The organism is Hyalangium ruber (assembly GCF_034259325.1).
Classification (GTDB): domain Bacteria; phylum Myxococcota; class Myxococcia; order Myxococcales; family Myxococcaceae; genus Hyalangium_A; species Hyalangium_A rubrum.
On the sequence record NZ_JAXIVS010000010.1, the window covers coordinates 169,412 to 282,872 of the forward strand.

A 113,461-nucleotide genomic window follows, 5' to 3' on the forward strand; every position below is an offset into this window, starting at 1 on the left:
CTCGCCCAGCTTGATGCCCTCGTAGTTGCCGCCATCGGGCCCCAGGTCGAACGGTACGAACGTCCAGCCAAAGAGCTCGCCGTAGAAAGCCTTGGCTCGCTGGCTGTCCAACGTCATCAGCTCGCGCCAGGTCACGCGCCCCGGTGTGAAACGCTTCTCGCTCATCGGCACCCCTCCGTGGGTAATAGGTAGGGTGCGTGGTAGCAGACCTTGTGCGTCGGGGACAACCCTCTCTCGCGCTCAGGCGGTGCCCTCGGCCTCGCTCTCCTGGAGCGCGGCGTCCACCTCGGCGCCCAGCGGGTAGATGATGAGGTGACGCACCGGCTCGCTGCCATGGCTCACCGTCTCCAGGTGGTAGCGGCTCACCAGCCGGTGCTGCAGCTTGCGCAGCCGGGGAGACCGAGGGGCCAGCGGCACCACCACGCCCTCGCTCAGCACCCGCTGGATGGCGTGCTCGGCCTCGGCCACTGCCTCGCGCACCTGCTCCTCGTCCACCCCCTCCACCATCATGAAGGCCGCGCGCAGCACCCGCCGCAGCTCCGCCGTGCTGTTGCGCTTGATGGCCTCCACGCGCGCCCCCGTGCGCTCCACGATGCGCCGCATCCGAGGGTCATTCGCCCGCGAGCGCAGCGTGAGGATGAGGTCCGCCGACTCCACCCGCCCCACCACCTTCGCGTCCGCCTTCAGCTCGCGCAGGACGCGGTCGAGCAGGTCTCGGCTCACCGCGTGCGCATAGACGCGCATGGGCCCGGTGTTGGGCGCCGGGGCCGCCGGGGCCGCCTTGGAGCGGGGCGGAGGCAGGGGCGCCGTCGACTGAGGCACCTCCTCCACCTTCACCTCGCCTCCGTCCAGGCTCCGGCGCTCGCCTCCCACGTCGCGGCCCGCCAGCAGCCGGTCCACCGCCTCCGCTGTGTCCGGGTGTACCAGCACCTCGTCCCGGCCCACCATCTCCACCACGATGTCGAAGGTGGGCGGCGCCTTGCGCTCGCTGATCGTCTTCTGTGTGTTGCGCCGGCGTGCCTCCTCGTCGCTCAGCGTCACCGTGTGGACCCCGCCCACGAGATCCGACAGCGTGGGGTTGAGCACCAGGTTCTCCAGCGTGTTGCCGTGCGCGGTGGCCACCAGCTGCACCCCGCGCTCGGCGATGGTGCGCGCCGCCGACGCCTCCGCCGAGGTGCCAATTTCATCGACGATGATGGCCTCGGGCATGTGGTTCTCCACCGCCTCGATCATCACGTCGTGCTGACGGTCCGGCCTGGACACCTGCATGCGCCGCGCGCCGCCGATGCCGGGGTGGGGGATGTCGCCGTCGCCGCCAATCTCGTTGGAGGTGTCCACCACCATCACGCGCTTGCGCAGGTCGTCGGAGAGCACGCGTGCCACCTCGCGCAGCTTCGTCGTCTTGCCCACGCCGGGCCGCCCCAGCAGGAGCACGTTGCGCCCGGTGGCGATGAGATCCTTGAGCATGTCGATGGTGCCGAACACCGCGCGCCCCACGCGCAGCGTGAGCCCCACCACGCGCCCCTTTCGGTTGCGGATGGCCGAGACGCGGTGGAGCGTGCGCTCGATGCCCGCCCGGTTGTCCTCTCCGGGCGGCCCTACTTGCGACAGCACGTGCTCCAGTTCCGTGGCCGCTACGGGCTGCTCGCGCAGACGCTGAGAGCCGTTGACCAGCCGCGCCTCGGGAGGCCGCCCCAGGTCCATCACCACCTCGAGCACCTCGCCCGGGGGCAGGGCCCTCACCGTGGCCTTCAGCGGCTCGGGCAGTACGTCCACCAGGAGCTGGAAGTCGTCATCGGGCTCGACGGGCGTCTGTTGCATAGAGTGACCTCTCGGAAGATGGGGCTGGGGCCAGGCTCCTGCACGGGAAAGTGCTCCCAGGCAGGCGGGCGAGCCCTCCCCCTCCTGGCTCCGCTCGGGGGATAATCCGCCCATGCGCCATCTCCTCGCACGCTGTTTCCCGATGCTCCTGTGCTCCTGGCTCGCCGGGTGTGATTTCGGCGAGGCGTCGCCAGAGCCGGATGGTGGAACCCTGACGGATGGAGGTGTGCAGGACCCGTCCGAGCAGAGCCCGCTCGCTCGCGACATGCTCGCCGCGCACAACCAGGTTCGCGCCACCGCCTCGCCCGCGCCCGTGCCTGCCCTGGCCCCGCTGGCGTGGTCCGTCAATGCCGCCACGACGGCCCAGGCGTGGGCGGACCAGTGCAAGTTCGAGCACAACTCCAAGCGGGGGAACCTCGGCGAGAACATCGCCGCTGCCACCCAGGGAGGCTTGAGCAACACGGGGGTGGTGACGAACTGGGCCGCCGAGGCCGCCTCGTACGACTACGGGCTGAATGCCTGTGCTCCGGGAAAGCAGTGCGGCCACTACACGCAGATCGTCTGGAGGAACACCACGCACGTGGGCTGCGCCATGAAGCTCTGCGACAAGAACTCTCCTTTCCAGGGCTTCACCCGGTGGGAGTTCTGGGTGTGCAACTACTCGCCCCCGGGCAACTTCGTCGGACAGCGACCCTACTGAGCGCGCAACTCGCACGCCGCATACCCCGATAAGTGCCATGAGCCCAAGACGGACCTGCCCTTGGGACAGGGGGGAAGCTCATGCACCGGATGCGCTCCGTTCGATGCTTTGCCGTGCGCCTTGCTCTCCTGCTCGCCACGGCCCTGCTGAACCTGGTGGGATGCAGCTTGAACGGGCTGGGGTGCCAACCGGGTGACGACACGGAAACCTGTTGCCTCAAGGAACATCCTGGCGCCTGGGAGCGCTGCACGGGGATGGCAGGCCCCAAGGCTCCGCCCAAGTCCAAGAACCGCCCCAAGCCCCATCCCGAGAAGGACCCAGAGCCGCTCATTCCGCCCCTCCCCACCCCCGAAGAGCAAGAGCAGTGGAACGAGCGATGCCGCGATCACTACGTTGAGTGCAAGCACTCGGCACAGGGCGAGAGATGGGGTCGCAAGTTCAGCGAGAGCCAGTGCCAGGCCTGTTGGGAGCTGTGCCGTCGCATTGGGGCGTGGCCAGAAGAAGCCAACGACAAGCCGTGTCCAGGTGGATGACCATGAGAGTCACACGCAAGGAGTGGTGGCACAGCATCGCGCAACGACGTGAGCAGCTCTTCTTGAAGCTGATCGAAGCGAAAGCTCCCTATCAGGACTACAAGCTCGCCGTCTTGGAGCAGGAGAAGGCGCTGCTGCGCGAGACGAGGACACCCGCCGAACGCCTGCACCTTCAACAAATCACCGCCAAGGAAGTGCTCACCGAGGCGTATATGGCACGCGCATCCTGGGAAGAGTTTGGTCCCTTGCTACGACGCTGCCAGCGCCTCGGCTTCGCGGACCTGGGGGATTTCGTCCATGTCGCGTGTCTCTTTGCCCAGGCGTTGCCGCGCTTCCCCAGGCAGGCCCGACAGGCGTTCGCCATGCTGACCCATGCGGAGCAGAAGCTCCTTCGCCTGCGCAAGAGTCACTTTTTGCGTAGAGATGGGCTCAAAGCCATCACACATGCGCGGCGCATCGTAGAGGCGGCTGGCATCGCTCAACCGAAGACGCGCACGACAACGTGAGCTCACTTCGTCAGCTTGCCCTGCTCCTTCAGCGCTCGCAGCTCCGTGAAGCCGCCGATCAACGTCCCGTCGATGAAGACCATCGGGAACGTCGGGAAGCCCGCCCAGAGCTTGAGCGCCAGCCGCGCCTGCCACATCGAGAAGTAGCTGCCGTACTCGAGGTACGTGAACGCGATGCCCTGCTCGTCCAGCAGCTTGCGCGCCCGCTTCACGAACGTGTTCTGCGCCATCCCCACCACGACGACCCTGTCACTCGCCACCGTGGCGGCCACCTTCTCCACGACGGCGCGGTGGAGGTTGCCCACCGCCTCCTGCACCGCCGGAGAGACCTTGTCCTGCGAAAGCGTCAGACGTGCCATGGGGCCCGACATTAGCAACTCAGGCCTGGGCCCGCGGTTCCTCCATCAGGGCGCGCGTGGCGGAGACCTCCCGGGGCTCCACCCCCCGGGCGCGGCGGATGCGAGAGATGATCCCCATCGCCTCCTCCTCCGTGTCGGCGAACTCCACGTCCACCCGCCAGTTGCCGGCCAGGTACAGCGCCAGCACGATGGCCTTGGTGATGGCGCGCTGCAGCGCGTCGGCGCCCACGTAGATGATGCCGTGGAACCACTCGGCGCGGATGGTGTGGGAGAAGCGCTCCCGGGCCGCCTTGTCGATGGTCGACCGGGAGATGTCAGCGATGACGAAGATGGGACGCTCGGTCACCAGCGCCCGGTAGATGGCAAAGAGGTTGTCGACATCCTCGACCCGCGTGGGGCCTCGGAAGGTGACTCGCAGCAGATCCGGGTTCTCCCAACGTGCGTGGTGGGTCCCGAACGTCCATTCCTTGGTCGCGCTCATGGCTTCCCCCATGACTCCCGGGAATCTAGGAATGCCCCGCGAGTCTCCAAGTGGGGGGCCCGCAGAAAGCGCTCTGGGGCACCACCGTGTGGGGTGGTGGCGGATCAATCTGCCCAGCAAAGGACAGAGTGGGAGGAGCTTCACGCCACTCCTCCCACCCGCTCGGCTACCAGCGGCCCTGGACGCGCTGCATGAAGTCGTAGGGGTAGCCCAGCTCCAGGGCGCTCGCCTCGTCCAGCCGCTTGAACTGAGCGTCGTCCAGCTTCAGCTCCGCGGCCTTCAGGTTGTCCTCGAGCTGCTCCACGGTGCGCGCGCCGAAGATGACGGAGGTGACGGCGCGCTTGCGCAGCAGCCACGCCAGGGCCACCTGCGAGGGCGAGGCCTTCAGCTCGGCGGCCACCGCGTCCACGGCCTCCAGGATCCGCCAGTTCCGAGGGGTGTCGAAGCCCGAGAGCCGATCCTTCCACTTGGCCAGGCGCGAGGCGTCCGGCGGCGGCTGGCCCTTGCGGTACTTGCCCGACAGGAAGCCGCCGGCCAGGGGCGACCACGGGAGGATGCCCAGGCCGAACTGCTCACAGACGGACACGTGCTCGCGCTCCAGCTCGCGCACCACCAGGCTGTACTGGGCCTGCAGGGCGATGAAGCGCGAGAGGTGCTGGCTCTTGCTCGTCCACAGGCTGTCCACCAGCCGGTAGGCGGCGTAGTTGCTGGCGCCGAGGTAGAGCACCTTGCCCTGGCGCACCAGGTCCTCCAGCGCGCGGAGCGTCTCCTCCTCGGGCGTGTCGATGTCCTGCATGTGGACCTGGTACAAATCAATGCGGTCGGTCCGCAGCCGGCGCAGGCTGCCCTCCACCGCGGCGCGAATCTGATAGCGCGAGGCGCCCGTGTCGTTGGGCCCCTTGCCCATGCGGAAGCGGAACTTGGTGGCCAGCACCACCTCGTCGCGCCGCTTGGACTGGGCGAACCAGTTGCCCAGCACCTTCTCGGTCAGCCCGTCGTTGCCGTAGACGTTGGCCGTGTCCCAGAAGTTGATGCCCGCCTCCAGCGCGCGGTCCATGATGGCGAAGGACGTCTTCTCGTCGGTCGCCACCCCGTGCATCATCGAGCCTTCGGTCGGCTCGCCGAACGTCATCGTCCCCAGGCACAGGCTCGACACCTTCAGGCCGCTGTGTCCCAGCTTGCGGTACTCCATGGCTCTCCCTCCGTGGTGGCGGCATGCGCCGCGAGGCCGTGGGCCTAACGTGCCCAAGCGCCCCTCGCCACAAGGAAAGACCCCCGCGCCGGGCTCCGTGTTGGGAGTCCGACCGGGGGTCTTGGGGAGCGCCAGAGCGCGCCGATGAACTACTTCGTGGGCGGCGGAGCCTTCTGCCCGCCCGGCGGGGGCGAGCCCGGCTTGACGCCCTGGGGCACGCCCGGGGTGTTCATGGGAATCATCGGCGGGGTGGGCGACGGGTTCTTCGTCGCCTCGAGCAGCTCCACCTCGAAGATGAGCGTGGCACCCCCCGGGATGTCCGGCGGGGCGCCGCGATCGCCGTAGGCGATCTCGGAGGGGCACACCAGGCGGGCCTTACCGCCGACCTTCATCTTCTGCAGACCCTCGGTCCAGCAGCGGATGACGCCGTTGAGCGGGAAGGTGGCCGGCTCGTTGCGCTTGAAGGAGCTGTCGAACTCCTTGCCGTCGATGAGCGTGCCCTTGTAGTGCACGCGCACGATGTCGGTGGGCGTGGGCGCGGCGCCCGTGCCCGCCTGCGTCTCCTTGTAGATGAGGCCCGACTCGGTCTTCACCGCGCCCGGCTCCTTGGCCGCCTGCTCCAGGAAGGCCTTGCCCTTCTCCTTCTCGGCGGAGGCCTTGGCCGACTGGCGGTTGACGGCCAGCGTCTGAATCTTGGGCCCGTAGGTGGCGATCTCCACCGCGGCCTTCTGGCCCGTGACTTCGGCGGTGATGCCGGCCTTCACGAAGTCCAGCTCCTGAGGCGACAGGCCGAACACCGCGACGCTGCGGCCGATCGACAGGCCCAGCGCGTACAGCGTCTTCTGATCCTCGGTCTGCGGGTCACCCGCGGCACCGGTGGCCGCGCCCGTGCTGGTGCCCGTCGTGGTGGCACCCGTATTCGCGCCGCCCTCGGCGCTCTTGTTTTCCGTTGGCTTCTGGCAGCCGGCAACGGCCAGCGCCACCGCCAATACCCAGAGTTTCCGCATGTCTTCGCCTTTCCTTGCAGCAGGGGCCGTAAGACGCCCCCTCGCAAGGGGCCACTTACTACAGAACGGGCCCCTTCTCGCGCTTTCCGTCAGTCTTTGGGGCGCTTCCCCACCCCGTTGGAGGCGGATGAACCCTCCCGGCGGAGCCTTGGGCCCCCAACCATCACGGCTCCGAGCGCTCGGAACCGACGCCGCGCACGGTATGCACGGCGGCGTCCACCTCGGCGAGGATGCGGCGCGCGTGCTGGAGGAACGCCTCGCCGGCGGGCAGCAGGCGCATGCCCCGAGGGGTGCGCTCGAAGAGCTGGGCGCCGAGCTCGTCTTCCAGGGCGAGGATGTGGCGGCTGAGCGGGGGCTGGGTGAGGTGGAGCCGGCGGGCGGCGCGCCCCACGTGGCCCTCTTCGGCCACCGCGACGAAGGACTGGATGTGCGTGAGACTCACGGTACGGAAGGGTAGCGCGGATCCCCGGGCGCGTGAACTGGCGGCCTGGGTGGACCGGGGCGGTGTTCACCGAGGGACGGACCCGATACCCAGACAGCATTGGACGCCGCACGAGGGCCGGTGCCACCTTGCCTCGCATGGGAATTCCACTGCTGAAGGGGACCGAGATTGATCGCCTGCGACTGGCCGGGCAGGCGGCGGCGGGGACGCTGGCCTGGGTGGCGGGGCGGCTGACGCCGGGCATCACGACGGCGGACATCGACGCGTGGGTGCGGGAGGACACGGCGCGGCGCGGGGGGACACCGAGCCAGCTGGGCTACCACGGCTTCCCGGCGTCGGTGTGTACGAGCCGCAATCAGGTGGTGTGCCACGGGATTCCGCGGAAGGACGAGCGGCTGGAGCCGGGGGACATCATCAACGTGGATGTGACGACGTGCCTGAACGGGTTCCACGGGGACACCTCGGCCACGTTCCTGATTGGCGAGGTGTCGGCGGAGGCGCGGCACGTGGTGGACGTGGCGCGCCGGTGCCGGGATGCGGGGGTGGCGGTGGTGCGCCATGGCGCGAAGCTGGGGGATATCGGCGCGGCGATTGAAGAGCTGGCGCGGGCGGAGGGCTGCAGCGTGGTGCGCGAGTACGGGGGGCACGGCATCGGCCGGTCGATGCACGGGCCTCCGCACGTGTCTCACGTGGGGGAGCGGGGGACGGGCATCACGCTGAAGTCGGGGATGGTGCTCACCATCGAGCCGATGGTGAACCTGGGGCGTCCGGGCATCCGGCTGCTGCCGGACAAGTGGACAGTGGTGACAGAGGACGGGAGCCTGTCGGCCCAGTTCGAGCACACGGTGCTGGTGACGCGGGAGGGGTGCGAGGTCCTCACGCGACTGGACCCCGGGGCCGCCAGCGCGTGAGCGGCACGGCCGCGCTCAGCGGCGGCGGGAGAAGAGCGTCTCGGAGATCATCAGCAGCACGACGGCGCCGATGATGGCGCCGATGAAGCCTGCGGGGGAGGGGCTGCGCCAGTTGCCGCCCCAGAGGAGCGCGGCGAGGAAGCCGCCCATGAAGGAGCCTCCGACGCCCAGCAGGGTGGTGCGGATGATGCCCAGCTTCTGCTGGCCCGGCATGATGAAGCGGGCGATCAGGCCCACGACGAAGCCGAAGACGATCCAGCTGCACAGCCCCATCTTGGAGTCTCCTCACGTGCGCGGAGCAGACCGCGCGGGTCTTTCACTTCAACAAGGCCCGGAGTCTGCCCCACTGCGTCCCAGCGCGGAACTACGTATCCTGGTTGTGTGCGCCGGACACCCGGGAAGATGGCCTGGGCGAATGGGCGGCCGCCAGCGTGGCGTCCAGGGCGTTGCCCACGGTGAGGGTGCCGCCAGCGAGGATGTTGTTGTCCTCGATGAGCTCCACCTCTTCGCCGCTCAGGTCAGCGATCGCGCCCAGATACCAGGTGCCCTCGGGAACCTGCACACCCCCGGGAACGGACACCGCGACGCACTGCCCGACTCCCACCGTGGGCAGCACCACCTCGCCGAGGAGCATGTCCGAGGCGATGATCGCCGCATCCCGCGACAGATACAGACCGACCCGGGCGCCCGCGCGTCCAGGCTGAGTGCCCTGGTTGCACACGGTGGCCTGTCCCGTGACCGGCTGCCCGCCCTGGAGCTTGTCCGGCCCCGTGACGCGAGAGACGACCAGATCCGCGCCATCCCCCACACCGAGCACATTGCCCGCCCGGAGGTTGTTGTTCTCGGACAGCTCCACCACACCCTGCGCGCTGTCGACGTAGGCGCCCACGTACCACGAGCCGCTCGGCACGTTGACGAGGCCGGAGACCTCCAGCGGCGCGCACTCGCCCGCTCCCAGTGCGGGGACCTGGGCGCTCCCCAGGTACGGATCCGCCGTGGAGATGGACGCATCCAACGACAAGAAGAGGGCCACGCTGGCCTCGGGGCTCGACGCCGTGCCCTGGTTGCACACCGTGGTGGTGGCCTTCATCGGCTGCGCGGAGACGGCGCTCGCGGGGCCGCGCACCTCGGCGACGACGAGATCCACCCCGCGGCCCAGGGACTGCCGCTGGCCCACCCGGGTGTTGTTGTCCTCGAGCAGCTCCCGCACACCCTCGGCGCGGTCCACCCAGGCCGCCACGTACCACAGCCCGCTGCTCACGCCGGGCGCGCCGCTGACAGTCACCGAAGCGCACTGCCCCGGCTCCAGGGTCTCGACCGAGGCGCTGCCCACCCGCGTATCCGTGGCGCTCAGGGCGGAGTCCGCCGACAGATAGACCTCCACCTGCGGCGCGGCGCTCTCGGTGCCCTGGTTGCACACCGTGGCGTTGAAGCTCAGCGTCTCCGAGGGGTCCTCCGGGAGCCGCGAAGGCCCACTCACCGCGCTCACGGTGAAGTCCGGCCCATGGCCCACGACCGCGCGGTTGCCCACCCGGACGTCATTGCCCTCCACGAGATCCACCACCCCAGGCGCCCCCGCCACCCGCGCCGCCACGTACCAGGACCCCTCCGCCACGTTCGCCGTGGAGGGAATCGCCAGCGCGGCGCACTGCCCGCCCTCCAGCATGCGCGTCGCCGCGCGACCCACCCGCGTGTCCTCGGGCGAGAAGGCGGCGTCGTCTGAGAGGTAGACCTCGACCGTGGCCGAGGCGCTGGCGGTGCCCGTGTTGCACACCGTGGCGGTCGTCTGGAACGCCCCCGAAGGCAGGAGGCTCACGGGCGCGCTCACCTCGGCGACCGTGAGGTCCGCGCCCGAGCCAATGGCCATCCGCGTGCCCGCGCGGCTGTTGTTCGTCTCGGTGGACTCCTCCACCGTGTTGCCGGGGTCGATCAGCGCGCCCACGTACAGCAGACCGCTGGCCCCACTCACCGCGCCCTCGGTCCGCACATGCAGGGTGGCGCACTGCTGGGGGTGCAGCATCCCCGTCGGCGCGCTACCCACCAGGCTGTCCGTGGCGGCGATGCGCGTGTCCTCCGACAGGTAGAGACTCACCGTGCTGCTGACACCGACCGTGCCCTGGTTGCACGCCGTCACGGTGACGAAGTAGCCGGTGGGCGCCGGTGTACTCAGCGGCCCTCCCACCGAGGACACCCACAGGTCCGGCGCCTGGGAGGAGGTGACCGCGCTCAGCATCGAGTCCAGGAAGAGCTCCGCCGGCCCCACATTCCCCCGCCCACACCCCGCCAGCATCCCTCCCGCCACCAGCAGGGGCTTCAGCCAGCGCTGACGATGCTGTGCCTTCAAGAGCCCCTCCCAGCGAAAAGATCCGCTGGGACGGAATACTGGATCTCCTTTCCCAGGAAATCCAGCTTAAACAAAAGTCCCGTATCTACCGGTGAACACCCTTAGGGCGCTGGTGTAGGCGGAACGGGGGCAACGGGAGCCTCGGGCTTGGGAGGCACCACCGGCAGCAGCGCGCCGCAGCTCTCGGCGGACAACCACTGATACTCACAGGCGAATCGGGCCAGGGGCCCTCGCACCTGCCACAGCACCGCCAGCAGGATCGCCAGCACCACCAGGACCTTCACGGCGCCCGGCATGCCCTCCTCGCTGTCTTCGTCCTCCTCATCCTGGAGGTCCACGAGGGTCGAGCGGAGCTTGTCGGTGCGATCGATTCGCGAGCCCTTGGGCAGGCGCGGCTTGCGGGTGACGAGCGCGGCCAGGTCGCGCGAGAGGATCAACCGGTCATTGAGCGCCCACCCCGAGCCCTCCAGCAGCAGCGCGAGGTTGCGCCGCCGCAGCTTCAGCCACCCGAACAACCCGGCCGGCAGCATGACGATGGCGGCGATGACGACGGCCGCGGAGAAGATGTCCACCAGGGTGAGCGACTTCGTCTGCGCGACGATGAAGGCCAGCGCCGAGCCAACCGCCGCGAAGGCGATGCCACCGGCGGCCAAGAGCCCGGCGAGGCCACCCGGCTGGGCCGGAGGCGCAGCAGCAGCAGCCGCCGCCGGAGCCGGAGGAGCCCCCGCGGTGGTGACCACGGCGGTGGAGTGCGCGTACCCCTTCTCCAGCTGCGCCTCGAATGCCTTGTCCCCCGAGCTCGCCATCGCCTCGACCTTCGAGGAGATGAAGCGGCCGATGCGCTGGAAGGGCTGCGTCATCGCCTCCCACAGGGAGACGGGCTGGCGGATGACATGGGTGACGATGGCGTCGTGCTCCTTGCCGTCCACGTCGTGGAAGATGCCGCGCTTGCCGACCTCCAGGTGGTCGCTGCGCCCACGGGTGACGGGCACGGCCACCTCGTAGCCATCTCCGCCCTCCTTGGGAGTCACCTTGACGTAGAGGACGCAGGTGGTGCCCTGGCTCGTCAGCGCGATGTGCGCGTCTCGCGGTGCGGCGAGCACCGCCAGCGTGTACTTGCGTCCGCCGAGGATGAGCGTGCCCTTCTCGAAGAGCGCCTTGCGCCGGGGGGTATAGAGGTCCGGCATGCTGATGAAGTTGTTGGCGAACGGTAGCAACCACCGCTGGTAGAGCAACAAGCGCTCCAGCTCGGTGATGGCGTCCAGCTCCTCCTTGAGCGCCAGGTCCGCCTTGCACGCGGCCTCGAGGGTGCCCAGGTCCGCGTCGGAGAGGGAGGCCAGCTCCGCCAGCATGCCGCGCACGGGGTTGGCCTCGAAGCCGGCCTGCCAGGCCAGAAGCGCCTCGGCTCGGGACGACAGCTCCTTCCAGGCGGCGTCACTCAAGTGCTGCGCGTCGCCGGTGAGGGGCGCCGCTACGTCCTTGCGGAACGCCTCCAGGGCCTCGAAGGCCGGCCCGCGATACAGCCGGGCCCAGGTGAGCACCCCGGCCGGATCCACCGGAGCCACGGGCAGCACGGCCACGCCCTTCAGGAGGGCGGCGCTGTCTCCGAGCATGCCCTCCACCCGACCGGCGGGCAGCTTGAGGCTCGCGGCGGCCTCGGGCTGGGCGGCCACCAACCGACACTGGAGGAAGTACTCATCCAGCAACGGCTTCACCTCGCGGATGCGCCGGGCGCGCTCCATGCTCGGCTCGCCCCAGAGGTGCAAGGCGTCCTTCTGCCCCATGTGCGTGAGCAGCGCGGTGCGCGCCTCACGGAAGCGCTGGAGCATGGGCGCGTCGATGCCGGCCTGGCTCGCGCGGTTCTTCACCTCGGGGAAGGCGGCCATGATGCGCGAGGCCAGGGCGCGCACATTCTCCGGGAGGAAGGGCGGCGCGACGATGCCGTCTCCATTGACGCCCGCATCGCGCAGCACCTGCTCGCTGGCGCGCACCTGCGCCAGGGAGACGCGGCCCGTCTCCGAGATTTTCAGCACCGCGAGGATGCGCAGGGCGGCGGCGCGCACCTTGGCGCCCTCCGGCGAGAGCGCCTCCAGCTCGAGCACATCACTCCGGGCATCCACGCCCTTGCGGGACTGGAGGAGCTTCGCGGTGTGCTCCACGGCGGCGCGCACCTCGGCGACGCGGATGCGGCCGTTGGCGTCGCCGTCCAGGAAGGCCAGGAAGCGCGCGTCACAGTTGAACCCCGAGAGCGGGCACGCGGTGGCCATCCACTGCGTCTCGGGAATGCGGATGGCCTCGACGAGGGCATCAAAGGTGGGGATGTCGACTTGGAGCGAGCCGCCATAGCGGCGATACACGAGGGGCGCGGACATGGGCGCGGCACCCCACCACAACTCTTTTCGGAATTCACGCCTCGTGCGGGCCTGCAACCCGGCCTCGGAAGCGAGTACCAATAAAGTAACAAATCCCTCAGGAATTCCAAGGGGTTGACCAATCCATTCGCAGGCGGCACCTTGCGCCCTTCTCCTGCCCGCGAGGTTTTCATGAACGAGCCCCAGGAAGCCCTCTCCGAGCAGGCGCGGGCCGTCATCGCGGAGGAGGAGGCCCTGCTGGCGAGGGTGCTCGGCGCCATCCAGTCGGTGCGCCAGCGCTCGGGCCGGGGCCAGGACCGTGGCGACCTGCTGGAGCGACTCACCACCCTGCGAGACGAGGCGAGCACCGCCGTCGAGAGCGACCTGCCGGCCCTGTTCCAGCAGCTCGACAACACGCGCGCCCTGCTGGAGCGCGACGAGACGGTCCACCTGCCCGATCCGCATACGCCCTACTTCGCGCACCTGCGCCTGAAGCGGTACGAAAGTACCCCGCAGGAGTACCTGCTAGGGCGCACCACCTTCACGGATGCCGCCAGTGGCGTGCGCGTCATCGACTGGCGCTATGCCCCCATCGCCCGCGTCTTCTACGGCTACGAGGAGGGCGATGACTATGAGGAGTACTTCGGAGACCGGCTCTCCGAGGGCATCGTCGAGGCCCGGCGGTTGGTGGTCATCGAGCGCGGCGTGCTCACGCGCATCCGCGCGGGCTCGCTGCACCTGGAGCGGACCGCTGCGGGTGAGTGGCGGGAGGTGGGCGCCACCTCCACGCTCTCGGGAGGCGCGGGCACGGCGGTGCGCGCGGGCAGCCTCGGCGTGGGCACCGGCGAGGAGGGACGGGCCGGCCGCTTCGACGTCACCGCGCAGCTCGACTCCGAGCAGTTCGAGGCCCTGCAGGTAGGCGCGGATCAACCGCTGCTGGTGCTGGGGAGCGCCGGCAGCGGGAAGACGACGGTGGCCCTGCACCGGCTGGCGAAGCTCACCTTCGATCTGCGCGCCCGCTCCCTGCCCTCGAAGATGAAGGTGGTGGTGCCCGAGGAGGGCCTGGCACGGCTGTCCAAGCGCCTGCTCGCGCCGCTGGAGCTGCGCAACGTGTCCGTGGAGACGCTCGATGCGTGGGCCTACGCCACCGCCTGCACGGCGTTCGGGGTGAAGTCCATCGCACTGTCTCCGGACAAGCCGGCCCTCACCGCTCGGCTCAAGCGCCACCCGGCGCTGCGGCCCGTGCTGGAGAAGCGGCTCCACCTCTCGAAGAAGACGGAGCCAAACTTCAAGCGCCTCCGCAAGCGGCTGGCCGAGCTGCTCACGGACCGCACCGTGCTGGCCGAGGTGGTGGCCGCCTCGAAGGGAGACCTGCCCCTGCCCGCCATCGACGATACGGTGCGGCACACGATGCTCCAGCTGGCCACGCCGCTGGCCCAGGAGTTCGAGGGCTACCACCCCGAGTCCCTCCAGACGGTGGACGGGCTCGCGCTGGAGGAGTCCACGCCGGACGCGCTGGCGAACACCGTGGACGTGGAGGACCTGCCGCTGCTGCTCTTCCTCAAGGCGCGCTACGGGCACCTGGGCACCGAGCCGCTGGCGCACGCGGTGCTCGACGAGGCGGAGGACTTCTCGCTCTTCGAGCTGTCGGTGATGGGCCAGCAGCTCGGCAAGACCCGGAGCTGCACGCTGGCGGGAGACGAGATGCAGCAGACCACCACGAGCTTCGCGGGCTGGCCCGCTGCCCTGGCGGAGCTGGGCATCAAGGACGCGGCCACGGTGCGACTCTCGGTGTCCTATCGCTGCCCACGGCCGGTCATCGAGCTGGCGCGCCACGTGCTCGGGCCCATGGCTCCCGAGGCTCCACCGAAGAACGCGCGCGAGGGCGTGCCGGTGGGCTTCCACCACTTCCCCGAGGAGGCACAGGCGTGGCTCTTCGTCCGGGACGCGCTCAAGGACCTGCTCGAGCGGGAGCCGCGCGCCTCGGTGGCCGTCATCGCCAGCAGCCCGGAGGCCGCGCGCGCCTTCCACAAGGTGGTGGATGACATGCCCGCCGTGCGGCTGGTGCTGGAGGGCGACTTCTCGTTCGAGCCGGGCGTGGACGTCACGGACGTGGAGAGCATCAAGGGCTTGGAGTTCGACTACGTCATCCTCCCGGATGCCACGGCGCGCGCCTGGCCGCAGTCGGACGAGACGCGCCGCAAGCTCCACGTGGCCATCACCCGCGCCTCGCACCAGCTCTGGGTCATCTCCTCGGGCGTGCGCTCGCGCCTGTTGCCCGCGCCCCAAGCCTGAGGCCCGAGAATCCGTCCGCTGGAGATCACTGCGCCTCGGGGGTGTTGGGGTGCATCGGGAGTGCGGTTAGGCTGGGGCCTTCCTCAAGGAGGAATCCATATGGTGACCGAGGCCCGTCCGCCTTCCGACGTGAACGCGCAGCCCCCTGAGAGTCCCCCCGCCGCCGCCGCTGCCCCCGAGCCGCAAGCGCCCCTGACCGCCAACACCGAGGGTGCGGTCAGCGCGAAGAAGCAGGGCAAGGCGGGGGCACGCGCCAAGAAGGGCCGCACCGCGGCCAAGCGCAAGCCCGAGAAGAAGGCGCCCGCCAAGAAGGCGGCGAAGAAGGCAGCGGCCAAGAAGGGCGGCCAGTTCAAGTCCGCCGCCAAGAAGTCTTCCGCCAAGCGCACCGCGGGCAGCAAGCCCAAGGCCGCGCAGAAGAAGAACCCCAAGAAGAAGGCCCCAGCGAAGAAGGCGGCTCCGGCCAAGAAGAAGACCACGGCGAAGCGCACCGCCCGGCGCTAGCCCCACGGCCCCGGTATGGCGAGGGGCGGCGCCTGCCCCCTCGCGCATCGTCCACGCCCCGTCATGAGCTGTCCCCCTGGCGAGTTTCGCTAGGATTCGCCTCCTTCACCCTGGGAGGAGCAGAATGGCGGGGCTGGACGTGCAGGGCCGAATGGAACTTCTCCGGGCTTCTCCCGCGCTGGCGGGGTTCCTGCGAGAGCCCGAGAGCGAGTCCATCCTCCGCGCACTCGCCAAGCGGCTGCGGCCCTCTCCTCTCGAGGCGAACACCTCCCTCACGGCGCTGCCTCCGGCGCTGCGCTTCATCGTCTCGGGCCGGGTGCGCGTGGCGCGGTATGGACGATTGCTTCCGGGCAACTCCCAGCACCTGGGGGAGGGAAGCGTCCACGGCCTCCAGCATGTGGCGACATGGCTCGAGCCAGGCGCCTCACACCGGAGCCTCGCGGCGACCACCGTCACGCCCACGGACTTCCTCGAGCTGCGCCAGGAGGACTTCGAGCATGTCCCCCGCCCGCTCTTCGAGTGGCTGCTGCGGGTAGCCCAGGCGCAAGAGGTGGCCGAGGAGCTCGTCCGCGCGCTCGGCCAGGAGCCCCGGTTCGCCAACGTCTCCGAGCAGGCGCTCTTCCGGCTGGCCGAGAGCGCCTCGCTCGTGAGCGAGGACACGCGGACATTGCTGAGCCGGGGAAGCATCCCAGGCGACTTCCATGTCCTGCTCGCGGGCACCTGCCGCATCCTCCGCTCGGGCGAGTGCATCGCGTTGCTGAAAGCGCCAGCCTGCATCGGGCACAAACAGTTCCTGCTCAAGCAGCCCATGGCGGGAGACGCGGTGCTGGAGGGCTCCCAGGCGGACCGCCCGCGCGTGCTGCGCATCGACGGCGCCTCGTTCTCTCGGCTGCGCGGACAGGACCCGGGCTTCCAGCGCGCACTGCTGCGCGGAAACCCCGAGCTGTCCCCGAAGCCCACGCCCCCCGCGACCCATCAGGTGCTCGTGCTCGACAGCCACGAGCCCTTCCCCCTGCGGCGCCTGGGAGACCTCCTCGCGGAGCGACTGGCCGTACACCTCCAGGAGCACGTACACGTGCTGCGCGCCGTGAAGGGGAACTCGCCCCAGGAGCCGCCCCACTTCCGCCAGCCTCCCGGCGCGGTGAATGGCTGGGTGGCCGAGTCCGCCCGCCGCGTGCCAGCACCGGACGACTCCGTCCCCTTCCTGCCGCGCCCCGACGACTTCACGTGGGTGCCGCTGGAGCACGGGCCCGCCGGGCGCATCAACGTCACGCTGGTGGACCTGAGCGACCTGGAGCCCCCAGCGCGCTCCCGGATGCTTCAGCGGCTCGCGCGGGAGCTGGAGCCGTACCCCGACGAGCCGCTCCGGCTCATCTACGTGTCGAGCAGGCCCAACGGCTATCCCCGCGCCGACTCCCTCCCGGAGCGCGCGCGGCTCGTGCCCACCGGCGTGCTCTCCCCCACCCTGCCCGTGGGCATCCAACCCACGCTGCGCCAGGCGTTCACCGAGAAGCCCCTGGCCGAGCGGCTGAGCACGCTGCGCAAGGCCCTCACGGGCGCGAGGGACCTGGCCTCGGCCATGGGCAGCCACCTGCGGGACATGCTCAAGCCCGCCGAGCCCGAGGCCACCTGGCCCCTGGGCACCGTGCGCGTGCGCTTCCCCTCCCCGTGGCGCCTGGGCGATGTGCCCCCGAGCGTGTCCTTCTCCGAGGAGCCCGCCCTGCGAGAGACGTTCGACCGCTGGGCGCGGGCCGTCACGGACCGCCGCGTCGGGCTGGCGCTCGGCGGCGGCGGCGCCTTCGGCTACGTCCACCTGGCCCTGCTCGAACGATTGATGGAGCCTCCTCGAACGGGAGCCACGCCAGGCACGCCCGAGGAGGCCGAGTCGCTCCGGGTGCCGGTGGACATGATCTCCGGCTCCAGCTTCGGCACGGTGGTGGGCGCCTTCTACTGCGTGGCCGGCAAGCAGGGCCTGGAGCTGATGAAGAACGAGTGGCCCATGCTCGCCGCCGCCGTGCCCTTCGGCGTGGTGACGAGCGTGGGCATCCAATGGATCCTCGACGCCATCCTCGGCCCGGTGAAGCTGGAGCAGCTCGAGGTGCCCCTGTTCCCCGTGGTGGTGGACGCCGACGCGGGCGTGGAGTGGGACGTGCGCCAGGGCACCGTGGGCTATGGCATCCGTGCCAGCGGCTCCTTCCCGCCGGCCATGGGCCCGCTCATCTCCCTCAACCGGCGCCTGCTCGACGGCGGCTTCGTGGCCAACGTGCCGGTGAATGTCCTGCGCACCGAGGGCGCGGGCCTGCTCATCGCCTCCAACCCCATCCCCCGCGTGGCTCCGCGCAACCGCACCTTCCCGCGCCTGCGGCTGCTGGGCGCCCTGTGGCGCCAGGTGAACCCGCTGCTGCGCGTGGAGGACTCCTACCGGATGCTCACGCTGATCGGCCGGGTGGCGGGTGAGTCCCAGAGCCGCGCCGAGGGCATGGTGGTGTACCGACCCAAGTACAACTCCGGCTCCCTGGTGGGGATGAACAAGGGAGCCCGCGTCAGCGAGGAGGCCGAGCAGAGCCTCGAGCTGGGCCAGGCCATCCTCGAGGCCCGCGCCCTGTGGCGCTCGCGCCTCAACAACCCCGTCTCCCGCATCCGGTGGGACGCGCCATCGAGCCCGGTGGTGCTGAACGAGCCCGTGCTCTTCGACGGGGCGCACCTCGACCCGGTGAGCCAGCGCACCCTGCTGGCCGAGCTGGTGGACTTCCTCCAGCACCGAAAGAGCATCTCCGCATTCACGATCGTGGCCACCGGGCTGACGCGGCACGAGGCGGACGCACGCGCGCGGGCGCTCCGGGACTACCTCATCGAGTCCTGCGTGCCCCAGCCGCCGGAGCAGGTGAAGTCCCGGGGCGAAGTCCTGGCGCAGCAGCCGGGACCGGGCAGCCGGGTGACGCTCGAGGTGGAGAGCGGCCAGGTGGCCTCCGGGTACGCCATGCGGATGGAGGAGTCCTGGCGTGAGCAGAAGGAGCTGGCGCGCCGGGCCCTCGCGGATGCCCAGGCCCGGCGGCTGCACCTGGCCTCGGAGCGACAGGGTCGGACCGGAGACCCCGATCTGGCGCGACTGCTCGCGCTGGAGGCCGTGCGGCTGGATCGCTCCGCCGAAACGGACCGGGCGTTGCGAGCGGTGCTCGATCGCCGGGGCACCCTGCTGCGTCACTTCCAGGCCGAGGTCTCCGCCCTCTGCCTCTCCTGGAGCCCCGATGGCCAGCAGCTGGTGGTGGGCTACAAGGACGGCGCGCTCCGGCTCTGGGACGTGGCGCGGGAGGAGCCGCTCTGGGACGGCATGGGCCACGAGGGCGGCACGGACGTGGCGACCAACACCGTGGCCTGGGCTCCCTCGGGACAGGTGCTGGCCAGCACCGGCAACGACTCCCAGCTCGTGCTGTGGTCGCCCACCCCCGAGGGACTCGTGCCTCGGCAGTCCGAGTACGTGAACACGTGGAATCATTGGGGGCTCGCCTTCTCCCCGTCGGGGGGACACCTGCTCGCTCCCTTCGCCGCGAGCGAGTTCGGCAAACGGTACGCGGCGGTCCTCCAGCTGAGTCGCCGGGGCACGCTCTCCGCGCTGCCGGGCGAGAACCTGCCCGAGTTCTCCATCGAATCCGCCGCGTGGGCCCCCGACACACGCAGCCCCAGGTTCGCCACCGTGGACAAGGACTCGGGCAAGGTCGCCGTTTGGAGCGTGTCGAAGGCGGGCGTGGAGCGGCACCAGGAGTTCTCGTTCCCAGGAGCGCGCAGGCTCGCCTGGAAGCCCGATGGAGAGGCGCTGGTGGTGGGAGGGGCTGGCGGGGCCTGCATCCTCCGCCCGGGCACGCGGACCGAGCCACTGCGGCTCGACACGCACGGCCTCGAGGTCGAGCGGGTGGAGTGGAGCTCGGACGGCAAGCGCGTGCTGGCCACCATCTCCGAGGGCGGCACGCTGTACGTCTGGGATGCATCGGGCGCGCTGCTGACGGTGATCCGCGTGGAGACCGAAGGGCTCCTCCAGGAGGTCCGCTGCCACCCCACCCGGCCCGAAGTGGCCCTCACGTGGGGCGGTGAGGCGGCCTGTGTCTGGGATGTCTCGACGGGCCGGCAGCTCGCATGGCTCGGCGGGCACACGGGGAAGATCAACGAGGCGCGCTGGAGCACGGAGGGAGCGCGCGTGGCCACCGCCAGCCACGACGGCTCGGTGCGCATCTGGGAGCCCTTCGGCGGAGGCCCGGAGCGCTACCCCTGGAGCGCGGTGGAGGAGCAGCGCACGCCCGTCGGCTCGAGGAAGCGCTTCCACTGGCCCTCGGAGGGCTTGGCGCTGCCCCTCGACGCGGGAGAGAGTGGCCGGGTCTGGGTCTCCTCGCCGACCCCGGGTGGCGAGCGCATCGTTCCCGTACGCTCCCCGCGAGACGGGCGCCTGGTCTTGAAACCCTGGAGGCGCGGCAAGCCGTTGCCGGCGGGCGCCCTGCCCGAGTGGACCGATGCCATCTCCCTCCACTGGAGTCCGGATGGGAGTCAGGTGGCGCTGCGTGAGCCAGAGTGCATCTCGCTCTGGGATGCGACGACCTGGAAGCTGCGAGCGGAGTACGCGCCCTCGGGGCTCGGCGCCACCCGAGTGGCGTGGGACCGCTCCGGCAAGCGCCTGGCCATTGGCCGATTCGTGGCCGGGTGGTCCGCGGTGATGCTGTGGGAGCCGGCACGCGAGCCCGAGCCGGTGCCTCTGGAAGGAGCGCAAGAGTCAGACGGAGTGTGGGACCTCGCCTGGAGCCCGGATGGAAGGCAGCTCGCCACCGCGTGCAACGACTCCTATGTCCGGGTCTACAGCGTTCCCCGCAGGGGAGCGTCCGCGAACCTGGTGCTGAGCATCCACCACTGGTTCGCGCCCTATCGGGTGGCCTGGAACCCTCGAGGTGATCTGCTGGCGTGCGGCGATGAGAGCGGCGCGGTGGAGATCTGGAACATCGAGGGAAGGGACCTCGTCGCCAGCCCCCAGCTTCGCCGCAAGCGCATCCGGCACCTCGTGTGGAGCCCGAATGGCGCGCACCTGTTCTCCGCGGACATGAACGGGCGCGCGCTGCTCTGGGGGCGCAACGAAGAGGACGCGTGGGTGACGGCGGCGGTGCTGGACACCGAGCCGGCCCGGCTGCACTGGGCCGCCTTCAGCGAGGACGGCGCGTGGGTGCTGGCGATGGAGCACGACGGGAGGGTGCGGCTCCATCCGGTGGATCTCGACACACTGGCAGGCCGGGTGGCGGAGCGTCCCGGGCGCAAGGAGCTCACCCCCGCGGAACGCGCGCAGTACCTGGGCGGTGGCGCCAGCGCGCCTAGCCCGGCAGCCGCTTCTGCATTCTCAGCAACCCGTAGGCGGCGAGGGTCGAGCCGTCCTTGATGCGGCCTTCGCGAACGAAGGCCTCGAACTGTTCGACGGACACCCGGGTACACACCAGGTCTCCCTCCTCGGGAGAGAGCTGCTGTGGCCCCGGAGATAGCTCCTCGGCCAGGAACACGTGCATGCCCTGGTTGGAGTAGCCGGGGGCATTGAAGACGTGCCCGAGGTACGTCATGCGCTTGGCGACCAACCCGGTCTCCTCCTGGAGTTCGCCCGCGGCGATGGTCTCGGGAGGCACGAAGTCCGGCTTGCTGACGACGCAGCGTCTCGATGGTCATGGCACCGGACTCTAAACGCTCGGGTTCCACCACACCTTGCCCTTGCCCTCGATGGCGAGCGCGGCGCGGCGGCGCACGTCGGCGAGCTGCTCAAGCGTCAGGCGCTGGAAGGCCGCAGCAGCGGTGAGCGCGGCATCCTGCTCGTTGGTGAAGCTCATGCCGAGCAGCGCGACATCCGGATCCACTGTGAGCGTGTAGTGGACGCACTCCTCCACGGAGAGGTGCGGCAGGGAAGGCGTGGAGGACTCATGCCCTCCAGAGCTCACCTTGCCACGCGGACGGGCCTCGAGCGGTCGCCCGTAGCCCTCGGTGTCCCCCAGCAGCTTGCCCGCGCCGAAGGTCTTGAAGCACACCGTGCCCACGCCCTTCTCTCGCGCCAGCGGGAGGATCTCTTCCACATAGCGAGGGTGGCAGAAGGGGCCCACCGGGAACATCACCACGTCACACAGCCCCGTCTCCAACGCCGCGCGCAGCACGTCCGGATGATGGCTGGAGATACCTCGGAAGCGCGCCTTGCCCGCTTGGATGCAGCGGCCCAGCTCCGCCATGCCTCCGTCGGGCGCGGCCAGCCGCTCCCAGACCGCCAGCTCCGAGACGTTGTGGAAGACGAAGAGATCCACCGCGTCCAGCTTCAACCGGCCCAGGCTTGTCTCGACCTGCGGCGTCACCGGCTGATCCAGGAAGTCGATCTTGTCGATGACGAACATCTCTTCGCGCCGGCCGCGCAGCGCCGCACCGACGATCTCCTCGCTGTAGCCGTCCTCGTAGCCCGGGGCGGTGTCGACGAGGTTGAGCCCTGAGTCCATGGCCCGGCGCAGCGTCGCCACACACTGGTCGAGCGGGACCGTGCGGTCCGCGAGATCTCCAATCCCCACCGCCGTCACCCGAAAGCCCGTGCGCCCGAGCTCCCGGCGAGGCTGAAAGCGAGGAAGAGGACGTCCATCCGCCACGGCTCACCTCCAAGTCAAAGCCGGACCATTACGTCACACGCCGTCCAACGTGTCTCCCGACCTTTCGAGCCTCATTGCGCCCGTGAACAGACTCCGCTCCGGACACGGGAACCCGTGGCGTAGAATCGCCGCATGGCCGAACGCGATGCCGTACTCGAGCGGGTCCGAAAGCTCTGTCTCTCCCTGCCGGATGTCTTCGAGACCCAGTCCTGGGGTCACCCCAACTGGAAGGCGGGCAAGCGCATCTTCGCGGCGTTCAACCACTACCGCGGGCACGACTGCATCGCCTTTCTGGCCGAGGTGGGCTTTCGCGACGTCCTGGTGCGGGACGAGCGCTTCTTCGATGGCGGCTACGGGCGCGGCGACAAGACGTGGGTGTGCCTCAAGACCGACGTGGGTCGCCTGAACTGGAAGGAAGTGGAGCAACTGCTCACCCAGTCTCACCGGCTCGCGTGGAGCCCGCCCAAGGCGCCCCGGAAGGCGGCAGCCGCGAAGAAGCCCGCGACGCGCCCTCGCCGGACGCGGACTCCGAAGTAGAACCTCTACACAGTGACACCGGCTTCGAGCTCGCCCTGCCCTGAGCCGCGCTACACCGTGCGGAGCTTCCACCGGCCCCGACGGAAGAGCACGATGCTCACCATGGCGAGCAGGCCGTAGCTGATGGTGACGGAGAGGAACGCGCCCGTGGGCCCCATCCCCGCTGTATGCGCCAGCACCCAGGCCAGCGGCAGCTCCACCACCCAGAAGCAGCTGATGTTGATGAGCGTGGGCGTCGTCGTGTCTCCCGCGCCGTTGAAGGCCTGCTCGAGCACCATGCCGAAGGCGTAGAAGAGGAAGCCCGCGCTGACGATGCGCAGGCACTGCACCCCGTACGCGGCCGAGGCCTCATCCTGGGTGAAGAGGCCGATGATCGGCCTGGCGAAGATGATGAACAGCACCCCCTGGCTGCCCAGGAAGATCATGTTGTAGCGGGCCGCGGTCCACACCGCCTGCGCGCCGCGCTCGGGCTTCTTCGCGCCCAGGCTCTGGCCGACCAGGGTGGCCGCCGCGTTGCCCAGCCCCCACGAGGGCAGCAGCGCGAAGAGGATGATGCGCATGGCGATGGTGTAGCCGGCGATGGCCGTGCTGCCAAAGGAGGAGACGATGCGCGCCAGCACCAGCCAGCTCGTGGTGCTCACGAACGCCTGGAACATGCCCAGGCCCGACAGGCGCAACATGGCGAGCATCGTCCCCGGCTCCAGGCGCAGGTGCTCGCGGCGCACCCGCAGGTGGCCACTGCCTCGCGACAGCCGATAGAGCTGGTACACCACGCCCAGGGTGCGCCCGAGCGAGGTGCCCACCGCCGCGCCCGTCACCCCCAGCTCCGGGAAGGGCCCCCACCCGAAGATGAAGCACGGGGCGAGGATGATGTTGAGGATGTTGGCCAGCCACAGCACGCGCATGGCAATGGCCGCATCGCCCGCGCCTCGGAAGATGGCATTGATGAGGAACAGCAGGACGACGCTGCTCATGCTGGCCAGGGTGATCTGCGTGTAATGCACGCCGTGCTCCAGCACCCAGGACGAGCCGCCCATGAGCGCGAGCAGCGGCCGAGCGAAGAAGGCGCCCGCCAATGAGAGGGGCACTCCGAGCAGCACGCCCAACCCGATGGCCTGCACGGCGGTGCGCGCGGCCTGCTCGGGGTCCTTCTCGCCGATGCGGCGGGCCACCATGGCCGTGGCGCCGATGCTCAGTCCCAAGGCCACGGCATAGATGAGCACGAGCATGGACTCGGTGAGGCCCACGGTGGCCACCGCGTCCGGCCCGAGCCGGCCGACGAGGAAGACGTCCACCACGGCGAAGATGGACTCCATCACCGTCTCCAGCACCATGGGGACGGAGAGCAGGAAGATGGCCCGGCCCAGGGGCCCTTCCGTGAAGTCCTGGTCCGAGCCGTGGAGGGATTCCTTCAGCGAGGCCCAGAGGCTCTGGGGCTGCTCCGCTTTCGTGGGTGGTGTCTCCGCCATGTCGCCCTTCCTCGCCACGCCGCACTCGGCGGTGGGCTCGGCCCCTCTGCCTACTTCGATTCGGTTCTCTTCATCTGAGCGAGGAACAGGCCCATGCAATGAAAGGCCAGCCCCATCCCCCACCCCAGCGCGGGCCACTGCACCCACCAGCCCGGCCCCGTCATGATGTCCACGATGGAGAGCCCGCTGATGACGATGCCATAGCTCATGCCATGGGCCGCCAGCCCGATGCGCGCGCCCCGGCTCAGCGTGGGCGTCTTGCCCGTCCTCGACTTCTGGGCTCTCGCGGCGAGGACCTGCTCCACGGCCTCCTCGCTCACGCCCAGCTCGCGGGCCATGGCGAGCAGCTCTTCGCGCGTGAGCTGGCGATCGCCTTGGGCCGAGAGCATGTGCGAGGTGGCCTCGCGGATGATCTCCGCCACCTCGGCCTGGGTGAAGCGCGATGGGTGTTGCCGGGTGTCAGCCATTCTGGGCGGCAGACCCTAGCCGACGCGGCCCCTGGGGTCGATCCATCCCCGGGGGGGTGCCGCTCAGTTCAGCGGCTCTCCGGTCTTCTTCTTGTACCAGTCGAACGGACTCATCACCTGGACGTGCGACCCATTGGCGCCCGCCTCCACGCCGACGGGGAAGCCGGACACCTTCACCAGCAGCACGGCGCGGGGGGCGCCCTCGGCGCTCTCCGCCTTTCCGCGCACCTCGAGGCCCTCGCCCTTGGCGTAGAGCTGGCTCACCTTGGCGCCCTCCTCTCCGAGGCTCACGGTGCCGGAGAGCGACAGGTTGTTGGCGGTGAGCAGAGGCGAGAGCAGCTTGGGCAGGGCGCCCTTGTGGGTGAGCAGGGTGACGAAGGGGACGGCATTGGAGAAGCTGCCGGTGAAGCGCCCCTTGAAGGTGAGCGGTGACAAGGTGAGGGTGGCCTCGGGGAAGGCCAGGGTGCCATCCCAGCCGCGCGCACCGTCCTGCCCCGTGCGTACGGTGACCTCTCGCAGGTCGAGCCGGCTTCCGTGCAGCGTCACCGTGTGCCGGTCGCCGACGGGCTTCAGCGCGGTGGCGTTCAGGTGAGCGCTTCCGCGCATCAGGACTCCGCCCCAGTGGGCCTGGAACTGCTCCGTGTTCAGCGCCAGGCGAGCCGTGCCGCTGCCCTTCTCCGGATTGGCCTGGGAGGAGACCTCCAGCGTGGCGAGGCCGGACTGCACCTGGAAGGAGGGACCGAGCCACGCGTTGAGCATCTTGAGTTCCAACGGGTGGCTTCGCGTCGCGTGGAGCTCGAGGTGAACGTCCGGCAGGGACTCGCCCAGACGAGGGGCCTTCGCACCCATCAGGACGAGCAGCTCCGGCGTCTCCAGGGGCGGGCCCGCTTTGCCCTCCAGCCGCACGGGCCCCAGCGTGAGCTTGAGCCCCAGCCGCTCCGAGCCGTCTTCCTGCGTGTAGACGTCCGAGTGGAAGCGCCAGGGAGCCTTCAAGCGCAGCGCGCCCAAGGGCACCACGAGCGGCTCTCCCGAGCCCTTGAGCTGGGTGCCCATCGCGAGGCGGCCCTCCTTCACATGGAGCTCCGCATCGATCCTTCCCTTGCCTCCTCGCAGGGGGATTCCGGGGAAGCGGGGCGAGAGCGGCTGGAGCTCTTCGAGCGAGGGGAAGTTGACGGCGAACTGGAGCCGGCCTTCCTTCACGCCGGTGATGAGGTCGATTCCGTCATCGGCCCCTTGGCGTTGCGCCTCGATGGTGAACTCGGCCGAGCCCTGCTCCACGCTCGCGACGGCGTCGCCCTGGAAAGCGAACTGGCCCGGTCCGATGCGGACCCGCACGTCCTTGGCGGAGATGCGCTGCCGAGGCAGCAGCTCCAGGCTGCCGGTGGCCTCGGTGATTCCCGTGAGGCTGACGTTCGTCCACTCCAACACGCGGACCTCCTGGACGCGCACGGCGTGCAACAACAGCTCCCAGGGTTCTGACTTTGAATTCGAAGAAGAGGGGCTCCGAGGCTTCTCCGCGCCCGCCTCCTCGGTGCCCGGTTGGATGCGGACATGCAGCCCTCGCACGTCCAAGGACTCGGTTCTCAGTTGCTTCCGGAACAAGGAGAAGAGGGCCAGGTCCACCTCAACTTCTTCCATCTCGAGCTGCCACTGGGTGCCAGGGGCTCCTTCGTTTCGCAGCTTCAGGTTGCGGACGTGGACATCGCCGGGCACGAGGCTCCAGGCCTGACTCCATTCCACCTTCAGGTTCTTGGCGGAGCGATTGATCACCGTGGCCAGGAGCCCGGTGGCCAGCACGGTGTTGTAGAGCAGCTCCAGGACGACGAGGACTCCGAAGCCCCACGCGAGCGGACGGCGCCACTTCAGAAAGAGGCGGGACACAGGCTGCAGGGACGGGGGCGGCATCCACCGGTTCTTTCAGGGGGGCCCCCTGGGCACAAGCCGCGCGTGGCCGGGCTCCCTCCTTGTGGACAGAAGTCAACGCGACTCAGGGGACCCCGGACCCGAGACGTATTCCTCGGTGGGCACCAGCTTCATGTTCGTCAGCCCATGCCGCTGGACAAACTCCGTGAAGCGCTCCGAAACGAGGATACGACCTTGGAGTCCACGGGGGCGGAACACGTCCTCGCCCTGCCATGTCCCTGGCTCCAAGGTGAAGCCGTGGAGGGTGTCGACTCCGGGACTGCGGCACTCCGGGCAGGAGAGGGGCCTGTTGCGGCGCAGGTGGCTCCGTCCCTCGTCCACGGCCCCCCGTCCGAAGCAAGCGGTCACCGCGACGTAGCGAGGCACAGCGCCCACGTGGAGCCTCTTGTGCTTCCTGCGCACACGCACCACCTCTACGGGGTGAAAGCCGAGCAGCCCGGTCAGCCCATCGGCTCGAAAAGCCTCGGCCATGCGCTCGGAAATGAGTCGGTCATACCCAGGGCCTTCCATGAAGTCGCCGAGGCTCTGGCCATGCAGTTCCAACTCGACACGGTAGGGCGGCAACCATGTCAACATGCCCATGGGGTCGCCGCACCGTGGGCAATGCGGGGCATCTCCTCGGCTGACAGGCGCGGCCTTGTCGAACCGGGTGTCATGGGGTCCGCGCATGTCCTCATCGAGGACGAAGAAGCGCGAGCCTAGAGACACCTCAGAAGCCATGAGGAAACCTCTCGAGCATCTCCGGGCGGTTGTAGATCTCTCGCAGTTTCGCCATCAACTGCGCTGGCGTTGCAGCGGGGTTGTTCTCAAGCCACTTGATGACCTCAGCGTCCACATCACGGTGCCATTGCTGGTAGCCGCAGTGAGACTCTTTGTCCTTTGCCTGGGTCTTCAAGCGTTCGTCCCGAGGCTCGTACAGCCCACGGAGTGTCTTATGGTCTTCCAGCGCCTTGGCGATTGGCCGGGAGATGATGTGGTGATTCTGGCCCTTGCAGTTGGGGGGCTCATCCGAAGCTTCTGCTTCAGCAGCTTTGGACTCGGAGGACGCGTTGGCCTCTGCATCCTCTTTTTCTCCACCTTCTTCCTCAACGACCTTCAGTGCCTCCCGCCTCAGTGCTGACTTCGCAAGCTCTGCCTGAATCTCTCTAGCCTTCTCTGGGTTGATCTTCGCCAGCTCCTGGCAACTCGAAAGCCTCCCCTGCTTGCAGAAGGACACCAGCGTGCCTTCTCCTGGAACAGCTGGAGCCTGCGCGACGAGAAGGAGCAACAAGAGCGAGAGCATTCGCGTCATCCTACAATGACCATTGAGCCCGGCTTTCGGAGTCGAGCCGCCAGCCCTCCGTGCGAATGCGATTCAGTTGCCGCACCCGTCAACCGCACTGCCAGTGGAAACGGCCCTCGTGCTCCGCGGGACAGACGAAGAGGTAGCCCACGCTCGCGTCTCCGAAGTTGAGTTCGCCCTCCTGATCGTTGAGCTGGGCCACGAAGCGCATGGGCTTGTGGCACTTGCGGCACTTCTGCGGCTCTGCTGACTGGAGCCAGCCGGGATAGCCGCCCACCTTGTCGGCTCCCACCGGCCGAACCAGAACTTGTTGAAGCCGTCCTCTCGGAAGATCAGGAAGTGCTCTTGCTTCTTCTGCTTCGGGAGCTTCACCGCGGATGGGGCAGCTTTCCTGGGACGCGCGGGCGGGGTGCGCGGAGCCATGTCTGGGTAGAGTACCCCGCACCATGGACCATCTCCGAGCAGCGAGCGTCGCCTGGTACGTCACCGGCCGCTTCTACGTCACGCCCGACGGGGCCACTCAGGACCTGGGCTACTTCCTGCACCTCCAGGGCATCCAGGGCGAGCTCTTCACCGGCGAGCCCAGCGAGCAGACCGCCTGGTTCACCTTCAGATCGGATCCGTTCAAGGCCCGCCCCGTCACCAATGGAGATCTGTCCATCGGGCTCGACACCGTGGGCGGCTTCACCCTGTACCTCCAGCGTCCGCCCAGCGCGTCCTTCGACAAGCCCGACTCGTTTTCCCATGGCCTTCGCATCGCATCCTTCCGCCGGGTCAGCCTCGTCATGGGCACCACGCTCAGCACTCCCGGCGGCACCCAGGACCTGATGTCCCTCAACGTCTTCACCGCCGCGCTCACCTGGAGCCAGGAGTTCGAGTTCCACGGAGTGAAGTATGACCTCGCTCGGCTGCTCCCCCATGGCATCACCCAGTGGGGAGATGCCAGCGCCACGCCGCTCACACCCGTGCCTTCGGGTTTCGAGAAGGTCTTCGCGTTTGTCGGATCCGCGATCGCGGTCGGAAAGTAGGGACCGCCTGTGAGCAGAAACCGTCCCCCCATGCACGAGGAGAACGCGCAGGCCCTGGCCTCGGCGCGGCAGAAGGTGGCGCAGGGTCGTCAGCGGCTCGCGGAGCAGCCCTCCGAGGAGGCGTCATTCCACGAACTCATCGACGGCCTCATGGAGCTGAGCACCGCCTACCTCTATCTGGAACAGCAGGACGACGCCCGCACCACGGTCCAAGAGGCCGTGGGAGTCTGCCGCTCGCTGGAGGCGAACCATCCCGGCAAGGGCATCGGACGGCTGGCGCTACTCCTGGACTTCTTGAGCTCGATGCAGAACTCGGCTGGTCAGAGCGAGGACGCCCTGGCCTCCGTGCAGGAAGCGGTGGACCTCTTCCGTAAGCTGATGGCGACGCACGCCGAGCAGGTGCTCCCTCAGCTGATCAGCAGCCTCATCGGGCTCGGCATCATCCAGCAGTCCCTAGCACCCATGCGCGAGGCGGTGGACCTCTCGCGCACGCTGGCGGAGAAGAACCCGGAGGAGTTCCTTCCTCAGCTCGCGGAGAGCTTGGCCAACCTCGGCAACCAGCAGCGCGAGTTCGGCCTTCTTCAGGAAGCCCTGGCCACGTTGCAGGAGGAGACAGCGCTCCACCGGAAGCTGGCCCAGCAACAGCCTGGCAAGGCCCTCCATCGCATGAAGCTGACGAGCTGCCTGGAGCACCTCGGCACCCTGCAGTGGGAGCTGGGCCAGCGCACCCAGGCCCTTGTCTCGCTTCAGGAAGCTGTGGAGTTCCTCCGCCCGCTGGTTGAGGAGCGTCCCGAGATGTTCTTCCCGGCCCTCTCCCGGTGCCTGGCCATGCTCGAGAGAAAACCCACTCCGCTCTGACCCGTGAAGACGTCATGCTCACGGTGCTGACGGGCGGCTGTTCCACGGGAGCCCACACCACTGCTGTCCGTGCTCTCGCGCCGCTTTCCGTGACCGACCCGATCTTGCGCTCCACGACCGCCCCGAACCCACCTTCCGCAGTGGCTCAGCCTGCCGGAGCCTGCTGGAACTCGATGAGCTGCTGTATCCAGAACCACCCCCTGACCCCGGTGCAGAGTTGCGGTGCTCTCCCTCTGGAAGCGGCGGAGACCCTCGAAGCCCTCGGGCAATTCGCAGCCGCCGCACAGGTCTTGGAAGCGGCGGGGCGTCTCCCGAAGTGGAAGAAGGAGTGCATGAACAAGTACACCCAATGCATAGAAGAGAGGTGCTTCAAGGACACGGACTAGGGAACTGCCATCATGGCCGCTGAGCTTGACTGGGAACCCATTCGCGCACTGGGGCGACGTGTACTTGAGCACGGCGAACCGCTCGAACTCTCGGACGAGGTACGCGCTCTCTTGCAGCGTTCCGCAGAAGAGGTCGCGCTCTCTCCTGAAGACACGGCGAGCGCTTTACGCAGTGTGCCCACGGCCGCAACGCTGCTTGGAGAGATCACGCGCCGCATCGATGAGGGCTCGCATCGACTTGGACGGGCTCAAACCCGCGCGTATCGCCTGCGGGATGCGGGAGACCTGGACGGCGCGTGCAGACAGATGGAAAAGGTGCTCGCCGTTGAGGTCGTTCCGCATTACCGGAGAATCGCCGAATCTGAGCTTCGCCAGATAACCCGGCTCAAGTCCGTTGCTGCGAGCGGGCAGCCAGATCCGGAGCGCTCCACCCGGGCTCAGATCCCGGTCCTTCTGCACCGCGTCCAGCAAGGGCACCCGCTGGAACTCACAGAGGGGATGCGCGTCTTCCTACGATGGTCCGCCGCGGATGTGGGCATGAGCGAAGCCGAGACGGAAGAGGCGCTAGCAACCCCTGAGAGTGCCGGAGCGCTTCTCGGGCAGATCATGGGGCGCTTCCGTGACGCCTCGGACCGGCTCAAGGGTGCAACAGCCCGGATGACGGAACTCCGGGATGCTGGAGATCTCGAAGGAGCACGCCAGCAGGTCCGCGACTGGCTCGCCGTGGAGGTCGTCCCGAGGTTCCGCCGTGCCGCCGAGGAGCAGCTCGCGTACCTGGACTCGCTGTCTCCAGCACCGTAGCCCCTGGGGCATCACCTCAAATCAGTGCCTACCGCGCTCAGAGGATGATGGTGCGGTGGCCCTCCACCACCACCCGCCGCTCCAGGTGCGCGCGCACGGCCCGGGCCAGCACCACGCGCTCCACGTCGCGCCCCACCCGCACCAGCTCCTCCGGCCCCATGGCGTGCGACACCCGCGCCACGTCCTGCTCGATGATGGGCCCCTGATCCAGGTTCTTCGTCGCGTAGTGCGACGTGGCGCCGATGATCTTCACCCCGCGCGCGTACGCCTGGTGGTACGGCTTCGCCCCCTGGAACGCCGGCAGGAAGCCGTGGTGGATGTTGATGACCGGCGGCGCCTGCTTCAGGAAGTCATCCGACAGCACCTGCATGTAGCGCGCGAGCACCACCAGATCGATGTGGTGCCGCCGCAGCATCTCCAGCACCGCCGCCTCCTGCGCCGGCTTCGTCTCCGGCGTCACCGGCAGCGTGAAGAACGGCACCCGGAAGTTCTCCGCCACCGACTCCAGCGTGTTGTGGTTGCCGATGATCAGCGGGATTTCACACGGCAGCTCCCCGCTCTGCTGCCGCAGCAGCAAGTCGTAGAGGCACACCGGCTCCTTCGTCACCAGGATGGCCACTCGCGCCACCCGGTCGCTGTAGGCCACCGACCACTCCGCCTTCAGCCCGTCCGCCAGCTTCCCGAAGCTCTCCACCAGCGCCTTGCGCGTGCTCGAGCCTCCCAGCCCCTTCACCGCCTGCGGGCCCTCCAGCCCCGACAGGTCCACCACCAGTCGCATGAAGAAGCGCGGCACCCCGCTCTCCGTGAAGACCTCGGTGTGGTTGCTGGCATCGATGATGTTCAGCCCCAGCTCGGAGAAGAACCCGGCCAGCCGGGCGACGAGCCCCGGCCCATCAGGGGCGGCAATCAGGAAGGTGGCTCTGGCGGCGGCGGTCGTGGACATGGCCCTCCGCACGTACCCCAGCGCCTTCCTCCGGACAAGCCACTCAGCCGCCGCGCCCCGGCCGCACCAGCGCTCCGCCCAGGCCCACCACCGCCAGGAACACCACCAGCAGCCCCAACGCCAGCGGCAGCCCGAGCTCATCCGCCAGGAAGCCCACCAGCGGCGGGCCCACCAGGAACCCGCAGTACCCCGCCGTCGACACCGAGGCGATGGACACTCCCGGGGAGCTGCCCGGCGTGCGGCTCGCCGCGCTGAACAGCACCGGGATGAGGTTGGACAACCCCAACCCCACACAGCAGAAGCCCACCACCGCCGCCAGCGGGTGGTGCAGCAGCAGCGCGCCTCCCAGCCCGCAGGCCGCCAGTGCCCCGCCCACACGCACCAGCCGCTCCGGGCTGAACAGCGTGACGAGTCGGTCTCCCGTCAGCCGCCCCACGGACATGGCCAGCGAGAACACCGCATAGCCCAGGCCCGCCAGGCCCGCCTCCGCCCGCAGCGACTGGCGCAGGTACACCGCGCTCCAGTCCGCCATCGCCCCCTCCACCACCAGCACGAAGAAGGCCAGCCCGCCCAGCCCGAGCAACGGCCCGCGAGGAAGCGCGAAGCGGACCGCCTCCCCGGCCTCGTCCGCCGCGCCCGGCAGCAGCATGCGCCCCACCCCGAGCACGATGAGCAGCCCCAGCGCTCCGGCCCCCATCATGTGTCCCGAGGGCGTGAGCCCCGAGGAGAGCGCCAGGATGGAGCCTCCCGAGCCCACCAGGCCGCCCAGGCTGAACAGCCCGTGGAACGAGGACATGACGGGGCGGCCCAGCTTGCGCTCCACCGCGACGGCGTGGGCGTTCATCGCCACGCCCATGGCCCCCGTCGCCGCGCCAAACGCCATCAGCGCCACCGCCAGCCACGACAGGCTCGGGGCATGCACCGGCAGCACCACCAGCGCGCAGAGCAGCACCGAGGTGACCAGCGTCACGGCGCGGCTGCCCCAGCGCGCCACCAGCCCTCCGGTGAGCGGCATGGACACCAGCGAGCCGACGGCCATGCCCAGCAGCGCCACGCCGAGCTGGCCCGCTCCCAGCCCCAGCCGCGCCTGCACCGTGGGGATGTGCGGCACCCAGCTCGCGAAGGCGAACCCGTTGACGAAGAAGATGGCGGACACCGCGGCGCGCGCGGCGGGAGCAGAGGGCTCGGCGCGGCCCTCCCAGGCCAGGCTCGAGGTGCTCATGCGGTGAGGATCCTCAGGTTGAGCTTGCGGAAGGGCGCCAGCACGCTCTCGGGCGTGCGCGCCTCCGTGACGAGGGTGCCCAGCCGCTCGGCCGGAGCCACCACGAAGGGCGACAGCGTGCCGAGCTTGTCCGCCGTGAACACCGCCACCGTCTCGGCCGCGTTCTGCACCATCACCCGCTTGGTGGCGGCCTCCTCCGCGTAGGAGGCGGTGATGCCCCCGTCGATGTGCAGGCTGCACACCCCCATCAGGCACAGGTCCGCCCGCACCTGGCGCAGCGCCTCCACCGTCTCGGCCCCCACCACCGTGAGCGCCTCCGGGTGCAGGCGCCCGCCCACCAGCCGCACCTCGAGGCCCGGGTACTCGGCCAGCGCCAGCGCCACCGGAGGGCTCACCGTCACCACCGTGGCGCGCAGGTCCTTCGGCAGGTGGCGCGCGACTTCCAATGTGGTGGTGCCCCCGTCGATGAAGAGCACCTGCCCCGGCTGCACCAGTCCCGCGGCGACCTCGGCCAGGGCCTGCTTCTCGGACTGGTGGAGCCCCACCCGGGCCTGATGGCTCGGCGACATCTGGATGCGCGGCAGCGCCCCGCCATGCACCCGGCGCAGCAGCCCCGCCTCATCCAGTTCCCGCAGGTCCCGGCGGACCGTGTCCTCGGAAACCCGCAACAACCCGCACAGGTCGGCGGCGAACACGCGCCCCTGGGTGGAGAGGCGCTCCAGAATGAGCCGCCGCCGCTCCTCGGGGAGCAGGGCGCTGCCGAAGTCTTCAGGGTTTTGCGCGGTCATGCAGGTTCATGCATGATTACGCTGGTTCATGCAGGTGTCAAGGCACCAGGACTTCCCGTAACAGCGCCAGGGCCCGCAGGGCCGCGGCATGGCGCACCGCGCGTCGGTCCCCGGGGAAGACGTGGCGCTCCACCACGGTCGCCGCGCCCCGTCGCGCCACCGCGAGGAAGACGAGCCCCACCGGCTTGGTCGCCGTGCCCCCTCCCGGCCCGGCAATCCCCGTCTCCGCCAGCGCCACCTGCGCCCGCGAGCGGCTCAGCGCCCCCTCGGCCATGGCGCGAGCCACCTCCGCGCTCACCGCCCCGTGCGCCTGGAAGAGCGCCGGGTCCACCCCGAGCAGCTCCGCCTTCGCCTCGTTCGAGTAGGGGACGATGCCCAGCTCCACCACGGCGGACGAGCCCGGAATGTCCGTGAGGCTGGCGGCGATGAGCCCCCCCGTGCAGGCCTCCACCAGGCACAGCCGTGCGCCCGCCTCCCGGTAGCGCTCGAGTACCCGCCGGGCGTGCTCCTCCAGCGCTCCTTCCATGGTTCGCCCTCCTTTATATAGTCCGCGAACTTTCGAGCCACCCCACACCCCGAGGTTCGCATGCTCCGCTCGTTGATGCTCCTTCCGCTCGTGCTGCTGCTGGGTTGCGGCGACGAGGGCTCCTCCTCTTCTGGAGACCCTTCCCGTGTCACCTACGCGTCCGAGCTCAACGTGGACCTGGCCGCCATGGAGCGCCGCGACAGCGGCCTCTTCGTGCAGGACCTCGTGGTCGGCGAGGGCAGCGAGGCCCTCGCGAACCGCCCGGTGACGGTCCACTACACGGGCTGGCTGCCCAACGGCACCCGGTTCGACAGCAGCCGCACCCGCAACAAGCCGTTCCAGTTCACCCTGGGCAAGGGCGTCGTCATCCAGGGCTGGGACGAGGGCGTCGCCGGCATGCGGGTGGGCGGCCAGCGCAAGCTCGTCATCCCCGCCGCGCTCGCCTATGGCAATGAGCCCCGCGGCCAGATTCCCGCCAACTCCGTGCTCGTCTTCGACGTGGAGCTGATCTCCGTCCCCTAGGCCGCCGCGCCCGGCCGGGCCTGCTGCTCCACCGGGGCCATCGGCAGCACGAGCCGGAACGTGGTGCCCTTGCCCGGCTCGCTCACCACGCCGATCCGTCCTCCCAGCGTGGTGATGATGCTGTGGCACACCGAGAGCCCCAGCCCCGTGCCCTGCCCCATCGGCTTGGTGGTGAAGAACGGATCGAAGATGCGCTCCAGGTGCTCTGGAGCAATCCCGCTGCCCGTATCGCTCACCTCCACCAGCACCTGTCCCGGCTCTCCCGGCCGCGCCGACACGCGGATCTCGTTCTGCTCCGCCTTCCCCTCGGGGATGGCGTGCGCCGCGTTGAGCAGCAGGTTGAGGAACACCTGCCCCAGCCGCGCCGCGTTGCCCTGCACCGCCGGCGCCTGGGAGAGGTCCTCCACCAGCCGCGCGCGGCGGCGAATCTCGTGCGCCGCCATCTTCACCGCCCCCCGCACCACCGCGCCCAGCTCCACCGACCCGAGGCTCGCGTCATCCGGCCGCGACAACGTCTTGAGGTCCTGGACGATGACGCGCACCTTCTCGGCCCCGTCGCGCGCGTCCGCCATCGCCGAGAGCAGCTCGGTGCGCTCCTCCTCCGGAGTGCCGCTCAGTGCCCGGCCCAGCTCCTTGTTCACGAAGTTGAGGTTGCTGAGCACGTAGGCCAGCGGGTTGTTGATTTCATGCCCCACGCCCGCCGCCAGCCGCCCCATGGAGGCCAGCCGGTCGGCGAACATGAGCTGCGCCTGCGTGTCCCGCAACCGCTGGAGGCTGTCGGCCAGCTGCACGTTGGCTGTCTCCAGCTGCGCGGTGCGCGTGTGGACCGTCTCCTCCAAGAGCGCGTTGTAGCGGCGGAACTCGCGCTCGGCCGCCTGGGCCTCCGCCTGCATCAGCCGCTGCTTCTCCTCCAACGTCTGCCGCAGCTCGGCCGCCATCCGGTTGAACGCCGACGCCAGCGCGCCCAGCTCGTCGCGCCGCCGCGCCGGCAGCTCCACCTCGAAGTGGCCCTGGCCGATGCGCTCGGCCCCCATCCGCAGCTCGCGCAGCTCCCGCTGCAGCGGCACCAGGATGAGCCCCGCCAGCACCCCCACCAGCACGACACACAAGAGCGGCACCAGGGTGCCCACCCGCAGCGCGCTGCGGAAGCTCTGATCGAAGAGCTGGCGCATCACCCGGAGCTTCTCGCGCTTGGCGCCATCCGCCTGAGCGATGTGCGGGCCCACCTCCTTCTCGAAGTCCGTGAACCCGCGCCACCACACCTCCGGTGACAGCGGCGCCTGCGCCGAGGCCGAGCGCGCCATCGCCTCCACCCGCGTGGCCCACTGGCGCTGGGCCTGGTGGATGTCCGCGAGGTAGCGCAGCTCGTTCGGATCCTCCTTCACCTCGTCCCAGCCGCGCTCCTCCGGGATGCTCGCCTCGAGCTTCGCGAGGGCCTCGGCCACGCCCCGCTCGTACTCGACCCGCAGCCCCCGCGTGTCCTGGCCTTCGCTCGAGGCCTGGCGCAGCCGCTCCAGGAAGTCCCAGGCGCGGTGGTACATCTGGTCATAGAGGCCCAACTGCTGGTGGACCGAGGCGAGGCGGACGCGCAGCCACTGTCCCCGGAAGGCGCCCTGGAAGAGCGCCCCGCCCATGGCCCCCATCAGGCCCACGGCCACCGCCGCGAACAGCAGCACCTTCGCGCGCATCGTCATGGGGAGCCTCTCCGTTCCATGCGTCAGATTGGCTGGACTGGCGGCAGGTGGATCCCCGGTGGGTCGCACACTGTCCGACTCCAGACAGAGCCAGCGCCTGCTCCCCTGCCTGTCCCCCCAGCGAGGCGCCAGGGAAATCCTTGCTCCGTCTCAAAGGGTTAACCGGTGTTCACCCGCGTCACCCAGCTCCCATTCCAAGAATTCAGGGCGGTTATGCTCCCGGTAGCCAAGGCTGAAGGGTAGGTAAGCTGTTGATCCCCACCGAGACGACTGTCACACCTTCACCTACGTGGTACGGAACGAGCCTGCAGAGCGCCTCCTTCCAGCACCTGGAGCTGGCGGACGAGCCGACCTGGTCCCGGACGCCCGGGGGAGCGACCGAGCCCAGCGTGCTGCTGGTGGACGACAACCCGGCCAACCTCATCGCCCTGGAGGCCATCCTCGAGCCGCTGGGGGTGCGCCTGGCCAAGGCCAGCTCGGGTGAGCAGGCGCTGCGGCTGCTGCTGAGCGAGGAGTTCGCCGTCATCCTGCTGGACGTGCAGATGACGGGCATGGACGGCTACGAGACGGCCGCCCTCATCAAGCAGCGCGAGCGCACGCGCAACGTCCCCATCATCTTCCTGACGGCGTACGGCCGGGGCGAGGCGGAGGTGCAGGAGGGCTACGCGCACGGCGCGGTGGACTACCTGCAGAAGCCCTTCTCCTCGGAGGTGCTGCGCTCGAAGGTGTCCGTCTTCATCGAGCTGTTCCGGACCCAGCAGCAGGTGCGACGCCAGACGGAGCTCCTGCGTCGGCAGGAGGCCTTCGCGCGGGAGGCGGCGCACCGGGCCGCCGGCCACATCGCCCGGCTCCAGGCGCTCACCTCGGTGCTGGCGGAGGCCACCTGCGTGGAGCAGGTGATGCGGGCGCTCTTCGAGCAGGGGCTGACCTCGCTGGGAGTCACCGCCGGCTCGGTGTGCCTGTTGGATGAGACGGGACAGAACCTGGAGGTCATCCAGTCCACGGGCTACTCCGAGGCCACCCTCCAGCAGTGGCGGAGCATGCCGCTGTCGCTCCACGTGCCGCTGACGGACGCGGTGCGCGAGGGGCGGCCGCAGTGGCTGGGCTCGGAGGCCGACTGGGCGGCGCGCTACCCGCACCTGGCCGTGCTGGCCAACTCCTGCGCCGCCATCGCCTTGCCGCTGCTGGTCAAGGGCCGGGGGCTGGGCGCCATCGGGCTGTCCTTCGACGCCGAGCGCGTCTTCACCGTGGATGACCGCGCCTTCTTCCACGCGATGGCGCACGCGTGCGCGCAGGCCATCGATCGGGCCCGCTTATATGAGGAGGAGCGGCTGTCCAACGAGCTGCTGCGCATCGCCGCCGCGCGCCTCCAGGTGCTGGCCGAGGCCACCGACGCCTTCAGCGCGGCCAACCGCGATCTGCCCGCGCTCTTCGACGCCATCGCCCACCAGGTGGTGTGCCACCTGGGAGACTCGAGCCTGCTCAGCCTGCTGTCCGCGGATGGGCAGCAGTTGGAGCCCGTCTCCTTGCGGCACATGGAGCCCGGGGCGCAGGTACACATGCGCCAGCTGTTCAGCGCCGCGCCGGTCCCCGCCAACCAGGGGCTGCTGGGCAAGGTGGCGCGGAGCGGACAGTCCCTGTTCATCCCCGTCACTCCCCAGGAGTCGCTGCTCTCCGGCGTCAAGCCCGAGTACCGCGCCATGCTGGAGCACTTCCCCGTCCACTCCTTCATGGCGGTGCCGCTGCGGGTGCAGGGACGCGTGATTGGAGCGCTGGCGGTCTCGCGCCACACCCCGGGGCGCCCCTTCACCTCCGAGGACCAGCGGCTGCTGGAGGAGCTGGCGGACAAGGCGGCGCTGTCCATCGAGAACGCCCGCCTCTTCCAGCAGCAGCAGCGGGACCAGGAGGAGCTGCGCAGCCGCGCCGAGTTCGAGCAGCAGCTCATCGGCATCGTCTCGCACGACCTGCGCAACCCCCTGGGCGCCATCACCATGGCGGCGGGGCTGCTCGAGGCCAGCCCCGGGCTCACCGAGCGGCAGCTCAAGGCGGCGCGCCGCATCGCCTCCTCGTGCGAGCGCGCCACGGGCCTCATCCGAGACTTCCTGGACTTCACCCAGGCCCGCCTGGGCACCGGCATCCCCTTGCGGCGTCGGCCCATGGACCTGCACGAAGTCACCCAGCACGTGGTGGACGAGGTGCAGCAGGCGCACCCCACGCGGCAGGTCCACTTCGAGGCGAGCGGGGACGGGCACGGCGAGTGGGACCCGGACCGCATCTCCCAGGTGCTCACCAACCTGGTGGGCAACGCGCTGGCCTACAGCGCCCCGGGCACGCCCGTGCAGGTGCGGACCGCGGGCGGCCCCGAGGGCGCCCTGCTCGAGGTCCACAACCACGGCATGCCCATCGCTCCCGAGCTGCTGCCGCGCCTGTTCGAGCCGCTCACGCGCGGGGCGCCCACCGAGGGCACCTCCAGCCGCAGCATCGGCCTGGGCCTCTACATCGTCCGGGAGATCATCCGCGGTCACGGAGGCAGGGTGGAGGTGCGCTCCAGCGTGGAGCGGGGCACCACCTTCACGGTGCTGCTGCCCCGGCCGTGAACACGGTGCCCCTCTCATGGAGGAGTTCGAGATGAACACGCTCACCATGGCCACGGGCCAGCACGAGCGGTCCTTCGTCACCTATGCCCGCGTGCTGGCCGCGCAGATTCTCTACCTCACCCCGTTCTTCTGGCTGCTGGAGCTGGCGCAGAACCAGCTCTTCCGCGCCATCCAGGGCGAGTGGGGATGGGTTTACCCGGCCTCGCCCTACCGCTGGTTCTCGTTCAGCAGCCTGATGCTGTGGGCGGGCGCCGTCTGGCTGCTGTGGACGCTGCACTACTGCTGGTTCCAGCCGAAGCACGTGCGCTTCGGGTGGCGCGTGGCCTATGGCACCGCCTTCACCTGGTGCGGCGAGTGGCTCGGTGGCTTCGTGGCCGACAAGGTGCTCGGCACGCCGCTGCAGGTGTGGCCCGGCTCGCCGCTGGTCTACGTGAGCTTCGGCGCGGTGTTCTTCTGGGTGAGCAACGTGCTCGTCTACCACCTGCTCACGATGAACGCGGTGGAGGTGGCGCCGAAGGACTAGGCTGCCGCCCCGTCATGACGACCCCTGATGCGGATGATGACGACCTGGGGCAGCCGCCCTTCAGCCTCCTCCAGGTCTTCATGGAGCACGCGCGGAACACGCCCGAGCGGCCCGCGCTGAGCTTCGAGGCGGAGCGCTACACCTACGGCGAGCTGGCCCACCACGTCACCGCCTTCGCCCAGGCGCTCCTGCGCCATGGCCTGAAGCCCGGGGACCGGGTGGCCCTCTTCCTGGAGAACAGCCCGCGCTTCGTCATCGCCTACCTCGGCGTGCAGTACGCGCACGGCATCGTCGTGCTCGTCAACACGCAGTACCGGCAGGTGGAGCTGGACCACATCCTCACCGACTCCGGGGCCCGCGCCTGCGTCACCGGCGCCGCCGGGGCCGAGGAGCTCGTCCCGCTGCTGCCGGGCCTGCCCGCCCTGGAGTGGCTCATCCCCGTGGAGCCGCCCACCGTGGCGCTGCCGCCCCGCCTCACCGTGCTGCCCTTCGACGCGCTGCTCGGCGAGCCCGTGGAGCCCAAGCGCCTCATGCTGCTGCCCGGCAGCATCAACATCGCCGTGCTCGGCTACACCTCGGGCACCACCGGGCGCTCCAAGGGGGCGATGCTGCGGCAGAGCAACCTGCTCTCCAACATCCGGGCCGTCACCGAGGCCTGGCGGTGGACGGCCGCGGACCGGCTGCTGCTGGCCCTGCCCCTGTTCCACACGCACGGGCTCATGGTGGGCCTGCACGGCACGCTCTACACCGGCGGCAGCGTGGACCTGCGCCGCCGCTTCGTGGCCTCGGAGGTGCTCGAGGCGCTGCGGGACGACACCTCCCTGACGATGTTCTTCGGCGTGCCCACCATGTACGGGCGGCTCCTGGAGGAGGCGCGGCGCACCGGAGTGCGTCCCCGCCCGCTGCGGCTGATGGTCTCCGGTTCGGCGCCGCTCAGCCCCCAGCTCTTCCAGGACATCGAGGCCACGTTCGACCAGCGCATCCTCGAGCGCTACGGGATGACCGAGACCCTCATGAACACCACCAACCCCTACGACGGAGAGCGGCGGCCCGGCACGGTGGGCATGCCCTTCCCCGGCCAGGAGGCGCGCGTGGTGGACGTGCGCACGCGCGTGCCGGTGGCCGACGGGGAGCTGGGAGAGATTGAAGTCCGCGGCCCTCACGTCTTCGCCGGCTACTGGCAGAAGGATGAGGCCACGCGCGAGTCGTTCGATGCGAATGGGTGGTGGTTCCGCACCGGGGACCTGGGCCTGCGGGACAAGGACGGCTACTTCCACATCACCGGCCGGGCGCGCGAGCTCATCATCAGCGGCGGCTTCAACGTCTACCCGCGCGAGGTGGAGGAGGTGCTCGCCACGCACCCGGGCGTCGCCGAGGTGGCGGTGCTGGGGCTGCCGGACGCCGACTTCGGCGAGCAGGTGGTGGCGGTGGTGGTGCCCGCCGCCGGCCAGCCTCCGCCCGAGGCGCAGGCCCTGGTGGACTGGTGCAAGGACCGACTGGCCAGCTTCAAGAAGCCGCGCCGGGTGGAGTTCGTGGACGCGCTGCCGCGCAACGCCCTGGGCAAGGTCCAGAAGCATGTGCTGCGCGAGCGGCTGAGCCCCCGCTGAGCGAAGGCCCGCGCCGGGGCCCCCGGCGGCTCCGGCTTACGGAGGGTTGGCGCGGAAGAAGGTGTCTCGGTAGAACTGCAGCTCGGTGATGCTGGCGCGAATGTCCGCCAGCGCCGTGTGCCCGGCGACGCCCTTGCGCGGCTCGAACGTGTTCGGATACCACGCGCGCGAGAGCACCTTGAGGCTCGTCACGTCCACCATCCGGTAGTGCAGGAAGCGCTCCAGCATCGGCATGTACTTGATGAGGAAGCGCCGGTCCGTGTGGATGGAGTTGCCGCAGAGGATGCCCTCGTTGATGGCGCAGTGGTCGGCCACCAGCGCCGTCACGTCTCGCTCGGCGATGCGCAGCGAAGTGGGCGAGGAGCGCACCTTCCCCAGCAACCCGTTGCGCGTGTGCATGTCCTTGACCACGGGCTCCATGCGCAGCAGCACTTCCTCCGGCTGCCAGATGACGCGCTCCATCTCCGCCAGCGGCCGGAGGTCCGGCCCGGTGATGATGACGCCAATCTCGATGATGGCGCAGGTGTCCGGGTCCAACCCCGTCATCTCGAGGTCCAGCCAGACAAAGCGCGGTTCGGGAGCATTCATGGATGCCCGACCCTATACCAGCCCCAGAGGCGGTACTCCCAACCTGAAGAAGCGCTACATCCATTCTCCTCGGCCCGCGCTGCCCGCTCCCTGAGCCGCCGAGGCCAGCTCGCGCGCCCGCGCCACCAACTGGCGCGCCTCCAGGTCCGGCACCTCGCGGAAGTCGTCATACGCGGGGGCCACCGTGTGCAGCGACCAGATGGGCTGCAGGCACACCACCTCGTCCGCCTCGGGGCGCAGCCGCTCCAGCTCCTCCGCCGAGGCCACCGGCGTGGCCAGCACCACCCGCCGCGCGCCCTGCCGCCGTAGCCCCCGCAGCGCCGCGTACACCCGCGCGTCCCCCTGAGCCAGGCCGTCCACCACCAGCACCACCGTGCAGTGGCCCGTGTCGAGCCGGGGGTGCCCCCCTCGCAGCCGCTGCGCCGCGAGCGCCACCTCGCCCGCCTCCGACTCCATCCACCGCGCTAGCTCGGCTGCTGGGGCAGCGGCCGAGCGGATGCCCTCCACTTCCAGGTAGAGCCCCCCTCCCTCGGACACGGCGCCCACCAGGTGCCCGGGCTCCTTGGGGGACTCCACCGCCCGCGCCGCCCACGCATCCAAGGGCGCGCCCAGGGCCTGGGCCACCTCGAAGCCCACCCGGAGCCCTCCGCCATCCAACCCGAACACCCGCGTCGCCTCACTCCGGTAGGCGACCAGGTTCGCCGCCAGTCTTCGGCCCGCGTCCGCCCGATCTCGAAAGCGCATGGCTCCTCCGCCTCTAGAAGGAAAAGCATGGTGACTGCGCGTTGCGTCAAAGGAAGGGGCGAGGGCTCCCTCGCTGGATCGCTCTTCGACAAATGGGCTGTCCCCTCGGACAAGTACCCGTGGGGTTGCCGAGCGACCGTCCGTGCGCACCTTCGTCGAACCGTCAATCCCTCCCTCGGGTCCCACCATGAGCCTACCCTCCGCCGGCCTGGCCCTGTCTCCCCTCGACATGGCAACGAAGCCGGGAGTGCCCGAGCCCGTCACGGCCCCCTCCTCCGGAGCGCCGTGCGGGATGAGCGCTCCCGATGAGGTGCCCACCTCGGCCGAAGCAGCGATGGAGGCGCTGCACGTGCGGCTGGCCTCTCACCCTTTCTGGGACAACCGCCTGCTGCGCGCCTGCCGCCGGGGGATGCTCACGCGCGAGGACCACGCGCTCATCTTCTCCCAGTACGCCCTGCTCACCCGCTCCGCCACGCGCTTCCTCCACGCGCTGCTGGCCCAGTGTGACAGCGAGACAGGGTGTGCCCGGCTCACGCAGGCGCTCTGGGAAGAGGTGGGCGCGCCCCCGCCGGAGAAGCGGCCCGCGGCGCTCTTCCGCCGCTTCCTGCGCGAGGGGCTCGGGGTGGATGCCGATGCCACGCGCTTCCTGGACGCCACGCGCTACTTCGTGCGCGAGTGCATGGATGTGTGCCTGCGCGCCCCGCCGTGCGAGGCCAGCGCCTTCCTGGCGTTGGGGCTGGAGGCGCCCCTGCCTCGGCTCTACAGCCTCTTCGTGGATGGGCTGCTCAAGGCCGGGGTGTCCGAGCGCCACCTGCCCTTCTTCTACCGGCGGATGGATCCGGGAAGCGCCCGCGCCAGCATGCTGGAGGCGCTGGTGCTCTCGCACGTACACGAGCCGGGCTGGTTCGAGCGGTGCGCCGGGGCCATGGAGCGGGCGCTGGAGTTGCAGGGCCACTTCTTCGATGGCCTGTTCGAGGCGGTGCAGCAGCGGCGGCTCAGCCCGCTGATGGAGCGCATCCAGGCCCGGCTCCCGCTGGCGCCCGAGCAGCCCGAGCCACGCACCATCCACCTGGGAGAGGTGTCCCAGCTCGTGCCGCACTACCGCCACGCGCACGAGTGGCGAGGCATCGACTTCACCGTGGACCCGGTGCCCTTCGGCGCCGAGGTGCTGGAGACGCAGGTGCTGCGCGTGGCCCCGGGCCGCACGGATGAGGCGCGGGAGCACGCACACGAGCTGCTGCTGGTGGTGCTCGCGGGCACGGGGCGGGTCCACGTGCGCGGCACGGCGGTGGACGTCAAACCCGGTGACGCCGTCTTCGTCCCGCGCTGGGCCTCGCACCAGGCTTGCAACACCGGCGCCGAGCCGCTGGCACTCCTGGCGGTGACGGACCACGGATTGACGCGCCGCGCGCACGAGGAGGAGCTGCTGCGCACCGCACGTATCCTGCGTGAAACAGGTAATACACGCTGAAAACACGTGTCTCCCGATGGCAGGCCTTCCCAGGAAAAATGAGCCTGGCGGGGTTTCCAAATACATCGGCCGTGTCTACTTCGTTTGCGTCCCAGCCTTTTCGCACGGCCCCCGTAGCACCCCTGCCCTCAGGCGGGGAGGAACCCCCATGAAGCCACTTCCTGTGTCTCCGCTGCTCCCCCGCGGTGCGTTCCGGTGCGTCTCGCTGCTGCTTGTACTCACCGTGGTGGGTGGAGTGGGTTGCGGCCCGGAGGCGCTTTGGCCCGAAGGCGCGCCGGAGCTGGGCGCCCAGGAACAAGCGCTGGAGGACTTCCAAATCTTGCACCTCAGCGACAACGGGCTGTCCGTCAATGGCCTGTCCGTCAACGGCCTGTCCGTCAACGGCCTGTCCGTCAATGGATTGTCCCTGAGCGCGCTGTCCGCGCTGTCGTTCCGGCTGTGGTTCGACACGAAGCCGTACGCCCATGACGAGCTCATGCGCTACGTCATCTACTGCGCCGTGCCGCAGGGGGAGAGCCGCAGCTACTTCAGCCTGACCACGCTGCGCACCTATACGTGGGTGGGCGGGTTGGGGCTGGCGCCGAACTGGGCCTACGGGTCGACGGCCACCCTGGAGGAGCAGCAGGTCGTCTCCGCGTGCCTGGCGGCTCACACCAACCCCTACCAGCAGCATGTCCCCATCTCCGTGCTGGGCCTCAAGGGCGACGGCACCCCGATGCCCATCGCGCCCTCGGAGCTGACCGACTACGAAACGACGGAGGCCTGCTTCTTCGGCAACCTGTTCGCCGGGGGAAACCTCTACGCGGGCAATGACCGTGCCGCGCTGGCCCCCGAGGAGAGCACCTCCCGGAGCTGCGCCCTGTCCTCCACGGCGAGCGGCGTGAACCCGGAGTGCCCGCCCGTCCTCCGGGTGGGCGCGTGCGAGGCGCTCTCCTGCACGATGGACGCCGACTCGCTGTACTACACGCAATGCACCTACGGAGGGGTGACGTACCGGCCCATCACCACGCGCATCCGCGCGGTGGACCTCAACGTGTGCGGCGATGGCATCTGCCAGAAGACGGAGAGCTGCGGCACGGGCACCACGGCGAACAGCTGCCTGGCTGACTGTGGCGCCTGCCTCTGAGGCAGTGCGCGAGGCGCTTCGCCATCCCCCGCGCGCGGAGTAGGCTGCGCGGCCATGTCCGAGACCCTGCTGACGCAGGACGGGGAGGGCGTTCGCACCCTCACTTTCAACCGTCCCGAGAAGAAGAACGCCTTCACCCATGCCATGTACGAGGCCGCCACCGAGGCGCTGCTCCGGGCGGGCATGGAGGACAGCGTGCGCGTGGTGCTGCTCACCGGTGCCGGTGGCACCTTCACCGCGGGCAATGACATTGGTGACTTCCTGGAGCGCCCGCCCGCCGGCGAGGACAGCGCGGTGTTCCGCTTCCTGCGCGCGCTGGTGAACCACGACAAGCCCATCGTGGCCGCGGTGGATGGGCCGGCGGTGGGCATCGGCACGACGATGCTCCTGCACTGTGACTACGTGGTGGCCTCCGAGCGCGCGCGCTTCGTCATGCCCTTCATCAACCTGGGCGTGTGCCCGGAAGGCGCCTCCAGCCTGCTGCTGCCGCGCAACGCGGGCATGACGCTGGCGAGCGAGCTGCTGATGTTCGGCGAGCCCTTCGACGCGGCCACCGCGCAGCGCGCCGGCTTCGTCAGCCGCGTGGTGCCCGACGCCCAGTTGATGGAGGTGGCCGGCGAGCGCGCCCGGGCCCTGGCCGCCAAGCCCACCGAGGCGCTGAAGGTGACCAAGCGCCTGCTGCGAGAGCCGCTGCGCGCCGAGGTGAACGCCACCCTGCGCCGCGAGGGCGCCGAGTTCGTCAAGCGGCTCAACTCGGACGAGGCGCGCGAGGCCTTCCTCGCCTTCATGAACCGCAAGGCGAAGTAGCCCGGCTCCGAGGGGCACCACCGTGGCCTCGCCTCAGTCGGGCCCCTCGTTCGTTTTCTTCCGGAGCAGGAAGGCATCCGCGAAGCCCTGCACGCGGGCCTGCGGCCTCGAGAAGATGAAGGTGATGATGCTGACCCGCCGCTCCGAGTACGCGGTCGCCAGCTCCGCGATGGAGCGCACATCGTCGGAGCTCGCCGGACTGTAGCGGTACGCCACCGGCGAGTCCCCGCTGCGGACGAGCAGCCGGCTCCCGGCGAGGTCCTCCAACCGGAGGGCCGCGGATGCTTCGGTGATGCGCAGCTCCAGTGCCACCGCGGATGCCGTCCATTCCCGCTCCGTCACGTTTCGAAGCAGGAGGAGGACCTCCAGCTTCTCGATGGAGTCGATGTGCGTCATGAGGAAGCGCTGGACCCGCTGTGTAAGAGCGGCTTCAGTCACGCAGCTACCTATTATCCTGGTTACTTTGAGCGTCAACCAATTACTTTGAACATCAACAAATAACTCGCATGGGACTGTTCCCCAGGAATCACGTGCCCGCGCCCGTCCGGTTGAGCGCCCAGGACCGGGCGTCCGCCGTCCTCCTGGGTTGCTGCCTCCTCCGGCCGTTCGTAGCTTTCGAGAAGCGCGCTCGGGCCGCGAGCGAGCACCGATCAGGAAGGACGGTGGCGGGATGGGGAAGGAGCGCGCGGGCCCGATGGAGGCGCTTCGCAACCTGGCGTTGACGCTCAACCGCCTGGCGGTGCGCGAAGCCACGAGCGGCGCGGTGCGAGGGGCGGCTGACGGACTGCGTCAGGAGCTGCCGGAGTTCGACGCGCAGCTGCGCGCGCTGTTGGAAGACGCGCTCACGGTGCTGGGGCGGCTGGTGCATCAAGCGGCCGAGCGAGAGGGGCAGGAGCCGGGGGCGGCGGCCCGCACGCTGGCGACGTCGGCGATGCAAGGGGCGCTGGAGGTGCTGGAGCAGGAGTGGCAGGACGGGGGCATGCCGCTGCACTCCTTCGTGGAGCGCCTGAACCGGCTGCTGGACGAGGTGGTGGCCTTCGCCCACTCGCGCACCGAGGAGATTCACTCGCCAGGAGAGCGCGCCCAGGCCATGGCGCGGGGGGTGGTGACGGCGGCCATGGAGGGGCTCCACGGAGCTGTGCCGACCTTCGCGGAGGACGCGCGGCTGCTGGCGCCGCTGGGAGCGGAGGTGGCCTCGAAGGTGGGCCAGGGGCTCGTGGAGGGCGTGGCGTCGAAGCTCCAGGAGAACTCCGACCCCTTCGAGAAGCTGCTCGAGCGCGCCGGCCGAGGACTGGTGCGGGGCATCGCCGCGGGTATCCGCGAGGAGCTGGCGTCCAGCCCAGGGGCTTCGCGCGAGGCGCTGGGGGCGTCCCTGGAGACGCTCGTCGAGCGCTCCGCGGCCGCGACCGTCCGAGGTGCTGGCGGGGCGCTGTCGCAGCAGTGGCGGAGAACGAGCCGGGAGCTCACGAACGGCGCGCTGGAGGCACTGGGGACGGTGCTGCGCCGACCGCTGCGGGTCGCGGTGGGCGCGGGCAGTGCGCTGGTGGCCCTGTCCCTCTTATCGATGCGCTGGCGCCGCGCTTGAGACGGAGCAGAGCCGAGGTCAGGTCGACAGCGCCGAAGGACCCTTGCGAAGCGGATCCCAGACGTACTCCTCGGTGGGGGTGAGCTTCATGTTCGTGAAGCCGTGCCGCTTGACGAACTCCGTGAAGCGCTCGGAGACGACGATACACCCGCGAAAGCCACGGGCACGGAACACGTCCTCGCCTTTCCATGAGCCAGCTTCCAGCGCGAAGCCGTGAATGGAGTCCAGTCCTCCGGAGCGACATTCAGGACATGTAACGGGCTTTGCGTGACGCAGGCGGCTACGGGCCTCATCCACCGCGCCACGGCCCAGGCAAGGCGTGACGACGACATAGCGAGGCACGGCGAGCGCCTGAGACTTCTTGCGCTTGCCTCGCACGCGTAGCACCTCAACAGGCTCGAAGCCGAGGAACCCCGTCAGCCCCTCCTTCCGAAACGCCTCCGCCAGACGCTCCGAAAGGAGGACCTCATAGCCGGGGCCCTCCAGGAAGTCTCCGAAAGCGCCTCCATGCAGCTCCAGCTCGGCGCGGTATGGCGGCAGCCAGGTCAGCATTCCGATGGGCTCGCCGCACCGCGGGCAATGGGGAGCGTCACCTCGGTTGTCAGGTGCGGCGGTGTCGAAGTGCGTGCCGTGAGGTCCCCACACCTCCGCCTCGAGCACGAAGAAGCGAGGGTCAGGTGGCAGGTCCGAAACCATGGGGGAACCTCTTGAGCATATCCTCGCGTTTGTAGATCTCGCGACGGAGTGGCAGAGCTTTGCAGGTGCAGCACCGGCCGATACGCTCGGAGCGTGTCCGAGAACCAAGAGCGCACGCGCCGGGTCGACGTGGTGATCCTGACGGCGATCACACTGGAGTATCAGGCAGCGCTCCAGGTGGAAGCGGGTGCCCTGCCGGGAAGCAGCTGGGAGAAGCAGTCGGGCCCGAACGGGCTTCCGGTAGCGTTCCGCTCCTTTTCTGGAAAGGGAGGCCGACCGCTGCGCGTGGCAGTGGCTCAAGCGGGAGACATGGGCGCCGTGGCGGCGACGAACGCGCTGCTTCCCCTGGTTGCCGCCTATCAGCCTCGGTGCGTGGCGATGTGCGGGGTGTGCGCGGGTCGTCCGGGCAAGACGAACCTGGGCGACGTGGTGGCGGCGGAGCGACTGTTCTTCCACGACACCGGCAAGCGACTGCCCGACCAGGTGCAGCAGGATCTCCGGACGTACAACCTGCGCGACGACTGGAAGGTGAAGTTGGAGGAGTTCGGCTCCACCGCTCCCTTCCGGAACGAGGACTGGTGGAAGCAGCGTCCCATTCCCTACGTGTGGCAGGAGAACTGGGTCCTCCTCAAGCTGGCCGAGGGAGTCGAGAACCCATCGGCTCTTCCCGAGAGCGAGGTGTACTGCCCACAGTGGGAGAAGGTGATCGACTCTCTCTGGAGAGACGAGTTCGTCCATCACGGCACCCTGAAACTCACCGAGGCAGGGCTCCAGCGCATTGGTCCGCTGCGGATCAAGTACCGGAACCGCATCCCTGATCTCTCGCCTACGGGACAGGTCCTGCCCTTCAAGATCCATGTCGCGCCGATGGGCAGCGGTAACCAGGTCATTGAGGATGAACGGGCGTGGGGCTTCATCTCCGAATACATGCGCAAGACGCTGGGCCTGGAGATGGAGGCAGCAGCCCTCGGAGCGCTGGTTCACGCCCAGAGAGACCAGAAGCTCGACGCACTGGTGATGAAGGGCGTGATGGACTTCGCCAACCATGGCCGCGACGACCACTTCAAGGAGTTCGCCGCCCGGGCCTCGGCCGAATACCTGATCGCGTTCCTGCGCGAGAACCTCGAAGTGGACGTCATTCCAGGGCTGGATGATCTCCTGGTCTCGGAGTCCACCGAGAAACTGCCGGAGAAGCCACCCCCTTCCGCCCTACTCCAGGCGCGCTACCAGGTCGTCCCCTTCCACGAAGGAGGACGAGAACCCGTCCTCGCGGAACTCGATCGTTGGTGTCATGAAGGCCCACCCGTTGCGGTGCGGCTCCTCCACGGGGAAGGAGGGATCGGCAAGACACGACTCGCCCTCGAGTGGATGCACCGCCTGGAGCCGCGAGGGTGGAAGGTGGGCTTCCTGCCCAAGGGGATTCCCGGCGATTGGTTCGAGAAGCTGTGGGCGAGCGGGGCACCGGTGCTGGTGGTGCTCGACTACGCGGAGAGTCGCTTCAAAGAATTGCCCGCAGTACTCCGACGCATGTGGCGCTATGCGAGGCAGGAAGGCATGGGCGCACTTCGAAGGGTGCGGCTGCTACTCCTGGCACGCAATGCAGGCGATTGGTGGACGTCACTGCTGAAAGCGGACTCGGAGTTGGAAGTGTGGCTCGGCACCACGCCGCCGTACGAACTGAGAACGTTGGCCCAGAGTGAAACCGACCGAGAGAGGCTCTTCCACGAGGCGGCAACTGCGCTCGCCGAGAAGCGCGGGAAGCGGTACGAGCGACGAGCCCCGATGTCGCTGTCCGACCCGCGCTTCGAGCGTGTCCTCTATCTGCACATGGCTGCGCTCGCCGCAGTGGAAGGCCTCGAATTCAACGCGAACACGCTGATGGAGATCATCCTCGACCACGAGGAGCGCTTCTGGGCTGCGGGAGATCGACAGTCTCAGGCGCGACAAATAGTGGCCGCAGCCACGCTTCGAGGAGGACTGAAGACCTTTGAGGAAGCTCAAAGCCTCACACAGAGAATCCTCGGACGCCCGCTCTCCGACGATGGAGAGGCGCTGATCCGACATCTTCACAGGCTCTACCAACGAGGCGCGCTGAACCCGGCTATGTTCCTTCCTGCGCTGGAGCCGGATCTGCTCGGCGAGGGAATGGTGCTGCGCATGGCGGGGGCTCCTCCCTATCAGGCCGATGCGCTCCCAACGGACTGGATTGACCGGGTCTTCCCTGTCAGTGATGAACCCGCCGCCCTGCGAACTGGATTGGAGGTACTTGGCCGAGCCTCCGCGATGCAGCCCTCTGTCGCTCAAGGATGGCTCAAGAAGATCCTCGCCGGTCCGCTGCACTCGCGCGCAAAGATCGCACTGGAAGCAGCGATGGCCGTTGGGCAGCGCACCGCACTCTCGGTGCTAGGCGATGAACTGGCGGAGCGACTCGAAGCACAGGGAGATGTGGAGCTGGCCCGTGAGTTGGAAGCCGTGGGGATCCCTGAGCAGACAGTATCGCTCCTGCGGGTCGCCGAGTGGACAGGCCGCACACTGTTGCAGGCACTCCCAGACGCGGAGGATCCGAAAGGACGTGCAGAGAGGGCCGGTCTGCTCACCTACCTGGGCCTGACGTTGAGCGCATTGGGCCGGCGAGAGGAAGCTCTGAAGGCAACAGAGCAGGCTGTCGAACTGCACCGAGTGCTGGCTCAGCGCAACCCAGATGCCTTCCAAGCCGACTTGGCCATGAGTCTCAACAACCTGGGCCTGATGTTGGCCGCACTGGGCCGGCCAGAGGAAGCACTGAAGGCAACGGAGCAGGCCACTGAAACGTATCGAGCACTGGCGCAGAGCAACCCGATTGCCTACCAGCCCAACCTCGCCGGAAGCCTCAACAACCTGGGCAACCGACTGAGCGAACTGGGCCGGCGAGAGGAGGCTCTGAAGGCGACGGAGCAAGCCGCTGAAGCATATCGAGCTTTGGCTCAGCGTAACCCGGATGCCTTCCAAGCCGACCTCGCGGGAAGCCTCACCAACCTCGGTACCAAGTTGAGGGCACTCGGCCGCCGAGCGGAGGCGCTGAAAGCAACGGAGCAAGCCGTCGAGTTGCTCCGAACGCTGGCTCAACGCAACCCGGATGCCTTCCAGCCGGACTTCGCCTTGAGCCTCAGCAACCTGGGTCTGATGTTGAGCGCAGTGGGCCGGAAAGCGAAGGCGCTGAAGGCGACGGAGCAAGCCGTTGAGCTGCGCCGAGCGCTGGCTCAGCGAAACCCGGATGCCTTTCAGCCTGACCTTGGCTCGAGCCTCGGCAACCTAGGCCTGATGTTGAGCGAGTTGGGCCGACAGGAGGAGGCGCTGAAAGCGACGGAGCAGGCCGTAGAACTGTTCCAAGCATTGGCTCAGCGAAACCCAGATGCTTTCCAACCAAGCCTCGCCATGGGCCTCCACAACCTGGGACCAGTGTTGAGCGCACTGGGCCGACAGGAGGAGGCGCTGAAGGCGACGGAGCAAGCCATCGCACTGCGCCGAACGCTGGCTCAGCGTAACCCGGATGCCTTCCTGCCCGACCTTGGCTCAAGCCTCAACAACCTGGGCAACAGGTTGAGCGCACTGGGACGGTCTGAGGAGGCGCTGAAGGCGACGGAGCAAGCCGTCGAACTGCGCCGAGCGCTGGCTCAGCGCAACCCGGATGCCTTCCTGCCCGACCTCGCCATGAGCCTCAGCAACCTGGGCAAACGATTGATCGCACTGGGACGGCCTGAGGAGGCATTCTCCGCCGCTGAAGAGGCCCTCAGCACGCTATGGCCCTTCTTCGAACGCAACCCCTACGCTTTCGTGCAGACCCTGAAGGTCCTGCTGATCAACGTGCAGGAATACAGCAAAACCCTTCAGCGCCCACTCTCTCCAGCGATTCAGGAATACAAGGCCATCTTCGAGCGCCTGACGAAGTCATGACTCTGCACCTTCCTCGACGTCAGCGGTACAGGCCTTGACGTTGCCGGTGGCCTCTCTGTCAAAGTGCTGGGGTGATCCTCTGCCCAGAATGCGGTGCCTCCAACTCCGAGACACGCGAGTACTGCCTGGGCTGCATGGGCGATCTCCCTGAGAACCGTACGGCCAAGCCCGCTGCTGGAGGGCCCGGTACAAGCAGCGGCGCCCCGGACGGAGAGAGTGCCGCCATCACCGATAGTGCGCCCCCCGATGGGGTGGTGGCCTCGATGGAAGCGGCGAATCGCCTCGACGTTCCAAGCGCCAGTGTCTCAACCGCCGCGTTCTCCGAGTCCGAGGCACTGACCATTCCGGGCTCTGCGTGTCCGCGTCACCCGGACATGCCCGCCGCTGGCACCTGCGTGCGGTGTGGGACGTTCTTCTGCGCGCAATGCGTCCCAAGCGTCCTCGAGAAGAACATCGAGTGCCCCAGCTGCCTCGAATCGAAGGAGGGACGCGACGCACCGGCGACGGTGAAGGCCATCATCCGGGAGCAGTGGAGCACCCTCGCGCTGCTGGGCCTGCTCGTCGGCGGAGTCAATTTCGCCTCCGTGATCGCGAACTCCGAGCGGTTCAACCTCGGTGGCGACACGGGACTCTTCGTCATCGCGTTGCTCACGGGTGCCCTCATGGCCCTGCCCTTCGCCATCGCCGCGCTGATGGTGGGCCTCGTTCGACGCATGTGGGCAATCTGGGTCGGCTATGTCATCGAGACCGTGATGTTCGTGCTGATCGCGCTCATCTCCTTCGGGTTCAACTTCATCACCGCCATCTCCATCGGCGTGCCCATCTGGTCACTGACTCGCGTCCTCAGATTGGGCGAACTCATGCAGAAGTATCCGAACGCGCTGGAAGCCAGTCGCAGCGCGTGAGCAGCGCTCCAAGGCCAAGGAGTTCAGAGTGGCTGCACCGAGTCGAGGATCGCCAGGTTGCGCGCCAGGGTGTGCTCGAGATGGGCCAGCGGCGACTGGGTGTCGATGCACAGGAGCGTCGTGCCGTAGGTGCGTACCTCGCGAATTCGCACGGTCGGGTAGGTCTCCCGGGTGCCGTATCGCATGGCCCGTGCGCTGGCGGACCGGGCCAGGGCTGGGTGATCGATAGGTGTCTCGACACCGAAGCCCTGAAGGTTGACCTCGGCCAATTCTTCCAGCTCCGCCGGGTCCACGTCGCGGACGACCTGCAGGAGAAACTGGTTGCGACAAGGGTTCTTCGACTGCTCCAGCCAATCGATCGCCGGCGCCGCGAACGTCACCGCATCGGCCACTTCGCGCGTGAGCTGCCAGGTCTCCGGAAGCTGGAAGCGAAACCCTTGAGCCTCGACGACATGCAGCGGCACCGCGTAGGACGCTGCCAGCGCACGCAGCGCCAACAAGCCCGGCGTGGCGATCTTGGAGATGGAGGCGTTCTGGGTTCTGGCCAGCTTGTCGTCGAGCCGTTGCAGGGTCGCCGCATCCAGCGGGGCCTGATTGAGGAAGAAGCGCACGCAGTCGTACTCGACCCAGTCGAAACCGTCATCCAGGTGTCGCAGCGCTAGCGGCGCAGCGTCGGCGTACCAGCGATGCGCGATGGCCTCCAGCGCCAGGCTGCCCAGGCGCCGCATGTGCGGCGAAGCCTGATCAAACAACTGGCGGATCAGGGCGAAATCCCGCGCGTCCTCCACCGCTCCGGCCAGCCCCTGGCCGACACGCAACTGCTCGGCGAAATCAACCCTGCCGTCGCCTTCCGCCAGCGCCTCCTCGAACGAACGGATGCGGCGGTTCATCTCCTCGAGTTGGTCAGACATCACCCTCTCGTTGGGCGCGACTGATCCATTGAAAGAAAGCCGCATGTGCGGCCACCACCTCGGGAGGTACGTTTCCGAGCGACAGTTGCAGACGGAAGTAGGCCGCCAGCTGGCGCTCGCCCTCCTTCGACAATGGCGACCCCAGCAGCGTCAGTGGCCGGGCCTGGAGGATCTCGAGTTCGGGGCCGGTCAGCGGCCGCACGCCGTGCCGAGGACCGGGCTCGATGACTTGTCGCAGCAGTTCCAGGCGCGACTCGCCGCTGTCCAGCACATGGCGAATCCTGGCCCAGACCGGGCCGCGGAGCTCGCCCGACGTGAGCTGGGCGAGATTCAGGGCACGGGCGTACGCATAGAACACCAGCACACCGTCGCGTACCGGCCAGCTCGAGGGGATGGGGTCGGTCAGGACGTATTGCCAGACGAGATCACGGCCCCCGGGGCGGAGCGTTTCCCAGACCGGACGAACGAGGTCATCCACGAGGGCGAGGCGTTGCGAGTCCGTCAGCATCGTCGGTCATCCAGGCTCTGGCCGTCGGGCTGCGGCACGTCGCGCCAGCCGTCGGTCCTGTCGTGGCGGTCGACCCCGAAGGACATCCCCCCTCGAAGCCGTTCATCACCGCCACATCGTCGTCGATCTCGCTGAAGAAACAAGCCGCACGGAGTAGCGAGCCGCTTACAGCTCGCGGTCCGCCTCCTCCTGAAAGGCGCGGTACTCGTCGTCTGTCGTGTTCTCCAACGCCTTGGCGTTCAGCTCATGAGGACGGTCAGCGAGGATCTTCCCGTGGTCGCCGGCCCAATCGAAGTTCAGATAGCGATTGTCGAAGAGAAAGTGGATGAACTCCTCCGCCACATAGACGCAGGAGAATTCTCGCAGCAGGTTCATCGCCCGGGTCTCGCAAACTCCATGGTGCTCCTGCTCAACCTGTCCGGCTGTCTGACAGGTTTGAGCAGAGCCCGCCGGTCCGGGGCGACGGCGACCAGGACGGTGCTCAGCGGGCATTCGCGGGGGCCGAGGTAGGCAGCGGCTTGTCCGGGAGTTCGAGGGCGGGGGCGTAGCACTTGCCCTTGCTGTACGCGTAGCCGTTCTCCATGCACACCTCGGCGGTCGTCGCGGGTTGTTCCACCCAGCAGCCTCCGTTGATGGAAACCTGGGTGCTCCCCGGGCAGCGGCCCTTTCCATCGGGTCGGGTCTGTCCGGGGCGGGGCGCGAGGGGAACGGGCTGAGCCACGGGCTTTCGCTCGGCGGAAGGATGGGCGGCTGCGGGAGTGGTGAGCAAGGAGTCGCCCACGGCAGCGGTGCCTGCGTCTGGCAACTCGGCGTCCGCGTTCTCCTGCCCTCGCGTGGACACGGCCTGCACGGTCCACAGGAGGAGCGCGGACAGTCCCACGGCGGCCAGGGCGAGCCATGACTGCCTCCTGCGCACCCGCGCGCGAGACCTCTCGGGAAGACGCTCTTCGGCGACGGCCTCCAGCGCCTCGGCCAGCTCTGCCGCCGTGCCGCGAGCCTCGGGAGACTCCGAGAGCATGCGGAGGATCAACGCACGTAGACGCGGGTCGGGGTTCTCCAATCGCCAGGCACGGGCTTCGTCCGCACGAGTCTCCATCGAGGGCGGATACTCGCCCATGACGAGGCGGTAGGCCGTCACGCCCAAGGCGAAGACGTCATCGGCGGGCGGGGCCGCATAGTGAGCGTCGCGGTCGCCGACGGAGTCGCGCAGGAACCGACACGCCTCGGGAGACCGATAGGCAGAGGTACCGGGAGGCAGGGACTGCCACGTGAGACGGGTGGCGCCCTGGAAGTGGCCCGAGCCGAAGTCGATGAGGAAGGCCCGGCCATCGGAGTGGCGCACCAGAATGTTGCCCCCTTTGACATCCCGGTGAACGGCGTGGGCGTCATGGGTAGCCGCGAGGGCCCGGGCAACCTGGGAGAGGAGCTGACACACCTGCCGGGAGGAAGGGGTGTGGCGCTCCGCCCAGGCATAAAGGGGTGTGCCGTCGATCCACTCCAGGATGAGGTAGGGATGCTCCACTCCAGAGGCATGGCGCAGAACACCGCGGCCGAGCAATCGCGGGACGCTGGCGTGGCGGAGGCGGTCGAGCAACTCCGCCTCGCGCACGAAGCGTGGGTCCCACGGGTACACGGAGAGCTTGAGGGCACCGGGGTCCGTACTCTCCGGGCCGACGGGGAGGACACGGTAGACGACTCCGTAAGTGCCAGCGCCTACCCGCTCTGCCACACGCCAGTCCCCGACCTGCAGCCCAGAGGGAAGCGCCTTGAGGGCACGCTCGTTCGCCATGAAACCCGGAGGCTACGTCACACGTAGGAAGTCGTCACCAGTCGCAGTGCGTAAGGCTCTGGTGCAACCTGTCTGGTTGTCAGACAGGTTTATCCAGTGCCCCTACGCAGGGGTTCAGCCGAGCCCTTCGCTGAAGTCCACCAGCTCGGCCCACTCCGGATGGTCGATGAAGGGGTTGCGGTTGCCCTGGCGCTCGAAGATGGCTTCGTTGCGGTGCCGCTCGTACAGCGCGGGCGGGTCCTCCTGGTGCCAGTTCAGCAGCAACTCCAGCCGGCTCTCGTCGTACTCGGTGGAGGTGCGGTTGATCTCCCCCGGATAGCGCAGCAGGAAGTAGAGCGTCGCCCGCGCCACCGTGCCCTTGCCCCGCGTGGGCTCGAACTTGTTGCCCACCCGCTTGCCACACTCCTCTCGCAGCGCCTCCTCGAAGTCCGGGAAGTCGAAGTACGGCGTGTTGCCTCGGAAGCTGTTGCACCCGGACTCGCACGCGAACAGGTGGTGCAGGTCCCCTCGCATCGGCTCGCGCTTGGCGAACCACGACTGCGGCACCACGTGCTCGCAGTTGTAGGGCAGCGCCGCCTCCAGCAACTCCAGCTCCGCCGTCATCGCCTCCGCGCCCAGCGCGCTCTCGGTCCCCAGCACCTCGCGGAAGCGCGCCGCACGCGCCTCGTCGATGCGCGCATCCTCGCGGATGAAGTCCTCCGGCTCGTACTCCTTGCCCGAGTAGATGCTTCGCAGCAGCCCATCCGGATACAGCTCCACCCACGGGTAGACCTCGCGCATCGGCGCGTAGCGCACCAACGTGCGGTGGGTGCCACGCACCAGCTCGCTCAAGGCCGCGTAGTCCGGCTCCTCGCCGAGCGTCTCGTAGTAGCGCTCCCGCGCCACGCGCGCGGCGGCCTCGTCGAAGTATGGCCGGCTCCGCGACCGCTCCAGCTCACCGAGCGCCGCCTCCAGCATGAGCTCCGAGCCCGTCCGCGCTCGGGCCGCCTTCGCGGGCCTCCGCTTCAGCACATCCTGCGCGGAGACGATGAGCCCCGGCTCTCCTGTCCCCTCTCTCGCGGGAGCCGTCACGCCCGCCAGCCCGATCTGGATGCTCAAGCGCAGCGGCAGCGTCAATGTCGCGCCTCCGTCCGTCAAGATCACCCGCCCCTCCCCTGCCTCGGGCGAGGCGATGATGCGCGGGCCGTCCTCCGCGCGCGCCTGCTCCTGCCTGCCCTCGGAGAGCGGCTCCGCGCCGGTGGGCTCCTCATCCATCATCGGCTCGGACGCCTGGGACTCCATGCGCTCCTGCTGGCCGTTGGGCTTCTTCCCCGTCTTGCGCCGACTGACCGTGGACTCCACCGGCCGCTTGCGCGAACTCGGACGCGCCCGCGCAGAGGCCTCGGAGATTCCCATGGGCTCGAGCAGCTCCGCGCGCAGCTTGCTCGCCGCGGCCGAGAGCGTCTGGGCGCGCACGTGCCGCACCAGGCTGCTCACGCGCGTGCCCTCGTTGGCCTTCCAGTCCAGCAGCGCCGGATCCATCCCCGGCTCCCAGGTCTCGCCCTCCAGCGTGAGCAGGCGCCCGTCCTCCGTGCGCTTGGGCACGCCCATGTGGTGCAGCGCCACCACCTCCCACTGGTCGTTGTACACGGGCGAGCCCGAGGAGCCCGGCGCCGTGTCCGTCAGGTAGTGGCAGAAGTCATCCAGCAGGTCGACGACCTGGTTCTCCCGCAGCGCCAGCTGCTTGGGCTCGCCGTTGGGGTGCTGGATGATGTTCACGTACTCGCCGAGCAGCACCTTGCCCTGCGCTTCGATGAGGCGGGTGAAGCCGAACTCGCTCAGCGACATGCCCGTCAGCGACTCGGGCTTCACCGCCACCAGCGTGTAGTCGAGCTTCACGTCCGTGAGGAAGAGGGCCGCCGGATCCAGCGCGAACACGACCGAGGGCAGCGCGCCCCCATCCAGCCCTGACTGGTAGTTGAACTCGATGCGGCTGTTGCCCGCCTCCGCCGCGGTCCGCAGCACGTGGTTGTTGGTCAGCATCAGCCGGGGCGACACCAGGAAGCCCGTGCCGTAGCCCACCACCCGCCCGCGCGAGTCACCGATGTGGACCCGCCCCACCGAGCGCGACACCTTCAGCCCTCGCTCCAGGAAGCATACGCTCGTCAGGTCGCTGCGCCCCAGCACCCGCTCGTACACCAGCTGCGCCGGCTCGGCGGTCGCGGGGACGATCTTCGTGCGCAGGCTCGCCGTGTCGATGCGCGGCTCGCCGCGCTCCACGCCCTCGATGCCCAGCCGCTTCATCCGCGCGTGGACTCGCTCCGGGCTGTCCACCTCGATGGGCGTGAGGCCCTCGTCCTCGAGCTGATGCAGCACGGTCTCTCGCACCGGGCTCCGCTCGCGGTAGCGCCGCTCGGCCTGCTCGAGCTGCTCGTGGACGCGCTGGTACCACCCCTCGGCGGTCCTCGGGCCGCCCGTCGCCTTCGCCGGAGGCACGGGAACCTCGACACCGCGCCCATGGCCGTTGCCGCGCTCTGCCCCCATGCCAAGCCCCGCCGCATAGCCCGTACCGTCCTTGCGAGGCGGCGTCTCCTCTCTCTTCACGTAGCCCATGGCGACCTCCCAGCGCGGAGCCCTGGTAGGGCTCACCCCCCGGCAGAGGTCTCAAAGGGGAGGATGTGACAGGGGCTAGAAGTCGACGCGCAGGAGAGGCAGGTAGGGAGAGACCGAGGTGGACGTCGCATCCTCCACGGCCGAGTCCGCCGTGGTGGTGAGGACCGGGAATGGCCCCGTGCGCCGCACCGCTCCTGGCAGCATGTCGAGCTGCCAGCCTTCTTCCGTGAGGCGCAGGTAGCCGAGCACCGGCTGGCGCGTGTCCGCCGGCTCCAGGTCCGGGGTGACGATGAGGGCCTCTTCCAGCTCCGTCATGGCCGACGTGCGAGCGCCCGGAGCCGCGGCCAGGGAGACCCCGGGTAAGAGGAGCCCAAGGCCACAGGAAGCCGCGAACAAGCCCATGAGCGCGTTCCGGTTGCGCACCGCAGCGGCCGTCATGCCCAGAGCCATTGTTCGCGACCTCCCTACTCTGGAAACACATGAGGGGGCAGGGAGGTTTCCCAATGCCGGGCCGGCAGCGCGCCACCCGGCGGTACCGGGTTTCATTCCCGGCCGACGCAGGTGCCGGCCGCTTCACCGGTCCCTGGGGAAGGGCGCGGGAGCGACTTTGCGTAGGGCCGGCCTTGCCGGCCTGCCTGCTTCGGTGTGGAGTGCGCCGCCGTGTCCTCACCCGCCTCCGCATCTGCTCCCGCTGCCCCACCCGTCCGGCTGACGTCCGCGCATTTGCGCCGCGTCATTGGAGAGCCTCCCGGCCCGCTCACCGGCTTCCTGGCCAACCTCGTGATGGGGCGGGTAGCGCGCCTGAGCTGGGCCGCACGGGAGCGCCTGGCGCGCTTCTTGGGAGGGCTGGCCTACCGGCTGGGCATCCGGCGCCGCGTCGCGCTGGACAACCTGGCGCAGGCGATGCCGGAGCGCTCCGAGGCGGAGCGGCACGCCATCGCCCGAGGCGCGTACATCACCATGGCGCGCGTGGTGCTGGAGGCGCTGGCGGACACGCACCGGTTGCCGCCGGGCTGGGAGCAGGAGGAGGTGGTAGGCCGCGAGGCGTGGGAGGCCCTCCAGGCGCACGTGGCCACGGGCAAGGGCGCGCTGCTGGTGACGGCGCACTTCGGCAATTGGGAATTGCTGGGGGAGATCCTCATCCGGCGCGGGGTGCCACTCAACGCGCTGGTGCGGCCGCTCAAGGGCGCGCTCAACACGCGCATCGCGGAGAACCGGGTGCGCGCGGGCGCGGGGCTCATCTACCCGAAGGGGGCGGTGCAGGAGACAGTGGACGCGCTGGGCCGGGGCGAGAGCGTGTACATGCTGTTGGACCAGGGCATCCCGAGCAAAGGGGTGTTCGTGCCGTTCTTCGGGCGGCTGGCGTCCACCACGCCGGCGATGGCGGTGGCGTCGCAGCGCACCGGAATCCCCGCGTGGGTGGTGATGGGGGTGCGGGAGGGCGCTCGCATGCGCGTACACATCGAAGGCCCCATTCCTCCTCCGCCGCCCGAGGAGGGCAAGGACACCATCACCGAGCACACCGCGCGCGTCACCGCGGCGCTCGAGCGCGTCATCCGCCAGTACCCGGAGCAGTGGCTCTGGCTGCACCGCCGCTGGAAGTACGCTCCGCCCGCGCCGGAGAGCCCCGCGAGCAGCGGAACCCTGGCACGCTGATCAGTCCACCACCACGCGCCGCAGGTGCGCGCCCAGCCGCGTCACCAGCTCGTAGTGGATGGTCTGCGCCCAGGTGGCCAGCGCCTCGGCCGACACCGACTCTTCACCGTCGTGCCCCAGCAGCGTCGCCGTCACCGGCCGCTCGTCCGTCGTGGCCCGTGTCACGTCGACAATGAGGTGGTTCATCATCACGCGCCCCAGCACCGCGCACCGCCGCCCGTTCACCAGCACGTGCGCCTTGCCCGACACCAGGCGCGGGTACCCGTCGAAGTAGCCCACCGGCAACACCGCGATGCGCGTGGGCTCCGAGCACCGGTACGTACACCCGTAGCCCACGTAGCTGCCCGCCGGCAGCCACTTCACCGCCTGGCTCCGGCACTTCCAGGTGAGCACCGGCTTGAGCGCCGGCACCTCGCCCAACACCAACCGCGCCGACAGCCGCGTCTCTACCGAGGGCCACAGCCCATACAGCGCGATGCCCACCCGCAGCGCGTCGTAGCGCGCCCTCGGCAGCACCAGGCTCGCGGCGCTCGCGGCGATATGCCGCTCCAGCGGCCGCGCGGGTGACAGCTGCGCCACCAGCCGCGCCATCCCCGTCTCGAACGCGTCCAGCTGCGCCAGCGCGTAGCCCTGCTCCGTCACGTCCTCCGTGTTGGCGAAGTGGCTCAGCACCCCCACCACCTGGAGCACGTCCCGGTACTCCGAGAGAAAGCCCGTGTCGCGCGGGAGCTGCTCCAGCGTGAAGCCCTCGCGCCCCAGCCCCGTGTCGATGTGGACGTGGGCCCGCAACGGGCGCTCCAGCTTCGCCGCGCGCAGCAGCGCCCCCGCCTCCTCCCACGAGCGGTCCGCCACCACCGCGTCCACGCCCTCGCGCGCCAGCGCCACCGCCTCCTCCGGCGCCACCGCCCCCAACACGAGCACCTGCCGAGGCGCCAGCCCCTGCTCCCGCTCGAAGGCGCGCACCGCCAGCGCATCCAGCGGATCGATGAGGTACAGCAAGTCCACCCCTGCGTGAACCAGTGGCAGCGTCTGCCGGAAGCCGTGCCCGTAGGCGTTGCCCTTGAGCACCGCCCCCAGCCTCCGCCGAGGCCCGGCGGCCACAGCCTCCAGCGCGCGGAACACCTCCACGTTGTGCCGCAGGCTCGAAGCGCTCAGCTCCAGCCAGGATGCATGGGCCGCGAAACCCGCGCCCGGACCGCCGTGCTCCACGTTCACCTCCAAGGGCCCACCGTGGCCCTCCGCCCGCACCCGCGCGGGCCCTCCGGTCTTACCAGCAACGCGGATGCCAGGGCGCCCCGAAGGCTTCGGCCCCACCGTCCGCCCGAAGGCGAGGCGGGCAGGCCGCGCGCGCGCAACCTTTAGTATACGGAGGGAAGATGCGGACGCTGTTCATCGGAGACGTGCATGGGTGTGCCGACGAGCTGGACGCGCTCCTGAAGGAGTGCGGCTGGCAGCCAGGCGAGCGCGTGGTCCTCGTGGGGGACCTGGTGGCCAAGGGGCCTGACTCCGCGGGCGTGGTGCAGCGGGCGCGCGAGCTGGGCCTCAAGGCCGTGCGCGGCAACCACGACGAGCACGTGCTGCGCTGGTACCAGGGCCAGCAGAAGCCGGGAAAGAAGCTCAAGCCCGAGCACCAGCACGTGCTGGACACGCTGCGCCGGGCCGACTGGGACTACCTCGACGCGCTGCCGCTCTACCTGCGCCTGCCGGACGTCAACGCCCTGGCCGTCCACGGAGGGTTCCTACCGGGCGTCTCGCTCCGGCGGCAGCGCCAGGAACACCTGCTCAACCTGCGCAGCATCGCCTCGGATGGCACGCCCTCCAAGCGGGTGGACGGCGGAGCGCCCTGGGCGAGCCACTGGCGCGGGCCGGAGCTCGTCCTCTTCGGTCACGACGCGGTGCGGGGGCTCCAGCGCCACCCGCACGCCTTCGGGCTCGACACCGGCTGCGTCTACGGCGGCCGGCTCACCGCGTACGTGCTGCCCGAGGGCCGCTTCTACTCGGTGCCCGCCCGGCGCATGTACATGGACATGCACGCCGCCTGACGCGCGCGGGCGCTCACCCCGGCTCCATCCCCGAGAGCTGGCGCAGCCGGGCCAGCAACTGCCACAGGTCGAACGGCTTGTGGAAAAAGTCCACGCAGCCCAGCGCCCCGTCCCGCGCCAGGATGGACTGCGGCACGGCGCTCATGAGCACCACGGGGACGCCGCGAAAGCGCGGGTCCGCCTGCATCCGATGCACCAGCTCGCGCCCGTCCATGCCCGGCATCATCACGTCCACGAGCGCCACGTCCGGCACGCCCTCTTCCAACCGCGAGAGCGCCTCGCGCCCATTGGAAGCCGTCACCACCCGGAAGCCCTCGTCCTCGAGGATTCCCGCCAGCGCATCGATGATGGCGTGTTCGTCATCGACGAGGAGGACCGTCTTCACTTCCGGCTCCCTCGTTTCTTCCGTGTGCGGGAGCCTCGCCCGCCCTCCATGCCGCGTCGCGAGGAGGGCGACAAGCTCGAGTCGGTGAGCACCGCCACCGCGCTGTCGAAGCGGGGGCCGATGTGCAGGCCCTCGTCGTTGATGATGAGCTCGCGCAGCGACGGGTCATGCCCGCTCTCGCGCGTCTTGAGGATGGCGAGCACCCGCCGCAGCTCCCCCTTCCACTCGAGCTGCCGCAGGAAGAGGTGGTTCTCCACCAGCGCCGACAGCCCCTTGACGGGCGTCTCCACCTCCGGACCGAAGAGCACCCGCGTCTCCTCGGTGAAGACCGTCGTCACCTCCATCGCCCGCAGCTCGTTGGTGAAGGCGGCGAAGAAGCGGTTGATGCGCTCGGGGTGAACCGTGGACTCCTTGAAGCCCACCAGCCCGTCGATGAGCAGCCGGCGGATGCCTCCTCGGCGCAGCGCGGCGAGGATCTTCACCGCCAGCGCGTCCAGCACCAGCTCCACCGGCGGCTGCCAGATCATCTCCAGCAGCCCCTTCTTCACCGGCCCCGCGATGTCCAGCCCGATGGACTCGCCCTTGCCCACCAGCCGCGGCGGCGACTCGTAGAAGCCGAAGTAGAGGCTCGGCTCGCCCAGCTGCGCGCCGTGCGCCAGGAACTGCAACCCCAGCAGCGTCTTGCCGCTGCCCGAGGGCCCCATCAGCAGCGTGGCGCTGCCGCGCTGCAGCCCGCCCCGCAACATCTCATCCAGTGTCGGCACGCCCACCGGCGCGCGCGCCTTGTACTCGCCCGGCATGGCGACGGGGTCCGACAGCATCGCCTCCGAGCGCGGGTAGACGGTGATGCCCTGCTGGGAGATTTGGAAGGTGTGCCGCCCGCGCAGGTGCGCGCTGCCGCGGAACTTGCGGACGATGAGCTCGCGCACCGCGCGCACGCCGATCAGCTCGTCCGTCAGCTCGATGAGGCCGTCCACCATGGTGTGCTCGGGGTGGACGTCCTCGGGCGAGTGGCCGTTGGTGAGCAGGAAGGTGGTACAGCCAATCACGCTCACCAGCGTGTTGAGCTCGTGGATGAACTCCTTGAAGGCCAGCTCGTTGGGCGCCGAGGCGCTGGCGCTCACCAGCCCGTCCAGCACCAGCATCGAGGCGCGGTGCTCGCGGATGAGCTGGCGCAGCAGGTCCAACAGCCCCTTGAGCCCCTCCTGGGTGAGCACCCGGTAGGCGCTCACGTAGTGCAGCGCCGAGGCCAGCGGCTCCTCGGTGAAGAAGGCCATGCCGCGCAGGTGCGCCAGCATCCGCCCGTGCGTCTCGGCCAGCAGGGTGACGTAGACGACGCGGCCGCCCTGGGCCACGTGGTGGAAGCAGATCTGGTTGCCGAGGATCGTCTTCCCCGTGCCCGGCATGCCCGCGATGATGTAGGTGCCTCCCTGGAGGAAGCCGGTGTCGAGCACGGCGTCCAGCCCGAGCACGCCGCTGGGGATGCGCTGGAGAGAGGGAGGGGGTACGGCCGTCATCGCGAGGAGCCTCGTGGCCCCGGTGGAGAGAGGCGAGGACCTGCCGGACCCAGTGGGCCAGCCGCCGGGGGCATAGCGGGGCGGGTCACCCCGGCCCACAGGGGGCGAGGCGCGCGCAAGCTAGCACCCAGAGATGCCGAGGTGTGCCGCGGTGAACGACACAGGGCCGAGAAGAATGGCGAGAGGGACGAGAGGGACGAGAGGGACAATCAAGACCGCCTGCCCACCATGAGACAGGCCCTTGGACCAAGGCGCACTTGTTTCTTCAGGTCATCGTCCACCGGTGTCTCCTGGAAAGCAGAGCGCCCTCAGCCCGTAAAACCCCTAGCGATTCCAGAAATAATGGAATAGCGCGACATATTTTCACTCCATGTAATTAAAGTTTTGCTAGAAATACTGTTTCCCAGCTGACGGCACGCGCGACCCCGCGCCGCCGCACAGGAGGCAAACAGTGAAGACCCCGCACACGTGGAGAAGGGCGGCCCTCTTCGGGGCCACGATGTGGACCCTGGCGAGCGGCTGTGGCTCGGCGACGGACACGGACACGCCGGAGGCGACGCCCCCCAGTACGCCCGAGGTAGCGCAGTCGGAGAGCCTCCATCCCGAGCGCCGGGGCATCGGCGCCCTGCCGCTGGAGAAGCACACGGGCCCCTCGGCGATGACCGTCATCGTGGATCCCCGCCGCTCGCTGGTGGTGACGGACCAGGCCATCCTCACCAAGTTCCCCTTCCAGGCGGTGATGAACCAGCTGGTGTCCACCAGCGGGACACCGACGACGGCCCTGGGCCTGTTCAACCAGTGGTGGGACACGGCGCGGGTGGCGCCCGGCCTGGGCCTGGGCCCCAACTGCAACAGCCCGGGCGTGGCCAACATGAACGGCTTCCCGTACACCTGCCCCCGCCCCGAGGGCAGCCAGGCCCTGGTGGATCCGTTCACCAGCGCCACCACCAACCCGAACGCCTATATCGCCCTGGGCCTGTTCAACCGCTTCGACCTGGCGCCGGCCAACGGCGCCAACTGCGGTGAGTACCGCATCGTCTTCGCCAAGCGCTCTGGCATCACCAACGGCGGGGACCGCAACCTCATCATCTTCGAGGCGGTGCTGCCCAACCCCCTGCCCACTCGGGGGCTGGACGGCTGCCGGCCGGTGACCGACTTCTGGACCAGCCTCACGTCGGATCCGGACGTGAACTCGCGCGGCAACCGGCTGCGCGACTTCTACTTCACGGGCATTCCGTCATGGGGAGTCATGCCCGTGCTCCACATCGACAACCTGGGCAACCGGCCCACCGACACCGGCCAGGTGCGCAGCAACCAGTTCATGCAGGCCAACTGGCTGCTGCGTGAGTTCAAGATGCGGCGCGACTGCAGCACCAGCCCCTGCACGCTGCGCTTCATCCCGGTGACGGTGAAGACCAACCCGGGCGGGACGCTCTTCAACCCCGCCTCGGCGCACGCGCTCGCCCCCAACTTCCAGGGCCTCACCTTCCCCGGACAGGTGGCGCCCCTGGCGGTCAATGACATCAACCTCTTCAACATGAACCTGCCGGACGCCTTCAACAGCGGCCAGAGCGACGCGCAGAACCCCCTCGAGAATCAGTACCTGAACCAGTTCGGCGCGGCGCCCAGCCCCTTCCGAACCAACATCCAGACGGCGCTGACCGCCATTCCCAGCACGCTCACGCCGGACCAGGTGGTGGCGCGCTCCCTGGCGCTGTCCTGCGCGGGCTGCCACCAGTTCAGCAACGGGGCGAACCTGGGCGGCGGAATCCTCTGGCCCTTCTCGCTGCGCTTCGTCCACATCTCCGAGCAGACGGAGCCGGGCCCGCACGGTCCGCGCCACCAGATCTCCCCAGCGCTCACGGGCACCTTCATCCCGCACCGCAAGGCCGTGTTCGAGACCTTCATCAACTCCTCGTGCGGCGACGCGGTGTGCTCCGCCTGGGAGACGCACGCCTCCTGTAGCGCCGACTGCCCGTAGCCCCCGTGGAGCAGGCGCCTACTTCGCCTTGCCGGAGCCTCCGACGCCGGTGGCGTCCTCGGGCGCCTGCTTCACCTTGCCCACCTGGTCGAGCTCCTCGCGGTTGTTGACGGAGAAGCGCACCAGGGCGCGCAGCACCCGGTTGCGCTTCACGTTGCCCAGCACCTGGCGCAGGTCCTCGTAGACGGTGGGGTCCGAGATGAGCCCACCCACCGTGCCCTCGCCGCTGGCCACCGTGGAGGTGATCTTCTTGATGTCCGCCGCCGCGCTGCCCAGGTCCGCGAACATTCCCCGCGCATCGCCGTACACCAATTGGTGTACCGCGCCGTTGGGGCTCTGCTTCGCGTCCTCGATGAGCCCGGCGAGCTGCCCCGCCGCCGCGCCCAGCTCGCTCAGCGCCTTGGCGCCCTCCTGGCCGTAGATGAGCGCGTGCGCCGTGCCGTCTCCCTTGCGCACCTCCTCCAGCAGCGCCTCCACGTGCCCCACCGCCGAGTCGATGCGCTGGGCCGCCTGCGCCGTGCTCGCCATCACCTCGCGCACCTGGCGCCCGGCCTCCTTGTCATAGACGAGCGCGTGCAGCACGCCGTCGCCCTTCTCCACTTCCTCCAGCAGCGCCCGCAGGCTGCGCACCGTGCCCGCCACGTCCGCGGCGATCTGCGGATCCGAGTAGGCCTCCACCGCCACGCGGAGCGAGCGGCTGATGGCTTTGGAGTCGTCCATGATCTCCCCGGCCGCCTGCATCAGCGTGTTCAAGTCTCCGCCCGAGCCCGAGCGCAGCACGCCCCCCGAGGGCATGGCCGGCAGCTTCGGATCTCCCAGGGTGATGTCCACCGCCTTCTCGCCCAGCACGCCCAGGCTGGAGAGCCGCGCGATGGAGTCCTCGCGCACCCGGTTGGCGTACTTCTCGGACAGCTCGATCTGGACCTCGATGCGGTGGTCCGCCCCGTTGTCCGCGAAGGCGATGCCCACCACCCGCCCCACCTCGAGGCCGCCGATCCACACCGGCGACTCCTCGGTGAGCCCCTCCACATTGGGGAAGAAGGCGCGGTAGGTGACCTGCTTCTCGAAGAGGCGCGTCTGCTGGCCGATGAAGAAGACGACCACGGCGGCCAGCACCAGCCCTCCGGCCACGAAGAGGCCCGCGCGCCAGGCCAGGCTCCGCTCACGCTCGGTGGAGGTGAACAGGCTCATGACGCCACCTCCATCCCTTCCATCTCCCCGCGCCGCGCGTCCATGAAGGCGCGCACCTCCGGCACCGTGGAGCGGCGCATCTCGTCAGGCGTGCCCACCTGGACGATGCGCCGGTTGGCCAGCATGGCGATGCGGTCAGCCACCGCGAAGGCGCTCAGCATGTCGTGAGTCACCACAATGGACGTGCAGCCCAGCCTCTGCTTCATCGAGTTGATCATCGCGTTGACGTTCGTGGTGGTGATGGGGTCCAACCCCGTGGTGGGCTCGTCCCAGAGGATGACCTCGGGGTCGGTGGCGATGGCGCGCGCCAGCCCCACGCGCTTGCGCATGCCGCCGGACAGGTCCGCGGGCATCATCCCCTCGGTGCCCGGAAGGTTGACCCAGGCGAGCTTCTCCGCCACGCGGCGGGAGATCTCCTGGGGTGACAGCTCGGGGAAGTGCTCGCGCAGCGGGTAGGCGACGTTCTCGCCCACCGTGAGCGAGTCGAAGAGCGCCGCGCCCTGGAACACCATGGCCACGTGGCGGCGCACCGCGAAGAAGTCCTCCTCGTGGAAGCGCGTCAGGTCCTGCCCCTGGAAGAGGATGCGCCCCGCGTCCGGGTACAGCAGGCCGATGAGGCACTTGAGCAGCACGCTCTTGCCGGTGCCCGAGCCGCCGATGACCACCAGCGTCTCTCCCGCGCGCACGGTGAGGTCCAGGTCGTCGTAGACGCGCTTGGGGCCAAAGGCCTTCTTCAAGTGCTCGAAGCGGATGAGCTCCTCGCCCGTGGTGGGCCGGCGGAACTCCAGGGTGGGGGTCGGTTCGTGCGAGCGCATGCGGCTAGAAGTAGAGGGTGAGCTTGGTGATGAAGAAGTCGGCCAGACACACGGACACGGAGGTGATGGCCACCGTCTGCGTGGTGGCGCGGCCCACGCCCTCGGTGCCGCCCTCCACGGTGAGGCCCTTGAAGCAGCCCACCAGTCCGATGATGACGCCGAAGACGGCGCCTTTGAGCACGCCGGAGGCGAAGTCCATCATCACCACCGTGTCCAGCGCGCCCTTGAAGAACATGTCGAAGGTGATGCCGTACTGGGCGTTGACGACGAGCGCGCCGGCCACCAGGCCGATGACATCCGCCAGCACGGTGAGCGTGGGCATCACCAGCAGGCACGCCAGCACCCGCGGCACCACCAGCTTGCGCAGCGGGTCGGCCCCCAGCGCGCGAATGGCGTCCACCTGCTCGGTGACCGTCATGGCGCCCAGCTCGGCGGCCATGCCCGAGCCGATGCGCGCGCCCACCGTGAGCGCGGTAAGCACGGGCGCCAGCTCACGGAACAGCGTGAGCACCACGACGCGGCCCACGGTGTACTGCACGCCGAAGCGCGCCAGGAAGAAGCCGAACTGCAGCGAGATGACGAGCCCCGCGAACGTCGAGGTGAGCAGGGCGATGGGCATGGAGCGCACGCCCAGCGACTCGGTGTGGTAGACGAGCGCGCCCCAGTCGTATGGCGGGCGCACCGCGCGCGAGAAGACCTTGCCGGTCATCACCGTGATGGCCCCCAGCGTCTCCAGCCGCTGGCGGACGCGCGCTCCCAGCGAGGGCGCGGCCTCCTCCGTGGGGGCAAGCTCGGTGCCGGGGCCCGGGTGGGTCTCCACCGTGCTGCTCATGTGTCACGCTCCGTGTGGAAGCCCGCCAGCAGGGCGTCGAAGTCGGCCATGCGCGCCTGGGCCTCGCCCGGTGGCGCGATGTAGGTGAAGTCGAAGACGCAGCCGTTCTTCTTGAGCACCACCAGCTCCAGCTCCACCGGCACGCCATCCAGCTTGGCGAGGTAGCGCGAGCGCAGGGCCTCCCGGCCGTCCAGCATCATGAGCTGCTGGTCCTGCTCCTCGCGCTCGGTGAAGCCCATCAGCAGGTGGCGGGTGAGCACCGGCAGGGGCGGATCATCATGCCCCTCGCAGGTGGAGTTGATGGACAGCGCGCGCCCGGTGCCCACCTCCGAGAACGCCAGGTCATTGTCCTTGAGGTGGACCCGGTGCCAGTGCTCGGGCAGGTCGCCCACGCTGTAGTTCACCGCCGGCTTGGTGAGGACGGAGTCCTCGAACTTCACGCGGCGGCAGCCCGCGAGCGGGGCCAGGGCCAGCAGCATGATCAGGATCCGCGTCATTCCTTCCATCTCTCTCCGAGTGGTCCGGAAGTTAGGCACGGACCGCCGGGTGCCTAGGGGTACCCGGCAGAAGGGTTGACTCGGCGTCACGGGAAAGCCGCGATGGCACGGCGCGGCGAGGGTTGGGCGGCCTCATGCCTGTGGCGTTCGCCCACCAGCCGACATATGCGTCCCCCGCCCTCCATGCTCCGCCCCCGCCTCTACATCCTCGCCGCCGCCGTGCTCTGGTCCACGGCGGGCGCGGCCGTGAAGCTGTCCACCCTGAGCGCCTACCAGATCGCCTCGGGCCGCTCGCTCATCGCCGCGCTGGTGCTGTGGCTGGCCTTCCCCGCCGGGCGCAAGCTCCCCTCCCTGCGCGCGCTCGGGGTGGCGGTGGCCTACGCCGCCACGGTGGTGCTGTTCATCATCGCCAACAAGCTCACCACCTCCGCCAACGCCATCTTCCTGCAGGACACCGCGCCGCTGTACGTGCTGGTGCTGTCACCGCTGCTCTTGAAAGAGAAGCCCTCCCGGAGCGAGCTGACCGCGGCGCCCATCTTCCTGGTGGGCCTGAGCCTCTTCTTCGTGGACAAGCTGGAGCCCGGGCAGATGCTGGGCAATGTGATTGCGCTGGGCTCGGGCGTGGCGTTCGCGCTCACCATCCTCGGGCTGCGCGCGGCGAGCTCCGAGGGGCAGGTGGTGCTGGTCTGGGGCAACCTGCTCGCGGGGCTGAGCGTGCTGGTGCCCGCGCTGGGCGGCCCCCTGCCGACACCGGTGGATGTGGGGCTGCTCGCCTTCCTCGGGGTGTTCCAGCTGGGGCTGGCGTACACGCTGTTCCACTGGGGCATCCGGGAGACGCCAGCGGTGGAGGCCTCGCTGCTCATCCTGCTCGAGCCCGTGCTCAACCCGGTGTGGACCTTCCTCCTGGCGGGCGAGCGACCAGGCCCCTGGGCGCTGCTGGGCGGCGGCATCATCCTGCTCGCGACGGCGTGGCGCACGGTGCTGGGCGCTCGGAGCGCCAAGGCGTCCGCACCCGCACCCTAGGCGGGCGCGGCGAGGGCTCGCCCGTCTGTCGTGCCTCGCCTCTTCGTCGTGGCGATGTTTTCTGCTGGACGCTGCAACGAGGAGGAATGCGATGGACGGCGGCCTGGCACTCTTTGGCTTTGGTCTGTTCCTGCTCTCGATCGCTGGCCTGTATGGCCGTACGGCCTTCGGGCTTTCGTGGTTCATCCTCGCCGTGGGGCTGGTCTCCATGGGGATGGCCTTCAGCGAGTCGAAGCGACTGCGGGAGATATCGCTCGGCTTCAGCGGGCTGCTGGTCGGCGCCGCGGCGGTGAGCCTGTTCCTGGGCGCCGCGTGGTGGATGGTGCTCGGCACCTTCCTGTTCGGCGTGGCCTATGCCGTGCTCTGGGCGGAGTTCCGCTTCCCGTTCTTCGGCAACGTCACGGCGGACCAGGTGCCGCATCACCAGCGTGGCCGCTGGCGCATCCACTGGCCCCGGCGCATGCACCGCGTGTGAGCCGGTGGGAAGCGCGGCGCGCTACTGACCGCTGTCGGGCAGGCCGACCCGCCACCCCGACAGCCACCGCTCGACCCAGGTGGCCGCGCGGCTCACGGCGCCCTCGCGACGGGTCCGGTACCGGGCTCCGGCGTACGCCTTGGGCTCGGGCAGGGGCGCGCTGGGGGCCATGCCCTCGTTGAGCGCGGGCTCCACCTCGACGAGCAGCTTGCTCAGCCGGGTGGGCAAAGTCAGGCGCAGCTCGGCGGGGAGCTGCCGCATGCGCAGCCACACGTGCTCCCACTCGAGCATCTCTCGCACCGCGGCCTCGCCCTCGGCCGCGCCACAGGTGGCATGCACCACCTCGCCCTGGAAGAGGTGGAACTCGCCGCTGTGCCGCTCGGCGCCCACGCTCAGCAGGCACGTCTCGCGCTCCAGCCCGAGAATCTGGAGGAAGTCCTGGAGCGACAGGCTGCGGCGGTCTCTCCGCTGGAGGCTCTGCAGGTAGTCGCGCACGCGGGCGGCGAGCGCCTGGGCCCGGAGCGGCTTGCGCAGGTGGCCCACCCACGGGAGCACGGGCAGCTCGTCGTGCGGCTCCCACGGCTCGCTCATCACCATCACCGGCACTTCGGGGTAGCAGTTGGCCAGGTACATCAGCACCTGGAAGCCTTGCCGCTCTCGGAGGCCCAGGGACACCAGCACGAGGCCGACGGGGTACTCCTCCAGGCCCCAGAGCGCCTCCTCGTACGTGGCCACGGGGACCACGGAGAACTCGGAGTCCGAGGCGAAGGCCTCCTGCACCTGGGCCTGGGCGTTCCGGTCTTCGTCGATCAGCAGGAGGGTCTTCATGGTGAGAGGGCAGAGCAACACTGTGCCGTGCTCCTCGCCAAGACCACTCCCCCCCACACCCTGGTACCCTCAAACGCTCGCGAGGCAACACACGCCGGCACTGTGCGTGTGGCACGACACCCTGCCACATGTGCGCCCATTTCAGCAAAAGTTTGTACAGGACTGGTCTCTTCGCACACTGGCGTACAGGCCCGGACTCCATGACGCCTCTCCCCTCCCCAGCAGTCCCATCCGCCGCGTCGCTTCTTCCACCTTTAGAGGTGGGCCCATCCCGGTGGGGATGGGTGGTGCTGGTGCTGTGGGTGGGAGTGACAGGCTGTGCCACCACCGGAAGCGCGGCGCGCGAGCTTCGACAGAGCCGAAGCCCTGTGTCCCAGCCGAACGGTGCAGCCGTCAGCGCGGGGCTGTTCGAGCTCTTCGGCGAGGAGCGGGATGCGTTCCAGCGACTGCAGGAGGCAGCGGGCCTGGAAGAGGGGGCGCGGCACGAGGAGGGCGAGGAACTGGAGCCCGAGGACGCGCGCGAGTTGTGGGAGGCGCTCGCGGGCACCCGGGCCACGGTGAAGCACTTCGGCCCCCGCCGCACGCTGGCCTTCTTGCTGCGCCAGGTTCTCAGCGCGAACGAGGATGTGCCCTATGGGGCGTTGCTGGAGCGAACCCAGCGCTTCCGCTTCCTGGTGGTGATGCGACCGGACGGATACCTGACGGGTGCGCTGAGCGGTCGGCCCTTGCAGCACATGGGACGGTTGAGGCTACACGCGGGCCGGCTGATGGCGGGGCCGTTCGAGGTCGGCGCCTTCTACCGGGACCGAGGCGGCGTCTTCCACGCGGTGGACGAGACGCTCCAACCGCTCCCCCAGCCTCCGGTGGGTGAGTTCGAGCTGGAGCGCGACTGGTTCAACGCCGCGCTGGATGGGGCGGAGGATGCGCTGGAGGAGATGGTCGTGGGGTTGGCGGGACTGGTGACTGACCCCATCCGGGGTGTGGAGGGGCTGGCGCAGCTGCCCTCCGCCGTGGCGGGCCTCATCGCCTCCTCGCCCGAGTACTTCGCTCGCTATGGGACGCGGCCGTTGCAGGAGCAGATCCGCGAGGCGGCGCGGCTGTCGACCCACCTGCTCATGCTCTACGGCAGCGCGGCCGGAACCTCGACGCGCATGGGTACCGCGGGGGCGAAGCTGCCTGTGCTGTCTCTCAACGCCGAGGGGGCACTGGCCCTCGAGCAGGTGGCGGTGCCCGTGGGGAGCACGGCGGCGGTGCTCGGCGCGGGGGCAGGGGCCGTCTACGTCGTCATGGGGGCGGAGAAAGCTCCGGAGAAGGGAGACACGTCAGCGGATGCGAGGGGGCCCGGAGCGTGGAAGCACAAGAAGTTCTCTGGCTCCGAGCGCGCACGGCGCTACCAGGAGCAGATCACCGGCAGCTCCGCGGACGAGGTCTACTTCATCGGCAAGGTGGAGTACGACGGCTTCAAGGCAGGCCTCCTGAAGGAGGCCAAGGGCCCCGGCTACCTCGAGTTCTTCGAGAAGAATGGACAGCCCAAGCAGTGGTACAGGGATTCGGGAAGGTTCCAGGAACTCCTCGATCAGGCGGCCGCACAATCACGAGCAGCCCGCAGCCTTCCCGTACAATGGCATGTGGCCGAGCACGAACTGGTCGACTTCCTCCGCAGACACTTCGAGAGAGCAGGAATTGAGAACATCGAAATCCTCCACACTCCGCCCGTTCCCTGAGGAGTGAAGCGGCATGGTGGATGAGTGCTACTACGCTGGCGCCTACTGGGGTCCTCGTCGCGAGGACGTAGGCGAGTGCGCCCGGCGCGCGGAGCTCTTCTTCCACATGCTCGCGCGGTGTGATGCATCGCTCAACCAGTGGTACCGGCGAGGGCGCGTGGCACGTGGTCTTCCCGGTCATCGGGTGCGGATGGAGCATCGGGAAGAACTCGAAGAACTCCTTCTGCGTGGCAGGAACCGGGCCACCCTCGACAAGTCCGCCATCGAGGATCTGGGCTTCAGCCTCGAAGTCTGGAACCAGCGGCCTGCCGCCACGGCCACGAATGTGAGCGTTCGCTGCGGGGGCTATACAGAGCACGTCAGCAATGCCTGCCTCGTGGATCCGCCCAGTGAAGGAGAAGCGGCGGACCGCATGCTCCATGTCTCTCCTCTGGCGCAAGTCCTGGAATGCATGGCCACTGCCTGGGAGCCGTCCTGGGGTGTGGTCAACACGAACCTGGGGTTGGACCTCCTGCCCAAAGCCCAGAAGGGAGCGGCACGCGTGGGGTGGATGACGTACTTCGCGCGACGCCGAGGCACTGTCCCTCCCTTGCCCGCCCCCGTGCGCATCGAGCCCATTGGCGCATTGGGGACGCTCGTCATCCTCACCCCCGAGCGCTTCACCGTCTCCAACCCCGAGCACCTCGCCCTGGGCCGCCGCGTGCATGAGCTGCTGGACCGGGCGGGACTGCTGAAACCCGAGCTGTCCTGAGTTCGAGCCCGGACAGCCAAGCGAGCAACCCCGAGGGTATTCGTGGTTTGCTCCAACCCCATGCGACCGCTGCGCGCTCGGCTGCTGGCCCCTGTCGACATCGCGCCCCTGGCCTACTTCCGGATCATCTTCGGCGCCACGCTGCTGGTGGAGGTGTTCCGCTTCTTCTCCAAGGGATGGATCAAGACCTACTACATCCGGCCGGACTTCTTCTTCAGCTACTACGGCTTCGAGTGGGTCAAGCCCTGGCCCGGCCTGGGGATGTACGTCCACTTCGCGGTGCTGGGCGTCCTGGCGGCGATGCTCACCGTGGGCCTGTTCTACCGCGTGGCCGCGCCCCTGTTCTGGCTGGGCTTCTCCTACGTCTTCCTGCTGGATCCAGCGAACTACCTCAATCACCTGTACCTGGTGTGTCTGCTGGCCTTCCTCCTCATCTGGGTGCCCGCAGGCAGGGCGTTCTCGCTCGACACACGGCTGGGGCTGGCGCGCCCGAGCAGCACTGCTCCCACCTGGACGCTCTGGCTCATCCGCGCCCAGGTGGGCCTGGTCTACTTCTTCGGAGGCATCGCCAAGTTCGACGCGGACTGGCTCAGCGGCGTGCCCGGCGCCATGTTCCTGCGCAAGTGGGAGCTCACCGCGCCGCTGGCGGAGAAAGCGTGGGCGGCTCGGCTGTTCGCCTTCAGCGGCACCGCCTTCGACCTGCTGGTGGCGCCCGCCCTGCTCTGGCGGCGCACGCGCCCCTGGGCCGTCGCCGCCGCGGTCGCGTTCCACCTCACCAACGCGAACCTCTTCCGGATCGGCATCTTCCCCTGGCTCATGATCGCCGCCCTGCCCTTGTTCTTCGAGCCTTCCACCGTGCGCCGGTGGCTCGAGCGGGTGTGGCCCTGGCGCGCTTCCGAAGCAGCGGAGACGCCCGCCACTGGCTCCTGGACACAGCAGGCCGGGGTGGCCTTCTTCGCCCTCTGGCTCACGCTCCAGGCCTTGCTGCCCCTCCGCCACTTCCTCTACCCGGGCGAGGTCAACTGGACCGAGCAGGGCCACAACTTCTCCTGGCACATGAAGCTGCGGAACAAGAAGGGCTCGGTCATCTTCGAGGCGAGAGATCCGCGCACGGGTGAGCGCTGGGACGTGGACCCCGAACCGCTGCTCAGCAAGCGCCAGTACTCGAAGATGACGACGCGGCCCGACCTGGTCTTGCAGTTCGCCCAGCGAATTGCCCGCCAGTATGAGCACCAGGGACGACCGGGGATTCAGGTCTTCGCGGACGTATGGGTGTCGCTGAATGGCCGTCCGCATCAGCCGCTGGTGGACCCCACGGTCGACCTCGCCGCCCAGCCCCACAGCTTGCGGGCCGCGACGTGGATCCTCCCCCTGCGAGAGGAGGCGGTGGCGCTCTCCTCCGACGAGGAGGATGCCGACGCTCAGGAGCCCTGAGGCGCGGGCGTATCCACGGGCCGGGGCGTCACCTGCCCCCCGTGTACGTCCATCCACAGCGTGTCCGCGGCCGCCGCGCCGCGCACCAGGCTCGCGTCCGTGGTGGTGAGGAACACCTGCGCGCCGCTGCCAGCCAGGTAGCTCATCAGGTACGCGTTGCGCTCCGGATCCAGCTCGCTGGACACGTCATCCAGCATCAACAGCGGAAGGAAGCCCAACGACGCGTGCAGGTTTTCGATCTCCGCGATCTTCCACCCCAACACCAGCGCCCGCTGCTGCCCCTGGCTCGCATAGGCCCGCGCGCTGCGGCCTCCCAGCGTCACCGCCACGTCGTCCACGTGCGGCCCCACCGAGGTGAAGCCCCGCTCCAAGTCGCGCCGCCTGCGCCCCGCCAACGCCTCCAGCAGCGCGTCGGCCAGCTTCGCATCATCCGCCTCGGCGAAGTCCTGCCCCAGGTGCGCCGGGTGATAGCCGTACGTCGCCGGATCCGGCGTGCGGCCAATGGAGGCGAACGTGGCCTGCGCCCGGGGCGACAGCTCCGCCATCAACGCCCGCCGCCGCACGTAGATCCGCGCCCCCGCGCGCGCGAGCGTCTCGTCATACGCGTCCAGATAAGCGGGGTCCGCCGCCGGCCCCTCGCGCAGCAGCCGGTTGCGGTTCTTCAGCGCCCGCGTGTAGTCGCGGCTCTCCTTCAGGAACGCAGGGAAGCGGTTGAACACCGCCCGGTCCATGAAGGTGCGCCGCGCCTCCGGGCCGCCCTTGATGACCTCGAGATCATCCGGCGTGAACGCCACCACCGCCACGCCGCCGAAGTACTCCTCCAGGCTCGCGGCCTTCTTTCCGTCCACGAAGGCCTGCCGCACCCCGCCGCCCACCTCCACGGAGATCTCCCGCTCGGCCCCCTTGAGCAGGAACCGGCCCGTCACCCGGGCGTTCTGCGCGCTCCAGCGCACCAGCTCCGACAGCCGGCCGGCGCGCAGCGGCTTGAGCGTGGCCAGGAAGTAGAGCGCCTCCAGCAGGTTCGTCTTGCCCTGGCCGTTCTGCCCCACGGCGATGGTGGCGTGGGGGCTCGGCGCCAGGGAGACCTGGTGGAGGTTTCGGAAGTCCTGGACGTGGAGCGCGAGCAGGCGCAAGGCCCCTGAACCCTAACCGCTCCCGGCCAGCATGGGCATTAATCGTACTGCCCTGGCCAGCCGCCAGGCAGTCAGCCCGAGGCGCGGGACGCGGCGGCACGGGCCGCCTGGACCAATCCAGGCAGGTCCGTCACCTCCGCGCTCACCTCATGAGCGGCCACCGCCGCGCGCTCCGGGGAGAACAGTCGCGCGGGCGTCCGCGCCTGCCCCCGCAGGAGGATGAACAGCCGCAGCGCCTCGCGCAGGCGCTCCACGTCCGGCCCCGTCTCCTCCCGGGCCCGCTGCGCCGCCGTCCACAGCCGCACCCAGGCGGCCTCCTCGTTCCACACCCCCACGGGCCGGGCGCGGGACAGCAGCGCCAGCTCCAGGGCCAGCTCGAACAGGCCCGCCCGCCCCTCTCCGAAGGCCTCGCCCGCCGTCAGCCGCGCCTCCGGGGAACCCTCGCGCGCCGCCAGCCACACCAACAGTTGGGGCACCTCCGCCTCGCGAGGCACCACCGGGGCCAGCCGCGCCTCCATCAGTGCGCCCAGCCGCGCGCGCGCCACGTCCTGCCAGAAGGCCGCGTGCAGCAGCAGCTCCGGCCCGCTGCGCGGCACCCGCTGGGGCGCGCGGCGCACGCGGCGCTCGAGGAAGGTGCGCACCCGTCCGCTCTCATCGAAGCGCTCCAGCCGCTCCCACAGGGCGAGCAGCGCGGCCTCCGCCAGGGGCAGCGCGCGACAGAGCTCCTCCGCCTCGGCGGGGTTGAAGGGCAGCACCCCCTCGGGCGTGGGGCGCTTGAAGACGCGCTCGAACACCTCGGCCGAGACGCACGCGGCGCGCAGCTCCGGGAGGTTTCGCGGCAACACCTCCACCGCCCGGGCCCACGCGCGGCGCCCCAGCAGCGGCCCGGTGGCGAGCACCTCCTCCTCCAGCCGCAGCAGCGCCTCGCTCAGCGTACCGGGCGCCGCCGCTGCCGAGGCCAGCCGCCGCGCCACCGCCACTGCCACCGCCTCGCGCAGGTGCCCCACCTCGGTGAACAACTTCACCGGCGCCGAGCCCCGAGGCCACCCCTCGGCGGCGGCCCGGCGCTCCACGGCGGCCAGGGTGGCGACCACCTCCGGCTCGGCCTGGGCCACCTCGCGCAGCAGCTCCAGGTTGGCCCGCACCCGGTCCCTCCAGAAGAAGGCCTGGAGCATCCCCTGCAGCGCGCGGTAGCGCAGGCGCGAGGCCTCCAGGAGGTCCGCCCGGTCCTCCAGCCGCGCCCGCAGGATGTCGGGATGGGTCGCCACGTTCCCTCCACTATAAGGAGGAGCCCGGCTGGTGACAGGCCTGGCAGCCAGGGATTGGCACCGGTGAACGGTAGACTCCCCCCTTGGCACGGGGCAGGCGCCCCGGCGATGTTGACTGCCTGCACACGAGGCCCCCCATGAAGCCGCAGCTCCCCTCCCTGGCCGCCCTCTCCCTCTCGTTGCTGCTCGCCCCGCCGGCGCTCGCCATGGACAAGCGGCAGGCGGATGCCGCCTGTGGCTCCTGGACGCTGGAGTGCCCCGAGGGCGCCACCTCCACCCCGGGCCCGGCGAAGAAGACCGGCCCGCTGGAGTGCAAGGCGAAGGTGAAGGAGCGGGTAGTGAAGGAGGGCCCCGCCGTGGTGTGCAAGAACGGCGAGGGGCAGGCCTTCGGAGACTGGAAGGAAGGCAAGAAGCACGGCCGCCACGTCACGATGAGCCCGGACGGCTCGTGGACGGAGGAGGACTTCGTGGAGGGCAAGCTGGAGGGGCGCCAGGTGAAGTACAGCGCCGAGGGCCAGCTCCTCTCGGAGACGCACTTCCAGGGCGGCAAGAAGCACGGGCGGGCGCGAACCTACTCCGCGGATGGGCGCCTCGCCTCCGAGGAACTCTGGGACAAGGGCCTGAAGGGCAAGAAGCCCGAAGCGGCCCCCGCGCGGGCCGCCACGCCCGAGCCGTAGCACGCTCCGCACGGGGGTTTTCCCCGCGAAGCCACACCCGCGAAAACGTCAGACCCGCATGGTTTAAGAACCATGAAGTCCCCGTTTTCCACGGAAACGGGAGTGACGTACCGAATCCTCCCCAGTGCTTTCGCGGAGCCAACCCCCCATGTCCTTACGCGCTTCTCTTCGTCACACGGCCCTGCTGGCCGTGGTCCTGTTGTGCCTGCCCGGCGCTGCCTGGGCGCAAGTAGCCCTGAGCGGCCAGGTCCACTTCGCCGACGGCAGCATCGCCGCGGGCGTCACGGTGTACGCCAAGGCCGGCAACATCACCCATCGAGCCACCACGGACGCGTCCGGCAACTACCTGCTGCAGTTCGCCGCGGGCACCTACGACGTCGGTGTCTCCTTCAATTCCAATGGCTTCAGCGGCTCCCAGACGCTCTTCTCCGCTCAGCCTTTCAGCTCCAACACCACCCTCAACCTGATCACCTCCGACATCCTGCTCAATGGCCGCATCCTCAACAGCAGCGGCCAGCCCGTGCCCGACATCCGGATGACCGGCTACGTCTACGGCGGCGACAGCTGGAATGATCTGTTCCCCGTCTCTGGCGCCGATGGTCGCTTCCAGGTCCGCATGCTGCCCGGCACCTACACCAACGTGCGGCTCCAGCCTCCCTCCGGCTCCTCCTACGTCCTCACCCCGCTGCCCAATCAGACCTTCACCGCCTCGCTCTCCAAGGACTTCACCTTGGCCAGCACCATCACTCTCAGCGGCCAGGTCCACTTCGCCGACGGCAGCATCGCCGTGGGCACCTCGGTGTACGCCGAGGCCGGCAACATCATCCACCGGGCCACCACGGACGCGTTCGGCAACTACATGCTGCAGCTGGCCGCGGGCACCTACGACGTCGGCGTCTCCTTCAACTCCAATGGCTTCAGCGGCTCCCAGACGCTCTTCTCGGCTCAGCCCCTCAGCTCCAACGCCATCCTCAACCTGACCACTTCCGACATCCTGCTCAACGGCCGCATCATCAACAGCAGCGGCCAGCCCGTTCCCGATGTCCGGATGACCGGCTACGTCTACGGCGGCAACAGCTGGAATGATCTGTTCCCCGTTTCTGGCGCCGATGGTCGCTTCCAGGTCCGCATGCTGCCCGGCACCTACACCAACGTGCGGCTCCAGCCTCCCTCCGGCTCCTCCTACGTCCTCACCCCGCTGCCCAATCAGACCTTCACCGCCTCGCTCTCCAAGGACTTCACCTTGGCCGGCACCATCACCCTGAGCGGCCAGGTCCACTTCGCTGACGGCAGCATCGCCGCGGGCACCTCGGTGTACGCCGAGGCCGGCAACATCATCCACCGGGCCACCACGGACGCGTCCGGCAACTACCTGCTGCAGTTGGCCGCGGGCACCTACGACGTCGGTGTCTCCTTCAATTCCAATGGCTTCAGCGGCTCCCAGACGCTCTTCTCCGCTCAGCCCTTCAGCTCCAACACCACCCTCAACCTGACCACCTCCGACATCCTGCTCAACGGCCGCATCATCAACAGCAGCGGCCAGCCCGTGCCCGACGTCCGGATGACCGGCTACGTCTACGGCGGCAACAGCTGGAACGATCTGTACCCCGTCTCTGGCGCCGATGGCCGCTTCCAGATCCGCCTGCTGCCCGGCACCTACACCAACGTGCAGCTCCAGCCTCTCTCCGGCTCCAGCTATCTGCTGACGCCGCTGTCCAACCAGACGTTCTCCGCCTCGCTCAGCAAGGAGTTCCTCGTCGCCGACAGCAACGAGTGCGCGTTGAACAACGGCGGCTGCAGCGTGAACGCCACCTGCACCAACATCCCCGGCTCCTTCACGTGTACCTGCAACCCCGGCTACACGGGGGATGGGTTCTCCTGCGTGGTCATCCCCGCGACGGTGACGCTCACCTCCCCCAATGGCGGCGAGCAGTGGGCGACGGACAGCGTGCAGAACATCACCTGGAGCGCCTCCGGCCTGAGCAACGTGGACCTCCACTACTCGCTCGACAACGGCGCCAGCTGGACGCTGATCGCCGCCAACGTGTCGGCCGCCTCGGGTGCGTATGCCTGGACCCTGCCGACCTCGACTTCCACGAGCGCCCGCGTGCGCGTCGCCAATGCCCTGGACGGCAACCCCTCGGACATCAGCAACGCCGCCTTCTCCCTCGTGGCTCCCGCGCGTCTCGTCCTCAATGAGATCCTCGCCAACGAGCCCGGCTCGGCCACCGCCGGCGAGTTCATCGAGGTGGTCAACGTGGGCGGCACCAGCCTGGACCTCAGCGGCTGGGCGCTCTGGGACGCCACCGCCGTGCGCCACACCTTCCCCTCCGGCACCGTGCTGCCCGCGGGCAAGGCGCTGGTGGTGTTCGGCGGGGCCTCCGGCATCCCTGCCGGCGTGCCCAATGCCGTGGCCGCCACCACCGGGGGCCTCAACCTGGGCAACAGCGGCGACACCGTCACGGTGAAGAACGCCGCCGGTGCCAGCATCGACAGCTACACCTATGGCAGCACGCTGGCCTCGGCCGATGGCGTGTCCATGAACCGGAGCCCGGATGCCACCGCGGGCGCGTCGTTCGTGCTGCACAACGCCCTGTCCACGCTGTCCGCCTCGGCCGGCAAGCGCGCCAACGGCAGCGCCTTCTAGGCACCTCCGCCCTGAAGTGCCCCCTCCTGTCCACCCCGAAGTGGACAGCGCCCTCTCCCTCGGTCCTGGGAGAGGGCGGGGAGGGACATGCAGGCAAGCAGCGAAGCCCGCCCCGCCGCTCGCTGGGTTGAGTCCTCTGGCTCCGGACGCACATTTACCTCATGCGCTCGCCGCGACCTGCGAGCAGCAGGGGGTTGTGATGCAAGAGGACCATGGCCCCACCGACGGGCCGCCTCAGTCCGAGCTGTCCCCAGGCGAGGAGGACCTCGACTTCGGCGATTCCCTGCTGCACGAGGTGGCCAGGGGGCCCCTGCCGCTCCGCTTGCCCGTGCGCGGAGAACGCCTGGGCGGCAAGGACGGCCAGCGCTTCGAGATTCTCGCGGAGCTGGGCGGCGGGGCCATGGGTCGGGTATTCCGCGCGTGGGATGAGAAGCTCCAGCGCGTCGTGGCGCTCAAGTTCCTCCAGCCCCACGAGGCGCTCGGCGAGGAGCCCCTGCGCGCGCTGCTGCGCGAGGCGCGTGCCATCGCCCAGCTCGACCACGAGAACATCGTCCGCGTCTTCGACGTGTCCGAGTGGAGCGCCGCGAGCTGGGAGCCGCGCATCCCATTCCTGATCATGGAGTGCCTGCGGGGCGAGTCGCTCGCCGTGCGCATGCGGCGAGAGCGGCTCTCGCCGGGGCGCGCCCTGGACATCATGCTCGGCATCGCCGAGGGGCTGGCGCACGCCCACGAGCACCACATCGTCCACCGGGACCTCAAGCCCACCAACGTCTTCCTCACCCCGCAGGGCACGCCGAAGCTGCTCGACTTCGGCCTGGCCCACCTCATGTCCTCGGGTGCCTCATCGGAGCCCCACCTGCCCTCGGCCGGCACTCCGGCCTACATGGCCCCGGAGCAGTGGCGGAGCCTGCCGCAGGACGAGCGCACCGACATCTGGGCCGCGGGCGCCCTCCTCTACGAGATGCTCACGGGGGAGCCGCCCTATCCGCACAGCGCCTCTCCGGACGCGCTGCGCGAGCAGGTGACGTCCCCCGAGCCGGTGCCGCCCGTGCGCGGCCGGAGCCCTGGGCTGCCGCGCGAAGTGGAGCAGCTGCTGTCCACGGCGCTGGCCAAGGAGCCCGAGCGGCGCTTCCCCACGGCGCGGGAGTTCGCCGAGGAGCTGCGCGAGCTGGCGGAGCGCTTCGGCCAGCGGCGGGAGGCTTCCCGAGGCAAGGCCCCCGAGCGGCGCCAGGTGACGCTCGTCTCCTGCGCGCTGGCGGGGCTCGCGGAGGTCGCCCAGGGGCTGGACAGCGATGACCTGGGAGAGCTGCAAGAGGCCTTCCTCCAGTGCTGCGAGGAGCTGCTCCAGCGCTACGGCGGCACCATCGCCGTGTACCTGGGAGACGAGGTGCAGGCGTGCTTCGGCTGCCCGGTGGCGCACGAGGAGGACACGGAGCGCGCGGTCCGCGCGGGGCTGCACCTGATCCGTGAAATCCCCTCCACCCTCCAGCGCAAGCTGCCCGGGCTTCCCCTGCGCACGCTGCAGGTCCGGGTGGGCGTGCATACGGACGAGGTGGCGCTGAGAGCCCTCTCGCGGCAGCCGCAGGGCTCGCCGCTCTTCATTCACAACGAGGCCCCGAAGCTCACCACGTGGATCACGGGACACGCCGCCCCGGGCATGCTCCTCGCCAGTCAGAGTACCTGGGCGCTGGTGCGGGGAACCTTCGAGGCGGAGCCCGCCGGCTCCCGCGCCTTCACGGGCCTGGCCGGGACGCGGAGCCTGGAGTTCTACCGCGTGCTCCGGGAGCGCCCCGCGAAGTTCCGTTTCGATCGGGTGCGCGCCGCCGGGAGCCTCACGCCGCTGGTGGGCCGCGAGCTCGAGCTGCGCCGGCTGCTGGAGCGCTGGCAGCAGGCCCGCCGTGGACATGGTTCGCTCGTGCTCGTCAGTGGGGATGCGGGCATCGGCAAGTCGCGCCTCCTCCAGGAGCTGCGAGCGCGGGTTCCTCGGGAGGACTGCATCCACTTCCAGTGTCAGTGCTGGCCCCAGTTCAGCGCCACCGCCTTCCACCCCTTCATCGAGCTGCTGCGCCACATGCGGCGGGAGCTTCCCCCCGCCCCTGCCTCCGAGCCGGGGCAGCCGGAGCGCTCCCTGGGCCTGAGCTCGGAGCAGGAATACCTGCTGTCCGCCTTGCTGGCCGTGCCGGGCGCCGAAGCGGCGCGCCCCGCATCCCTCTCTCCGGAGCGCTGGAAGGAAGGCACGCTCAAGGGGCTCCTGACGCTGCTGCTGCGCGCCACGCACCAGCGGCCGGTGCTCGCCTTCGTCGAGGACGTACACTGGGCAGACCCCTCCTCCCTGGAGCTGATCAGCCTCGTGATGGAGCACGTGGGGCGAGAACGCCTGCTCGTCGTCCTCACCGCCCGCCCGGACTTCCACCCCACCTGGCCCCCTGCGGCTTCGATGCACCGGCTCGAATTGGAGCGCCTCCCCGCGGAGCGCACCGCGGAGCTGGTGCGCGCGGTCGCGCACGGCCGGAAGCTGTCCGACGACACCCTGAACCAGCTCGTGGCCAGAACGGATGGCATCCCCCTCTTCGTCGAAGAGCTGACGCACATGATGCTGGACCAGCCCTCCGCCTTGGAGGCGAAGGCCCCGAGGCACGTGCCCGCCATCCCGGCCAGCCTGCACGAGCTGCTGTTGGCGCGGCTGGACCTGTTGCCCTCGCGACAGCGAATCCTGGCGCAGGTGTGCGCGGTGCTGGGGCGCGGCTTTCCGCTCTCGGTGCTCGCCCACGTCCTCCAGCGGGACGAGGCCGGCGTACGCCGCGACCTGGAGGCGCTGGTGGCGGAGGGGCTGCTCGAATCCCCACAACAAGGCACGGACGCCGGCTATCCGTTCCGCCACGCGCTCCTGCAGGACGCGGCCTTCCAGTCCCTGCATCGCGGCACCCGCCGGGGCTATCACCAGCGCATCGCCCAGGCGCTGATGGAGCGCTTCCCGGAGACGGTGGAGTTCCAGCCCGAGCTCCTGGCCCACCACCTCACCGAGGCCGGAGAGTCCGAGCGAGCCATCGACGCCTGGACCCAGGCGGGGCTGCGCGCCAACCTGCGCTCGGCCAACGCGGAGGCCGTCAGCCACTTCCGTCAGGCACTCTCGCTGCTGCCCGCGCTGGGCGACACCGCCCGGCGCACCCAGAAGGAGCTGGAGCTGCTCATCGCCCTGGGCACGCCGCTGGCCCAGCTCCAGGGCTATCGCGCGCCTGAGGTGGAGCACACCTACGCGCGGGCGCAGGAGCTCTTCCTTCAGGTAGGCGAGGCGCTGCCCCAGCTCCACCTGTCCTATTGGGGCCCCTTCGCCTACTACTTCTCGCGCGCGGAGTACCCCCAGGCGCACGCGCTCGCGCTGCGGCTGGTGGAGCTGGGCCAACGCCACCAGGACCGGGAGCTGCTCGCCCTGGGCCACCGGATGCTGGCCTCCGTCCTCTTCATCTGGGGCCGCATCCCCACCGCCCTGGAGCACATCCACCGGGCGCTGGAGAGCTCGAAGGACTTCAGCCTCGCCGAGCACCAGCGGCTGGCCGAGAAGCACTGGGTGGATCCCCGCGCCATGGCCCTGTCGTTCGGCGCCCTGGTGCTCTCGGTGATGGGGCGGGACGAGGAGGCCCGCCGCTTCAGCCAGGAAGCGCTGCGGCTGTCGCGGAGCATCAAGCACCCGCACACCATCGCCAGCGCGCTGACGTATGTCACCGTGGCCTGTCACCTCCGCCGGGACGTGGAGGGGGCGCTCCACTGGGGGCAGGAGGCCATCACGCTGGCGCGGGAGAACGGCTTCCAGGCCTGGGAGCTGTGGTGCACCCTGGTCCATCTGTGGGCCCTGTCCGAGCGCGGCCACGCCCGGCGGAGCCTGGAGCTCATGCGCGAGGGCATCGCCCGCTGGAGCCACCTGGGAATCCGCGCCGGCCTGTACCAGCACAGCCTCGGCCTGCTGGCGGAGATGCACCTGAAGCTGGGCAATCCCCGCGAGGCCTTGGAGCTGCTCCTCACCGTCATCCACCAGCCGGAGGAGACGGGGGAGCGCTTCTACGAGGCCGAGCTGCACCGCTTCCGCGGCGAGGCCCTGAGGGCGCTGGGCCGCGAGGCGGAGGCCCGGGAGTGCTTCTCCCAGGCGCTCCACATCGCCCGCTCACAGGGCGCCCACGCCTTCGAGCAACGGGCTCTGGAGGCACTGGGCACCCTGTCAGAGGAGGCCTCTCCCGCGTAGGAGCGCTCAGTACGGCAGCTGCAGGCGGTGGTACATCCGCTGCTGGGCCTGGGAGCGCAGCGGCCTCGGAATACTGAAGCGGTCAGCGGTCGGCTCCAGTTGGGGCTCCTCGAAGCGCCACTGCTTGAGCAGACTGTCGAAGCCCCAGGCCACGTAGTTCAGCAGACTGCCCTGAGAGATGAACTCGGCCACCTGGAGCGACTCCCACTCGAGGCGCAGCTCCACCTTCCTGCGCTCCTCCGCATCCTTCGCCGCCAGCAGGCCCAGCACGTTGCACCACACGCGGTCGCGGTAGTAGCGCAGCCCCGTGATGGTAAGCAGCTCATCCACCTTGCCGAACAGCCGGCTGAAGAACCGCACCCCGCCCCCGAACTCCCGCGCCAGCACGTCCTGAATCTTGGGCAGGCTGCGCATGAGGACGTTGTTGATCTGATCATGATCGAACTTCCGGCGGGCCAGTTGCTCGAGATTCGTGGCCTCTCCGCCGCCCACGAGGAGCGTGTGGACGCTGAAGGCCAGGTCGACGTTGATGTGCGCGTTGATGCCGAGCAGGAGGTTCTCGAGGACACTCGCGCGCGGCTTGCACGCCGTGCCGTGAGCCAGCGCCCAGGCCTTGTTCCGAGGCGTCTCCAGGGAGTCGAAATAGAGCTGGGCGAAGCCGGCCGCGAGCGCCTCCACCCACTTGGAATCGAAGAAGATGGGCTGCGCGAAGTCCCCCTCGCCGCGAAGCGCGTCCCGCACCTCGCTCGTCATGGTGTAGTAGGCCCGCAGGAAGATGGCCCGGTTGTCGCGCCTCCCGTAGAACTCCTTCAGGGTCTCCCGCATCCGCTCGAGGGAGTCCTCGAGCGTGTCCTTCGAATCGACAACGACGCATGTGTCCGCCATGGCGTGCAGTCCTCCCTCGGAGAGTGGAGGGCCTGGCTGCCATTTGTGATGCGGACCCGTCGGCCGCGAGAGCAGACCCGCGAGGGCCTGCTCCTCCGCCCGCTCCTCAATGCACCGGCTGATCCGACCGAAGCACGCGATGGTTGTCCGTGAAATAGACGAAGTCGGCACCATCGACGTGGAGGAAAGGCGCACCGTTCACGAAGAGTTCGCGCACCGTCGTCCCCTCGACCTGGGGAGGGCCATAGGACTGCCACCGCCCCTGCGCGCGGTCCCAGTACATGATCTCCTCGGTGTTTCCGCTGTCCTCGACCGCCAGCAGGTTGCTGAAGCTCGTCGAGGCGAGCGGCACGCGCTCCGAGGTCCCCTTCCAGGTGCGGCCCAGGTCCTCCGAGCTCGCGGTGAAGGACTTCTGGACCCTGCAGCCGAACAGCTCCGACACACGGCCCAGGAGCTGACCATTCCGGTCCGCGGTGGTCAGCTCCGGGTGATGGGTGTCGGTGCTCACCGGCGCCTGCTGCGCATCCAGAATGGACGCCGCGTTCACGGCCCGCCAGCTCGCGCCGCCATCGAGGCTCTCCAACAACGCGAGCTTGTTGCAGTCGCCGTTGTCGCGGCCGCTCAAGAACAGCCGCCCGGGGATCTCCACGAGCGACTTGACGGTGACCGAAAGGGGACTCGTGCCCAAGAGCGGCCCGGGCTCGCTCCAGGTGACGCCCTCGTCCCGCGAGAAGCTCAGGCCTCCGGTCCGCGCGAGCGCCAGGCGCCCGTCCCGCAACTTGTCCAGGAAGTACGTATTGGGGAAGAAGCGCTCCACCTTCCACTCGGTGTCGCCATGCGTGTAGGTGATGAACCCCTGGTTCCAGAGCCCGGCGTAGCGCCCGGGGCTCATGGGGAAGGCGCGGATCAGGTTGCCCGGCGTCAGGTTGGCCACGGTGGGCGGGTTGAGAATGCCGAGCGAGGTATCGGGCGCGGCGCTGACGAAGTTACTGAGCAGCGCCAGGTTGAAGTAGTACTCGCCGCCTCGGTAGAAGAGCGTCTCCAGGGACTTGTCCGTCGCGTAGCGCTCGAGCGTGAAGACTTGCTGGTAGCTGCGCCCCTCGTCGGTGGAGCGGTACGCCACGTCCCGGAAGTGCAGCTCGCCGGGCACGGGCTCCTCCATCGTCATCATGGAGCCCCGGTTGCCGATGCCGCCGGGCATCGCCGCGCCCACCCAGCTCGCGCCACCGTCGTGCGAGACGAAGGTCATGTTCGGCGTGCGCGCGAAGAGGGTGCCCGCGCGCGTGACGAACAGGTCCACGCCTCTCCAATCGATCGAGCCCTGCTCGTTGGGCATGACAGGCACCTGCTGCCAGGTCTGACCGTCATCCCGCGACACCTGGAGCCCGAAGTAGGAGGCCACATAGATGTCGCCATTGGCGGTGAAGTGAACCGAGGGCTGGTACGTGCGGTAGCTGAACGGCAGGGGCGGCAGCTCCACCTCGGGCCAGGGCGCATCCTCGGTGAATCGCTGTCGACGGCCGAGCCACACCCGAGCCGTCTCATCGCCTCGCTGGGAGGTGCCGGCGTCCACCTGCTGCCGCACGGTGAAGAGGGTGTCGCCGTTGCGCAGCCCCCACGCGCTCCAGCCCGGCTCCCCGTTGAGGTAGTAGATGATGTCCGTGTCGAGCTGGATATAGGCCAGCCCGTGCTGGCCGGTGTGGGCAATGCCGGAGGTGGGCGTGACGAAGACCCACTTGTGGATGGAGCCGAGCGCCCCGGCGTTGATCTCCTTCCAGGTGCGGCGCCTGTCGAAGGAGACGACCACGTTGGCGGAGAGCAGATAGACGCTGTCGCCCATCGCCTCCACCTGCTGGAGGACGCGCGGATCAGCGCCCTCCACCGGCGGCGTGACGTAGACGAGCGGAAACGCCGAGCCATCCAGCTGCGGCTCTTGGGGCTTCTTCGAGGGACAGCCGCACAGGAGCGCGAGCACGCCCAGCGCGGTGACGAGACGGAACGAGACGGACATTGGGGCCCCCACGGGGAGTGGACTCTAGCCCACTCCTCGCGGAGCCGCCCGGGAGCGCCTCAGACGCGCATCGGCATGACCACGGCGGTGAAGCTGCGGTCACCCGGCGCGTGGAGCACGCCCGGGCTGTGCTCGTCGCCCAGCTCGAAGGACACCTCATCCGTCTCGGTGACGGTGAGCACGTCGGTCAGGTAGCGGGCGTTGAAGCCGATGGTGATGTCCCCGCCCCGGTAGGCCACGTCCAGCACGTCGCGGGCCTCGCCCAGGTCCGGGTTGTTGGCGGTGATGAGGAGCTTGTTCTCCTCCAGGCCGATGCGCACCGCGTAGCTCTTGTCGGCCGACAAGAGGGCGATGCGCTTGAGGCTCTCCAGGAAGCGTACCTTGGAGACCTGGATGACCTTCTCGCCTTCCTTGGGGATGACGCGCTGGTACTCGGGGAACTGGCCGTCGATGAGGCGCATCACCATGGTGAGGCCCGGCTTCTTGAACAGCGCCGAGTTCTCCGCGAAGCCCAGGTGGCTCTCCGCGTCGGGGGCCTCGTCCAGCAGGCGCTTGAGCTCCATCAGGCCCTTGCGGGGGATGATGACGCCGCCCTTGAGCTTGAAGTCGCCGGGCAGCTCGCGCTCGATGAGCGACAGGCGGTGGCCGTCGGTGGCCACCATGCGCACCTTGCCGGTGGACTGGGGCTCGAAATAGACGCCGTTGAGGATGTAGCGCGTCTCGTCCGAGGAGATGGCGAACTGGGTCTTCTTGATCATCTCCAGCAGGATGTTGCCGGAGACCTGCACCAGCGGAGCGTTCTCCTCCTTGGGCAGCTTGGGGTACTCCTCGGCGGCCATGCCGACGATCTTGAAGTGCGCCGAGCCGCTGGAGATGTCCACGTAGTTGTTGGCCAGCTTCTTGAGCGTCACCTGCGCGTCGGGCAGGTTCTGGACGATGTCGAAGACGTACTTGGCGCTGACCGTGATGGCGCCGGGCTTGGACACCTCGGCCGGGTGCTCGGAGACGATGCCGATGTCCAGGTCGAAGGCGGTGACCGTGACGCCGCTTTTGGTGGCGTTGACGAGCACGTTGGCCAGGATGGGCATCGTCGTCTTGCGCTCCACGATGCCCTGGGCGCGGTGGAGGGCCCTCTTCAGCTCGTCGGTGGCGATGCGGAATTCCATCGGAGGCTTCCTTGGATCCTCGGTGAACGGCTCTGCCCGGGGGGTGTAGCCCGGGGATTGGGGTGCGTCAACGAACCGGCTCGCCGCTCCGTGCTCCAGTAGGCGGGGCAAGCCGGAGGACGGAACCATTCCGTCCCCACCTGCTCGGAGATTCAGGTAGGTTCCGCACTTGGGGTGAATCCGAGGCCGAAGACTCTACACGATTCCAACCCGGAAGGTTGTCCGAGATTTTCGTGCCGCGACAGGTAGGCTCCTGCCTCGCCTCCCCGCCCCGCCTCCAGGCGGGCGTGAAACCCGAGCAGGGGCTCGTGCATATAAGGAGGCAGGAGGTCCGCCATGGACACACCGAAGAACCCGCCCTCGAAGGTGACCAAGACGGAGGAGGAGTGGAAGAAGGAGCTCGACCCGGAGCAGTACCGCATCCTCCGTAAGAAGGGGACCGAGCGGGCGTTCACCGGGGCGCTGTGGAACCACCACGACACCGGCACGTACCAGTGCGCCGGGTGCGGCAACCCGCTGTTCACCTCGGACACCAAGTTCGAGTCGGGCTGCGGCTGGCCGAGCTTCTACGCGCCGCTGGAGAAGAGCCACGTGGACGAGCACGAGGACCTCTCGTTCGCCATGCGCCGTACGGAGGTAGTGTGCAGCCGCTGCGAGGGGCACCTGGGGCACGTGTTCCCGGACGGGCCCGCGCCCACGGGGCTACGCTACTGCATCAACTCGGCGGCGCTTAAGTTCGAGAAGAAGGGCTGACCGCCGAGACTCGCGAGGGCTGTCATGAACGTCCGTCTCCTGTCGCTGTCCGTGCTGTGCCTGGGCCTGGTGGCCGGGTGCGCGAAGCAATCTCCTACCCCCGAGGCTCCCTTGCCCGATACCGCTCAGCCCGCGCAGCCGGCGAACCCCTCGGGGGCCGCGTCCACCTCGGAGGCCGCTGGGCAGGGGCAGCCGGTGGCGTATGTGGTGCGCAACAGCGGCATCCGGTGCATCGCCCCGCCGTGCGCCACGCACCTGGCGGTGCCGGTGGCGAACCCGAGCGCGGATGCGATCCAGATTCACGAGATCGACCTCTCGGCGCTCAACCCCTCGCAGGAGCGGCAGGAGGAACTCATGCGCACGGCGGACGAGTCGCCGGACGGGTTGAAGGTGGAGGCGGTGCTCGACAAGCAGCTGAAGGCGGGGCCCGCAGGCGACGCCACGGTGCTGCGGGTGAAGAAGGTCCTGCAGTAGCGATACAGAGGAGCCCTCGCCATGCCCGCGGCACTTCGGCTCCACCTCGCATGGCGCCTGGGGCTCCTGCTCTGCCTCCTCTCACTCTCTGGGGTGGCGGCACCTCCCACCACCTCGCTGCCGGCGCGCGTGGTGCCCGGCATCATGGAGAGCACCCGCGCCAAGGTGCTGGCGGCCCTGGCACGAGGGGACATCGTCGGGGCGATCGCGGCCTATGAGGCCCACGTCGGCCGCCGCGCTCCGGAGTGGCTCCGCGCCCTCCAGACGGCCTACAGCACCAAGAACCAGGATGAGGTCCGCTGATTACTTCACGCGCCTCAATGCACCGGATGGTCACACCTGGAAGGTGGTGAGCAGCCCATGACCTCGGCTCCGACCGCTCCACCGCAGCGCCCGGTGTTGCTGCTGGACTACCTCCTGCGCATCCGAAAGGACACGCTCGCAGGCAGGCTTGCCATGCACATCGGAGAGCCCAACATCGAGCACATGGTGGGCTTCGTGAACGGCTACCACTCCTGCATGCTCAGCAACGGCATTGAAGATGAGGAATACGGCCGCTTCTTCGACTGGCTCATGGCGAAGGGCGAATTTCCCGGCGAGGGCTGGGCGGCCAAATATCTGCGCGACTGCCACGGCGACCACGAGCAAGCCATCCGCAAGTACCTGGACTTCGTCGCGGAGTTCATCGCCCTCCACCGGAAGTAGCGCACCTCAGATGCGCAGGCCGAACTGCATGCCCGGCCAGTGCTGCACCGTGACCTCCTCGCTCAGCTTGTTCTGACGCACCGGCAGCGTCGTCATCTTGCGCCGGTCCGAGTCACTGAAGGCGAAGTAGGCGTTGTATGTCGGCCCGCCGAACACCGCGAAGCGCTTGGCCACCTGGAAGCCGAACATCGCCCGCCCTTGTGCCAGCACGTTCTCCCCGCGGAAGGGCTGACGCACCGTGTGGACCGTGCTGCCCGCCGTGTCCACGTCCAGCCAGAAGCGCGGCCCCAGCGGCAGGTGAACTCCCAACCCCAGGCCGAGGGTGTAGCGGTCCAGCCGGTCATCCGGGCCGATGCCCGCCAGCAGCGTCGTGTACACGTACTTGCCGCCGAACTTCACCGCCACGTTCGTCAGCTGCACGTCGCTCGCCCAGAACTCCAGGTGCAGCTGCCCCTTCTCCTCGAAGGTGAGCAGCCCCAGTGGAACACCGCGCACCTCCTCGGCCACGTTGATCAACCCCACCTGCGCCCCCGACACCACCTTGCCCACGTTGATCAACCCCACCTGCGCGCCCGTCACATCCCCGCTCACGTTGAGCAGCGCCAGTTGCAGGCCCTTCACGCTCTCGGCTCGGTTGTAGCCCGCCGTCGCCTGCAGGCCCGACATCGCGCCATCCACCCAGTTCATCCCCGCCGAGCCCTGGAAGCCTCGGAAGCCCCCGCGCGCCACGTTCACGCCCGCCGTCGCCTGCACGCCCAGGAAGTCTCCGCCCGCCACGTTCACGCCCGCGCTCATCTGCGTGCCCGCCACGGCGCCTCCCGCCACGTTCACACCGGCCGCGAACTGCCCCACCCGCACATTCCCGCCCGCCACGTTCACGCCCGCCGTCATCTGTAGGCCGTTCAGGTCCTCGCGCGCCACGTTGAGCGCCGTCGCCAGCTGCGCCCCGCGCACGCTGCCACCCGCCACGTTCAGGCCCGCCGCCATCGCCAGGCCGCGCACTTCCTCGTCATACGCGTTGGACACCAGCGCCACCGCCGCGCCGCCCGCCAGCGCCGTCCCATCGTTCATCACGCCCACCGCCGCCCGGTTCTCCACCGGCCCACCCTGCGCCGCCACCGCGTTGATGCTCACTCCGGGCAGCAGGCCCGCGTTGAAGGGCACCAGCCTGCGCCCCGGGCCCGCCGCGCTCACCGCCGCCACGGGCGCTCCAGCCGTAAGCACCGGCGCCTCGCCACCGCGAGACACTGTCGCCTCGCGCAGCACCGAGCCGAAGTGGGTCGGCGCCAGCGGCGTGCGCTGCCCCTCGGTGAGCACGAAGCTCGCCTCGGACACCGCCCCGTTCAGCTCGCGCCGCACCTGGTAGCGCCCCGGCGCCAGCCCCAGCTCCGTGGGCCGCCCCGGCGTCTTCAGCAGCTCCACCACCAGCACGCCCGCCTCGTCGCGGACGAAGAAGCGCCCCTCCAGCCCGTCCGCCAGCACCAGCCCCGCGGAGGTGGCCCGCAGGTCCGTCATCACCAGGTCCCCCGTGCCCGCCAGCTCGATGTCATAGGCCGGGTGCTGCGCCCCACCCTGGGTGCGCTCGGTGCGCGCCAGCGTCTCGTGGAAGGCGAACTGGTAGGCCTCGTTGAGCGTCACCCGTCCATCCCGCGTCACATCCGCCGCGCCGCGCAGGCCGGAGACCAGGTGGTGGGTGAAGAACGAGCCACCCAGCCGGTCCGACTCCTGCGACACCTCATCCGCGCTGGAGGAGGTGAGGATGGCCTGCCCTTTCACCTGGCTGCCCGAGTCCACCATGAACGCCGGGCGCGGAGTGCCACCCTTGCGGCGCGCGAACGCCCCCGAGGCGCACGAGTCCAGCACCGCGATGCGCACATCCACCGGCAGGGCCGCCAGCGCGCGGCGCAGCTCGCCGTAGTCCACGCGGTCACCCTGCAGCAGCAGGCCCTCGTCGTCCGAGTGCCCCGAGTAGTAGAGCAGCATCTCCACCCGCTGGGCCCCCGAGGCGCGCGCGGCCTCCGCCAGGGACTTCACCCGCGCGAAGCCGTCCATCAACCCCGTGCGCCCCGTGTCCAGCAGCAGCACCCGGTCCGCCGGCGTCACCCCGCCCAGCTCGCCCAGCACCTTCGAGAAGGCCTGCGCATCCGTGGTGGCGTAGCGCAACTTCACGCGCTCCGCTCCGCCGTCATTCACGCCCACCAGCAGCGCCAGCCGACGCACCGCCACGGGCGTCTCCGCGGCGGACACTCCCGCCACCAGCAGCGTCAGCAGCATCAGCACTCGAGTCATGGCGACACCTTTTCCAGCGTGAAGGACACCTGCGTGTAGCGCTCCGGGAGGGCGAGCGGCGCGGTGCGAGCGCTGGCCGAAGCGGCCACCGTGCGCGCCGCGGCGAGCACCTCCTCGAGGGCGAAGGGAGTGTCCGAGGTAATGAGGAAGAAGCGTTCGAAGGCGGGCGCGTCGTCCAGCGCGTAGGCGCTCGGCAGCGCGTGGGTGCCCGAGGGCGCCAGCGGCACGGCGCCCGTGGCCGCATCGGGCGCATGCAGCGTCACCGCGCCGCGCCCGTCCACGGAGAGGATGGCGCCGTAGCGCTGGCCCGCGGCCACATAGGAGACCTGCACCACGTCACCGGTGGCGGCGGCGGCGCCATCGACGAGGCGCTCCGGGCCGGCGGCGCCCTGGCGGTGGAGGACGAGCTGGGGCGCGAGGCCCTTGGTGCGCGTCGGCTCGAGCCCAGACAGCTCCCCGCTCCCGCCCGTGGGTGTGCCTTCCGGGCGCACCACCATCAGCAGCGCCACGGCGAGCGCCGGCACCAGCACGAAGGCCGGAGCGATGCGGCGCAAAGGGCTGACGCTCCCTCGGGCCACCTCCATGCGCCGAGCCTGGGCCGCGCGCAGCTCCACCTCGCGGGCCACGGCCGAGGGCGGCAACTTCTCCAGCACGTCCCGGTTCTCCGCCTCGAGCGCGGCCAGGCGGGCCTCTCCCTCGGGCTCCTCCGCCAGGCGGGCGCGCGCCGCGGCCAGCTCCGCGGCGGGCAGCTCGCCCAGGGCGATGCGCTCCAGCAACCAATCCGGAGTACGGCGCGGGGTCGTCATGCGGCCTCCATCTCTTGCAGCGCGGAAGTCAGGCCCCGCAGGCGCTTGCGCACCCCGGAGACGGACAGGCCCACCTCGCGCGCGGTCTCCTCCAACGTCATTCCATCCACCAGGTGCATCACGGCGATGTCCTGGCTCGAGGCGGGCACGCGGCCGAAGAGCCGGTCCAGCAGCCCCCGCGCCTCGGTGCGCGCCTCGGTGTCCTCGGAGGAGGCGATGCGCAGCACCAGCTCGTCGTCCCGGTCCTCGGGGCGGCGGCGGGCGCCGCGCAGGCGGTTGAGACACACCCGCGTGGCGATGCGGTGCAGCAGGCTGGAGGGCGCCGAGTCCTTCAACGCCCCCTGGTAGCGCAACAGCTGCACGAAGACGTCGTGCATGGCATCCACGGCCTTCTCCTCGTCTCGCAGGAGGAAGCGGCAGCGCCGGAGCACCTGAGGCCCGTAACGGCGGTAGTAGGCCTCCACATCGATTGCCACCGGACTCGCTCCTCCCTCGTTCGCCCCTTGAAACACCAGGGCCGAAAAGAACTGTTACCCGCGCCGTGCTTTTTTCATCGGGCACGCTGCCTACACGTACCTACCCGAGAGCTCGGACACGGCGGCACACCGGCTCGCCCCGAGGGGCAGCGGTATACACGCGCCAGGTGTGAGCGAAGAAACGGGCCCGCGCGAGGCGCTCCGCTCGGGAGCTTCCTCGGGACCTCTCGCCTGCGGAACTGCACTTCCCCCCGCCCTCGGTGAGCGAGGGCGGGGAGAAGTCACGACTCAGGGAATGAAGGAGATGACGCGGCTGGCCTTCGTGTTGTTGCTCTCGATGAGCTCCGGCGTGTACTGCCCGGGGTCCACGATGGCGCCCATGTACCAGGCCCCCGTGTACCAAGGCGTCACGTAGAGCATCAGGTCCTGCTTCTGGCACTGCCCCGGCGCCAGCGAGCTCACCATGATGACCTCCACCGGCATGTCCTGATCGTAGATCGGCCCGCTGTACGAGAAGCGGATGTCGGTGTCATCGGAGAGCACCAGCTGCACCTCCGCGCCGCCAGGGACGGTGCCCTGGTTGCACACCGTCACCGAGGCCGCGTACTGCTGGCCCATCCGCACGCTCGTCGGAGCCGTCACCGACTGGATGATCAGGTCCGGCGCATCACCGATGCCGATGAGGGCGCTGGCCTTCGTGTTGTTGGTCTCGATGAGCTCCTGCTCGAAGTTGGCGGGATCCGCCACCACCCCCAGGTACCAACCGCCCTGCAGCCCTGACACGGGGATACTGGTGCGCACCTCCTGCGTGCTGCAATGACCCGGCTCCAGGAACAGCGAGCCCAAGAAGTCCAGCTGCAGATCCTGGCTGTAGGGCGGGGCGTTGTAGGAGAAGCGGATGTCCGTGTCCTGCGAGAGCACCAGCTGCAGATCGGTGATTCCGGGCCGGGTGCCCTGGTTGCACACGGTGTACTTCACCGTGAACGGCTCATGGGTGCGCGTGCTGGCCGGGACGAGCACCGACTGGATGATGAAGTCGGGACGTTGGCCCACTCCCACCAGCTTGCTGGCCTTCGTGTTGTTGGTCTCGATGAGCTCCTGCTCGTAGTTCTCAGCATCCACCACGGCCCCCAGGTACCAGGCCCCCTCGCGAGGAGCATGCGCGATGCCCTCCAGCTCCTGCGTGTTGCACTGGCCCGGCTCCAGCGGCCCCGAGCTGAACGGCGCCAAGGGAATGTCCTGCGTGTAGGGACTCCCGCTGTAGGAGAAGCGGATGTCCGTGTCCTCGGAGAGCACCAGCTGTCCCTCCGTGCTCCCGTACTGGGTGCCCTGGTTGCACACCGTCACCGTCACCGTGAACGGCTGGCCCGGCGCCATGCTGGCGGGCACTCCCACCGTCTGGACGGTGTAGTCGGGGCGGTAGCCCACGCCCATGAGCGTGCTGGCCTTGGTGTTGTTGCTCTCGATGAGCTCCTCCTCGGAGTCACCCGGGTCCGCCACCGCGCCCAGGTACCAGCCCCCATCCTCGGGGGCATACACGCTGGTCTGCACCTGCTCCGTCCGGCACTGACCCGGCTCCAGCGGGCCCGAGGAGAAGGAGTTGAGCGGCATGTCCTGGTTGTACGGCGTGCCGGAGTAGGAGAAGCGGATGGTGCTGTCCTCGGAGAGCACCAGCTGCACCTCGGTGCTCCCGTACCGGGTGCCCTGGTTGCACACCGTCACCGCGGTCATGAACATCTCACCGGGCCGCGTGCTGGCCGGAGCGGTCACCGACTTGATGATGAAGTCGGCACGCTGGCCCACGCCGAAGACCTTGCTGGCCAGCGTGTTGTTGGTCTCGAGGAACTCCTCCTGGTAGTTGCCGGGGTCAGCCACGGCCCCCAGGTACCAGGCCCCCTGCTCGGAGGCATACGCCTGGGCCTGGACCTGCTGCGTGTTGCACTGGCCCGGCTCCAGCGGCCCCGAGGAGAAGAAGGTCAGCAGTTCGTCCCGCTGCTCATAGGGAGCCCCGTTGTAGGAGAAGCGGATGGTGGTGTCCTGAGACAGCACCAACGCCAGCTCCGTATCGCCGAACCCGGTGCCCTGGTTGCACACCGTCACCGAGGCCGTGAAGTCCTGGCCCAGCTCCACGCTGGTGGGCCCGCTCACCGCCTGGATGACGAAGTCGGGGCGGAAGCCCACGCCGATGGGCTTGCTGGCCAGCGTGTTGTTGCTCTGGATGAGCTCCTCCTCGTAGTTGCTCGGATTCGCCACCGCGCCCAGGTACCAGACGCGATCCATCTCCAGGGCGGGCAGGCTGGTCTGCACCTGCTCGGTCCGGCACTGTCCGGGCTCCAGCGGCCCCGAGCCGAAGGAGGTCACCGGCCAATCCTGCCCATAGGGAGGCGCGTTGTACGAGAAGCGGATGTCGGTGTCCGCGGAGAGCACCAGCTGCACCTCGGTGTTGCCGTACTCGGTGCCCTGGTTGCACACCGTCACCGAGGCCGTGAACGACTGGTCCGGCACCACGCTGGCCGGGACGCTCACCGCCTGGATGACGTAGTCGGGACCGTGGCCCACGCCCATGAGCGCACTGGCCTTGGTGTTGTTGCTCTCGATGAGCTCCTCATGGGAGTTGCCCGGGTCCGCCACCGCGCCCAGGTACCACCCCCCGTACTGCTGGGGATGGGCGCTGGTCTGCAGCTGCTGCGTCCGGCACTGCCCAGGCTCCAGCGGCCCCGAGTAGAGGGAGCCGATCGGCATGTCCTGGTTGTAGGGAGGACCGCCATAGGAGAAGCGGATGGTGGTGTCCTCGGAGAGCACCAGCTGCACCTCGGTGCTCCCGTACTCGGTGCCCTGGTTGCACACCGTCACCGAGGCGACGAAGTAATCGCCCGGCGCCACGCTGGCGGGGCCCGTCACCGACTGGATGACGTAGTCGGGACGGCTGCCCACACCGGTGAGCCTGCTGGCCTTGGCGTTGTTGCTCTCGATGAGCTCCTCATGAGAGCTGCTCGGGTCCGCCACCGCGCCCAGGTACCAGCCCCCCTGATGCGGGGGGAACACCCGGGTGTGAACCTGCTCGGTCCGGCACTGCCCGGGCTCCAGGGGCCCCGAATAGAAGCTGTCGATCGGCTCGTCTCGCTCATACGGAGCGCTGTCGTAGGAGAAGCGGATGGTGCTGTCCTCGGAGAGCACCAGCTGCACATCGGTGCTCCCGTACTCGGTGCCCTGGTTGCACACCGTCACCGTGGCGGTGAACGTATCACCGGGATAGATGCTGGCAGGGCCCGTCACCGACTGGATGATGAAGTCGGGGCGGTAGCCCACGCCCATGAGCGTGCCGGCCTTCGTGTTGTTCTCCTTGTTGAGCTCCTGCATCACATTGAAGGGATCGAGCACGGCTCCCACGTACCCGTTGTCATCCTCCGCCTGGGGCAGGGAGCCGTACACCACCTCGGTCTTGCACTGACCCGGCTCGAGCATTCCCATGAAGAAGGCGTCCATGGGCATGTCCTGGCTGGGGTACGGAGGTCCGTTGTAGTTGAGGCGAATCTCCGTATCCTCCGAGAACGCCAGCTGCCCGTCCGCATAGCCAGGGGCGGTGCCCTGGTTGCACGCCGTCACCGAGAAGGCGACCGACTCACCGGGCCTCGCGCTCGCTGGGTGGGTGATCGCCTGGATGATGATGTCCGGGGCATAGCCGACGCCCACCTCTTCTTCACTGGCCTTCGCGTTGTTGGCCTCGTTGAGCTCGTACTGGTTGAGCCCCGGGTCCGCCACCGCGCCCAGGTACCAGATGCCCTCGAACGGCGCGGACATGTTGGCCCACACCTGATGCGTCCGGCACTGCCCCGCCTCCAGCGGCCCCGAATGGAAGGAGCTGAGCGGCAGGTCCTGCCCGTAGGGCATGCCGTCGTAGGCGAAGCGGATGTCGTTGTCCTGCGAGAGCACCAGCTGCACCTCGGTGCTCCCGTACTCGGTGCCCTGGTTGCACACCGTCACCGAGGCGGTGAATTCATTCCCCGGCTCCACGCTGGCGGGGCCGCTCACCGACTGGATGATGAAGTCGGGCCGGTAGCCCACGCCCATGACCTTGCTGGCCTTCGTGTTGTTGCTCTCGTTGAGCTCCCACTCGTTGCTGGCCGGATCCGCCACCGCGCCCAGGTACCAGGCCCCCTCTTGAGAAGGAGTTCCCCAGACCTGCACCGGGTGCGTCCGGCACTGCCCGGGCTCCAGCGGCCCCGAGTACAAGGAGGTGAGCGGCAGATCCTGCTCCTCCGGCGGGCCGTTGGGGGAGAACCGAATGGTGGTGTCGCGAGAGAGCACCAGCTGCACCTCGGTGTTCCCGTACGCGGTGCCCTGGTTGCACACCGTCACCGAGGCGGTGAACTCGTAGTCGGGCCGCACGTTGGCCGGGCCGCTCACCGACTGGATGATGTAGTCCGGAGCAAGGCCCACGCCCACGAGCTTGCTGGCCTTCGTGTTGTTGGTCTCGATGATTTCCTGCTCGCTGTTGCCCGGGTCCGCCACGGCGCCCAGGTACCAGTTCCCCTCGCTCGGAGCCTGCATGGAGGCTTCCACCTCTTGCGTCCGGCACTGCCCGGACGCCAGCAGCCCGGAATAGAAGGGCGCCAGGGGCAGATCCTGCGCCGCCGGCGGGCCGTTCGGATCGAACTGGATGGTGGTGTCCGTGGAGAGCACCAGCATCATCTCAGCGGACCCGGTCCCAATGCCGTGGTTGCACACCGTCACCGCCGTGGTGAACGACTCGCCGGGCCGCACGTTGGCCGGGCCATTCACCGACTGGACGATGTAGTCGGTGCCGTAGCCCACGCCCACCACCTCACTCGCCTTCGTGTTGTTGGTGTCGATGAGCTCCATGGCGAAATTGCCGGGGTCCGCCACGGCCCCCACGTACCAGGCGCCCTCTTGCGGAGGTATCGCCTCGACATCCAGCCGATGGGCCCTGCACTGCCCCGGCTCCAGATACCCCGTGTTGAAGGCGTCCATCGGGAAGTCCGGCCCGGGCGTCGGAACGTCCGGGACGTAGGTGATGGTGGTGTCCGCGGAGAGCACCAGCTGCACCTCGGTGCCGCCGCCCATGGTGCCCTGGTTGCACACCGTCACCGTGGCCGGGAAGTAGTAGGCCGGCATCACGCTCTTGGGGACGCTCACCGACTGGACCACGAAGTCCGGAGCGATTCCCACGCCGATGAGGGCTCCTGCGCGCGTGTTGTTGGCCTCGTTGGCCTCCACCGTGCTGTTGAGGGGGTCGGCGATGGCGCCCGTGTACCAGGCCCCCTCGGGCACCGAGACGTTCGTGTAGAACCGCTCCGTGAAGCACTGCCCCGCTTCCAGCCAGCCCAGGAACGCACTCCCGATGGACACGTCCAGCGTGGAGATGATCCGGTCTTGCGACAGGTACACCTCCACGTTGGTGCTCTCCGCCACCGTGCCCTGGTTGCACACGGTGACTTCCACCGGGAACGGCCCATTGGGCCAGGCACTGGGAGGACTGCTCACCTCCCGGACGACGAAGTCCGGGCCGGCAACCAATGCCTGTCGGGTCTGGTTCAGCGCCTCGGCTTCCTCCGCCGACGGTGCGCCGCAACCAACGGACCCGAGCAACGCCGATGCCGATACGAGAAGCAGGGCTCGGTTGACTCTCTCACTCATGTGGGTATTCCCCCTCGGGATGGCTCACTCGATTCAAAGACAAATCAAGGAGTTCTCGCGAGGGATACCCGTTTTCCAGGAGTAACTTCAAGTACTATCAAAAATTTACGCTGGCGCACGCACCATCAGTACGGGCCGCTCACCGCGTGCCATGACCTCTTGTGCCACCGAGCCCATGACAGCGCGCGCCACACCGGTGCGGCCGCGAGTGCCCATGCAGATGATGTCCACGCCATGGCGCTCGGCGGCCTGGAGGATGGTGCCCGCCACGTTGGCGCCGACCGCCACCTCCAGCTGCACCTGGCACCCGCGCTGCGCTGCCGCGCGCGGCACCCGCTGCTCGAGCTGCTGCCGGAGCGCCACGAGCTGCTCGGGCGTGGCGTGCTGCGCGACGTGGAGCAGATGGACCGTGCCGTTGGGAGGCACCAGCGCGCACGCGTAGGCGATGGCGCGGTCCGCCAGCTCCGAGAAGTCGGTCGTCACCAGCACCGAGCGCACGTGCGGCAGCTCCACCTCGGCCCCGTGTACCGCCGCCTTCACCGGCACGCTCACCACGGACATCTTCGCCAGGCGCAGCGCGTGGTGCGACACGCTCCACAGCTTGCCCAGCGCCTGGCGCTGGTGCGTGCCCACCACCAGCAGGTCCACCTGCTCCTCGGCGGCCAGCGCCACCAGGTGGTCCGCGATTCGGCCCACGCCCACCTCCACCCGGACGCGCACGGGCTTGCCGTCCTCCGCCAGGGGCTCCAGCAGCACGGCCGCCTCGCGCTCCAGCGCCTGGCGAAGCGAGGGCGTCACCTCGCCAAAGCCCAGGGGCTGCTCCAACCCCAGGCGCATCGCCTCCTCCTGGGCCCAGAAAACACGACCGCCCACCAGCTCCACGGGGCCGACCTTGCGCAGCGCCTTTACCCAGTCGCGCGCCGCCTCGAAGGGCAGCGAGCGGTCCACGCCCAGCATCACCTTGAGCGGCCGCTGCCCGCGCACCCACGCCTCCAGCGGCGCCACGTCGCGGGCCACCAGCAGCGGCGTCGCGAGCGACTGCGCCAGCCGGTCCAGCGTACCGCCCATGCCCAGGAACGGGTTCTCGTGGCTCGGCGTCGCCGTCACCACCAGCCGGGCGCCTTGCTTGGCGGCGAACTCCTGCAGCGCCGCGGCCGGCTCGCCCGTGAGCAGCGCGCGCTCCACCTTCGCGCCCAGCTTCTCCAGCCGGCGCGCCTCATCGCCCAGCGCGCCCTCGGCCGCCTCCATCAGCGGCTTGCCGAAGGCCCTGGCGGACTCGGCCGGCAGCACGTGGACGAGCCACAGGGGCTCTCCCAGCTTCCGGGCCAGCAGGGCCGCTGACTCGCAGGCGGTGTGGGCAGCGTGAGAGAAGTTGGTGGCGCAGACGATGGGCATGGTGCCTCCGGAAACGGCGGTCGTGGAACCTGCTGGCGCTTCTACTCCGTTCGGGGGGGAGCGCGCAGCACTTGTCCGGCGCTCACCTCGTGAAGCAGCGGCTGGCCGCGCTCGAAAGCCTGGAGGCTGGAGAGCGTGGTGTCGGCGATGTTGCCCAGCGCCTCGCGGGTGAGGAAGGCCTGGTGTGAGGTGACGAGCACATTGGGGAAGGTGAGCAACCGCGCCAGCACGTCGTCCTGGAGCACCTGGCCGCTCAGGTCCTGGAAGAAGATGCCCTCCTCCTCCTCATAGACGTCCAGCCCCGCCGCGCCGATGTGGCCCCGCTTGAGCGCGTCGATGAGGGCCCGGCTGTCGATGAGGGCGCCCCGGCCGGTGTTGATGATCATCACCCCACGCTTCATCTTCTCCAGCGCGGCGGCGTCCACGAGGTGGTGGGTGCCAGGCGTGAGCGGCACATGCAGGGAGATGATGTCCGCCTCGCGCAGCAGCGTCTCCAGCGGCACGTAGCGAGCGCCCAGCTCACGCTCCACCTCCGCTTCCGGCGCGGCGTCGAAGCACAGCAGCCGGCACCCGAAGCCGTGGAAGATGCGCGCCGCGGCCCGGCCAATGCGGCCAGTGCCCACCACCCCCACCGTCTTGCCGTGCAGGTCGAAGCCCACCAGCCCATCCAGGGAGAAGTTCCAGTCACGCACGCGCGCATGGGCCTGATGGATGCGGCGGTTGAGCGCCAGCACCAGCGCCACCGCGTGCTCGGCCACTGCGTAGGGCGAGTACTCGGGCACGCGCACCACCTTGAGGCCCAGCCGCGCCGCCGCCGCCAGGTCCACGTGGTTGTAGCCCGCCGAGCGCAGCGCCACGAGCCGTGTGCCGCCCGCGTGCAGCAACTCCAGCGTGGCGGCGTCCACCTTGTCGTTGACGAAGGAGCACACCGCGTCGAAGCCCTGCGCCAGCCGCGCCGTCTGCGCCGTGAGCCGGGGCTCGAAGAAGACGAGCGTGTGGCCGTAGCGGGCATTGGCCGCCTCCAGGGCCTCACGGTCGAACCGGTGGGTGTCGAAGACGGCCAGCTTCATGTCTCCTCCTCATTCCAAGAGGTTTTCCCAGCTTCCATCCAAGCATGTCCCCCCGGCAAGAGGGGGAGCAGGCATCTCGGGGCTCGTGTCACCCAGCATCGGGCGTCCCCACCCTAAGTCTTTATCTTCATGAGAGGCGCGGAGGTCCTCATGTTTCGATGCCCAACCTGTGGAGCATTCAACCGTGTCCCTCACCCGCCCCCGGGGGGTACCCCTACGTGTGGGCGCTGCCACGGCGCGCTCGACACGTCGGGCCAACCCCAAGCGGTCGGGGGGGAGGAACTCTCGCGAGCCGTTGTCTCCTCTCCAGTTCCGGTGCTGGTGGATCTGTGGGCCCCCTGGTGTGGCCCGTGCCGAGCAGCGGCCCCGGTGTTCGACGCCGTGGGGAGAGCCCAGGCAGGCAGGCTCATCGTCCTGAAGCTGAACACGGACGAGCACCCCGAGACCGCCTCCTCGCTGGGCGTCCGAGGCATCCCCACCTTCATCCTTTATATGGGAGGCCGTGAGGTGGCGCGCCGCAGCGGGATGATGCCCCGCGCGGAGCTGGAGCAGTGGATCCTGGATGCGCAGCAGGGAGGCTCTCCGGGCATGAGGGTGTAGCGAGGGGAGGAGGACGCCATGGAGGAAGACCTCACGCTGCTCACGGACCTGTACGAATTCGCGATGGTGGATGCCTACCTCGACGAAGGCATGCAGGACGAAGCGGTGTTCAGCCTCTTCGTCCGTCGGCTGCCGTCGCGGCGTAACTTCCTGCTCGCCTGTGGGCTGGAAGAGGCGCTGCGCTACCTGGAGACGCTGCGCTTCACGCCGGCGGCCCTGGACTACCTCGCCTCGCTGGGCCGCTTCTCGGACCGGCTGCTGCGCTACCTGGAGCGCTTCCACTTCTCCGGGGACGTGTGCGCCGTGCCCGAGGGCACCCCGGTGTTCGCCGAGGAGCCGCTGCTGGAGGTGGTGGCGCCGCTGCCCGAGGCACAGCTGGTGGAGACCTACCTCCTCAACCAGGTCCACCTGCAGACGCTGGCGGCCTCCAAGGCCGTACGGGTGACGGAGGCCGCGGCGGGCCGTCCGGTGATGGAGTTTGGCGTGCGGCGCACGCACGGTGTGGACGCGGGGATGAAGGTGGCGCGCGCGGCCTTCATCGCGGGCGTGGGAGCCACCTCCAACGTGCGGGCCGGGCGGCGCTACGGCATTCCCGTGGCGGGCACCATGGCGCACAGCTTCGTGCAGGCCCACGAGGACGAGTTGGAGGCCTTCCGTGCCTTCAGCAGCCGCTTCCCGGAGACCACGCTGCTCGTGGACACCTATGACACGCTGCGCGGTGTGCAGCACGTGGTGCGCCTGGCGCGCGAGCTGGGCGAGGCCTTCCAGGTGCGCGCGGTGCGGCTGGACTCCGGAGACATGCTGGCGCTGTCGCGCGCGACGCGGCAGATGCTGGACGAGGCGGGGTTGCAGCGCGTCAAGCTCATCGCCAGTGGCAACCTGGACGAGGATTCCATCCAGCGGCTGCTCTCCCAGGGGGCCCCCATCGACAGCTTCGGGGTGGGAACATCGCTGGGCGTGTCCTCGGACGTGCCCTGCCTGGACATGGTCTACAAGCTCGTGGCGTACGCGGGGAAGGACCGCATCAAGCTGTCCACCTCCAAGGTGCTCTACCCGGGGCGCAAGCAGGTGTACCGGGTGGAGGAGCACGGGGTAGCGCGCAAGGACGTGCTCGCCCGCCACGGAGAGATGGTGCCGGGGCGCCCGCTGCTGCGGCCGATGATGCGCGAAGGCAAGCGCGTGGCGGGGGCCTCGCCCTCGCTGGTGGAGATTCAGGAGCACACGCGGCGGGAGCTGTCGCGGCTGCCCCCCGAGGTCCGTCGCCTCGAGCCCCTCAACCCGCCCTACCGCGTGGAGGCCAGCCCCGTGGTGGCTTGGACGCGCGAGCAGCTCATCGAGGCGTGGGCCGCGACTCCCTGACGGGCCGCTCAGTGAACCGAGTCCTCGCCTGTCCCCCACGCCGTGGCGGGGCCCTCGGCGCGAGGGGCTCCCTGCGTGGCGGCGCGGGCGATGGGCAACCGGACCCGGAACACGGAGCCCTGGCCGGGGGTGCTCTCCACCTCGATATGGCCACCGTGGGCCTCGACGATACGGCGCGCGACGGAGAGCCCCAGGCCCGCGCCGGGCGCTCGCTCGCGCGCCCCCCGCGCCCGCTGGAAGGCAGCGAAGAGGCGGAGCTGCTCCTCGGCGGAGATGCCGATGCCCTGGTCGGCGACGGAGAGCGCGGCCTCCTCGCCCTGACGCTCCACGGTCACCTCCACGCGCGTGCCCACGGGGGAGTACTTCAGGGCATTGCTCACCAGGTTGTTGAGCACCTGCTCGATGCGGATGCCGTCACAGCACAGGGGCACGGGCGTCTCGGGCAGGGACAGGCGCAGCTCATGGCCCGGCCCGGTGGCCTGGTACAGCTCCACCACGGCGCGCGCCAGCTCGCGGGCGTCACGCTCCTCGAGCTGCAGCTCCAGCTTGCCGGCCTCGATGCGGGTGGAGTCCAGCAAGTCTCCCACCATGCGGTCCAGGCGCTCCACCTGCCGGCGCGCGAGCGCGAACATCTTCTGGAGGCGCTCGGGAGAGACCTCGGCGCGGCCCGGGGCGGCGAACGCGGTGGACATCTTCAGCGCGGACAGCGGGTTGCGGAGGTCATGCGCCACCCCCGCCAGGAACGTGAGCTGATCCTCCTGCTGGCGGGTGATGGAGGAGGCCATCTCATTGAAGGTGCGCGCTACCTCGCGCAGCTCCAGGGGCCCGGTCTCGGCCGCGCGGGTGCGCTTGCGCCCGGAGGCGAAGCGGCGCATGGCCTGGCGCACCTGGGCCACCGGTCGCAGAACGGCACGGCGCACCCAGACGAGCGAGACGAGCAGCCCGATGAGGAGCAGCGCGGCGAGGATGGGGCCTCCCAGGCGGGTCAGCCGGTCCCAACGCGCGGCCTCGGCCTCGGCGTGACGGGCCTGCTTCACCTTGAGCTCGATGAGCTCTTCCAGGGAGACCAGGGCCTGATCCAGATCCGCGCCAGCCCGAGGAGACAGCCGCGCCGAGTACTCGCCATGTGCCTCCCGCTGGGCGATGAGGTAGTGCGCCACCCGCTGGCGGAGGTCGGCGATGCGCTCGCTCTCCTCCGGGGTGGTCGCGGTGCGAGAGATCTCCTCCATGAGGGTTGTCAGCTGCGTCTCCAGGAAGAAGAGCTGACGAACCCGGTCATCCGGTGCGCCGGACAGCTCATTGCTCTGGCGGTAGTGGGTGAGGAGCTCCACCTCCAGCTCCTCGGCGAGCCGGACGCCCTCGACGCTGGAGCCGAGGCTGCCGGTGACGCGGTGCAGGTAGCTGGTGAGCAGCCAGAGCGACGCAGCGGCCGCCAGCACGAGTACCCCAAGCACCGTCACCAGCGAGGTGAACATGGCCTTGAGGCTCATGAAGCCTCCACGCGCGACGGTACGAGCAGGCCTCCAGGGAATCCTTCCACGCAAGACCTCCTGGAGGAGGAACAACGCCGGGCGTGAATCTCCCCTCCTCATGGAGGCAACAAGCGCGCGTGGGGGGACCCGGCGCGCGCCTGCTCGGAGAGGGAGCCAGGGGCTCAGCGCCCGAAGCCCCCCAGGGCGGTGCGGCTGAAGCTGGCGGCACCCTGGCTCACGCGCACGGCGGACTGACTGAAGACATTGAAGGCCTGGCGGATCTCCTGAGCGCTCTGGCCCGGGGTGAGGATCCACTTGTCTTCGATGCCCATGTCTCGGAACACCTTGCGGAAGTCCGTGGTGCCGTCGCTGATGCCCATGGCGGCGACGATGTGGTTCTCGGCGCGCTGCAGGTCCTTCACCAGCGCGGCGACGTCCTTGGCGCGCGAGTTCTGCGAGTGGCAATCCCCGCCGTCGGTGATGAGCAGGGTGACGGTGCGGGCGGACACGCCGTTGCGGGTGAACTCCTGGGCCTTGGCGAGCACGGTGCCCAGCAGCACCACGGTCTGGTCATACAGGGGGGTGCCGAGGCTGGGGTTGTAGTTCTTGTCATGCATCCGCACGACGTCCTCGATGGGGCGGTACGGGTTGAGGACCGAGCCGTTGAGGTAGCGGGTGTGGAAGAGGACGGTGTCGCGCTGCTTGCTGGAGAGCAGTGCGTCGAGGACGAGGTTGTGGCCGTCGCAGACGAGCTGAGCGTTGTTGGCGTGCTGGATGCTGCCGGAGTCATCCGGCATGACAGTGACGAGGACGACCTCGCTGGACTGGACGTCATCCACGCTGATGCCGAGGCCGGCCTGGATCTGCGCGCCGAGGTCCACGACGGTGAGGGCCTGGAGGCCGGCGGGGCTGAGGACTCCCTCGGCGTGAGCGGCCTGGAAGAGCTGCGAAACCTGGGTGCCATTGCTGGTGCTCATGACAGTTTCCTCCCTTCTTCGTGTGGATCAGCCGATGCGCAGGTCGGGCCAGCTGGCGAGCGGGGTGGTCGACTTCACCAGGTGCATGCCGGCATCGGCGAAGCGCTTGAGCGCGGCGTCGGCCTGCGGCGTGAAGTCCGCGGCGAACCCGCCCTTGCCATCCGGCACGGTGACGGCCGACATGCAGTCGGTGAGCAGGTACACCTTGCGAGCGAGCGCGGCGTCCTGGGCGACGATCTCCGTGAGCAGGTCATCGATGGAGCTCTTCACGCAGTGGCTGGCGGCCTGGCCTGCGATGACGACGGCGTCGGCGGTGAGCAGCGTCTTGATGAACTGGGTGTTGCGCTGCGCCAGGGGCTGTCCGTCGTGGCGGCTGAGCACCTCGGGGCGCAGCACCGAGTAGTTCTCGGTGAGAGGGTTGCCACCCTTCACCTCGCACCACGACTGGCTGCTTCGAGCGAAGGCATGGAACAGGCGGGCCTCCTGCACCACGCCGGCCAGCGCGTGCCCGTCGCCACCGAGCAGGCAGTGCGGCGGCCAGAGATAGAGGGTGTACTTCCCGGCGCGCTCCAATTCCTCGCAGTAGTACTTCACCTGCTTGAGCAGCCAGGGGTAGTTGCCGCCGCACAGCCACTTGGCCACGGCGGGGTTGGGGCGGACCTGCCCGCGCTCGATCTGCTCCCGCGTCACCTCGCGGTACGGGGTGAGCTGCTGGTCGTTCTGGTCCACCCAGAACGAGGGGAAGAAGATCTGGTAGGCGAAGTGCGTGTCGAGGGTGGTGGTGACGTTCGTGAGGGCGCCGAGGTTGCGGTACATGAACTCGGCGATGCGGCGGCTGTCATCGATGGCGCCCTTGCCGCTGCGGCCGGCGACGTAGAGCGAGCCCTCGGGGAAGCAGAAGTCCTTCTGCACGTCGATGAGCAGCAGGTGCAGGTTGAACGTGTCGGTGGCGGACGGGGTGACGTCGTTGGCGGCGCGCCACGTGGCCGCCTCTCCCTGCAGCTTCCCGGCGTTCGGGCCGTAGCCGTAGTTGCCTGCGTTATCGGGCCGGTAGAACGACGGAAGCGGAAGCTCCTTGATCGGGTTCTTCATGGCTCTGCCCTCCTGACTGCGCCTGACTGCCATCCCCTTCGTGTTTCTTCTACACCAACATAGTGTCTGAACGACACCATGTCAAGTCGATGAGGCCTGGCGCTCGTCAGGCATTGCCTCGAGCGCGCACGGCGGACTCAGGACATGCGCAGCCCGGTGATGTCCTGGCCGCGCACGACGGTGAGCCCTCCTCGGGTGAGGAAGAGTCGGCAGTCGGCGTCGACGAAGGGCTCGGCATCGGGGAAGTCGCGGATGGCCTCGAGGCGACCCTGGCGCAGCTCCACCCGCGTCAACCCAACATCCGTGGCGGCGAAGAGCACATCCCCCGCGGCGCACTTGCCGCGCAGGGAGCCAAGCCACGAGCCGTCGCCTGCCTCGGCGTGAGCGCTGGCCCGCACCGCGCCATCGGCGCCCACCACGACGCAGTGGTGGACGGTGCGTCCGTTGCTCTCCTCCGCGAGGAACAGCCAGGCGTTCTGCCCCTCGAAGAGGCACTCCACGTCCACGAGCCTGCCCGCGGGCCACGGCAACACCAGGCCGTCCTTGATGCCGGAGCGCGCGGCGTCGAACACGAAGGCGCCGCGCAGGTTGCCCGCGCGGTGGAAGCCCAGCCCGAAGCGAGGCCCGACGAAGAGCCGCGTCTGCCCCTGCAGCACGTCACCGATGCGCTCGGGGCCCAGGGCGCCATCCCTCCACAGTCCGCCCGCCTGGGCCCAGTAGCGGTGGCGCAGGTTGGCCGCGAAGGCAGGGCGGCCTTCCGGAGCGTCCACGCCCAGCCGCTCCGGCGCGCGGCCTGGAGCGAGCACCGCCAGCTCTCCCCCTCTCCCCACGAGCGTCACCTCGCCCTGAAGCGCCCAGTGGAGCGACGGGTCGAGCGGCCCTTGGAGCACGGTGCGCCCATCCTCGCGTCGGTAGGCGCCATCCGCGTGATAGAGCCAGCGCAGCACGCCCTCTTCCGCGCACGCGTGGACGAGCACGCCGCGCGTGGAGAACAGCCGCGTGGCGGTCACCTCCCCGCGCGCGGCGCTCACCGGCGTCACGGTGGCGGCGGCGTGAGGGCTGCACGTCGGGCACGCGAGGCGGGCGTGCTCAACGCCGCACGAGGCGCAGGCGGTGAAGCGCAGCACGTCCAGCAGACGAGGCGGGAAGGGGCCGCGCACGTCCTCGACGAAGACCCGGTGGAGCTGGTGCAGCACGTCATCCGGGAGCGTGGCCAGCGGCAGCGCGGGCTTGGGGTACTGCACCTCTGGATGGAACACGGTGAGGCGCTGATGGACACGGGCTGCAGGGGTGGCGCGAGGCGTCGGCGGCGAGGGCCGGTGGATGCCGCCATAGGGCCCCACACACAGCAGACTCTGCATCAGGGCCACGGTGAAGGCGTACCAGTCGCTGTCCGGCGAGGCCGGGCGGCCCGGGTTGAGAGCGGCGCCCGTGCCGGTGAGGCGCAGTGGATCCAGGAAGCGCTCGGTGAAGACGGCGGAGAGGAAGGCGCCGAACTGGAAGCTGTCGGCGTCGATGAGGTACGCCTCCGCGCCCGAGACGAGGACGTTGAGATCATTGAAGTCCCCCACCACCACGCCGCCGCCGTGGACGGCCTCCAGGGTGTGGTGCAGGCCACGCAGCACCTCGACGACGCGCGCGGAGGTGGCGCCGGAGCGCCGGAAGGCGGGGTCACTGAAGCGCCGCAGCGGCTCGACGCTCTCCAGCTTGCGCATGGCATAGCCCAGCAGGGTGCGCCCGTTGCGCCCCGTGGCCAGCGTCTGCGGCACCACCACACGGGCCGGCATCACCTTCGGAAAGGCGGGCAGCTTGCGCTGGTGCTCATCCAACCGCGCGCGGGCGGCGGCCTGCTCCTCCGGCAGCCCCTGGTAGTCCGGGTGCTCGGGAGGCTTGAAGACCTTGAGGGCTCGCCCATCGCCCAGGTCGAACACATCCGCCTCGCCGCCCTTGCCGAGCGCGCGCGTGGGGTCTACCCGTACCTTCTTCCCTTCCAGGTAGAGGTCCATGGCGTCACACCCTCTCCATGCGGCGGCGCAGGACGATGAGGGTGGTGTCATCGGCCAGCAGCCCCGGCGTGCGCACGAGGCGGCGCGCGGTGAAGTCGGCGCGGACGGACTCCCGGCCGAGCAGCGTGAGCCGACGGCGCAGCGCATCCGGGTTCTGGAAGTAGCGCTCGTTGGACCAGTACTGAGACAGCGGGCCCACCGGCTCCTCGGTCTCGGCCACCCGGGCCTCGGTGAGCTTGCCGAGGTCCACCGCGCCATCCGTGCCCAGCATCAGCGCCACCACTTCTTCGGTGGGCACGAGCGCCTGCCGCTCCAGGGGCACTGCTCCCTCGGACAGCAGCCCATAGGCGAGGTACGGCGGAGCGTTGTGGGGGAAGGGCCCCAGCGCGTGTACCTCCCCATTGAGGGCCCACAGCCCATCTCCCGCCGAGAACACCAGCGTGCGCGAGGGTGTCACCACCGCGCCCACCACCGTGAACAACAGGTGCTCACCCACGAGCGAGGAGCCCAGTTGCGAGGTAAGCGAGGAGAGGAAGCCCAGCACCTCGGCGCGCACCGTCTCGAGGAACTCGGGCGCCTCCAGGGAGATGCCCCGCTCGAGCACCGCGAGGGCCACATCGGCCACGCACCGTGCGCCGAGCTGCGCGCCCACCTCGCTATGGGCCGCGCTGCCACACCCGTCCGTCACCACGGCGGCGAGCACGTCCCCCCGAGAACGCACGCACAGCGCATCCTGGTTGTTGCGGCCCGCGCGAGCGTGCTCGCGGCCCATCACGGAGGCAGCGGCGATATCGAAGGCAGGAAGCATGGGACACACCTCTCCCGAGCCCCGCGCACGGGGTCGGTGGAACGGGTGGGGACAGTCAGCGGTGGAGCGGCTACAGCTCGAAGTTGAAGCCGGCCTTCTCGAGCTGTTTGTACTTCTTGTGGTCGAACCGGTAGAGGCGCGCGGCGCGGTGGGAGACGTCCTGCTCCACCTCGTCGAGCTCCTCCAGCAAGTCCATGGAGAGGATCTTCTTGCGGAAGTTCCGCTTGTCGAGCTCGCGCTCCAGAATCACCTCATAGAGCCGCTGGAGCTGGGTGAGGGTGAACTTGGGCGGCAGCAGCTCGAAGCCGATGGGCTGGTAGCGCACCTTGCCCTTGAGCCGCTGGAGCGCCGTGGCGAGCACGTCCGAATGGTCGAACGCCAGCTTCGGCGTATCCCAGACGGAGAACCAGGCCGCCTCGCGCGCGTCCGTCGCGGCATGCACGACGTTGTGGTCGCTCAGCTTCACCAGGGCGAAGTACGCCACGGTGACGACGCGCCCCCGAGGGTCCCGGCTCGGCTCTCCGAAGGTGTAGAGCTGCTCCAGGTGGCTGGGGCGGATGCCGGCCTCCTCCGCCAGCTCCCGGCGCGCCGCGTCCTCCAGCGACTCCTCCATCCGAACGAAGCCGCCGGGCAGCGCCCACTTGCCCACGAAGGGCTCCACGCCCCGCTGGATGAGGAGCACCTTCAGGTCTCCCTCATCCATCCCGAACACCACGCAGTCCACCGTCAAGGCGGGCCGTGGGTACTCGTAGGTGTGGCTCACGCGCGCTCTCCTTGGGTATCCCGTCAACACAAAACATAGTGTTGAGGCGACACTAAGTCAAGACAACGCGCCAGGCGGCTATGCCGAGACGAGGCTGGAGAGCCTGCGCCAGTCGACGAGCTGGACGCTCTCCTCGGCGAGCTCGAACTCCACGGAGCGGCGCATGCCGAGCAAGTCGCCAGCAATCTGGAAGGGCACCTCGCGGTCGAAGTCCATGCGCACGCGCTCGACGAGGAAGTCGTGCATGTTGCGCATGGGGTGCTCACCGCGCCACAGCTTGAACATGTTGCGCGTGGCCTCGAGCACGCTGGCACCGTAGACGCGCACCGAGAGGCGGTGAGGCATGGCCTGGGCGAAGGGGAAGGCCTTGAAGCCAAAGCCCCACTCGGGCGTGGTGGCGGCGCCCGCGACGCCCACGGGGCCACGGTACAGCAGGGCGCCCGTGTCGCCGTTCGGCAGGGGGCGGATGGCGCGGTGCGCATCCACGGTGAGGGCGGGCGCGCCGAGGTTGTAGACGGAGACCCGCGGGGTGTTGTCGCCGAACACGTGGCGGGGAATGGTGCGGGTGAACATCGCGCCCAGGTAGCCGCGCAGGCCGGACTGGGTGCCCTTGAGCGGGCCCGCGGAGGCGAGCTGGCTCTTGAAGTCCTGAATCATCTCCGCGTCCCAGCCCG

At 69.2% G+C, this 113,461-nt stretch carries 96 protein-coding genes (2 of these 96 cut by a window edge); 37 read left to right on the forward strand and 59 right to left on the reverse strand.

Going from position 1 to position 113,461, the window contains the following annotated elements; genetic code table 11:
• Both SYV04_RS27330 and SYV04_RS27335 read right to left on the reverse strand, forming a co-directional pair.
• Nucleotides 1-165: the start of a VOC family protein gene (locus tag SYV04_RS27330; RefSeq protein ID WP_321548858.1), read on the reverse strand. The gene continues 603 nt to the left of window position 1, outside the view; 165 of the gene's 768 nt are visible here — the first part of the coding sequence; it begins with the start codon at nt 163-165; its stop codon lies off the left edge, out of view.
• 75 nt (nt 166-240) lie between these two features.
• Nucleotides 241-1,821, reverse strand: coding sequence for a R3H domain-containing nucleic acid-binding protein (locus SYV04_RS27335; RefSeq protein ID WP_321548859.1), 1,581 nt, complete (start codon nt 1,819-1,821; stop codon nt 241-243).
• A 112-nt stretch (nt 1,822-1,933) separates the two neighbouring features.
• On the opposite strand from SYV04_RS27335, the gene SYV04_RS27340 reads away from it, so the two are divergent.
• Together SYV04_RS27340 and SYV04_RS27345 are read left to right on the forward strand one after the other, a co-directional pair.
• Complete coding sequence (locus tag SYV04_RS27340) at nt 1,934-2,521, forward strand: CAP domain-containing protein (protein WP_321548860.1); 588 nt, start codon at nt 1,934-1,936, stop codon at nt 2,519-2,521.
• Between the two features lie 535 nt (nt 2,522-3,056).
• A complete protein-coding gene (locus SYV04_RS27345) occupies nt 3,057-3,560 on the forward strand; it encodes a hypothetical protein (RefSeq protein ID WP_321548861.1) in 504 nt (167 codons plus the stop codon).
• A gap of 2 nt (nt 3,561-3,562) precedes the next feature.
• On the opposite strand, the gene SYV04_RS27350 is transcribed toward SYV04_RS27345, so the two are convergent.
• From SYV04_RS27350 to SYV04_RS27370, 5 genes are all read right to left on the reverse strand, one after another.
• Entirely contained in the window at nt 3,563-3,919 is a 357-nt protein-coding gene (locus SYV04_RS27350; RefSeq protein WP_321548862.1) for a glutaredoxin, read from the reverse strand.
• A 19-nt stretch (nt 3,920-3,938) separates the two neighbouring features.
• Complete coding sequence (locus tag SYV04_RS27355) at nt 3,939-4,400, reverse strand: hypothetical protein (RefSeq protein ID WP_321548863.1); 462 nt, start codon at nt 4,398-4,400, stop codon at nt 3,939-3,941.
• A 166-nt stretch (nt 4,401-4,566) separates the two neighbouring features.
• Nucleotides 4,567-5,592: an aldo/keto reductase gene (locus tag SYV04_RS27360; protein ID WP_321548864.1), complete on the reverse strand. Its 1,026-nt coding sequence runs from the start codon at nt 5,590-5,592 to the stop codon at nt 4,567-4,569.
• Between the two features lie 149 nt (nt 5,593-5,741).
• Nucleotides 5,742-6,599, reverse strand: coding sequence for an FKBP-type peptidyl-prolyl cis-trans isomerase (locus SYV04_RS27365; RefSeq protein ID WP_321548865.1), 858 nt, complete (start codon nt 6,597-6,599; stop codon nt 5,742-5,744).
• A 163-nt stretch (nt 6,600-6,762) separates the two neighbouring features.
• On the reverse strand, nt 6,763-7,041 hold the full coding sequence (locus SYV04_RS27370) for a LysR family transcriptional regulator (RefSeq protein ID WP_321548866.1): 279 nt from the start codon (nt 7,039-7,041) through the stop codon (nt 6,763-6,765).
• 137 nt (nt 7,042-7,178) lie between these two features.
• On the opposite strand from SYV04_RS27370, the gene map reads away from it, so the two are divergent.
• Entirely contained in the window at nt 7,179-7,952 is a 774-nt protein-coding gene (map, locus tag SYV04_RS27375) for a type I methionyl aminopeptidase (RefSeq protein WP_321548867.1), read from the forward strand.
• Between the two features lie 15 nt (nt 7,953-7,967).
• On the opposite strand, the gene SYV04_RS27380 is transcribed toward map, so the two are convergent.
• The 3 genes from SYV04_RS27380 to SYV04_RS27390 form a co-directional block, all read right to left on the reverse strand.
• On the reverse strand, nt 7,968-8,225 hold the full coding sequence (locus tag SYV04_RS27380) for a GlsB/YeaQ/YmgE family stress response membrane protein (RefSeq protein WP_321548868.1): 258 nt from the start codon (nt 8,223-8,225) through the stop codon (nt 7,968-7,970).
• 91 nt (nt 8,226-8,316) lie between these two features.
• The gene (locus tag SYV04_RS27385) at nt 8,317-10,296 is read right to left on the reverse strand and encodes a CARDB domain-containing protein (RefSeq protein ID WP_321548869.1); all 1,980 of its coding nucleotides are present in this window, start codon (nt 10,294-10,296) and stop codon (nt 8,317-8,319) included.
• A gap of 101 nt (nt 10,297-10,397) precedes the next feature.
• The gene (locus SYV04_RS27390; protein ID WP_321548870.1) at nt 10,398-12,668 is read right to left on the reverse strand and encodes a kinesin; all 2,271 of its coding nucleotides are present in this window, start codon (nt 12,666-12,668) and stop codon (nt 10,398-10,400) included.
• Between the two features lie 171 nt (nt 12,669-12,839).
• Here SYV04_RS27390 and SYV04_RS27395 point away from each other — a divergent pair, with 171 nt between their 5' ends.
• From SYV04_RS27395 to SYV04_RS27405, 3 genes are all read left to right on the forward strand, one after another.
• A complete protein-coding gene (locus SYV04_RS27395; protein WP_321548871.1) occupies nt 12,840-14,942 on the forward strand; it encodes an ATP-binding domain-containing protein in 2,103 nt (700 codons plus the stop codon).
• A gap of 99 nt (nt 14,943-15,041) precedes the next feature.
• Nucleotides 15,042-15,443: a hypothetical protein gene (locus SYV04_RS27400; protein WP_321548872.1), complete on the forward strand. Its 402-nt coding sequence runs from the start codon at nt 15,042-15,044 to the stop codon at nt 15,441-15,443.
• A 124-nt stretch (nt 15,444-15,567) separates the two neighbouring features.
• Nucleotides 15,568-20,853, forward strand: a complete 5,286-nt coding sequence (locus SYV04_RS27405) for a WD40 domain-containing protein (protein WP_321548873.1) — start codon at nt 15,568-15,570, stop codon at nt 20,851-20,853.
• Here the strand turns inward: SYV04_RS27405 and SYV04_RS27410 are convergent.
• The gene (locus SYV04_RS27410; protein WP_321548874.1) at nt 20,789-21,091 is read right to left on the reverse strand and encodes an NUDIX hydrolase; all 303 of its coding nucleotides are present in this window, start codon (nt 21,089-21,091) and stop codon (nt 20,789-20,791) included. The two genes, SYV04_RS27405 and SYV04_RS27410, sit on opposite strands and share 65 nt — an antisense overlap.
• 51 nt (nt 21,092-21,142) lie before the next feature.
• Complete coding sequence (locus SYV04_RS27415) at nt 21,143-22,081, reverse strand: aldo/keto reductase (RefSeq protein ID WP_321548875.1); 939 nt, start codon at nt 22,079-22,081, stop codon at nt 21,143-21,145.
• A gap of 132 nt (nt 22,082-22,213) precedes the next feature.
• On the opposite strand from SYV04_RS27415, the gene SYV04_RS27420 reads away from it, so the two are divergent.
• A complete protein-coding gene (locus tag SYV04_RS27420; RefSeq protein ID WP_321548876.1) occupies nt 22,214-22,618 on the forward strand; it encodes an MmcQ/YjbR family DNA-binding protein in 405 nt (134 codons plus the stop codon).
• 50 nt (nt 22,619-22,668) lie between these two features.
• On the opposite strand, the gene SYV04_RS27425 is transcribed toward SYV04_RS27420, so the two are convergent.
• From SYV04_RS27425 to SYV04_RS27450, 6 genes are all read right to left on the reverse strand, one after another.
• Nucleotides 22,669-24,087, reverse strand: coding sequence for an MATE family efflux transporter (locus tag SYV04_RS27425; RefSeq protein ID WP_321548877.1), 1,419 nt, complete (start codon nt 24,085-24,087; stop codon nt 22,669-22,671).
• 50 nt (nt 24,088-24,137) lie between these two features.
• Nucleotides 24,138-24,554: a 2TM domain-containing protein gene (locus SYV04_RS27430; protein WP_321548878.1), complete on the reverse strand. Its 417-nt coding sequence runs from the start codon at nt 24,552-24,554 to the stop codon at nt 24,138-24,140.
• Nucleotides 24,555-24,617: 63 nt separating this feature from the next.
• Complete coding sequence (locus SYV04_RS27435) at nt 24,618-26,459, reverse strand: AsmA family protein (RefSeq protein ID WP_321548879.1); 1,842 nt, start codon at nt 26,457-26,459, stop codon at nt 24,618-24,620.
• Nucleotides 26,460-26,531: 72 nt separating this feature from the next.
• Nucleotides 26,532-27,197 (reverse strand): hypothetical protein, encoded by a 666-nt coding sequence (locus tag SYV04_RS27440; protein ID WP_321548880.1) that lies wholly within the window; start codon nt 27,195-27,197, stop codon nt 26,532-26,534.
• A complete protein-coding gene (locus SYV04_RS27445; protein ID WP_321548881.1) occupies nt 27,187-27,759 on the reverse strand; it encodes a Wall-associated protein precursor in 573 nt (190 codons plus the stop codon). Before SYV04_RS27445 ends, SYV04_RS27440 begins: the two co-directional genes overlap by 11 nt.
• Nucleotides 27,760-27,847: 88 nt before the next feature.
• The gene (locus SYV04_RS27450) at nt 27,848-28,051 is read right to left on the reverse strand and encodes a hypothetical protein (RefSeq protein ID WP_321548882.1); all 204 of its coding nucleotides are present in this window, start codon (nt 28,049-28,051) and stop codon (nt 27,848-27,850) included.
• Nucleotides 28,052-28,205: 154 nt separating this feature from the next.
• On the opposite strand from SYV04_RS27450, the gene SYV04_RS27455 reads away from it, so the two are divergent.
• The 3 genes from SYV04_RS27455 to SYV04_RS27465 all read left to right on the forward strand — a co-directional run bounded on the left by SYV04_RS27455 (nt 28,206) and on the right by SYV04_RS27465 (nt 30,832).
• Complete coding sequence (locus tag SYV04_RS27455) at nt 28,206-28,787, forward strand: hypothetical protein (protein WP_321548883.1); 582 nt, start codon at nt 28,206-28,208, stop codon at nt 28,785-28,787.
• Nucleotides 28,788-28,817: 30 nt separating this feature from the next.
• Nucleotides 28,818-29,645, forward strand: a complete 828-nt coding sequence (locus SYV04_RS27460) for a tetratricopeptide repeat protein (protein WP_321548884.1) — start codon at nt 28,818-28,820, stop codon at nt 29,643-29,645.
• A gap of 398 nt (nt 29,646-30,043) precedes the next feature.
• Nucleotides 30,044-30,832: a DUSAM domain-containing protein gene (locus SYV04_RS27465; protein ID WP_321548885.1), complete on the forward strand. Its 789-nt coding sequence runs from the start codon at nt 30,044-30,046 to the stop codon at nt 30,830-30,832.
• A gap of 37 nt (nt 30,833-30,869) precedes the next feature.
• Here the strand turns inward: SYV04_RS27465 and purU are convergent, their stop codons facing one another.
• From purU to SYV04_RS27485, 4 genes are read right to left on the reverse strand one after another with little or no spacing between them, the layout of a single operon-like run.
• Nucleotides 30,870-31,775: a formyltetrahydrofolate deformylase gene (gene purU, locus SYV04_RS27470; RefSeq protein ID WP_321548886.1), complete on the reverse strand. Its 906-nt coding sequence runs from the start codon at nt 31,773-31,775 to the stop codon at nt 30,870-30,872.
• 43 nt (nt 31,776-31,818) lie between these two features.
• On the reverse strand, nt 31,819-32,997 hold the full coding sequence (locus tag SYV04_RS27475) for an MFS transporter (RefSeq protein ID WP_321548887.1): 1,179 nt from the start codon (nt 32,995-32,997) through the stop codon (nt 31,819-31,821).
• Nucleotides 32,994-33,785, reverse strand: coding sequence for a DeoR/GlpR family DNA-binding transcription regulator (locus SYV04_RS27480; RefSeq protein WP_321548888.1), 792 nt, complete (start codon nt 33,783-33,785; stop codon nt 32,994-32,996). The genes SYV04_RS27475 and SYV04_RS27480 overlap by 4 nt, the downstream gene beginning before the upstream one ends.
• A 37-nt stretch (nt 33,786-33,822) precedes the next feature.
• Entirely contained in the window at nt 33,823-34,311 is a 489-nt protein-coding gene (locus tag SYV04_RS27485; RefSeq protein WP_321548889.1) for a CinA family protein, read from the reverse strand.
• A 60-nt stretch (nt 34,312-34,371) separates the two neighbouring features.
• On the opposite strand from SYV04_RS27485, the gene SYV04_RS27490 reads away from it, so the two are divergent.
• Nucleotides 34,372-34,833: an FKBP-type peptidyl-prolyl cis-trans isomerase gene (locus SYV04_RS27490; protein WP_321548890.1), complete on the forward strand. Its 462-nt coding sequence runs from the start codon at nt 34,372-34,374 to the stop codon at nt 34,831-34,833.
• Here SYV04_RS27490 and SYV04_RS27495 read toward each other — a convergent pair.
• Nucleotides 34,830-36,527: a sensor histidine kinase gene (locus SYV04_RS27495; RefSeq protein WP_321548891.1), complete on the reverse strand. Its 1,698-nt coding sequence runs from the start codon at nt 36,525-36,527 to the stop codon at nt 34,830-34,832. The two genes, SYV04_RS27490 and SYV04_RS27495, sit on opposite strands and share 4 nt — an antisense overlap.
• Before the next feature lie 251 nt (nt 36,528-36,778).
• Here SYV04_RS27495 and SYV04_RS27500 point away from each other — a divergent pair, with 251 nt between their 5' ends.
• Genes SYV04_RS27500 through SYV04_RS27510 form a run of 3 tightly spaced genes read left to right on the forward strand, consistent with a single transcriptional unit; the run spans nt 36,779 to nt 41,254 of the window.
• Entirely contained in the window at nt 36,779-39,124 is a 2,346-nt protein-coding gene (locus SYV04_RS27500; RefSeq protein ID WP_321548892.1) for a GAF domain-containing protein, read from the forward strand.
• A 31-nt stretch (nt 39,125-39,155) separates the two neighbouring features.
• On the forward strand, nt 39,156-39,647 hold the full coding sequence (locus SYV04_RS27505) for a hypothetical protein (RefSeq protein WP_321548893.1): 492 nt from the start codon (nt 39,156-39,158) through the stop codon (nt 39,645-39,647).
• A 14-nt stretch (nt 39,648-39,661) separates the two neighbouring features.
• The gene (locus tag SYV04_RS27510) at nt 39,662-41,254 is read left to right on the forward strand and encodes a class I adenylate-forming enzyme family protein (protein ID WP_321548894.1); all 1,593 of its coding nucleotides are present in this window, start codon (nt 39,662-39,664) and stop codon (nt 41,252-41,254) included.
• A 36-nt stretch (nt 41,255-41,290) separates the two neighbouring features.
• On the opposite strand, the gene orn is transcribed toward SYV04_RS27510, so the two are convergent.
• Together orn and SYV04_RS27520 are read right to left on the reverse strand one after the other, a co-directional pair.
• A complete protein-coding gene (gene orn / locus SYV04_RS27515; RefSeq protein ID WP_321548895.1) occupies nt 41,291-41,842 on the reverse strand; it encodes an oligoribonuclease in 552 nt (183 codons plus the stop codon).
• Between the two features lie 54 nt (nt 41,843-41,896).
• On the reverse strand, nt 41,897-42,586 hold the full coding sequence (locus SYV04_RS27520; protein WP_321548896.1) for a phosphoribosyltransferase: 690 nt from the start codon (nt 42,584-42,586) through the stop codon (nt 41,897-41,899).
• 187 nt (nt 42,587-42,773) lie between these two features.
• Between SYV04_RS27520 and SYV04_RS27525 the strand changes: the two genes are divergently transcribed.
• The 3 genes from SYV04_RS27525 (at nt 42,774) to SYV04_RS27535 (ending at nt 45,990) form a co-directional block, all read left to right on the forward strand.
• A complete protein-coding gene (locus SYV04_RS27525) occupies nt 42,774-44,057 on the forward strand; it encodes a cupin domain-containing protein (protein ID WP_321548897.1) in 1,284 nt (427 codons plus the stop codon).
• A gap of 148 nt (nt 44,058-44,205) precedes the next feature.
• The gene (locus SYV04_RS27530) at nt 44,206-45,183 is read left to right on the forward strand and encodes a hypothetical protein (protein WP_321548898.1); all 978 of its coding nucleotides are present in this window, start codon (nt 44,206-44,208) and stop codon (nt 45,181-45,183) included.
• A gap of 54 nt (nt 45,184-45,237) precedes the next feature.
• Nucleotides 45,238-45,990: an enoyl-CoA hydratase gene (locus tag SYV04_RS27535; protein ID WP_321548899.1), complete on the forward strand. Its 753-nt coding sequence runs from the start codon at nt 45,238-45,240 to the stop codon at nt 45,988-45,990.
• A gap of 33 nt (nt 45,991-46,023) precedes the next feature.
• Here the strand turns inward: SYV04_RS27535 and SYV04_RS27540 are convergent, their stop codons facing one another.
• Nucleotides 46,024-46,428 carry a hypothetical protein gene (locus SYV04_RS27540; RefSeq protein ID WP_321548900.1) on the reverse strand — a complete coding sequence of 135 codons (405 nt, stop codon included), beginning with the start codon at nt 46,426-46,428 and terminating at the stop codon, nt 46,024-46,026.
• A 232-nt stretch (nt 46,429-46,660) separates the two neighbouring features.
• Between SYV04_RS27540 and SYV04_RS27545 the strand changes: the two genes are divergently transcribed.
• Nucleotides 46,661-47,575: a hypothetical protein gene (locus SYV04_RS27545; protein ID WP_321548901.1), complete on the forward strand. Its 915-nt coding sequence runs from the start codon at nt 46,661-46,663 to the stop codon at nt 47,573-47,575.
• An 18-nt stretch (nt 47,576-47,593) separates the two neighbouring features.
• Here the strand turns inward: SYV04_RS27545 and SYV04_RS27550 are convergent, their stop codons facing one another.
• The gene (locus tag SYV04_RS27550; protein WP_321548902.1) at nt 47,594-48,271 is read right to left on the reverse strand and encodes a double-CXXCG motif protein; all 678 of its coding nucleotides are present in this window, start codon (nt 48,269-48,271) and stop codon (nt 47,594-47,596) included.
• A 93-nt stretch (nt 48,272-48,364) separates the two neighbouring features.
• Here SYV04_RS27550 and SYV04_RS27555 point away from each other — a divergent pair, with 93 nt between their 5' ends.
• On the forward strand, nt 48,365-52,204 hold the full coding sequence (locus tag SYV04_RS27555) for a tetratricopeptide repeat protein (protein WP_321548903.1): 3,840 nt from the start codon (nt 48,365-48,367) through the stop codon (nt 52,202-52,204).
• 263 nt (nt 52,205-52,467) lie between these two features.
• Nucleotides 52,468-53,109, forward strand: coding sequence for a hypothetical protein (locus tag SYV04_RS27560; RefSeq protein ID WP_321548904.1), 642 nt, complete (start codon nt 52,468-52,470; stop codon nt 53,107-53,109).
• Nucleotides 53,110-53,132: 23 nt separating this feature from the next.
• Here the strand turns inward: SYV04_RS27560 and SYV04_RS27565 are convergent, their stop codons facing one another.
• The 6 genes from SYV04_RS27565 to SYV04_RS27590 form a co-directional block, all read right to left on the reverse strand.
• On the reverse strand, nt 53,133-54,020 hold the full coding sequence (locus SYV04_RS27565; protein ID WP_321548905.1) for a hypothetical protein: 888 nt from the start codon (nt 54,018-54,020) through the stop codon (nt 53,133-53,135).
• Complete coding sequence (locus tag SYV04_RS27570; RefSeq protein ID WP_321548906.1) at nt 54,013-54,528, reverse strand: hypothetical protein; 516 nt, start codon at nt 54,526-54,528, stop codon at nt 54,013-54,015. The genes SYV04_RS27565 and SYV04_RS27570 overlap by 8 nt, the downstream gene beginning before the upstream one ends.
• A gap of 165 nt (nt 54,529-54,693) precedes the next feature.
• Nucleotides 54,694-54,903 (reverse strand): hypothetical protein, encoded by a 210-nt coding sequence (locus tag SYV04_RS27575; protein WP_321548907.1) that lies wholly within the window; start codon nt 54,901-54,903, stop codon nt 54,694-54,696.
• 106 nt (nt 54,904-55,009) lie between these two features.
• Nucleotides 55,010-56,317, reverse strand: a complete 1,308-nt coding sequence (locus SYV04_RS27580; RefSeq protein ID WP_321548908.1) for a serine/threonine-protein kinase — start codon at nt 56,315-56,317, stop codon at nt 55,010-55,012.
• A gap of 114 nt (nt 56,318-56,431) precedes the next feature.
• Nucleotides 56,432-58,909, reverse strand: a complete 2,478-nt coding sequence (locus tag SYV04_RS27585; protein WP_321548909.1) for an endonuclease — start codon at nt 58,907-58,909, stop codon at nt 56,432-56,434.
• Nucleotides 58,910-58,984: 75 nt separating this feature from the next.
• Nucleotides 58,985-59,359, reverse strand: coding sequence for a type 1 glutamine amidotransferase family protein (locus tag SYV04_RS27590; protein ID WP_321548910.1), 375 nt, complete (start codon nt 59,357-59,359; stop codon nt 58,985-58,987).
• Nucleotides 59,360-59,569: 210 nt separating this feature from the next.
• Between SYV04_RS27590 and SYV04_RS27595 the strand changes: the two genes are divergently transcribed.
• Complete coding sequence (locus SYV04_RS27595) at nt 59,570-60,565, forward strand: lysophospholipid acyltransferase family protein (protein WP_321548911.1); 996 nt, start codon at nt 59,570-59,572, stop codon at nt 60,563-60,565.
• Here SYV04_RS27595 and alr read toward each other — a convergent pair whose 3' ends face one another.
• Nucleotides 60,566-61,780 (reverse strand): alanine racemase, encoded by a 1,215-nt coding sequence (gene alr, locus SYV04_RS27600; RefSeq protein ID WP_321549047.1) that lies wholly within the window; start codon nt 61,778-61,780, stop codon nt 60,566-60,568.
• Between the two features lie 161 nt (nt 61,781-61,941).
• Between alr and SYV04_RS27605 the strand changes: the two genes are divergently transcribed.
• Nucleotides 61,942-62,607, forward strand: coding sequence for a metallophosphoesterase (locus tag SYV04_RS27605; RefSeq protein WP_321548912.1), 666 nt, complete (start codon nt 61,942-61,944; stop codon nt 62,605-62,607).
• A gap of 13 nt (nt 62,608-62,620) precedes the next feature.
• On the opposite strand, the gene SYV04_RS27610 is transcribed toward SYV04_RS27605, so the two are convergent.
• On the reverse strand, nt 62,621-62,992 hold the full coding sequence (locus tag SYV04_RS27610) for a response regulator (RefSeq protein WP_321548913.1): 372 nt from the start codon (nt 62,990-62,992) through the stop codon (nt 62,621-62,623).
• Complete coding sequence (locus tag SYV04_RS27615) at nt 62,989-64,509, reverse strand: ATPase domain-containing protein (protein WP_321548914.1); 1,521 nt, start codon at nt 64,507-64,509, stop codon at nt 62,989-62,991. The genes SYV04_RS27610 and SYV04_RS27615 overlap by 4 nt, the downstream gene beginning before the upstream one ends.
• A gap of 451 nt (nt 64,510-64,960) precedes the next feature.
• On the opposite strand from SYV04_RS27615, the gene SYV04_RS27620 reads away from it, so the two are divergent.
• Nucleotides 64,961-66,490, forward strand: coding sequence for a hypothetical protein (locus SYV04_RS27620; RefSeq protein ID WP_321548915.1), 1,530 nt, complete (start codon nt 64,961-64,963; stop codon nt 66,488-66,490).
• Between the two features lie 18 nt (nt 66,491-66,508).
• On the opposite strand, the gene SYV04_RS27625 is transcribed toward SYV04_RS27620, so the two are convergent.
• Genes SYV04_RS27625 through SYV04_RS27640 form a run of 4 tightly spaced genes read right to left on the reverse strand, consistent with a single transcriptional unit; the run spans nt 66,509 to nt 69,825 of the window.
• Entirely contained in the window at nt 66,509-67,681 is a 1,173-nt protein-coding gene (locus SYV04_RS27625; RefSeq protein ID WP_321548916.1) for an MlaD family protein, read from the reverse strand.
• On the reverse strand, nt 67,678-68,496 hold the full coding sequence (locus SYV04_RS27630) for an ABC transporter ATP-binding protein (protein ID WP_321548917.1): 819 nt from the start codon (nt 68,494-68,496) through the stop codon (nt 67,678-67,680). Before SYV04_RS27630 ends, SYV04_RS27625 begins: the two co-directional genes overlap by 4 nt.
• Before the next feature lie 4 nt (nt 68,497-68,500).
• A complete protein-coding gene (locus SYV04_RS27635) occupies nt 68,501-69,328 on the reverse strand; it encodes an MlaE family ABC transporter permease (RefSeq protein ID WP_321548918.1) in 828 nt (275 codons plus the stop codon).
• Entirely contained in the window at nt 69,325-69,825 is a 501-nt protein-coding gene (locus SYV04_RS27640) for a hypothetical protein (RefSeq protein WP_321548919.1), read from the reverse strand. The genes SYV04_RS27635 and SYV04_RS27640 overlap by 4 nt, the downstream gene beginning before the upstream one ends.
• A 183-nt stretch (nt 69,826-70,008) precedes the next feature.
• On the opposite strand from SYV04_RS27640, the gene SYV04_RS27645 reads away from it, so the two are divergent.
• Together SYV04_RS27645 and SYV04_RS27650 are read left to right on the forward strand one after the other, a co-directional pair.
• Nucleotides 70,009-70,848: a DMT family transporter gene (locus SYV04_RS27645; protein ID WP_321548920.1), complete on the forward strand. Its 840-nt coding sequence runs from the start codon at nt 70,009-70,011 to the stop codon at nt 70,846-70,848.
• A 91-nt stretch (nt 70,849-70,939) separates the two neighbouring features.
• On the forward strand, nt 70,940-71,323 hold the full coding sequence (locus SYV04_RS27650; RefSeq protein ID WP_321548921.1) for a hypothetical protein: 384 nt from the start codon (nt 70,940-70,942) through the stop codon (nt 71,321-71,323).
• A 21-nt stretch (nt 71,324-71,344) separates the two neighbouring features.
• Here the strand turns inward: SYV04_RS27650 and SYV04_RS27655 are convergent, their stop codons facing one another.
• Nucleotides 71,345-72,151 carry a response regulator gene (locus SYV04_RS27655; RefSeq protein WP_321548922.1) on the reverse strand — a complete coding sequence of 269 codons (807 nt, stop codon included), beginning with the start codon at nt 72,149-72,151 and terminating at the stop codon, nt 71,345-71,347.
• Nucleotides 72,152-72,519: 368 nt separating this feature from the next.
• Between SYV04_RS27655 and SYV04_RS27660 the strand changes: the two genes are divergently transcribed.
• From SYV04_RS27660 to SYV04_RS27670, 3 genes are read left to right on the forward strand one after another with little or no spacing between them, the layout of a single operon-like run.
• Complete coding sequence (locus SYV04_RS27660; protein WP_321548923.1) at nt 72,520-73,875, forward strand: Tox-REase-5 domain-containing protein; 1,356 nt, start codon at nt 72,520-72,522, stop codon at nt 73,873-73,875.
• A 13-nt stretch (nt 73,876-73,888) separates the two neighbouring features.
• On the forward strand, nt 73,889-74,626 hold the full coding sequence (locus SYV04_RS27665) for an immunity 52 family protein (RefSeq protein ID WP_321548924.1): 738 nt from the start codon (nt 73,889-73,891) through the stop codon (nt 74,624-74,626).
• Nucleotides 74,627-74,686: 60 nt separating this feature from the next.
• Nucleotides 74,687-76,060: an HTTM domain-containing protein gene (locus SYV04_RS27670; RefSeq protein WP_321548925.1), complete on the forward strand. Its 1,374-nt coding sequence runs from the start codon at nt 74,687-74,689 to the stop codon at nt 76,058-76,060.
• Here SYV04_RS27670 and recF read toward each other — a convergent pair.
• Entirely contained in the window at nt 76,048-77,193 is a 1,146-nt protein-coding gene (recF, locus tag SYV04_RS27675) for a DNA replication/repair protein RecF (protein ID WP_321548926.1), read from the reverse strand. The genes SYV04_RS27670 and recF overlap by 13 nt on opposite strands.
• Before the next feature lie 71 nt (nt 77,194-77,264).
• Complete coding sequence (locus SYV04_RS27680; protein WP_321548927.1) at nt 77,265-78,461, reverse strand: hypothetical protein; 1,197 nt, start codon at nt 78,459-78,461, stop codon at nt 77,265-77,267.
• Between the two features lie 137 nt (nt 78,462-78,598).
• Here SYV04_RS27680 and SYV04_RS27685 point away from each other — a divergent pair, with 137 nt between their 5' ends.
• The 3 genes from SYV04_RS27685 (at nt 78,599) to SYV04_RS27695 (ending at nt 86,022) form a co-directional block, all read left to right on the forward strand.
• The gene (locus tag SYV04_RS27685; RefSeq protein WP_321548928.1) at nt 78,599-79,138 is read left to right on the forward strand and encodes a toxin-antitoxin system YwqK family antitoxin; all 540 of its coding nucleotides are present in this window, start codon (nt 78,599-78,601) and stop codon (nt 79,136-79,138) included.
• 148 nt (nt 79,139-79,286) lie between these two features.
• Nucleotides 79,287-81,785: a lamin tail domain-containing protein gene (locus SYV04_RS27690; RefSeq protein WP_321548929.1), complete on the forward strand. Its 2,499-nt coding sequence runs from the start codon at nt 79,287-79,289 to the stop codon at nt 81,783-81,785.
• Nucleotides 81,786-81,984: 199 nt separating this feature from the next.
• Nucleotides 81,985-86,022: a protein kinase domain-containing protein gene (locus tag SYV04_RS27695; protein ID WP_321548930.1), complete on the forward strand. Its 4,038-nt coding sequence runs from the start codon at nt 81,985-81,987 to the stop codon at nt 86,020-86,022.
• Between the two features lie 6 nt (nt 86,023-86,028).
• Here the strand turns inward: SYV04_RS27695 and SYV04_RS27700 are convergent, their stop codons facing one another.
• The 3 genes from SYV04_RS27700 to dnaN form a co-directional block, all read right to left on the reverse strand.
• Nucleotides 86,029-86,907, reverse strand: coding sequence for a DUF5995 family protein (locus SYV04_RS27700; protein WP_321548931.1), 879 nt, complete (start codon nt 86,905-86,907; stop codon nt 86,029-86,031).
• Nucleotides 86,908-87,013: 106 nt separating this feature from the next.
• Nucleotides 87,014-88,918, reverse strand: a complete 1,905-nt coding sequence (locus SYV04_RS27705) for a sialidase family protein (protein ID WP_321548932.1) — start codon at nt 88,916-88,918, stop codon at nt 87,014-87,016.
• A 59-nt stretch (nt 88,919-88,977) separates the two neighbouring features.
• Nucleotides 88,978-90,084, reverse strand: coding sequence for a DNA polymerase III subunit beta (gene dnaN / locus SYV04_RS27710; protein ID WP_321548933.1), 1,107 nt, complete (start codon nt 90,082-90,084; stop codon nt 88,978-88,980).
• Between the two features lie 336 nt (nt 90,085-90,420).
• Between dnaN and msrB the strand changes: the two genes are divergently transcribed.
• The 4 genes from msrB to SYV04_RS27730 are packed head-to-tail and all read left to right on the forward strand — an operon-like array spanning nt 90,421 to nt 92,016.
• Nucleotides 90,421-90,837, forward strand: a complete 417-nt coding sequence (gene msrB / locus SYV04_RS27715) for a peptide-methionine (R)-S-oxide reductase MsrB (RefSeq protein WP_321548934.1) — start codon at nt 90,421-90,423, stop codon at nt 90,835-90,837.
• Nucleotides 90,838-90,861: 24 nt separating this feature from the next.
• The gene (locus SYV04_RS27720) at nt 90,862-91,311 is read left to right on the forward strand and encodes a DUF6748 domain-containing protein (protein WP_321548935.1); all 450 of its coding nucleotides are present in this window, start codon (nt 90,862-90,864) and stop codon (nt 91,309-91,311) included.
• Between the two features lie 21 nt (nt 91,312-91,332).
• On the forward strand, nt 91,333-91,614 hold the full coding sequence (locus tag SYV04_RS27725; protein ID WP_321548936.1) for a hypothetical protein: 282 nt from the start codon (nt 91,333-91,335) through the stop codon (nt 91,612-91,614).
• Nucleotides 91,615-91,671: 57 nt separating this feature from the next.
• The gene (locus tag SYV04_RS27730) at nt 91,672-92,016 is read left to right on the forward strand and encodes a hypothetical protein (RefSeq protein WP_321548937.1); all 345 of its coding nucleotides are present in this window, start codon (nt 91,672-91,674) and stop codon (nt 92,014-92,016) included.
• Nucleotides 92,017-92,022: 6 nt separating this feature from the next.
• Here SYV04_RS27730 and SYV04_RS27735 read toward each other — a convergent pair whose 3' ends face one another.
• The 6 genes from SYV04_RS27735 to SYV04_RS27760 form a co-directional block, all read right to left on the reverse strand.
• Nucleotides 92,023-94,305, reverse strand: a complete 2,283-nt coding sequence (locus SYV04_RS27735; protein WP_321548938.1) for a caspase family protein — start codon at nt 94,303-94,305, stop codon at nt 92,023-92,025.
• Nucleotides 94,302-95,111, reverse strand: coding sequence for an ActD-like protein (locus SYV04_RS27740; protein WP_321548939.1), 810 nt, complete (start codon nt 95,109-95,111; stop codon nt 94,302-94,304). Before SYV04_RS27740 ends, SYV04_RS27735 begins: the two co-directional genes overlap by 4 nt.
• Nucleotides 95,108-95,587: an RNA polymerase sigma factor gene (locus tag SYV04_RS27745; protein ID WP_321548940.1), complete on the reverse strand. Its 480-nt coding sequence runs from the start codon at nt 95,585-95,587 to the stop codon at nt 95,108-95,110. Before SYV04_RS27745 ends, SYV04_RS27740 begins: the two co-directional genes overlap by 4 nt.
• A 288-nt stretch (nt 95,588-95,875) precedes the next feature.
• Nucleotides 95,876-101,245 carry a CARDB domain-containing protein gene (locus SYV04_RS27750; protein WP_321548941.1) on the reverse strand — a complete coding sequence of 1,790 codons (5,370 nt, stop codon included), beginning with the start codon at nt 101,243-101,245 and terminating at the stop codon, nt 95,876-95,878.
• 105 nt (nt 101,246-101,350) lie between these two features.
• Nucleotides 101,351-102,640: a universal stress protein gene (locus tag SYV04_RS27755; protein WP_321548942.1), complete on the reverse strand. Its 1,290-nt coding sequence runs from the start codon at nt 102,638-102,640 to the stop codon at nt 101,351-101,353.
• Nucleotides 102,641-102,681: 41 nt separating this feature from the next.
• A complete protein-coding gene (locus SYV04_RS27760; protein WP_321548943.1) occupies nt 102,682-103,710 on the reverse strand; it encodes a 2-hydroxyacid dehydrogenase in 1,029 nt (342 codons plus the stop codon).
• 150 nt (nt 103,711-103,860) lie between these two features.
• Here SYV04_RS27760 and trxA point away from each other — a divergent pair, with 150 nt between their 5' ends.
• Together trxA and SYV04_RS27770 are read left to right on the forward strand one after the other, a co-directional pair.
• A complete protein-coding gene (gene trxA, locus SYV04_RS27765; RefSeq protein ID WP_321548944.1) occupies nt 103,861-104,310 on the forward strand; it encodes a thioredoxin in 450 nt (149 codons plus the stop codon).
• A gap of 18 nt (nt 104,311-104,328) precedes the next feature.
• Nucleotides 104,329-105,669, forward strand: a complete 1,341-nt coding sequence (locus SYV04_RS27770) for a nicotinate phosphoribosyltransferase (protein ID WP_321548945.1) — start codon at nt 104,329-104,331, stop codon at nt 105,667-105,669.
• 8 nt (nt 105,670-105,677) lie between these two features.
• Here the strand turns inward: SYV04_RS27770 and SYV04_RS27775 are convergent, their stop codons facing one another.
• From SYV04_RS27775 to SYV04_RS27805, 7 genes are all read right to left on the reverse strand, one after another.
• A complete protein-coding gene (locus SYV04_RS27775) occupies nt 105,678-107,159 on the reverse strand; it encodes a HAMP domain-containing sensor histidine kinase (RefSeq protein ID WP_321548946.1) in 1,482 nt (493 codons plus the stop codon).
• A gap of 164 nt (nt 107,160-107,323) precedes the next feature.
• Nucleotides 107,324-108,118: a hypothetical protein gene (locus tag SYV04_RS27780; RefSeq protein ID WP_321548947.1), complete on the reverse strand. Its 795-nt coding sequence runs from the start codon at nt 108,116-108,118 to the stop codon at nt 107,324-107,326.
• Between the two features lie 27 nt (nt 108,119-108,145).
• Entirely contained in the window at nt 108,146-109,210 is a 1,065-nt protein-coding gene (locus tag SYV04_RS27785) for a cysteine hydrolase family protein (protein ID WP_321548948.1), read from the reverse strand.
• 137 nt (nt 109,211-109,347) lie between these two features.
• A complete protein-coding gene (locus SYV04_RS27790; protein ID WP_321548949.1) occupies nt 109,348-111,216 on the reverse strand; it encodes a hypothetical protein in 1,869 nt (622 codons plus the stop codon).
• Nucleotides 111,217-111,220: 4 nt separating this feature from the next.
• Nucleotides 111,221-112,024 carry a protein phosphatase 2C domain-containing protein gene (locus SYV04_RS27795; protein ID WP_321548950.1) on the reverse strand — a complete coding sequence of 268 codons (804 nt, stop codon included), beginning with the start codon at nt 112,022-112,024 and terminating at the stop codon, nt 111,221-111,223.
• 70 nt (nt 112,025-112,094) lie between these two features.
• Nucleotides 112,095-112,787: an NUDIX hydrolase gene (locus tag SYV04_RS27800; protein WP_321548951.1), complete on the reverse strand. Its 693-nt coding sequence runs from the start codon at nt 112,785-112,787 to the stop codon at nt 112,095-112,097.
• A 78-nt stretch (nt 112,788-112,865) separates the two neighbouring features.
• Nucleotides 112,866-113,461: the 3' portion of a diacylglycerol/lipid kinase family protein gene (locus SYV04_RS27805; RefSeq protein ID WP_321548952.1), read on the reverse strand. Its footprint extends 409 nt past the window's final position; 596 of the gene's 1,005 nt are visible here — the last part of the coding sequence; its start codon lies beyond the right edge, outside the window; it ends in the stop codon at nt 112,866-112,868.

Excerpts from the sequence above, each read along its gene's own strand:
- SYV04_RS27345 (WP_321548861.1), top strand. The coding sequence starts at position 3,057 with ATGAGAGTCACACGCAAGGAGTGGTGGCACAGCATCGCGCAACGACGT.
- SYV04_RS27665 (WP_321548924.1), top strand. The coding sequence starts at position 73,889 with ATGGTGGATGAGTGCTACTACGCTGGCGCCTACTGGGGTCCTCGTCGC.
- SYV04_RS27360 (WP_321548864.1), bottom strand. The coding sequence starts at position 5,592 with ATGGAGTACCGCAAGCTGGGACACAGCGGCCTGAAGGTGTCGAGCCTG.
- SYV04_RS27335 (WP_321548859.1), bottom strand. The coding sequence starts at position 1,821 with ATGCAACAGACGCCCGTCGAGCCCGATGACGACTTCCAGCTCCTGGTG.
- SYV04_RS27545 (WP_321548901.1), top strand. The coding sequence starts at position 46,661 with ATGGGGAAGGAGCGCGCGGGCCCGATGGAGGCGCTTCGCAACCTGGCG.
- SYV04_RS27455 (WP_321548883.1), top strand. The coding sequence starts at position 28,206 with ATGGACCATCTCCGAGCAGCGAGCGTCGCCTGGTACGTCACCGGCCGC.
- SYV04_RS27530 (WP_321548898.1), top strand. The coding sequence starts at position 44,206 with ATGAAGCCACTTCCTGTGTCTCCGCTGCTCCCCCGCGGTGCGTTCCGG.
- SYV04_RS27635 (WP_321548918.1), bottom strand. The coding sequence starts at position 69,328 with ATGAGCAGCACGGTGGAGACCCACCCGGGCCCCGGCACCGAGCTTGCC.
- SYV04_RS27520 (WP_321548896.1), bottom strand. The coding sequence starts at position 42,586 with ATGCGCTTTCGAGATCGGGCGGACGCGGGCCGAAGACTGGCGGCGAAC.
- SYV04_RS27355 (WP_321548863.1), bottom strand. The coding sequence starts at position 4,400 with ATGAGCGCGACCAAGGAATGGACGTTCGGGACCCACCACGCACGTTGG.
- SYV04_RS27380 (WP_321548868.1), bottom strand. The coding sequence starts at position 8,225 with ATGGGGCTGTGCAGCTGGATCGTCTTCGGCTTCGTCGTGGGCCTGATC.
- SYV04_RS27630 (WP_321548917.1), bottom strand. The coding sequence starts at position 68,496 with ATGCGCTCGCACGAACCGACCCCCACCCTGGAGTTCCGCCGGCCCACC.
- trxA (WP_321548944.1), top strand. The coding sequence starts at position 103,861 with ATGTTTCGATGCCCAACCTGTGGAGCATTCAACCGTGTCCCTCACCCG.
- SYV04_RS27795 (WP_321548950.1), bottom strand. The coding sequence starts at position 112,024 with ATGCTTCCTGCCTTCGATATCGCCGCTGCCTCCGTGATGGGCCGCGAG.
- SYV04_RS27405 (WP_321548873.1), top strand. The coding sequence starts at position 15,568 with ATGGCGGGGCTGGACGTGCAGGGCCGAATGGAACTTCTCCGGGCTTCT.
- SYV04_RS27525 (WP_321548897.1), top strand. The coding sequence starts at position 42,774 with ATGAGCCTACCCTCCGCCGGCCTGGCCCTGTCTCCCCTCGACATGGCA.
- SYV04_RS27560 (WP_321548904.1), top strand. The coding sequence starts at position 52,468 with ATGGAAGCGGCGAATCGCCTCGACGTTCCAAGCGCCAGTGTCTCAACC.
- SYV04_RS27670 (WP_321548925.1), top strand. The coding sequence starts at position 74,687 with ATGCGACCGCTGCGCGCTCGGCTGCTGGCCCCTGTCGACATCGCGCCC.
- SYV04_RS27730 (WP_321548937.1), top strand. The coding sequence starts at position 91,672 with ATGACCTCGGCTCCGACCGCTCCACCGCAGCGCCCGGTGTTGCTGCTG.
- SYV04_RS27485 (WP_321548889.1), bottom strand. The coding sequence starts at position 34,311 with ATGGAAGGAGCGCTGGAGGAGCACGCCCGGCGGGTACTCGAGCGCTAC.
- SYV04_RS27435 (WP_321548879.1), bottom strand. The coding sequence starts at position 26,459 with ATGCCGCCCCCGTCCCTGCAGCCTGTGTCCCGCCTCTTTCTGAAGTGG.
- SYV04_RS27550 (WP_321548902.1), bottom strand. The coding sequence starts at position 48,271 with ATGGTTTCGGACCTGCCACCTGACCCTCGCTTCTTCGTGCTCGAGGCG.
- SYV04_RS27780 (WP_321548947.1), bottom strand. The coding sequence starts at position 108,118 with ATGAGCACCAGCAATGGCACCCAGGTTTCGCAGCTCTTCCAGGCCGCT.
- map (WP_321548867.1), top strand. The coding sequence starts at position 7,179 with ATGGGAATTCCACTGCTGAAGGGGACCGAGATTGATCGCCTGCGACTG.
- SYV04_RS27460 (WP_321548884.1), top strand. The coding sequence starts at position 28,818 with ATGCACGAGGAGAACGCGCAGGCCCTGGCCTCGGCGCGGCAGAAGGTG.
- SYV04_RS27750 (WP_321548941.1), bottom strand. The coding sequence starts at position 101,245 with ATGAGTGAGAGAGTCAACCGAGCCCTGCTTCTCGTATCGGCATCGGCG.
- SYV04_RS27760 (WP_321548943.1), bottom strand. The coding sequence starts at position 103,710 with ATGAAGCTGGCCGTCTTCGACACCCACCGGTTCGACCGTGAGGCCCTG.
- SYV04_RS27700 (WP_321548931.1), bottom strand. The coding sequence starts at position 86,907 with ATGGCGGACACATGCGTCGTTGTCGATTCGAAGGACACGCTCGAGGAC.
- SYV04_RS27535 (WP_321548899.1), top strand. The coding sequence starts at position 45,238 with ATGTCCGAGACCCTGCTGACGCAGGACGGGGAGGGCGTTCGCACCCTC.
- SYV04_RS27490 (WP_321548890.1), top strand. The coding sequence starts at position 34,372 with ATGCTCCGCTCGTTGATGCTCCTTCCGCTCGTGCTGCTGCTGGGTTGC.
- msrB (WP_321548934.1), top strand. The coding sequence starts at position 90,421 with ATGGACACACCGAAGAACCCGCCCTCGAAGGTGACCAAGACGGAGGAG.
- SYV04_RS27440 (WP_321548880.1), bottom strand. The coding sequence starts at position 27,197 with ATGGCTTCTGAGGTGTCTCTAGGCTCGCGCTTCTTCGTCCTCGATGAG.
- SYV04_RS27420 (WP_321548876.1), top strand. The coding sequence starts at position 22,214 with ATGGCCGAACGCGATGCCGTACTCGAGCGGGTCCGAAAGCTCTGTCTC.
- SYV04_RS27690 (WP_321548929.1), top strand. The coding sequence starts at position 79,287 with ATGTCCTTACGCGCTTCTCTTCGTCACACGGCCCTGCTGGCCGTGGTC.
- SYV04_RS27425 (WP_321548877.1), bottom strand. The coding sequence starts at position 24,087 with ATGGCGGAGACACCACCCACGAAAGCGGAGCAGCCCCAGAGCCTCTGG.
- SYV04_RS27400 (WP_321548872.1), top strand. The coding sequence starts at position 15,042 with ATGGTGACCGAGGCCCGTCCGCCTTCCGACGTGAACGCGCAGCCCCCT.
- SYV04_RS27465 (WP_321548885.1), top strand. The coding sequence starts at position 30,044 with ATGGCCGCTGAGCTTGACTGGGAACCCATTCGCGCACTGGGGCGACGT.
- SYV04_RS27740 (WP_321548939.1), bottom strand. The coding sequence starts at position 95,111 with ATGACGACCCCGCGCCGTACTCCGGATTGGTTGCTGGAGCGCATCGCC.
- SYV04_RS27695 (WP_321548930.1), top strand. The coding sequence starts at position 81,985 with ATGCAAGAGGACCATGGCCCCACCGACGGGCCGCCTCAGTCCGAGCTG.
- SYV04_RS27625 (WP_321548916.1), bottom strand. The coding sequence starts at position 67,681 with ATGAGCCTGTTCACCTCCACCGAGCGTGAGCGGAGCCTGGCCTGGCGC.
- SYV04_RS27590 (WP_321548910.1), bottom strand. The coding sequence starts at position 59,359 with ATGGCTCTGGGCATGACGGCCGCTGCGGTGCGCAACCGGAACGCGCTC.
- SYV04_RS27505 (WP_321548893.1), top strand. The coding sequence starts at position 39,156 with ATGAACACGCTCACCATGGCCACGGGCCAGCACGAGCGGTCCTTCGTC.
- SYV04_RS27615 (WP_321548914.1), bottom strand. The coding sequence starts at position 64,509 with ATGACGGCCGTACCCCCTCCCTCTCTCCAGCGCATCCCCAGCGGCGTG.
- SYV04_RS27685 (WP_321548928.1), top strand. The coding sequence starts at position 78,599 with ATGAAGCCGCAGCTCCCCTCCCTGGCCGCCCTCTCCCTCTCGTTGCTG.
- SYV04_RS27785 (WP_321548948.1), bottom strand. The coding sequence starts at position 109,210 with ATGAAGAACCCGATCAAGGAGCTTCCGCTTCCGTCGTTCTACCGGCCC.
- SYV04_RS27365 (WP_321548865.1), bottom strand. The coding sequence starts at position 6,599 with ATGCGGAAACTCTGGGTATTGGCGGTGGCGCTGGCCGTTGCCGGCTGC.
- SYV04_RS27650 (WP_321548921.1), top strand. The coding sequence starts at position 70,940 with ATGGACGGCGGCCTGGCACTCTTTGGCTTTGGTCTGTTCCTGCTCTCG.
- purU (WP_321548886.1), bottom strand. The coding sequence starts at position 31,775 with ATGTCCACGACCGCCGCCGCCAGAGCCACCTTCCTGATTGCCGCCCCT.
- SYV04_RS27655 (WP_321548922.1), bottom strand. The coding sequence starts at position 72,151 with ATGAAGACCCTCCTGCTGATCGACGAAGACCGGAACGCCCAGGCCCAG.
- SYV04_RS27720 (WP_321548935.1), top strand. The coding sequence starts at position 90,862 with ATGAACGTCCGTCTCCTGTCGCTGTCCGTGCTGTGCCTGGGCCTGGTG.
- SYV04_RS27645 (WP_321548920.1), top strand. The coding sequence starts at position 70,009 with ATGCTCCGCCCCCGCCTCTACATCCTCGCCGCCGCCGTGCTCTGGTCC.
- SYV04_RS27445 (WP_321548881.1), bottom strand. The coding sequence starts at position 27,759 with ATGCTCTCGCTCTTGTTGCTCCTTCTCGTCGCGCAGGCTCCAGCTGTT.
- SYV04_RS27565 (WP_321548905.1), bottom strand. The coding sequence starts at position 54,020 with ATGTCTGACCAACTCGAGGAGATGAACCGCCGCATCCGTTCGTTCGAG.
- SYV04_RS27510 (WP_321548894.1), top strand. The coding sequence starts at position 39,662 with ATGACGACCCCTGATGCGGATGATGACGACCTGGGGCAGCCGCCCTTC.
- SYV04_RS27570 (WP_321548906.1), bottom strand. The coding sequence starts at position 54,528 with ATGCTGACGGACTCGCAACGCCTCGCCCTCGTGGATGACCTCGTTCGT.
- SYV04_RS27575 (WP_321548907.1), bottom strand. The coding sequence starts at position 54,903 with ATGAACCTGCTGCGAGAATTCTCCTGCGTCTATGTGGCGGAGGAGTTC.
- SYV04_RS27475 (WP_321548887.1), bottom strand. The coding sequence starts at position 32,997 with ATGAGCACCTCGAGCCTGGCCTGGGAGGGCCGCGCCGAGCCCTCTGCT.
- SYV04_RS27640 (WP_321548919.1), bottom strand. The coding sequence starts at position 69,825 with ATGACGCGGATCCTGATCATGCTGCTGGCCCTGGCCCCGCTCGCGGGC.
- SYV04_RS27775 (WP_321548946.1), bottom strand. The coding sequence starts at position 107,159 with ATGAGCCTCAAGGCCATGTTCACCTCGCTGGTGACGGTGCTTGGGGTA.
- SYV04_RS27430 (WP_321548878.1), bottom strand. The coding sequence starts at position 24,554 with ATGGCTGACACCCGGCAACACCCATCGCGCTTCACCCAGGCCGAGGTG.
- SYV04_RS27725 (WP_321548936.1), top strand. The coding sequence starts at position 91,333 with ATGCCCGCGGCACTTCGGCTCCACCTCGCATGGCGCCTGGGGCTCCTG.
- SYV04_RS27705 (WP_321548932.1), bottom strand. The coding sequence starts at position 88,918 with ATGTCCGTCTCGTTCCGTCTCGTCACCGCGCTGGGCGTGCTCGCGCTC.
- SYV04_RS27755 (WP_321548942.1), bottom strand. The coding sequence starts at position 102,640 with ATGCCCATCGTCTGCGCCACCAACTTCTCTCACGCTGCCCACACCGCC.
- SYV04_RS27395 (WP_321548871.1), top strand. The coding sequence starts at position 12,840 with ATGAACGAGCCCCAGGAAGCCCTCTCCGAGCAGGCGCGGGCCGTCATC.
- SYV04_RS27585 (WP_321548909.1), bottom strand. The coding sequence starts at position 58,909 with ATGGGCTACGTGAAGAGAGAGGAGACGCCGCCTCGCAAGGACGGTACG.
- SYV04_RS27340 (WP_321548860.1), top strand. The coding sequence starts at position 1,934 with ATGCGCCATCTCCTCGCACGCTGTTTCCCGATGCTCCTGTGCTCCTGG.
- SYV04_RS27770 (WP_321548945.1), top strand. The coding sequence starts at position 104,329 with ATGGAGGAAGACCTCACGCTGCTCACGGACCTGTACGAATTCGCGATG.
- orn (WP_321548895.1), bottom strand. The coding sequence starts at position 41,842 with ATGAATGCTCCCGAACCGCGCTTTGTCTGGCTGGACCTCGAGATGACG.
- SYV04_RS27735 (WP_321548938.1), bottom strand. The coding sequence starts at position 94,305 with ATGACTCGAGTGCTGATGCTGCTGACGCTGCTGGTGGCGGGAGTGTCC.
- SYV04_RS27480 (WP_321548888.1), bottom strand. The coding sequence starts at position 33,785 with ATGACCGCGCAAAACCCTGAAGACTTCGGCAGCGCCCTGCTCCCCGAG.
- SYV04_RS27350 (WP_321548862.1), bottom strand. The coding sequence starts at position 3,919 with ATGGCACGTCTGACGCTTTCGCAGGACAAGGTCTCTCCGGCGGTGCAG.
- SYV04_RS27495 (WP_321548891.1), bottom strand. The coding sequence starts at position 36,527 with ATGACGATGCGCGCGAAGGTGCTGCTGTTCGCGGCGGTGGCCGTGGGC.
- dnaN (WP_321548933.1), bottom strand. The coding sequence starts at position 90,084 with ATGGAATTCCGCATCGCCACCGACGAGCTGAAGAGGGCCCTCCACCGC.
- SYV04_RS27605 (WP_321548912.1), top strand. The coding sequence starts at position 61,942 with ATGCGGACGCTGTTCATCGGAGACGTGCATGGGTGTGCCGACGAGCTG.
- SYV04_RS27390 (WP_321548870.1), bottom strand. The coding sequence starts at position 12,668 with ATGTCCGCGCCCCTCGTGTATCGCCGCTATGGCGGCTCGCTCCAAGTC.
- SYV04_RS27580 (WP_321548908.1), bottom strand. The coding sequence starts at position 56,317 with ATGGCGAACGAGCGTGCCCTCAAGGCGCTTCCCTCTGGGCTGCAGGTC.
- SYV04_RS27790 (WP_321548949.1), bottom strand. The coding sequence starts at position 111,216 with ATGGACCTCTACCTGGAAGGGAAGAAGGTACGGGTAGACCCCACGCGC.